The sequence below is a fragment of the Streptomyces sp. NPDC086766 genome (genome assembly GCF_044746005.1).
In the GTDB taxonomy this organism is placed as follows: Bacteria; Actinomycetota; Actinomycetes; order Streptomycetales; family Streptomycetaceae; genus Streptomyces.
The window spans coordinates 284,771-400,113 of the sequence record NZ_JBIVBI010000004.1 but is presented as its reverse complement, the minus strand read 5'-3'; the positions used below and the strand labels follow the sequence as shown (position 1 = coordinate 400,113).

Annotated in this window: 72 protein-coding genes and 2 pseudogenes (1 of these 74 cut by a window edge); 48 read left to right on the top strand and 26 right to left on the bottom strand. The window is 73.4% G+C overall.

The features are described from left to right. Window positions 1-207 precede the first annotated feature (207 nt). From ACIPM1_RS10150 to ACIPM1_RS10130, 5 genes are all read left to right on the top strand, one after another. Window positions 208-585: a hypothetical protein gene (locus ACIPM1_RS10150; RefSeq protein WP_402431552.1), complete on the top strand. Its 378-nt coding sequence runs from the start codon at window positions 208-210 to the stop codon at window positions 583-585. Between the two features lie 57 nt (window positions 586-642). Then, window positions 643-1,134, top strand: coding sequence for a hypothetical protein (locus ACIPM1_RS10145; protein ID WP_402431549.1), 492 nt, complete (start codon window positions 643-645; stop codon window positions 1,132-1,134). 41 nt (window positions 1,135-1,175) lie between these two features. Further along, a complete protein-coding gene (locus ACIPM1_RS10140; RefSeq protein ID WP_402431546.1) occupies window positions 1,176-1,928 on the top strand; it encodes a DsbA family protein in 753 nt (250 codons plus the stop codon). After that, window positions 1,925-2,785: a cytochrome c biogenesis CcdA family protein gene (locus tag ACIPM1_RS10135; RefSeq protein WP_402431543.1), complete on the top strand. Its 861-nt coding sequence runs from the start codon at window positions 1,925-1,927 to the stop codon at window positions 2,783-2,785. Before ACIPM1_RS10140 ends, ACIPM1_RS10135 begins: the two co-directional genes overlap by 4 nt. Before the next feature lie 129 nt (window positions 2,786-2,914). Then, on the top strand, window positions 2,915-3,265 hold the full coding sequence (locus ACIPM1_RS10130) for a DsrE family protein (protein WP_402431541.1): 351 nt from the start codon (window positions 2,915-2,917) through the stop codon (window positions 3,263-3,265). Between the two features lie 188 nt (window positions 3,266-3,453). Here the strand turns inward: ACIPM1_RS10130 and ACIPM1_RS10125 are convergent, their stop codons facing one another. From ACIPM1_RS10125 to ACIPM1_RS10105, 5 genes are all read right to left on the bottom strand, one after another. After that, window positions 3,454-4,029, bottom strand: coding sequence for a rhodanese-like domain-containing protein (locus ACIPM1_RS10125; protein ID WP_402431538.1), 576 nt, complete (start codon window positions 4,027-4,029; stop codon window positions 3,454-3,456). A 190-nt stretch (window positions 4,030-4,219) separates the two neighbouring features. Beyond that, window positions 4,220-4,507 (bottom strand): metal-sensitive transcriptional regulator, encoded by a 288-nt coding sequence (locus ACIPM1_RS10120; RefSeq protein WP_356182975.1) that lies wholly within the window; start codon window positions 4,505-4,507, stop codon window positions 4,220-4,222. Window positions 4,508-4,598: 91 nt separating this feature from the next. Next, entirely contained in the window at window positions 4,599-4,967 is a 369-nt protein-coding gene (gene trxA, locus ACIPM1_RS10115; RefSeq protein ID WP_402431535.1) for a thioredoxin, read from the bottom strand. 132 nt (window positions 4,968-5,099) lie between these two features. After that, window positions 5,100-6,485 (bottom strand): rhodanese-like domain-containing protein, encoded by a 1,386-nt coding sequence (locus tag ACIPM1_RS10110; RefSeq protein ID WP_402431532.1) that lies wholly within the window; start codon window positions 6,483-6,485, stop codon window positions 5,100-5,102. Between the two features lie 124 nt (window positions 6,486-6,609). Continuing rightward, window positions 6,610-7,839 carry an FAD-dependent oxidoreductase gene (locus ACIPM1_RS10105; protein ID WP_402431529.1) on the bottom strand — a complete coding sequence of 410 codons (1,230 nt, stop codon included), beginning with the start codon at window positions 7,837-7,839 and terminating at the stop codon, window positions 6,610-6,612. A 316-nt stretch (window positions 7,840-8,155) separates the two neighbouring features. On the opposite strand from ACIPM1_RS10105, the gene ACIPM1_RS10100 reads away from it, so the two are divergent. From ACIPM1_RS10100 to ACIPM1_RS10090, 3 genes are all read left to right on the top strand, one after another. After that, window positions 8,156-9,589 (top strand): DUF1254 domain-containing protein, encoded by a 1,434-nt coding sequence (locus tag ACIPM1_RS10100; protein WP_402431526.1) that lies wholly within the window; start codon window positions 8,156-8,158, stop codon window positions 9,587-9,589. A gap of 227 nt (window positions 9,590-9,816) precedes the next feature. Continuing rightward, the gene (locus ACIPM1_RS10095) at window positions 9,817-11,232 is read left to right on the top strand and encodes a DEAD/DEAH box helicase (protein ID WP_402431523.1); all 1,416 of its coding nucleotides are present in this window, start codon (window positions 9,817-9,819) and stop codon (window positions 11,230-11,232) included. Between the two features lie 216 nt (window positions 11,233-11,448). After that, window positions 11,449-11,691: a DUF5302 domain-containing protein gene (locus ACIPM1_RS10090; protein WP_402431520.1), complete on the top strand. Its 243-nt coding sequence runs from the start codon at window positions 11,449-11,451 to the stop codon at window positions 11,689-11,691. Between the two features lie 93 nt (window positions 11,692-11,784). Here the strand turns inward: ACIPM1_RS10090 and ACIPM1_RS10085 are convergent, their stop codons facing one another. After that, on the bottom strand, window positions 11,785-14,418 hold the full coding sequence (locus ACIPM1_RS10085; protein WP_402431517.1) for a SpoIIE family protein phosphatase: 2,634 nt from the start codon (window positions 14,416-14,418) through the stop codon (window positions 11,785-11,787). Window positions 14,419-15,401: 983 nt separating this feature from the next. After that, window positions 15,402-15,608 carry a hypothetical protein gene (locus ACIPM1_RS10080; protein WP_356182889.1) on the bottom strand — a complete coding sequence of 69 codons (207 nt, stop codon included), beginning with the start codon at window positions 15,606-15,608 and terminating at the stop codon, window positions 15,402-15,404. Between the two features lie 261 nt (window positions 15,609-15,869). Here ACIPM1_RS10080 and ACIPM1_RS10075 point away from each other — a divergent pair, with 261 nt between their 5' ends. Beyond that, window positions 15,870-15,998: a hypothetical protein gene (locus ACIPM1_RS10075; RefSeq protein WP_402431513.1), complete on the top strand. Its 129-nt coding sequence runs from the start codon at window positions 15,870-15,872 to the stop codon at window positions 15,996-15,998. A 182-nt stretch (window positions 15,999-16,180) separates the two neighbouring features. Then, window positions 16,181-16,410: pseudogene (locus tag ACIPM1_RS10070) on the top strand (transcriptional regulator); the annotation flags it as partial. 200 nt (window positions 16,411-16,610) lie between these two features. Here the strand turns inward: ACIPM1_RS10070 and ACIPM1_RS10065 are convergent. Further along, window positions 16,611-16,946: a hypothetical protein gene (locus tag ACIPM1_RS10065; protein WP_402431510.1), complete on the bottom strand. Its 336-nt coding sequence runs from the start codon at window positions 16,944-16,946 to the stop codon at window positions 16,611-16,613. Window positions 16,947-17,208: 262 nt separating this feature from the next. On the opposite strand from ACIPM1_RS10065, the gene ACIPM1_RS10060 reads away from it, so the two are divergent. The 7 genes from ACIPM1_RS10060 (at window position 17,209) to ACIPM1_RS10030 (ending at window position 61,088) form a co-directional block, all read left to right on the top strand. Continuing rightward, window positions 17,209-17,961, top strand: coding sequence for a thioesterase II family protein (locus ACIPM1_RS10060; RefSeq protein WP_402431506.1), 753 nt, complete (start codon window positions 17,209-17,211; stop codon window positions 17,959-17,961). Between the two features lie 989 nt (window positions 17,962-18,950). Continuing rightward, entirely contained in the window at window positions 18,951-20,075 is a 1,125-nt protein-coding gene (locus ACIPM1_RS10055; RefSeq protein ID WP_402431503.1) for a cytochrome P450, read from the top strand. A gap of 89 nt (window positions 20,076-20,164) precedes the next feature. Continuing rightward, complete coding sequence (locus ACIPM1_RS10050; RefSeq protein WP_402431500.1) at window positions 20,165-21,514, top strand: serine hydrolase domain-containing protein; 1,350 nt, start codon at window positions 20,165-20,167, stop codon at window positions 21,512-21,514. 125 nt (window positions 21,515-21,639) lie between these two features. Then, window positions 21,640-40,197 carry a non-ribosomal peptide synthase/polyketide synthase gene (locus tag ACIPM1_RS10045; protein WP_402431497.1) on the top strand — a complete coding sequence of 6,186 codons (18,558 nt, stop codon included), beginning with the start codon at window positions 21,640-21,642 and terminating at the stop codon, window positions 40,195-40,197. A gap of 13 nt (window positions 40,198-40,210) precedes the next feature. Next, window positions 40,211-60,175 (top strand): non-ribosomal peptide synthase/polyketide synthase, encoded by a 19,965-nt coding sequence (locus tag ACIPM1_RS10040; RefSeq protein WP_402431494.1) that lies wholly within the window; start codon window positions 40,211-40,213, stop codon window positions 60,173-60,175. A 100-nt stretch (window positions 60,176-60,275) separates the two neighbouring features. Further along, window positions 60,276-60,479: an MbtH family protein gene (locus tag ACIPM1_RS10035; RefSeq protein WP_402431491.1), complete on the top strand. Its 204-nt coding sequence runs from the start codon at window positions 60,276-60,278 to the stop codon at window positions 60,477-60,479. A 96-nt stretch (window positions 60,480-60,575) separates the two neighbouring features. Then, window positions 60,576-61,088, top strand: coding sequence for a GNAT family N-acetyltransferase (locus ACIPM1_RS10030; RefSeq protein ID WP_402431488.1), 513 nt, complete (start codon window positions 60,576-60,578; stop codon window positions 61,086-61,088). A 1,010-nt stretch (window positions 61,089-62,098) separates the two neighbouring features. On the opposite strand, the gene ACIPM1_RS10025 is transcribed toward ACIPM1_RS10030, so the two are convergent. Further along, window positions 62,099-62,419, bottom strand: a complete 321-nt coding sequence (locus tag ACIPM1_RS10025; protein WP_402431485.1) for a hypothetical protein — start codon at window positions 62,417-62,419, stop codon at window positions 62,099-62,101. Between the two features lie 295 nt (window positions 62,420-62,714). On the opposite strand from ACIPM1_RS10025, the gene ACIPM1_RS10020 reads away from it, so the two are divergent. From ACIPM1_RS10020 to ACIPM1_RS09995, 6 genes are all read left to right on the top strand, one after another. Further along, window positions 62,715-63,662, top strand: a complete 948-nt coding sequence (locus ACIPM1_RS10020) for an ABC transporter substrate-binding protein (protein WP_402431876.1) — start codon at window positions 62,715-62,717, stop codon at window positions 63,660-63,662. Between the two features lie 2 nt (window positions 63,663-63,664). Continuing rightward, a complete protein-coding gene (locus ACIPM1_RS10015) occupies window positions 63,665-64,627 on the top strand; it encodes an amino acid ABC transporter permease (RefSeq protein ID WP_402431482.1) in 963 nt (320 codons plus the stop codon). 8 nt (window positions 64,628-64,635) lie between these two features. Continuing rightward, window positions 64,636-65,388: an amino acid ABC transporter ATP-binding protein gene (locus ACIPM1_RS10010; RefSeq protein ID WP_402431873.1), complete on the top strand. Its 753-nt coding sequence runs from the start codon at window positions 64,636-64,638 to the stop codon at window positions 65,386-65,388. Further along, the gene (locus tag ACIPM1_RS10005) at window positions 65,385-66,605 is read left to right on the top strand and encodes a M20 family metallopeptidase (RefSeq protein WP_402431479.1); all 1,221 of its coding nucleotides are present in this window, start codon (window positions 65,385-65,387) and stop codon (window positions 66,603-66,605) included. The genes ACIPM1_RS10010 and ACIPM1_RS10005 overlap by 4 nt, the downstream gene beginning before the upstream one ends. A gap of 130 nt (window positions 66,606-66,735) precedes the next feature. Then, a complete protein-coding gene (locus tag ACIPM1_RS10000) occupies window positions 66,736-68,028 on the top strand; it encodes a cyanophycinase (RefSeq protein ID WP_402431476.1) in 1,293 nt (430 codons plus the stop codon). 115 nt (window positions 68,029-68,143) lie between these two features. Further along, complete coding sequence (locus ACIPM1_RS09995) at window positions 68,144-69,007, top strand: MurR/RpiR family transcriptional regulator (protein WP_402431473.1); 864 nt, start codon at window positions 68,144-68,146, stop codon at window positions 69,005-69,007. A 114-nt stretch (window positions 69,008-69,121) separates the two neighbouring features. On the opposite strand, the gene ACIPM1_RS09990 is transcribed toward ACIPM1_RS09995, so the two are convergent. The 3 genes from ACIPM1_RS09990 to ACIPM1_RS09980 form a co-directional block, all read right to left on the bottom strand. Beyond that, window positions 69,122-69,766 carry an FMN-dependent NADH-azoreductase gene (locus tag ACIPM1_RS09990; protein ID WP_402431470.1) on the bottom strand — a complete coding sequence of 215 codons (645 nt, stop codon included), beginning with the start codon at window positions 69,764-69,766 and terminating at the stop codon, window positions 69,122-69,124. A 101-nt stretch (window positions 69,767-69,867) separates the two neighbouring features. Continuing rightward, the gene (locus ACIPM1_RS09985; protein ID WP_402431870.1) at window positions 69,868-70,542 is read right to left on the bottom strand and encodes an NADPH-dependent F420 reductase; all 675 of its coding nucleotides are present in this window, start codon (window positions 70,540-70,542) and stop codon (window positions 69,868-69,870) included. 193 nt (window positions 70,543-70,735) lie between these two features. Continuing rightward, window positions 70,736-71,452 (bottom strand): SDR family oxidoreductase, encoded by a 717-nt coding sequence (locus ACIPM1_RS09980; protein ID WP_402431467.1) that lies wholly within the window; start codon window positions 71,450-71,452, stop codon window positions 70,736-70,738. Window positions 71,453-71,662: 210 nt separating this feature from the next. Between ACIPM1_RS09980 and ACIPM1_RS09975 the strand changes: the two genes are divergently transcribed. Then, window positions 71,663-72,235, top strand: a complete 573-nt coding sequence (locus ACIPM1_RS09975) for a TetR/AcrR family transcriptional regulator (protein WP_402431464.1) — start codon at window positions 71,663-71,665, stop codon at window positions 72,233-72,235. 184 nt (window positions 72,236-72,419) lie between these two features. Here the strand turns inward: ACIPM1_RS09975 and ACIPM1_RS09970 are convergent, their stop codons facing one another. Beyond that, entirely contained in the window at window positions 72,420-73,472 is a 1,053-nt protein-coding gene (locus ACIPM1_RS09970; protein WP_402431461.1) for a TerC family protein, read from the bottom strand. Window positions 73,473-73,656: 184 nt separating this feature from the next. Further along, window positions 73,657-74,232, bottom strand: a complete 576-nt coding sequence (locus ACIPM1_RS09965; RefSeq protein ID WP_402431459.1) for a universal stress protein — start codon at window positions 74,230-74,232, stop codon at window positions 73,657-73,659. A 153-nt stretch (window positions 74,233-74,385) separates the two neighbouring features. Here ACIPM1_RS09965 and ACIPM1_RS09960 point away from each other — a divergent pair, with 153 nt between their 5' ends. Further along, on the top strand, window positions 74,386-74,727 hold the full coding sequence (locus ACIPM1_RS09960) for a helix-turn-helix transcriptional regulator (protein WP_402431456.1): 342 nt from the start codon (window positions 74,386-74,388) through the stop codon (window positions 74,725-74,727). A 97-nt stretch (window positions 74,728-74,824) separates the two neighbouring features. Here the strand turns inward: ACIPM1_RS09960 and ACIPM1_RS09955 are convergent, their stop codons facing one another. Beyond that, window positions 74,825-75,697, bottom strand: coding sequence for a MurR/RpiR family transcriptional regulator (locus tag ACIPM1_RS09955; RefSeq protein ID WP_402431453.1), 873 nt, complete (start codon window positions 75,695-75,697; stop codon window positions 74,825-74,827). Window positions 75,698-75,918: 221 nt separating this feature from the next. Next, the gene (locus ACIPM1_RS09950; RefSeq protein ID WP_402431450.1) at window positions 75,919-77,100 is read right to left on the bottom strand and encodes an alkane 1-monooxygenase; all 1,182 of its coding nucleotides are present in this window, start codon (window positions 77,098-77,100) and stop codon (window positions 75,919-75,921) included. 230 nt (window positions 77,101-77,330) lie between these two features. Here ACIPM1_RS09950 and ACIPM1_RS09945 point away from each other — a divergent pair, with 230 nt between their 5' ends. The 3 genes from ACIPM1_RS09945 (at window position 77,331) to ACIPM1_RS09935 (ending at window position 80,523) form a co-directional block, all read left to right on the top strand. Further along, the gene (locus ACIPM1_RS09945) at window positions 77,331-77,909 is read left to right on the top strand and encodes a TetR family transcriptional regulator (RefSeq protein WP_402431447.1); all 579 of its coding nucleotides are present in this window, start codon (window positions 77,331-77,333) and stop codon (window positions 77,907-77,909) included. Window positions 77,910-78,304: 395 nt separating this feature from the next. Then, complete coding sequence (locus ACIPM1_RS09940; RefSeq protein WP_402431444.1) at window positions 78,305-78,808, top strand: hypothetical protein; 504 nt, start codon at window positions 78,305-78,307, stop codon at window positions 78,806-78,808. 413 nt (window positions 78,809-79,221) lie between these two features. After that, window positions 79,222-80,523, top strand: a complete 1,302-nt coding sequence (locus tag ACIPM1_RS09935; protein WP_402431441.1) for a cytochrome P450 — start codon at window positions 79,222-79,224, stop codon at window positions 80,521-80,523. A gap of 96 nt (window positions 80,524-80,619) precedes the next feature. On the opposite strand, the gene ACIPM1_RS09930 is transcribed toward ACIPM1_RS09935, so the two are convergent. Then, entirely contained in the window at window positions 80,620-81,177 is a 558-nt protein-coding gene (locus ACIPM1_RS09930; protein ID WP_402431438.1) for a GNAT family N-acetyltransferase, read from the bottom strand. A gap of 463 nt (window positions 81,178-81,640) precedes the next feature. Between ACIPM1_RS09930 and ACIPM1_RS09925 the strand changes: the two genes are divergently transcribed. From ACIPM1_RS09925 to ACIPM1_RS09900, 6 genes and pseudogenes are all read left to right on the top strand, one after another. After that, a complete protein-coding gene (locus ACIPM1_RS09925) occupies window positions 81,641-81,868 on the top strand; it encodes a ferredoxin (protein ID WP_402431435.1) in 228 nt (75 codons plus the stop codon). Next, window positions 81,865-83,241 (top strand): annotated as a pseudogene (locus tag ACIPM1_RS09920) (NAD(P)/FAD-dependent oxidoreductase); the annotation flags it as partial. The gene ACIPM1_RS09925 and the pseudogene ACIPM1_RS09920, both read left to right, overlap by 4 nt. Window positions 83,242-83,475: 234 nt before the next feature. Next, a complete protein-coding gene (locus ACIPM1_RS09915) occupies window positions 83,476-84,489 on the top strand; it encodes a cytochrome P450 (RefSeq protein WP_402431867.1) in 1,014 nt (337 codons plus the stop codon). A gap of 424 nt (window positions 84,490-84,913) precedes the next feature. Continuing rightward, complete coding sequence (locus tag ACIPM1_RS09910; protein ID WP_402431432.1) at window positions 84,914-85,402, top strand: GNAT family N-acetyltransferase; 489 nt, start codon at window positions 84,914-84,916, stop codon at window positions 85,400-85,402. Window positions 85,403-85,652: 250 nt separating this feature from the next. Continuing rightward, window positions 85,653-86,075, top strand: a complete 423-nt coding sequence (gene panD, locus ACIPM1_RS09905; protein ID WP_402431429.1) for an aspartate 1-decarboxylase — start codon at window positions 85,653-85,655, stop codon at window positions 86,073-86,075. 2 nt (window positions 86,076-86,077) lie between these two features. Beyond that, window positions 86,078-86,767, top strand: coding sequence for an aspartate/glutamate racemase family protein (locus ACIPM1_RS09900; RefSeq protein WP_402431426.1), 690 nt, complete (start codon window positions 86,078-86,080; stop codon window positions 86,765-86,767). Window positions 86,768-87,456: 689 nt separating this feature from the next. Here ACIPM1_RS09900 and gndA read toward each other — a convergent pair. Then, complete coding sequence (gndA, locus tag ACIPM1_RS09895) at window positions 87,457-88,896, bottom strand: NADP-dependent phosphogluconate dehydrogenase (protein WP_356182785.1); 1,440 nt, start codon at window positions 88,894-88,896, stop codon at window positions 87,457-87,459. A gap of 315 nt (window positions 88,897-89,211) precedes the next feature. Between gndA and ACIPM1_RS09890 the strand changes: the two genes are divergently transcribed. Beyond that, window positions 89,212-90,471, top strand: coding sequence for a transglycosylase family protein (locus ACIPM1_RS09890; RefSeq protein WP_402431421.1), 1,260 nt, complete (start codon window positions 89,212-89,214; stop codon window positions 90,469-90,471). Here ACIPM1_RS09890 and ACIPM1_RS09885 read toward each other — a convergent pair. Beyond that, a complete protein-coding gene (locus tag ACIPM1_RS09885) occupies window positions 90,441-91,625 on the bottom strand; it encodes a DMT family transporter (protein ID WP_402431418.1) in 1,185 nt (394 codons plus the stop codon). The genes ACIPM1_RS09890 and ACIPM1_RS09885 overlap by 31 nt on opposite strands. Window positions 91,626-91,866: 241 nt before the next feature. On the opposite strand from ACIPM1_RS09885, the gene ACIPM1_RS09880 reads away from it, so the two are divergent. From ACIPM1_RS09880 to ACIPM1_RS09850, 7 genes are all read left to right on the top strand, one after another. Further along, window positions 91,867-92,679: a (2Fe-2S)-binding protein gene (locus ACIPM1_RS09880; RefSeq protein WP_402431415.1), complete on the top strand. Its 813-nt coding sequence runs from the start codon at window positions 91,867-91,869 to the stop codon at window positions 92,677-92,679. A 39-nt stretch (window positions 92,680-92,718) separates the two neighbouring features. Beyond that, complete coding sequence (gene glgA / locus ACIPM1_RS09875) at window positions 92,719-93,876, top strand: glycogen synthase (protein ID WP_402431411.1); 1,158 nt, start codon at window positions 92,719-92,721, stop codon at window positions 93,874-93,876. A gap of 70 nt (window positions 93,877-93,946) precedes the next feature. Continuing rightward, entirely contained in the window at window positions 93,947-95,167 is a 1,221-nt protein-coding gene (gene glgC / locus ACIPM1_RS09870) for a glucose-1-phosphate adenylyltransferase (RefSeq protein ID WP_356182771.1), read from the top strand. Between the two features lie 565 nt (window positions 95,168-95,732). Next, a complete protein-coding gene (locus ACIPM1_RS09865; protein ID WP_356182769.1) occupies window positions 95,733-97,106 on the top strand; it encodes a wax ester/triacylglycerol synthase family O-acyltransferase in 1,374 nt (457 codons plus the stop codon). A gap of 105 nt (window positions 97,107-97,211) precedes the next feature. Beyond that, window positions 97,212-98,705, top strand: a complete 1,494-nt coding sequence (locus ACIPM1_RS09860; protein ID WP_402431407.1) for an SDR family NAD(P)-dependent oxidoreductase — start codon at window positions 97,212-97,214, stop codon at window positions 98,703-98,705. A gap of 440 nt (window positions 98,706-99,145) precedes the next feature. Next, window positions 99,146-99,319: a hypothetical protein gene (locus ACIPM1_RS09855; RefSeq protein ID WP_356182763.1), complete on the top strand. Its 174-nt coding sequence runs from the start codon at window positions 99,146-99,148 to the stop codon at window positions 99,317-99,319. A 53-nt stretch (window positions 99,320-99,372) separates the two neighbouring features. Next, on the top strand, window positions 99,373-99,855 hold the full coding sequence (locus tag ACIPM1_RS09850) for a GNAT family N-acetyltransferase (protein ID WP_402431404.1): 483 nt from the start codon (window positions 99,373-99,375) through the stop codon (window positions 99,853-99,855). Window positions 99,856-99,968: 113 nt separating this feature from the next. Here the strand turns inward: ACIPM1_RS09850 and ACIPM1_RS09845 are convergent, their stop codons facing one another. Beyond that, entirely contained in the window at window positions 99,969-101,312 is a 1,344-nt protein-coding gene (locus ACIPM1_RS09845; RefSeq protein WP_402431401.1) for an amidase, read from the bottom strand. Window positions 101,313-101,656: 344 nt separating this feature from the next. Between ACIPM1_RS09845 and ACIPM1_RS09840 the strand changes: the two genes are divergently transcribed. Continuing rightward, complete coding sequence (locus tag ACIPM1_RS09840) at window positions 101,657-104,680, top strand: alpha-mannosidase (protein WP_402431399.1); 3,024 nt, start codon at window positions 101,657-101,659, stop codon at window positions 104,678-104,680. Between the two features lie 57 nt (window positions 104,681-104,737). Here ACIPM1_RS09840 and ACIPM1_RS09835 read toward each other — a convergent pair whose 3' ends face one another. After that, the gene (locus tag ACIPM1_RS09835; RefSeq protein ID WP_402431396.1) at window positions 104,738-106,159 is read right to left on the bottom strand and encodes a lipase maturation factor family protein; all 1,422 of its coding nucleotides are present in this window, start codon (window positions 106,157-106,159) and stop codon (window positions 104,738-104,740) included. 147 nt (window positions 106,160-106,306) lie between these two features. Here ACIPM1_RS09835 and ACIPM1_RS09830 point away from each other — a divergent pair, with 147 nt between their 5' ends. From ACIPM1_RS09830 to ACIPM1_RS09820, 3 genes are all read left to right on the top strand, one after another. Then, complete coding sequence (locus tag ACIPM1_RS09830; protein ID WP_402431393.1) at window positions 106,307-107,470, top strand: DUF6777 domain-containing protein; 1,164 nt, start codon at window positions 106,307-106,309, stop codon at window positions 107,468-107,470. A 131-nt stretch (window positions 107,471-107,601) separates the two neighbouring features. Beyond that, complete coding sequence (locus ACIPM1_RS09825; RefSeq protein WP_402431390.1) at window positions 107,602-109,689, top strand: SpoIIE family protein phosphatase; 2,088 nt, start codon at window positions 107,602-107,604, stop codon at window positions 109,687-109,689. 102 nt (window positions 109,690-109,791) lie between these two features. Beyond that, entirely contained in the window at window positions 109,792-110,655 is an 864-nt protein-coding gene (locus tag ACIPM1_RS09820; protein WP_402431387.1) for an Fpg/Nei family DNA glycosylase, read from the top strand. Window positions 110,656-110,736: 81 nt separating this feature from the next. On the opposite strand, the gene ACIPM1_RS09815 is transcribed toward ACIPM1_RS09820, so the two are convergent. From ACIPM1_RS09815 to ACIPM1_RS09805, 3 genes are all read right to left on the bottom strand, one after another. Next, window positions 110,737-111,399, bottom strand: coding sequence for a zf-HC2 domain-containing protein (locus ACIPM1_RS09815; protein WP_402431384.1), 663 nt, complete (start codon window positions 111,397-111,399; stop codon window positions 110,737-110,739). Between the two features lie 144 nt (window positions 111,400-111,543). Then, window positions 111,544-112,059 carry a hypothetical protein gene (locus ACIPM1_RS09810; protein WP_402431381.1) on the bottom strand — a complete coding sequence of 172 codons (516 nt, stop codon included), beginning with the start codon at window positions 112,057-112,059 and terminating at the stop codon, window positions 111,544-111,546. A 144-nt stretch (window positions 112,060-112,203) separates the two neighbouring features. Further along, entirely contained in the window at window positions 112,204-112,758 is a 555-nt protein-coding gene (locus ACIPM1_RS09805) for a sigma-70 family RNA polymerase sigma factor (protein WP_356182738.1), read from the bottom strand. 227 nt (window positions 112,759-112,985) lie between these two features. Between ACIPM1_RS09805 and ACIPM1_RS09800 the strand changes: the two genes are divergently transcribed. Further along, window positions 112,986-113,177 carry a hypothetical protein gene (locus ACIPM1_RS09800; RefSeq protein WP_402431378.1) on the top strand — a complete coding sequence of 64 codons (192 nt, stop codon included), beginning with the start codon at window positions 112,986-112,988 and terminating at the stop codon, window positions 113,175-113,177. A gap of 44 nt (window positions 113,178-113,221) precedes the next feature. Here ACIPM1_RS09800 and ACIPM1_RS09795 read toward each other — a convergent pair whose 3' ends face one another. Beyond that, on the bottom strand, window positions 113,222-114,634 hold the full coding sequence (locus ACIPM1_RS09795) for an amino acid permease (protein WP_402431375.1): 1,413 nt from the start codon (window positions 114,632-114,634) through the stop codon (window positions 113,222-113,224). A 124-nt stretch (window positions 114,635-114,758) separates the two neighbouring features. Next, a complete protein-coding gene (locus ACIPM1_RS09790; RefSeq protein WP_356182730.1) occupies window positions 114,759-115,220 on the bottom strand; it encodes a universal stress protein in 462 nt (153 codons plus the stop codon). Window positions 115,221-115,331: 111 nt separating this feature from the next. On the opposite strand from ACIPM1_RS09790, the gene lysX reads away from it, so the two are divergent. Beyond that, a protein-coding gene (gene lysX / locus ACIPM1_RS09785) for a bifunctional lysylphosphatidylglycerol synthetase/lysine--tRNA ligase LysX (protein WP_402431372.1) crosses the window boundary here: on the top strand, window positions 115,332-115,343 show its 5' portion. Its footprint extends 3,270 nt past the window's final position; 12 of the gene's 3,282 nt are visible here — the first part of the coding sequence; it begins with the start codon at window positions 115,332-115,334; its stop codon lies beyond the right edge, outside the window.

Here is a 115,343-nt window from a genome sequence, read left to right as displayed (position 1 = left end):
CTGGTCGCGCTCGTGGCGAAGTCGGTGTCCTCACCGCCGTGAGTGCCCCCGCTACCCGCGGCTCGACGGCCGACATCGCGGCGCTGAGCGCTTCTTCGTGCCGGCTGCTCTCCGGTGCCCGTCCGGTGACGCGCCGGACCCCGGTTCGTATACGCCCTGGGGTATCTGTTCTATCGTGTGCGGGACGAACGAGCGAAAGGGACAGCGATGCGTGGGAAGCGCCACAGCGTCATCGGCGCCGCTGTCGCGCTGCTGACCCTGTTGGCCGCACTGCTGTGTGTCACCAGCGCTTCGCCGGGGGCCAAAGGTCCCGCGACGGCGGCCTCCGTCCGGGCAGCGGTGTGCCACGACGCGCTCGGGCACTCCGGCCAGGGCGCGCCCGGCGCCGTGGCGGACGCTCCATGCCTGAAGAAGACGCTGCCCGAGCAGCGGCAACCCAGCATCCACGCTTCCCTCACACGCAATCTGCTCGTGGGGAACGACGTCATGGAGTCAGGCCGGGCACTCGCGCACGGGTACGCCCCGCGCCGCACTCCGGCCGAGTCCCCACCCGACCTCGCCGAGCTCTCCGTACGACGCGTATAGGCCGACGCGGCATCTCCGCGCGCCCGTGACCGTTCCCGTACGACCTGAGAGTCCTCGTTGTTGCCTTCTTCCCGTTCTCCGCGGGCGGCATGGGCCGCCCTGCGCGGTTGGCCCCGTCGGCGCTGGATCGCCGTGGCGGCTGTCACGCCGTCGGCGATCGTCGTCCTGGGTGTACCCACGGCCCTCGTCCCGACCCCGCTGTTCTCCCGCTCGGTGCCGCCGGTGTGGTGGAACTACCCCGTGCTGCTCCTCACCGCCCTGCTGTCGGCCGTCGTGGTCGCCACCTACGTGCGCACCCAACCCGTCTCGTCGCCCGACGACACGACCGGGCGCTCGCTCGGGTCGGCCGGTGCGGTGCTGTCCTTCCTCGCCGTCGGCTGCCCCGTCTGCAACAAGGCGGCTCTGCTCCTGCTGGGCACCTCGGGGGCGCTGAGCTACTGGGCGCCTCTGCAACCCGCGGTCGCGCTGCTCTCTCTCGCCCTGCTGGCCGAGGCCGCGCTGCGGCGCCTGGCCACCGAGACGGCCTGCCCCGCGCCGGCCGCCGCCTGATTCCGCCGTTCCTCCTCCGCACCCAATCACCTGGAGGTGCCATGCCTTCCCCCCTTCGTACCCGCCGTCGCCGCCTGACCTGGATCGCCGCGAGCGGTGGTGTGGCGGCCGTCGTCGCCGCCGTCGTCGCCCTCGGCGGCGGCGGGGGCGGGGGCGACTCCGCGTCCCCCGACCGGCCCGCCGCCACCGCCTCGGCGCCTGCCGCCGAGACCACCCCCGACGAACAGCAGAAGTCGCTGCTCGCCCTCGCGCGCAGGAAGGACGGCGATCCGCTGGCCCTCGGCCGCGCCGACGCACCTGTCGTACTGATCGCCTACGAGGACTTCCAGTGCCCCTTCTGCGGCAAGTTCGCCCGGGAGACCAAGCCGGAACTCGTCCGCAAGTACGTCGACAAGGGGGTGCTGCGCATCGAGTGGCGCAACTTCCCCGTCTTCGGCGCCGAATCGGAGCAGGCGGCCCGCGCGGCCTGGGCCGCCGGACGGCAGGGCCGGTTCTGGCAGTTCCACGACGTCGCCTACGCCAAGGAACGCGCGCGCAACCAGGGCGAATTCTCTTCGTCCCGGCTGCGGGACATGGCCCGCAAGGCGGGGGTGGCCGACCTCGGCCGCTTCGAGGCCGACAGGAAGTCGAAGGCGGCCGACACCGCCGTGCGCAAGGACCAGGAGGAGGGATACGCGCTGGGGGTCTCCAGCACCCCGGCCTTCCTGGTCAACGCCACGCCGGTCCTGGGCGCGCAGCCGCTGGGCACGTTCGGCGCCGCCATCGAGAAGGCCGCGAAGGAAGCCCGGCGATGAGCGGCGTCACGGCCGCGACCGCCTTTCTGGGCGGCCTGCTCGCGCTGCTCAGCCCGTGCAGCGCGCTGCTGCTGCCGGCGTTCTTCGCGTACTCCTTCACCAGCCGCACCCGTCTGTCGCTGCGCACCGCCGTCTTCTACGCGGGCCTGTGCACGACGCTGGTGCCGCTGGGGGTGGCCGGCTCCCTGGCCAGCCGCCTGTTCTACGGACACCGCGATCTGCTGGTCACGGTCGGCGGCTGGACGATGATCGGCCTGGGGCTGGCGCAGATCCTGGGGATCGGATTCGGTTCCCGCCGCCTTCAGCGGGCGGCGGGCGGAAGCAGGACCGGGTCCGCCGTGTCGGTGTTCGCCCTGGGCGCCGTCTACGGTCTGGCGGGATTCTGCGCCGGCCCCATCCTGGGCGGCGTCCTCACCGTCGCGGCGCTGGACGGCAGTCCGGTGCACGGCGGTCTCCTGCTGGCCGTCTACGCGCTGGGCATGACGGTGCCGATGTTCGTCATGGCGCTGCTGTGGGACCGCTACGACCTCGGCCGCCGGCGGTTGCTGAGGGGCCGGGCCCTGCGGCTGGGGCCGCTGACCGTGCACAGCACCTCGTTGGTCGGAGGAGTCCTCTTCGTCGTGCTGGGGGTGGTGTTCCTGCTCTTCGACGGCACCTCGGCGCTCCCCGCGTTCCTCGACATCGACACGGAGGCGGCCTGGGAGGACGGTGCCGCCCGGCTCGGCGAGGCCGTGTCCGACCGGGTCGTCCTGCTGGCGCTGGCCCTGCTCGGGGCCGGAACGGCGGTGGCCGCCGTGCTCCGGCTCCGCCGGCTCCCGGAGGGGAAAGGGGCACAGGACGCCGACTCCTCGACCTGACCGGACACGGACCGGGCCCGGGCGGCGCCGCCCAGGCCCGGCCCCGACGGCGCAGGCGACGACAGCGGGCCCCCTTCCCGCGGGGGAGGCACCCGCGGCCGGTCGAGGTTCCCGTGCAAGGGTGGTGCCATGAACGCCGAACCTTCCTCGCCCCCGCCCGTGCGTGTCGTCGTGGCGGCGCCTCAGCCGGACCGGGTCGTACGCGCGGTGTCGAACCTCGTGGCGGCCGCGGATCGCCCCGTCGACGTCGAGGTCGTCGTCTACGGCGCCGGACTCGAGCTCGTGCTGAAGGGTGTACGCGACGAAGAAGCCGGCCGATTGCGGGAGACGGGCGCGCGCGTCGTCGCCTGCGCCAACACTCTCGCCGGACGCGGCGTGACGGCCGGCGCTCTCGTGCCCGGCGTCGATGTGGTGCCGGCCGCCGTGTGGCACTTGGCCCTGCGGCAGCACGAGGGATGGTCCCTGGTCCCGGTCTGGTGACGCGGCCGACCGGAGTGCACTCCTCGCCCCTGCGAAGACTTCGGGTCCGGCCGAGTGCTCCGGCGGAGGGGACGCGGATGCCCCGTACGCCGGATGGGCGCACGGGGCATCGCGCGGGAGCCGGTGAGCACACCTGAGGTGGCGGGGGGACCGGGAGTGTCAGGGGGCGGCGAACCCGTCGGCGTCCGTCAGGTGGCGCGCAGGCGAGCCAGCGTCGCGTCCAGGTCCGCCTTGCGGGGCCGGTTGTGGGGGAGCTTGGCGAGCATGGCGGCCATGCCGCAGGTGTTGGTCACGGCGGAGAACACCAGGCCGCCGGCGACGCCCGCGGACAGCAGGCGGAAGGCCGGGTGGACGAACTCACCCAGCGCCAGTCCGGCCAGGACGACGGAGCCGGCGACCAGGCGGACCTGGCGCTCCATGCCCCAGGCGGCCTTCGTGCTTCCCTCGGGGCGGTCCAGGTCGTGGCCCTGGGCGGCCCAGGCGCCGGTGCCGCCGGCGAGGGTGGCGGTGTGGATGCCGTTCTCGGCCAGCATCCGGCAGGCGTTCTCGGAGCGGGCGCCGGAGGCGCACACGACGAGGACCTCGCCGCGCCGGGCGGCGTCGCGGATCTCCGGCATCGCCCGGTCCAGCTGGTCGAGCGGGATGTTGAGGGCGCCGGGGATGTGGCCGCCGGCGTACTCGCCGGGCGTGCGGACGTCGATGACGGTCAGCTCGTCCAGGCGGGTGCGGGCCTGGCGGGGCTGCAGGGCGTCGGGGGTGGTCACGGCGGATGTCCTCCTCGTGTGGTGATGGGCCCGCGTGGGGAAGCGCTTTCACGGGCTTCGGTGACGCGTGGTGCTGGGGTTCGGTCCGGTGAGTACGGAGCCGGCGTCCGTACCGAACCCGGGGCGCCGGGACGGGATGGAGCACAGGGCGCCGGGGCTCAGGGCCGGCCGGTGGCGTGTCCCGCGGTGTTCACGCCAGGGACAGGAAGAGCCTCTCCAGCCGGGTGCGGATCTGCTCGGTGTCCTCCCCGGCCCTCGGGACGGCGTCGACACCGGTCACGCACTGCTGCAGGCCGGTGGCGATGATGGCGAAGCCGGCGCGGTCCAGGGCGCGGGACGCGGCGGCGAGTTGCGTGACGACGTCCTCGCAGTCGCGCCCCTCCTCGATCATCCTGATCACGCCGGAGATCTGACCCTGCGCGCGGCGCAGCCGGTTCAGCACGGACGTGAGGTCCGCACCCTCGAGATCCAGTTCCACGATCACTCCTTGCAGGAAAGCGGGAAGAAATACCCCCGGGTCGCTCGATGTTCCGGTCCGGAGCCGGTCGCGGCCGAGCCCCGGCGCGCGCTCAGTGGCTGTCTGCCGTGTCCGCGGTCGTACGCCGCACCGCGTCCATGTCGACGGCACGGATCTTGGCGATCAGTTCCTCCAGGCCCTGCGCGGGCAGGGCTCCCGGCCGGGCGTACAGGACCGTTCGGTCGCGGACGGCCATCAGGGTCGGGATGGAGGAGATCTGGAAGGTCGCGGCCAGTTCCGGCTGGGCCTCGGTGTCCACCTTGCCGAACACGATGTCGGGGTGGCGCTCGGCGGCCTTCTCGAATACGGGGGCGAACATGCGGCAGGGTCCGCACCACGCCGCCCAGAAGTCGATCAGAACGATGTCGGAGCCGGTGACGGTCTCCTCGAAGTTGTCCTTGGTCAGTTCGACGGTGCTCATGCCCTCTGCTTTCTCTCGTATACCCGCCGGGGTATACGGTCCAACCGGTTCGGCGGCGCTTTTGTTCCGCGGGCTCACCGGTTGTTCCGCGGGCTCACCGGCGCACGGCGCGCACGGCCGGGGCCGGCCCGATCAGCCGCAGGTGGCTGCGGGCCGGGCCGACCAGGCGGCGTAGCCGCCGAGCAGATCGGAGACGTCCGCCCGCCCCTTGTGCCGGAGCAGGCTCGCGGCGATGGAGGAGCGGTGGCCGCCGGCGCAGTGCACGACCAGGGGCCGGCCGGCGGGGATCTCGTCGATGCGGCGGGCGAGTTCGGCCAGCGGGATGTGCAGGGAGCCGTCGATGAATCCCGCTTCGCGTTCGCCGGTGTTGCGCACGTCCAGGACCAGCGGGGGCTCGTCGCTCTCCAGCAGTCGGCGCAGTTCGTCCACGGTCAGGCGGCTCGCCGGCAGCATGTCGTCGGCCAGGGTGAGGAACGCGCCCTCGGGCTCGCGCAGGTAACCCCCCACCTTGTCGAAGCCGATCCGGGCCAGCCGGGTGACGATCTCCTCCTCGCGGTCCTGCGGCGCGACGACCACGACCTCCGCATCGGGGCCGACGACCATGCCGGCCTGCTCGGCGAAGCGGCCGTCGGCGGGCACGTTGACCGAGCCGCGCAGGTGCCCGGCGGCGAACTCCTGCGGGTCGCGGGCGTCGACGACGACCGCGTCGGCGGCCCGCCGTTGCCCGAACTCCCCGGCCGACAGGGGCCGTACGGCGACGCCCGCGTCGAACAGGCCGTGCTCCTTGCGGTTGAGCACCGCGTCGTAGGCGAAGTAGGCGGGCGCGGAGGGCTGTCCGGCGGTCACCAGGGCGACGAACTGCTCCTCGCTCATCGGCCGGCAGGCGTAGTTGGTGGCGCGCTGCTCGCCGATGGTGGACTGCCGCTGGGTGGAGAGGTTCTTGCCGCAGGCCGATCCGGCGCCGTGCGCGGGGAAGACCCGTACCTCGTCGGGCAGGGCCATCAGCTTGTGCTGGACGCTGTCGTACAGCATCCGGCCGAGTTCGTCGGCGGTCGCGCCGAGCGAGGCCAGCAGGTCGGGGCGTCCCACGTCGCCGATGAACAGCGCGTCGCCCGTGAGCACGCCGTAGGGGACGGCGTCGTCCGCGTGCTCGTACACGAGGACGCTGATCGACTCGGGGGTGTGGCCGGGCGTCTCGAGGATCTGCAGGGTGACCCCGCCCAGGCTGATCCGCTCGCCGTCGCTCAGCTTCCGGATGGGGTACTCGGCCTCGGCTCGGCGCCCGTAGCCGATCCAGGCGCCGGTGCGGTCCGCCATCTCCAGGTGGCCGGCCAGGAAGTCGGCGTGGAAGTGGGTGTTGATGACGCCCTGGATGGTGAAACCGTGGGCGTCCGCGTCGGCGAGGTACTCGGAGATGTCGCGGCGGGGGTCGACGACGACGGCCCGTCCCGTGGTCTCGTCGGCGATCATGTAGGACGCCTGGGAGAGGCAGTCCAGGTAGTACTGGGCGAAGAACATGGGGTGGGCCTCCGGTCGGGCAGGAAGGGCTGGTGTGTCGCGTCGCGGGAGAGAGGTGCGGGCATCCCGTCCACGCGGGTGGGCGGAGGGCCGGCCCGGGTCGGGGGAAGCCCGGGCCGGCCGGTCAGAGGCGGCCGGTGAGCATGCCGTGCCAGTACACCGGCGGCAGCACGTACCGCTTGAACACCCACATGTCGCGTCGTGCCTTGAAGGTGTCGATCAGCGGGAAGGTGGGCGCGGGCTTGAGGTCGTAGTCGAACTCGGCGAGCAGCATCCGGTCCCGGGCGGTCACCAGCGGACAGGAGGTGTAGCCGTCGTACCGCCGCGTCGGGGTCCGGCCGTTCATCACGTCGAGCAGGTTGCCGGCCACGACCGGTGCCTGCTTGCGCACCGCCGCGCCGGTCTTGGAGGTCGGCAGGTTCGCCACGTCGCCCAGCGCGAAGACCTCGGGGTACCGCGGGTGCTGCAGCGTGTGCTTGTCCGCGGCGACGAATCCCAGGGGGCTGGCCGGATCGGCGAGGGGGCTCGCCTTCACCCAGTCGGGCGCGCTCTGCGGCGGCACCGCGTGCAGCAGGTCGTAAGGGACGGTCTCCCGCGTGCCGTTCGCGTGGTCGGTGAGAACGACCTCACGGCGCTCGCCGTCCACGGCGGTCATCTCGGAACGCAGCCGCACCTCGATGCCGTACCCGTCGGCCACCCGCTCCAGGGTGCGGTTCCACTCGGGCACCTTGAACAGGGCGGCGTCGGGGATGACGAGAATGATCCGGATCCGGTCGAGGACCTTGTGCCTGCGCCAGTAGTCGGCGGCCAGGTACGCGATCTTCTGCGGGGCGCCGCCGCACTTGAGAGGCGTGGCCGGGTGCGTGAAGATCGCGGTGCCCGAGCGCATGCCCTTGATCAGCTCCCAGGTGCGCGGGGCGTACTCGGGTGCGTAGTTGCTGCTCACCCGGTCGTGCCCCACCGCCTCGGCGAGGCCGGGCACCGCTCCCCAGTCCAGCTGCAGCCCGGGGGCCATCACGAGGTGCTCGTAGGCGAGCTCGTCGCCGCCGGAGAGCTGGACGGTACGGGCCTCGGGGTCGACGCCCAGGGCGTGCCGGCGTATCCAGCGCACCCCGTCGGGGATGACGGAGGCCTCGGCGCGGCGGGTGCTGCGCAGGGTGGCCTGACCGCCGCCGACCAGGGTCCACAGCGGCTGGTACCAGTGCGAGTCGGACGGTTCGACGAGGGTGATGTCGGTGACGCCGGCGCGGCGCAGGCGTGCCGAGACGCTGATCCCGGCGCTTCCGCCGCCGATCACGACGACGCGGTGGCGCCCGGCGATCGTCTCGTTACCGGGTGGGGGGCTGGCGACCATGCTGGAAGTCCTTTCCGTCTGGCCCTGTATCCGGGGAGGCCGGGTCCGCGACCGTTCGTTGCCTCCTCAAATACCCCGGGGGGTTTCTTGTGAAGAGAGTACGGCGGCTTCGTGAAGGGGGTCAAATACCCGGTGGGGTATTTGACTGGGAGGTAAAAAGTCCGACTTAGCCGGGCCGGTCGGCCTCGGAGCCGGGCGGCCGAAGCCCCTCCGACGGCCTAGGTGCGGTGGTGGTCTGCGACAGGCAGGGCCCATGGTCGAGAGGACGCCCACCGGAACGCCGTTCTCAACGAACGACCCCATGAGGAGGAACGCGGTGCCTCACGTGAGCGACGCGCCCAGCCCGGGCACATCGGCCGAGACCCTCGCGTCGATCAGCGTGCCGGGCCGGTTGGAGACGGTCTTCGGCGCGATGGACTTCTTCGACGGCCTGCCCCTGCCCGACACGGTCACCCGCAGCTATGACGCACTCGACCTGCTGCGTGGGATCGAGGTCTTCCTCAACTGCCTGCCCGGCGCCACGATGGTGGCGATGCGGCGCGGGCTGCGGAGCCTCGGTATCGACTCCCACACGATCGGCTACACGGCCCCGCGGTGCAGCTCGGCGCCCTTGACGCTCACGGCGAACACCGAAACCACGTACGGGTTGGCCTTCCTGGCGCTCGATCAGGACGGCCCGACCGTGATCGAGGTGCCGGAGGGCTCGCTGAGTGTCGTCGACGACCTCTGGCAGCGCTACGTCGCCGACATGGGGATCGCCGGACCCGACGAGGGCAAGGGAGGCAAGTACCTCTTCCTGCCCCCCGGCTACCACGGCGACGTCCCGGACGGCTACTTCGTCTCGCGGTCGCCGACCTTCTCCTGCTGGGCGGCGCTCCGCGTGCTGGGGGGTGTCGAGAGCCTGCTCAAGACACGGGTGTACCCGCTCTCGGCCACGGCCGATCCGCCGGAGCAGCGCTTCGTCAACTTCGCCGACGCGGACTTGAACATGATCCCCGCGAACGACTTCTCGTTCTTCGAGGAGGTCGACGAGATCGTTCAGGAGGAGCCGCCCGAGGCGCTCGACCCCGAGCGCGCGGGCCAGCTCGCCGCGATCGGCATCGTGCCCGGCAAGCCCTTCCGGCCGGACGGCCGTATGCGCTCGATCCTCGACACCGCCGCGCGGGTCGGGTCCGGCCTCGTCCGGACGCCGACCTACAAACCGCGCGATCCGGGCTTCTACTACTACCCGGGCAGCTCGTGGAAGAACATGTTCCCCTCGGGCAGCCACGAGTTCCTCACGCCGCAGGGTGCACGTCAGCTCGACGCGCGCGCCGTGTTCCACCACGGGGCGATCGTGATCACGCCGGCGATGGCGACGGCGGTCGTCGGGGCCGGTTCGCAGTACGCCTACACGGCAGAGGACTCCACCGGCGCCTGGCTCGACGGCGAAAAGAGCTACACGCTCACCCTTCCCGAGGACATCCCGGCGAAGAACTTCTGGGCCGTCGACGTCTACGACCCCCAGACCCGGTCGCTGCTGCGGACCGACAACCTCTACCCGGGCGTGAACAGCCTCTCGAACGCCGTGCAGGCCGAGGGCAACGGTGACACCGTCATCCACTTCGGCCCGACCGCGCCGCAGGGCAGGGAGGCGAACTGGATCCAGACGGTCCCCGGCAAGGGATGGTTCGTCGTCCTGCGGCTCTACGGTCCGCTCGAAAGCTGGTTCGACAAGAGCTGGCGGCCGGGCGAGATCGAACCGGCGTGACCTGGGGCTCCGGACCAGGTATGCCGGAAGGACTGTCGGGCCGCATTGGGTCATCGACGCGGGAGGGGCTGCGATCGGTGTCCCGGGCGCGATCCATGCCTCGTGTTACTGTCATGCGTTTGCGTGGTCGTCGCGGTGGGCGATTCTGCCTGTTCGGTTCCGCTTGTGCGTGGGCTGTTCGATCCTGCCGGGCCTTCCTCGGTACGTTCCCCTGCGGAAGGCTGTTCATGAACCATCCCGATGACTCCAACATCGCCCACGGCGGTCCCGCCCGGCCCGAGGCCACGGCCCCGGCGCTGTCCCCGGCCGTCTCCTTCGCCGGTCTGGGACTGCCGGTGGAGGTGCTGCGGACCCTGAGCGGGCTCGGGGTGCGCGAACCCTTTCCGATCCAGGCCGCCACCCTGCCCGATGCCCTGCAGGGGCGCGACGTCCTGGGACGCGGGCGCACCGGATCGGGCAAGACGCTCGCCTTCGGCCTTCCGCTGCTCACGCGTACGGCCGGGCGGCGCGCCGAACCGAAGCAGCCCCTCGCGCTCATCCTTGTGCCCACCCGGGAGCTGGCCCAGCAGGTCAGCCAGGCGCTGGCTCCCTACGCCGAAGCACTGCGGCTGCGGATGGCCACGGTCGTCGGCGGCATGTCGATCGGCCGGCAGGTCGCCGAGCTGCGCCAGGGAGCCGAGGTGGTCGTCGCCACCCCCGGACGCCTGCACGACCTGATCGAGCGCAAGGCCTGCCGCCTGGGACGGGTGAGGATCACCGTGCTCGACGAGGCCGACCAGATGTGCGACCTGGGGTTCCTGCCGCAGGTCGTCGACGCCCTCGACCAGGTGCACCCCGACGGCCAGCGGCTGCTGTTCTCGGCCACCCTGGATCGCGACGTCGATCAGCTGGTCCGCCGCTACCTGCACGACCCGGTGGTCCACTCGGTCGACCCGTCCGCGGGCACGGTCACGACGATGGAGCACCACGTACTGGTCGTCCACGGCCCTGACCGCTACGCCGTCACCACGGAGATCGCGGCCCGCGACGGCCGCGTACTGCTGTTCCTCGACACCAAGCACGCCGTCGACCAGCTCACCCGGCATCTGCGGGCCAGCGGGGTGCACGCCGGGGCCCTGCACAGCGGCAAGTCCCAGCCCCAGCGCACACGGACCCTGGCGCAGTTCAGGGAAGGCCGGATCACCGTTCTGGTGGCGACCGATGTCGCGGCCCGTGGCCTGCACGTCGACGACCTCGATCTCGTGGTCAACGTCGACCCACCCACCGACCCCAAGGACTATGTGCACCGGGCGGGCCGCACCGCCCGCGCCGGTGAGTCCGGCAGCGTGGTCACGCTCGTGATGCCGGGCCGGCGCCGTGAGACGAGCCTGATGATGGCCGGGGCCGGCATCGAGCCGACCGTCACCAAGGTGCGCTCGGGCGAGGCGGAGCTGAGCCGGATCACCGGCGCCAAGACTCCTTCCGGCATCCCGCTCGACGGCGGGCCCGCCGCCCCCCGGCCCAAGAACACCAACGCTCCCTTCCGCGGCCTCGGCACCAGCAAGGACACCTCCCGCGGCGCCGGCGGCAAGTCCCGGAAGGCCGGCGAGGCCCGCAAGCTCGCCGAGGCCCGCAAGGCCGCCCTCGTGCGTCGCAACGGCTGAGAGGCGTCGCCCGGCAGGGAACGTCCCGGCCACGGGATCGACGACCCTCGGCCCGGCCCGAAGCCGTCCTGCGCGCCGCACGTACGAAGCGAACGCCACGCCCTTGACCGCGAGAGGGACACCCGCCGAAACGGAGCAGGATGATGATGTAGGCGCCCCGCACCGCGACCGGCATGACAAGCTGTGCTTGCCCACCCCCGAACCCAGGAGGTCACCATGACCGCAGAGCCCGCATCCACGGAAGGTTCGGAGCCGGCCGCCCCCGAGACGTCCCCTGTGGCGCCGGACGGCGACGGCAACTACGACCTCAAGCGCAAGTTCCGCGAAGCCCTGGCGCGCAAGCGGGGTGCGCAGGCGGACGCCGCCGATGTTGCCGCCAACCCCGATGCGTCGAAAGTGCGTGCGGCGCACGGTCCGGCTGCGAGCCAGCGGTCGTTCCGGCGCAAGAGCGGCGGCTGAGTCGATCAGTCCCGCGATCCGGCCGCCGGCCAGGACGTTCGGCCGCCGGCGTCGCGCGGTGGCCAGGACGTGGTCGTCCGCGGGCGGCGCGGGTCAGCCGCCGAGCGTCCCCGGTGTCGCCTGCTCCGCCCAGATGACCTTGCCGTCCTTGGTGTAGCGCGTGCCCCAGCGCTCGGCGAGCTGGGCCACGAGGAAGAGGCCCCGTCCACCCTCGTCCGTACTGGCCGCATAGCGAAGGTGCGGCGATGTGCTGCTGTGGTCGTAGACCTCGCAGATGAGCGCACGATCGCGGATCAACCGCGCCTTGATGGGGCCTGTGGCATGGCGCATGGCGTTGGTGATCAGTTCGCTGCAGATCAGCTCCGTGGTGTCGACGAGGTCCTCCAGCTCCCACTCCATGAGCCGGGCGGAGACGGCGGCGCGTACGCGGCGAACGGCGGCAGGGTCGCACTCCACGTCCCACTCGGCGACCTGCCCGGGCCCCAGCACCCGCGTACGGGCGACGAGCAGAGCGATGTCGTCGCTCTGGAGCTCGGGGAGCAGGGCGTCGAGCACGGCGTCACAGGTCTCCTCGGGCGACTGGTCCGCGCGCGCCAGCGTCTCGCGGAGCAGCCGGAGCCCGGTGTCGACGTCCAGGTCGCGGCGCTCGACGAGGCCGTCGGTGAACAGGACGAGTCTGCTGCCCTCGGGCAGACGCAACTCGGCGCACTCGAAGGGCAGTCCGCCGATGCCGAGGGGAAGGCAGGACGGCACGTCCAGGAACTCCACCGTCCCGTCGGGGTGTACGAGCGCGGGCGCCAGGTGGCCGGCGCTGGCGACGGCACAGTCGCCGGACACGGAGTCGTAGACCGCGTACAGGCAGGTGGCGCCGGTGACGGTGGTCCTGTCGCCGGCCGCGATCGCGTCCTGGTCGATAAGCGCGACCAACTCGTCGAGGTGGCTGAGGAGTTCGTCGGGCGGAAGGTCCAAGGGGGTGGAGAAGTTGTGCACGGCGGTGCGCAGCTGCCCCATGGTGGCCGCGGCGTGCAGTCCGTGCCCGACGATGTCGCCCATGACCAGCGCCACCCTGGCGCCCGGCAACGGGATGACGTCGAACCAGTCGCCGCCGACCGCCTTCGCGGGAAGGTAGCGGGAGGCGACCTCGACGGCGTTCTGTTCGGGCAGCGCGCGGGGCAGCAGTCTGCGCTGCAGCGCCTCGGCCAGGCCGTGCTCGCGGGTGTAGCGGCGTGCGTTGTCGAGGGACACGGCGGCTCGGGTGGCGAGTTCGGCCGCGAGGGAGAGATCGTCCTGATCGAAGGGCTCGGGTCTCTCGGAGCGCCAGAAGTGGACCATGCCCAGCAGCACGCCGCGGGCGGACAGCGGCGCCGTGATGAGCGAATGGATCCCGTAGTCGATGATGCGGGAGCCCCGCGCGGGGTCTACCTCCTGCCATTCCGTGGAATCACGCAGATGAGGCACCAGGACCGCCAGGCCGCTCTCGACGGCGCGGGCCTGTGGCGATGACGGCGCGTAAGTCATCAGGTCGCCGACGGCGAACAAGGGAGCGTCGTCGCGGATGCCGCTGACGGCCGCGCGCTGCATCCGCTTGCTGCCGGTGCCCCTGCCGTTCATCCCCAGTTCCTCGTCGCGGAGCACCGACTCGGCCAGGTCGACGCTGACGTAGTCGGCGAAGCGCGGAACCGCGACCTGCGTCAGTTCTTCGGCCGTACGGGTCACATCGAGGGTGGTGCCGATGCCGCCGGTCGCGTCGTAGAGCAACTTCAGCCGCCACCGGACCAGCTCCACCCTCTTCGACGCCTCGCCGATCATCTCCATCACTTCGTCGGTGCCGACGTCCTCCTCTCCGGCCACCGCGGCGACCGCGAGCCGCGCGGAGGCGGCGCCCACCGATCCGGCGAGCTGGGCCTCCACGTGGTGGACCAGCTCCGGCGGCGCTTCGGCTGCCAGTGAGTCGGGTCTCCTCCCGGGGTAGGAGCGCAACGCCCGCTGGGCGCCCTCCCGCCCGAGGAAGCGCTCCAGCAGGGTCTGCAGCTGGTCGACCGTGGCACGGACCCGCCAGCGTCGCTCCCTGACAGGCTCTTCGAGGATCTCCACGAACTGCACCGCCTGCGCCCGCTCGGCGGCGTCCGGTCGGTCCGCGAGGGAGACCGCGACATACCCTCCGAAGTTCAGCAGGAGGCTCCAGAACATGGCATGGCTGATCGGATCCATTCCCGCCACGCCCAACAGATGCTGTGGCCGGAGCAGCCCGATGCCGAGCGGGCCCTCCCGCAGGAACGAGGCGGACAGCAGCCCGGCATCGGCGAAGGTCGGCAGCACCAGGGTGTACGCCCACACGGTGAACCCCGCCACCAGGCCGACCAGTACGCCCCGGCGGGTACCGCCCTTCCAGAACAGGCCGCCCAGGATGGCGGGCGCGAACTGTGCCACGGCCGCGAACGACACCAGACCGATCGACACCAGTGCCGTCTGCTCGCCCGCCAGCCGGAAGTACGCGTACCCGAGCAGCAGGATCAGCACGATGGTCGCCCGGCGGATGCCCAGCACCAGACCGGCGAGGTTGTCCCGGTGCGCCAGCCGGGACTTGCTGCGCAGCAGCAGCGGCATGACGAGGGAGTTCGACACCATGGTGCTGAGCGCGATCGTCTCGACGATGACCATGCTGGTGGCCGCGCTGAGGCCGCCGATGAAGACGAGCAGTGCGAGTGCCTGCTGGCCTCCGGCCATCGGCAGGGTGAGCACATGGTGTCGGCGTCGACGGCCTTCCCGAACCGCAGGAGCCCGCCGGCCGCGATCGGGAGCACGAAGACGCTGATCGCGAGCAGGTACAGCGGGAACAGCCACATCGCCCGTTTGAGGTGTCTCTCGTCGACGTTCTCGACCACGCTGATCTGCCACTGCCGGGGCAGCAGCACGATCGCCAGCATGGACAGCACCACGAGCCACACCCACGTGCCGTAGCCGGTGTGCTCCCGCAGCGTGAACAGCATGGTGAAGCCGGCGTCCGAGGCCCGGGAGAACAGGTCGTGCAGCCCCCCGAACATCGAGAAGACCACGAAGAACCCGGCCGAGAGGAACGCCACGAGCTTGACCACGGACTCGAACGCGATGGCGGCGACCAAGCCCTCGTGGCGTTCCGTCGCGTCCAGGTGACGGGTGCCGAAGACGATGGTGAACGCGGCGAGCACCAGGGCCGCGTACAAGCCGGTGTCCTGCAGCAGCGGGATGTGGCTCGGCTCCGGGGCGGGGGTGACCTCGGGGTGGCGCCGAATGATCGCGAAGGTGAGGGAGACCGCCTTGAGCTGCAGCGAGATGTAGGGAACGACCCCCACCACGGCGATGATCGTCACCAGACAGCCCAGCGCGGTGCTCTTTCCGTAGCGGGCGGAGACGAAGTCGGCCAGCGAGGTGACCCGGTGCCGGTGGCTTATCCGGATGATTCTGCGCAGCACCAGCCAGCCCAGCGCCAGCATGAGCGTCGGCCCCAGGTAGATCGGCAGGAAGCCGACTCCGGCCCTGGCGGCCCAGCCCACGCTGCCGTAGTACGTCCACGAGGTGGCGTACACGCCGAAGGACAGCGCGTAGATCGTGGCGTTGTTGATGATGCTCCGACCGGAATCCGCCCGCCGGTCCCCGTAGAAGGCCACGGCGAAGAGCAGGCCGAGGTACCCGGCCGAGACAGCGACGATGAACCAGGTACGGAGCACGGCCTACCTCGATCTGCCGCCGATCACGGCGACCAGACCGATCACGATCGCCCAGACGAGAAACAGGTAGGCCGCGAGAACGGGGACGCCGAAGACCTGCCCCATGCGATCGAACCGCACCAGGAACGGCGGAACGATCAGCACGAAGCCCGCCGCCGCCACGGCCGTCAGGCGCAGACCGAGCTGCTCGTCGTCCCGCGACTCCGCCATGAGCCGCCTCCGCATCCTCGATGTCGAGCCTTGTGGCGTACGCCAGAATTCGACCGAAGCCACGCCGCGGCGTCGACCGGCGCCGCGGTGCCGCACACTCTGCTCAGTTCAACACGACGCCGAGACGCCCGCTACCTCGCCGACCACCCCGCCCACTACCTGCTGGGGTCCCCACCCGCCACCGCCGGCGCCAGGCGCGGAGCCCGCTGCGCCGATCGTCACGGGGGGCCTCGAAGGCAGTTGCGTACCCTGACCCCGGTCATGGGCGAAGGGCCGGTCGGGGGAGTGATCACTGCCCCCGAGCGTCCTCCCCGACGTCCGATGCAGACCGGCACCGTCACGCCGGGCATCCGCGAGACCGACCTGGAGGAGGTCGTGGCGGATTCGTAGAGCGTGATGGGTGACGCGTTGCGGGCGTCGAGTTGGCGGATTTCCCGGACGGAGCCGGAGGGGTACGGAGACAAGGGCGGAAAGGGGTGCCGGGCCCCGGCGGGTCACGGAGGTGAGCCGGGCCGCGGCCGCTCCCCGTCAGCGGGGACCGACGGAGGAACGGGATAGGTCCAGCATCGTCCGGGATCACCGAACGCGCCGTGCAGTTGATCGTCGCCGACCTCGAAGCGGCCGGATACCTCACCCGCACGCGCGTCGGCCGCCGCAACCGCTACTCCATCGACACCACCGTCGCTCTACGCCATCCCGCGGAGGCCCCCCGGTCGGTGACCTGCTGGCCGCCTTCCTGCACCGCGAAGACACCCCGGAGACCGAGCAGGGGCACGCCGTCTCGCACACGGCGTCGCCGTAGGCCATGAAACCCGGCGGGCGATTCAGTGCGGAGGGCAGGGCGCGGCCAAGGGCGTCCAGGGCACTGGTGGGGCGGCGTGGATGAGCGGACCGCCGCGGATGGCGGCCGCCTCACCGTGCACGCATCCAGCCCGGCCGGGCCGGTGCGCGAGACCACCGGTGACGAGCAGCCATGGGTGACGGCGACGTCGAGCAGGCCCTTCACCGGCCCAGTCGTCCGTTGTGGTGGGCGGGGCGGTGACAGATGGCCGGCCTGTAGGCGATGCCGCTGCGGGCCACTCGTGGAAGCGCCCGCCCCAGTACGGCTCGGGCTGCCGTTCCGTCCGGGCGGGGTGCCGTGGCGCGCGGTGGCAGCGACGGCATGACGGCGATCAGCAGGAGCGGCCCGCCGCGTGCGGCGGCGAGCCGGGCAGCGGCGCCGACCACGGAGGCGTCGTCGAGACGGTCGGTCAGCACCGCGGCCACCGGGAAGCGGAAGCGGTCGGGGTCATGGGCAGCGGCTTCGGCGGGGACGGCCCGCGGGCGAGGGGACTGCATGATCGTCCCACCTCCCATGTGAGGAGAGGGGGGTATCGCCAGGGTCACCCTGCCCGGAAAATACGTCGATACTTACGTGAAAAATAATTCGCACGTTTTGCTGCGTCTGTCCTGCGGGACGGCGCTGCCGAACCGCTCGCATCCGGCTCGAGTCCCGTGAGGCACCCTCGACGGTCGCGCGCGGCCACCGTACGGTCGGCGATGGTCATACCGGGTCGGCCGGGCGCGCAACCCCGGCCACAGGGAAGGGCGGGGCACACCGATGGAGGGTGAAGACCCCTGGATCAGGGCTCTGCGCGGTGCCGTGCCACCCCGCGCGCGCGTGCTCTTCTTTCCGCACGCCGGTGGAGCCGCCTCGTTCTACGCGCCGTTCGCGCGGCGGTTTCCCGACGGGTACGCGGTCGCGGCCGTTCAGTACCCGGGGCGGCAGGAGCGCTTGGGCGAACCGCTCGTGGGGACTCTCGAAGGCCTCGCCGACGGGCTGATGCCGTCCCTGCGCCGCTGGGCGGCGGACCCCGTGCCGTTCGTGCTCGTCGGTCACAGCATGGGGGCGTCCGTCGCCTTCGAGTCGGTCCTCCGGCTCCAGCGCGACCGGTTGACGGCACATTGCTCTCTCGTCGTTTCCGGCCGGACGTCCCCGTCGGCACCACGCGAGATTCCGGCTCTCGACTCCGACCCGGAGATCCTCGACCACCTGGCCGGTCTCGGCGGCACCGCCTCCGAGATCGTCCGCAGCCCGGAACTCATGGACCTGCTCCTGCCGGTCATACGCAATGACTACCGGGCGGTCGCCCGGTACCGGCCGGTGCCCGACGCCGTGGTGGACACGCCCCTCCTCTGCCTGACGGGGGACCGGGACCCTCAGGTCGCGCCGGAGGAGGCCGCAGCCTGGAAGAGTCACACCACGGCCGGTTTCCGGCTGAAGGTGCTTCCCGGAGAACACTTCTTCCTGGCGGACCACCCGGACGCCGTGGTGCGGCTCCTTGCCGAGTGCGCCGACGCCGACGGGCGATGACGGCACGGCGCGCGTGGTTCACGGGGGGCTTGGAATACTGCGGCGGAACTTGTTGGCGTACGCCGGCGCGCGTGTGGTGGCCGTGAGCGCCGGCGTTTTCTCCCGTGCGCCGGGTCGTGTCACGTGCCTTGCGCCGGATCGTTCACCGTGCCGTGCGGCCGCCCACGGGACTCTCGCCGCTCGGCTTTTCGGCATGCCCCTGCCGAGTCCGGCCGGGAACCACGGGGGCGGGTGCCCATGCCTCCGAAGCGGAGGGCGCAGGTGGGAGGGGGCAGGACAACCCGCCGAGATCGAGGTCAAATTGGCTGTGGCGCAAAGGGTTTGAGTGGCGATCGGCGGGATACCCGCCGATCGCGGTGGGCTACTGACCGGCCATCTCCCCTTCGATTTCGGGGGGTTGCCAGATCATGACCCAGCGTGAAAACTGTGAGCGCAATCGCCCCGGAGGCATGGGATCGAAGCGCCGTCTCGGCACGCAGAGCGCTGAATCGACAGACAGGGGAGTCCTGCGCGGGTTGCTGCGCGGGGGAGTCGTTGGGGGTGTGGGGATGGCCGCTTGGTGTCCGAGACACGACGGCACCGGACTGTGGGCGTGCGTCTCCGCCGCCGCCCGGCGGACGTCCAGACCGTTCGGAAGCGCCGCCCTGCCGCACGGAACCCCTCCCGGCGTCTCATGAAAACCCCCGGGGGCCATCGCATGCGTGAAGGGAGAACGGGCGGGCATTTCCGAGTCGCAGTCGGCCCGGCCTGACCATCAGTCGCCTACCTGGCGCGGAGCGGGGGTGCCGCGCGGGCCCACACCCATTGACCATGCCCGCGACGGCTCCGGCCTCACACCCGCCAACCTGCAGCACCGTTGGCGCCCCACCTGCTGGGCCCCGTGCGTCCTCATTCAAGGAGAATCGGTGACAAGTACACGACTGTCCGGGACCGCATCACCCCTGGACGCGTTATCGGACCGGTGGCGGTCCTTGCGCGAGGCGGGCCCCGTGACCTACGACGAGGGGCAGGAGCAGTGGCGCGTCGTGGACCACCAGGGGGTCGCCACCGTACTCGCCGACCCGGCGACGTATTCCTCCGACCTCACGCCGATCGCCCCCACCCAGGAGGACTTCGAGACCTTCCGGCAGGGCAACTTCGTCGGCATGGATCCGCCGGAGCACCGCAAACTCCGCACCCTGGTGAGCCAGGCCTTCACCCCGAGGGTGGTCCACGGGCTCGAACCGCGCATCGAGGCCGTGTGCGCGGGCCTGCTCGACGGTGTCGCCGACCGTGACCGGTTCGACCTGGTCGACACCCTCGCCTACCCGCTGCCGATCATCGTGATCGCCGAACTCCTCGGTGTCCCTGCCGACGACCACAGACTCTTCCAGGAGTGGGCCAGCACCCTCTTCGGTGGCGACCAGCTCGGTGACAGCCTCGACATGGCCGACCTGGAACGCGCGCTGGAGGCCATCGCCCCGACCGTGCGCGAGATGAACGGCTACGTACTGGACCACATCCGGCACCGCCGTGCCCACCCCGGGGACGACCTCACGAGCAGACTCCTGTCCGCAGAGGTGGACGGAACGCGCCTGGCGGACGAAGAGATCGTCGGATTCGTCGCCCTGCTGCTGGTCGCTGGGCACATCACCACCACCGCACTGCTCGGCAGCGCCGTGGTCACCTTCGACCGGCATCCCGGAACCCTCGCCGCGCTGCGCGACGACCCCGGCCGGCTGCCCTCCGCCGTCGAAGAAGTACTGCGCTGGCTGCCGCCCTTCCCCGAGCTGGGACGGCGCACCACCCGACCGGTGGTGCTCGGCGGCCACGAGATCCCTGCCGACACCCTCCTGATGGTGCATCTGGGCGCCGCCAACCGCGATCCCTCCCGCTTCGCCGATCCGGACGTCTTCGACGTGGCCCGCAGCCCCAACCCCCATCTGACCTTCGGCCACGGCATCCACTTCTGCTTCGGCGCGCCACTGGCCCGGCTGGAAGCACGGATCGCGCTGCACATGCTGATGGAACGTTTTCCCACCCTCGCGATCCCCTCCTACGACGACATCACCTACCAGAACCCCGCCGTCATCGTCGGCGTACGCCACCTGCCGATCGCCGTCACCAGGCCCTGACACGTCGACGTGCGCAGGCCCCCCACCGCTCACCCGCCGGCCGGCCGCGTCACCTCCCCACAACCGCTCTCACCAGGAGTCCCCTGCTCATGCCCTTCCCCACCGCCGCTCCGGCCGCAGACCGGGCGCCGTCTCCGCTGTGCCAGGAGGTGCAGCGCCGTCTCGACTTCCTCGCACGTGCCCACCGTGTGCCCGGTGCCCAACTGGCCGTCCACACCGGCACGCACACCCTGAGCGTGCACACCGGCACGGCCGACGCCGCGACGGGAGCTCCCTTCACCGCCGGCACGGCCGTACCCCTGGGCTCCGTCACCAAGATCGGCACAGCCGCCGCCGTGCTGCTCCTCGCCGACGACGGAGACCTCGACCTCGACGAACCCGCTGCCGAACTCCTGCCGGAACTGGGGCCGTTACCCGAGGTGTCCGTACGGCACCTACTCAGCCACACCGCCGGCCTGCCCACCGGACCCGACTCCGACAGCGCCGCCGGCACCACCGCCGCGCGCTACCTCTCGGAGGTCTGCACCGCGCGGAACGCCCTGTTCCCGCCGGGAACCGGCTTCTCCTACTCCAACGCCGGCTACGTCGCCGCCGGCCGGCTCGTGTCCGAAGTGACGGGCATGACCTGGCAGGAAGCGCTGCGCGCTCTCCTGCTCGAACCTCTGGGCATCGTCCCCGCCTTCCTCGGAGACGCCGCGCCCGTGCGGCCGCTCGCCACCGGCCACGCCCTCAACACGGCCACCGGCCTGGTGCGGCCCGCCCACCAGAACCTCGCCCCGGTGGAGGCCCCGGCCGGAGCCCTGCTGGCGAGCGCCGAGGACCTGGCGGCCCTGGGAAGGGCGGTCATCGGACGGTCCACCGTCCTGCCCGCGGCCGTCGCCGCCCTGATGCGGCGCCCGGAACCGGCCGCCCATCCGGGCGCCCTGGCGGACTCGTGGGGTCTGGGCCTCGCACTCTTCGAGCAGGACGGCCGCCTGTGGTGCGGCCACGACGGCAACGCCCAGGGCACCTCCTGCCACCTGCGGGCCGAGCCGGACAGCGGCGTCGTCGTCGCCTTCACCGGCAACGCCGGCGGCGCCACCGCCCTGTGGCGGGACCTCGCCGCCGACCTCGTGCGGCTCACCGGCATACGTGTGCCGACCGCACCGGCCCGAGCCCGCCGCGGTCCCGCCGTACCGCTGCCGGCGTGCGCGGGCACTTACCGCAACGGGAGCACCGAGTACGCGGTCAAACTCGACGGAGACGGGACGCCGACGCTGTCCGTGGACGGCGACTGCCCCATCCCGCTGGTGTGCTATCCGGACCTGTCCTGCGATCTGGTCGACCCGGCCACGGGCCGGCACGAGCCGGGTGGCCGTTTCCACCGCGACCCCGCCACCGGGACCATCGACCGCCTGCAGATGTCCGGACGCACCGCGCGCCGCATCGGCACCGTCTGACCGAGCCCCGCGTCACGCACCGTCCCGAACGCAAGGACCCCGCACCGCTCCGGTGTGCCCGCGGGATGCCCGCGACCGCCGCGCCGGGTCCGCGCGCCGCCCCACGCCCGAAGGACTTCACCCCGATGACGGACCTGCACGCCCAGCAACCCGACGCGCCCGGCTGCCCACGGGCCGGCACCGCCCCGCCGGCCCGCGCGGAGCACGCCACCCGTCACGTCCCGCTCGGTGAGCTGTTCACCGGGTGGGTGACGCGCGACCCGCACGCCCCCGCGGTGACCGACGGCCGGCGCACCTGGACGTACGGGGAACTCGCCCGGCGGGCCGCCCGTCTCGCCGCCCACCTCGTGGCGAGAGGGGCCGGCCCGGAGCAGACGGTGGCGCTGGTCCTGCCGCGCTCGATGGAGCTGATCGCCGCCGAGCTGGCCGTGGCCCTGGCCGGCGCCGCCTTCCTGCCGGTGGACCCCGGCTATCCGGCCGAGCGGCGTGCGCTGATGCTCGCCGACGCCGCACCGGCCGTCGTGCTGGACGACCCGGACCGGGTCCGCGCGCTGATGGACGACGGGGACCAGGAGCCGTACGCGTCCCGGAGCCGGGTCCTCCCCGACCACGCGGCGTACGTCATCTACACCTCCGGCTCCACCGGTACCCCCAAGGGCGTCACCGTCACGCACCGCGGCATCGGCGGCTTCGCCGCGGCCGCCGCCGAGCGGTACGCCGCCGGCCCGGGCGACCGCGTGCTGCAGTTCTCCTCACCCAGCTTCGACGCCTCCGTGCTGGAGCTGTGCGTCTCCGTCCTGTCCGGCGCCCTGCTGGTCGTACCCCCGGACGGGCCCTGGCTGGGCGACGAGCTGGCCGCCGTCCTGGACGAGCACCGCATCACCCACGCCCTCATCCCGCCCGCCGCGCTCGCCACCCTGCCCGACCCCGCGGACAACGGCGGCGCGCCGCACCTGCGCACCCTGATCGTCGGGGCCGAGGCGTGCCCGGCCGCGCTCGTCGACCGGTGGGCGCCCGGCCGCCGCGTGATCAACTCGTACGGGCCGACCGAGGCCACCGTCGTCGCCACCTGGACCGGACCGCTGACCGCCGGCAGCGGGACACCGGCCATCGGCAGCCCGCTGCCCGGCACCGAGGCCCACGTCCTGGACGCGGCGATGCGCCCGGTGCCGCCCGGGACGGATGGCGAGCTGTACGTGGGCGGCGACGGGCTGGCCCGTGGCTACCTCGGCCGGCCCGGCCTGACCGCGACCCGGTTCGTCGCCCACCCGTTCGGGCCGCCCGGCGCCCGCCTCTACCGCACCGGCGACCGGGTGCGCCGGCGGGCGGACGGCGAGCTGGAGTTCCTCGGCCGCGCCGACCGGCAGGTGAAGGTGCGCGGCTTCCGCATCGAGCCCGGCGAGATCGAAGCAGCGCTGACCCGTGACCCCGGCGTCCGCGAGGCCGTCGTCGTGGTCCGCGACGAGGAGCCCGCCCGCGGCCGGCTCGTCGGTTACGTCACGCCCGCCGACCCGGCCCGCAGACCCGATCCCGCCCGGCTGCGCGCCGCCCTCGCCGCCGTCCTGCCGGCCCACATGGTGCCCTCCGCCATAGTCGTCCTGGACGCGATACCGCTCACCCCGCAGCACAAGACCGACCTGCGGGCCCTGCCCGCCCCCGGCGGCGCGCCGACCGAGGAGCACGTCGAGCCGCGCACCGACGCCGAGCGGACCCTGGCCGGGATCTGGGCCGACGTCCTCGGTGTCGGCACCGTCGGCGTCACCGACGACTTCTTCGACCTCGGCGGCGACTCGATCCTCGCCGCCCGCACCCTGACCAGGATCCGCGAGGGCCTCGGCGTCCGGCTCTCCCTGCGCGACGTGTTCACCGCCCGGACCGTCGCCGCGCTCGCCCCGCTGACCGCGGAGCAGTCCGCAGCCGCGCCGCCGGACCCGATCCCCGCCGCCCCGCGCGGAGAGCCCTTCCCGCTCTCCAGCGCCCAGCGGCGCCTGTGGTTCCTCGACGACCTCGCCGGCGGCGGAGCCGAGTACAACACCGGCGTGGCGCTGCGGCTGCGCGGCCCGCTCGACACGCCGGCCCTGCGCCGCGCCCTGGACCGGCTCGCCTCCCGCCACGACTCCCTGCGCACCACCTTCGCCACCGTCGACGGCCAGGGTGTCCAGATGGTCGCCGCCGAGGGGGAGTTGCCCCTACGCACCGCCGATGCCGGGGACCTGCCCGCCGACCGGCCGGACGACGCCGTGGAGCGGCTGCTGACCGAGGAACTGCGCCGCCCCCACGACCTGACGACCGGCCCCCTCACCCGGGCGCTGCTCGTCCGCCGCGCACCCGAGGACCACGTCCTGCTGCTGGCCCAGCACCACATCGTCACCGACGGTTGGTCCGTCGGCGTCCTGACCCGGGACCTCGCGGCGCTCTACCGAGCGGAGGCCTGCGGCGAACCGGACGGCCTTCCCCGGCCGGGCGTGCAGTACCCGGACTTCGCGCGGTGGGAGCGCGCGCGGCGCACCGGCGCCGCGGACGACGGCGACCTCGGCTACTGGAAGCGCCACCTGGCCGGCATGCCGCAACTGGAACTGCCCACCGACCGGCCCCGGCCGGCGGTGCGCACCACCGCGGGCGCGGCCCACCGCCACGACCTCCCCGAGCACCTGGTGGACCGGCTGCGCCGGCTGGCCCAGGGCCGCGGCACGACCGTCTTCACGCTGTTCGCCGGGGCCGCGGCCGTGCTGTTCTCCCGCTACTCGGGACAGCGGGACGTGGCGTTCGGGACCGTCACCACCGGGCGGGACCGCCGCGAACTGGAGGACGTGACGGGCTTCTTCGCCAACACCGTGGTGCTGCGCGGCCAGGTCGACGACGCCCTCACCGTCGACCGGTTCGTGGAGTCCGTGCGCGCGACCGTCCTCGACGCCTTCGCGCACGACGGCGTGCCCTTCGACCGGGTGGTCGAGGAACTGGCCCCGCCGCGCGACCCCAGCCGCACACCGCTGGTGCAGGTGCTGGTGGTGCAGCAGACGGCGCCCGACCGCCCGCCGGTGGCGGCCGGGGTGCGGATCGAGGAGCACCCGCTGCCGCGCCCGGCCGCCCGCTTCGACCTCGTGCTGGAGTTCGCGCCGCGCGCCGACGGCGGCTGCGAGCTGACCGTCGAGTACAACACCGACCTGTACGAGGCGGCGACCGCGGCCCGGATGAGCCGGCAGCTGCACCGCCTGCTGGAGGGCATGGCGGACGGTCCGCACCGGACGCTGGCCGAACTGCCGCTGCTGTCGGACGACGAGCGGCGCACGCTCCTCGACTCCTGGAACCCGCCCGCGCCGGCCGGTGACCACGCCGTCGGCACCACGCTCCCGGCGCTGTTCGAGGCCCAGGTGCGCCGAACCCCCGACCGGACCGCCGTGACCTGCGGCGAGGCCCGGCTGGACTACGCCGCGCTCAACCGGCGCGCCAACCGCCTCGCCCGGCTGCTGACGAGGCACGGCGCGGGTCCGGAGTCCCTGGTGGCGCTCTGCCTGCCGCGCTCGGCCGACCTGCTGCCGATGCTGTGGGCCGTCCTGAAGTCGGGCGCCGGGTACCTGCCCGTCGACCCCGGTTATCCCGCCGAGCGGATCCGCTACATGCTCGACGACGCGGCCCCCGCCCTCGTCGTCGCCACCCGCGACACCGTCCGCGCGGTCCCCGACGACTGCGACCCGCTCCTCCTGGAGGACGCCGAGCCGTCCGGCGAGGGTGAGACGGACCTGACCGACGCCGACCGGATCCGCCCGCTCGACCCGTGCCACCCCGCCTACGTCATCTACACCTCCGGCTCCACCGGCCGTCCCAAGGGCGTGGTCGTCACCCACCGCAGCGTGACCGCGCTGGCCTCCTGGGCCCAGGAGACGTTGGGCGCGCACGGGCTGGCGCACGTCGTCGCGTCCACCTCCCTCAACTTCGACGTGTCCGTCTTCGAGCTGCTGTGCCCGCTAACGGCCGGCGGCGGCGTCGAGGTGGTCGCCGACCTCCCGTCCCTCGCCGACGCCGACGGCCCGCGCAAGGTGGGACTCCTCAGCGGCGTCCCGTCCGTGCTCTCCCGCATGCTCGGCGCCGGCGGCACCGTCGAGGCCGGCACCGTCGTCCTGGCCGGCGAGGCCCTGCCCGCCCGGACCGTACGGGACGTCATGGACGCCATGCCCTCGGCCCAGGTGGCGAACCTGTACGGCCCGACAGAGGGCACCGTCTACGCCACCGCCTGGTTCGCCCACGGCGCCGTCCCCGACCAGGCCCCGCCCATCGGCCGCCCCGTGGCCCGTACCCGCGCCTACGTGCTGGACCGCCTCCTGCGCCCCCAACCCCCCGGGGTCACCGGCGAGCTGTACCTGGGTGGCGGCGGACTGGCCCGCGGCTACCTGGGCCGCCCGGGACTCACCGCGGCCCGGTTCGTCGCCGACCCGTTCGGCGCCCCCGGCGACCGCATGTACCGCACCGGCGACCTCGTGCGCTGGAGCGCCGACGGCCTGCTCGAGTACCTCGGCCGCATCGACCAGCAGGTCAAGGTGCGCGGCTTCCGCATCGAACTGGGCGAGGTGGAGGAGGCACTGCGCCACTGCGCGGGCGTCACCGAGGCCGCCGCGACCGTCCGCGACGCCGACGGCCACCGCCGCCTGGCCGGGTACGTCGTCCCCGCCCCCGGCGCCCGCGTGGACCCGGAGGCGGTACGCCGCGAACTCGGGCGCACCCTGCCCGACTACATGGTCCCGGCGGCCGTCGTCGTGCTGCCCGCCCTGCCGCTCAACGCCAACGGCAAGCTGGACCGCGGCCGCCTCCCCGAGCCCGCACCGGCGGGTACGGCCGCACGCCACGTCACCCCCCGCACCCCCACCGAACGGACCCTCGCCGCCATCTGGGCCGACGTCCTGCACGTGGAGCGGGTGGGAGCGGACGACAACTTCTTCGCGCTGGGCGGCGACTCCATCCTCAGCATCCAGGTCGTCGCCCAGGCCCGGCAGGCGGGCCTGACGATCACCTCGCGGGACGTGTACCGGCACCAGACGGTCGCCGCCCTGGCTCGCCGCGCCGACGAGGCGGGAATCCGGCGCCCCGCCGCCGTGGCCGCACCCGTCGACGCGACCGGCCCCGCCCCGCTGACCCCCATCCAGTATTGGCTCTTCGACCATGCCACGGAGGGGGCCGGGCACTTCGGCCAGACCCTCTCGGTGGAACTGCGCGCCGACGTCGACGCGCAAGCCCTCGAAGCCGCCCTCGACGACGTGATCACCCACCACGACGCCCTGCGCTCCCGCTTCCCCGCCGACGGGCCGGGCGTACGGTGGCTGATCGACGGCCCGGCCGCCCGCTTCCGCCTCGCCCGCCACACCGGCCCGGACACCGACACCCCGCACCTCGGCCCCCACGACCTGCCCCACGGACCGATGCTGCGTGCCGTCCTGCACGACCGGGGCCCCGGACGGCCGCCCGTCCTGCACCTGGCCGTCCACCACCTCGTCGTCGACGGAGTCTCCTGGCGCCTGCTGCTGGAGGACCTGGACCTGGCCTACCGCGCCCGCCGCGCCGGCGGGGACGGAGCGGCGGAGCTGCCCCGCAAGTCCTCCCCGCTGCGTCAGTGGGCCGAGCGCCTCGCCGCGCACGCCGCCGCCGGCGGCTTCGACGACGAGAAGGAGTACTGGACGCGGGCGACCGACGGCGCCCGGGCCGCCCTGCCGTCGGACCGGACGGGCACCAACACCTACGCCTCCCAGCGCTCGGTGACGGTACGCCTCGGCTCCGAGGACACCGATCTGCTCCTGCGCACCCTTCCCGAGACCTACCGCACCCAGGCCAACGACGTCCTGCTCGCCGCCCTCGGCCGGGTGCTGTGCGGCTGGACCGGGCACGACCGGGTGCTGGTGGACGTCGAAGGCCACGGGCGCGAGGACCTGTTCGCCGACGTCGACACCAGCCGCACCGTCGGCTGGTTCACCACCCGCCACCCCGTCGCCCTCGGCGTCCCGCCCGCGGCGGACTGGGACGCCGTGCTCAAGCAGGTCAAGGAGCAGCTGCGCGCGGTGCCCCGGCACGGCCTCGGCCACGGCCTGCTGACCCGGCCGGGCGGCGACACCGCACCGCTGCCGGCGACCCCCGCGCAGATCAGCTTCAACTACCTGGGCCGCTTCGGGCTGTCCGGCACCTCCGAGGGGCTGTACGCCGGCCTGTTCCGCCCGCTGGAGCTGGACGCGGACCCCTCGGCGCCCCGCCCCCACGCCCTGGAGGTCGTGGGCCGACTGGACGAGGAAGGCCTGGAGTTCACCTGGTTCTACTCGGACGCGCTGCACCGGCGGGACACCGTAGAGGACCTCGCGGAACGGTTCGCCGACGCGCTGGCCGGCCTCGCCCGCCACGCGTCCCGGCCCGGCGCCGCCGGACGCACCCCCTCGGACTTCCCGCTCGCCCGGCTCGACCAGACGCACGTCGACCGCATCGTGGGCGAGGACCCCGCGGACGTGGAGGACGTACACCCCCTCACGCCCACCCAGGCCGGCATGCTCTTCCACCGGCTCTCGCAGGACGACCGCGGCGTGTACTTCCAGCAACTGACCTTCGTCCTCGACGGCGTGGCGGACCCGGCCGTCCTCGCGGACGCCTGGCAGCGGATCACGGACCGTACCCCGGTGCTCCGCGCCCGCGTGGTGTGGCAGGACGTGCCCGAGCCGCTGCTGGTGGTGCAGTGCCGGGCAGCGGTGCCGGTGGAGCGGCTCGACTGGCGCGAGCTGTCCGACGCCGAGCGCGACGAACGGCTGCGCGCACTCCTCGACCAGGACCGCGCCCGCGGAGTCGACCTGACGCGCGCGCCGCTCCAGCGCCTGGTGCTGGCCAGGGTCTCCGACCGCGCGGTCCGTGTCGTGTGGTCCTTCGACCACCTGATCCTGGACGGCTGGAGCCTGTTCCAGGTCCTCTCCGACGTCTTCGCCTGCCACGCCGGCCTGACGGGTGCGGCGCACGCCCCGCTGCCCGACCGCCGCCCCTTCCGCGACTACGTCGCCTGGCTGCGGGACCGCGCCGACCGGGCCGAGGCCGAACGGCACTGGCAGAGCCGTCTGAACGGCCTCGACGGCACCACCGCGCTGCCCTTCGACCGCGAGCCCCGCGAGAGCCACCGCGCGGAGTCGACGCGGGCGGTGCGCGTCACGGTGCCCGAGTCCACCACCCGGGCCCTGCGCGGCCTGGCCAGGACGGCGGGCCTGACCATGAACACCCTCGTGCAGGGCGCCTGGGCGCTGCTGCTCGGCCGTCAGGCGGCGACCGACGAGGTGGTCTTCGGCACCACCGTCTCCGGACGGCCGCCCGAGCTGCCCGGGGCCGACGCCATGACCGGCCTGTTCATCGCGACCCTGCCCACCCGCGTGACCGTGCCGCGCGACCAGCCGCTGCTCACCTGGCTGGCCCGGCTCCAGCAGGACCAGAGCGAGGACCGCCGCCACGACCACGTGCCGCTGCACCGCATGAAGGCCTTCACCCGGCTGCCCGAGCGCGCCGCCCTGTTCGACAGCATCGTGGTGTTCGAGAACTACCCGGTCGACGACTCGCTCGCCGCCGCGCACGGGCTGCGGCTCACCGGCCTGGACGGCATCGAGACCACCAACTACCCGCTCAGCCTCGTCGCCTACCCTGGCACGGAACTCGCCCTGCGCCTCGGCTACGACCCGGACCTCTTCGACGCCGCCACCGTCGAGCGGACGGCCGAGTACCTCACCGTCCTGCTGGACGGCCTCGCCACCGCGCCGGGAAGCACGCCCGCCCGCCTGCCCCTGCTGACGGCCGCCCGGCGCGAGCAGGTGCTCCACACGTGGAACGACACCGCCACCGGCAACCCCGCGGCGACCACCGCGGACCTGTTCGCCGCACAGGTGCGGCGCACCCCCGACGCCGTCGCGCTGCTGGCCGGCGACGAGCGGCTCACCTACCGCGAACTCGACCACCGGGCCGCGGCACTGGCCGCCCGGCTGGCCGCGCGCGGGGTCCGCCCGGAGGCCGCCGTCGGCGTCCTGATGGACCGCTCGGCCCGCCTCGTCGTCACCCAGGTCGCCCTCGCCCGCCTCGGCGGCGTGTACGTCCCCCTCGACGGCAGGGCGCCCCGGGAGCGGCTGCGCACGATGCTCGCGGAAGCCGGCGCCGGCCTGCTGCTCACCGACGAGGCCTGGGAGGAGACGGCCACGGCCCTCCTCCCGAAGGAGCACGTGCTGCGGCCGGACGACGACAGCGCCCCGCCTCAGGAACCGGCGGTCGCGCCCCGCGTCCACCCGGACAACGTCCAGTACCTGATGTTCACCTCCGGCTCCACCGGCGCCCCCAAGGGCGTGGCGGTGCGGCAGCGGGACGTCGCCGCGCTCGCCCTCGACCGCGCCTTCGCCGCCCACGACCGGGTCCTCGTGCACTCCCCGCACGCCTTCGACGCCTCCACCTACGAGCTGTGGGTGCCGCTGCTGCGCGGCGGCACGGCCGTGCTCGCCCCGCCCGGGGACCTGGAGGCAGCCGCCGTACGCCACGCGCTCACCGAACAGGGCGTGAGCTGCCTGTTCCTGACCGTCGGCCTGTTCCGCCTGCTCGCCCAGGAGGACCCCGCCTGCCTGTCCGGCGCACGCGAGGTGTGGACCGGCGGCGAGGCCGTGCCCGGCTCCGCCGTACGGCGCGTGCTGGACGCCTGCCCGGACCTGACCGTCGTCGACGTGTACGGCCCCACCGAGACCACCGCCTTCGCCACCCGGCGCGTCTTCCGCGCCGGTGACGCGCTCCCCGCGACGCTGCCGATCGGCCGCCCCCTGGACGACACCCGGGTGTACGTCCTGGACGGCGCGCTGCAGCCCCAACCTCCCGGTATCCCGGGCGAGTTGTACCTCGCCGGCGCCGGACTCGCCCGCGGCTACACCGGGCGCCCCGGGGCGACGGCGGCCCGCTACCTGGCCGACCCGTTCGGCCCGCCCGGCGGCCGGATGTACCGCACCGGCGACATCGTGCGCTGGAGCGCCGACGGCGAACTGCACTTCGTGGGACGCGCCGACGACCAGATCAAGATCCGCGGCTTCCGGGTGGAACCCGCCGAGATCGAGGCCCGGCTCACCGCGCACCCGGCGATCGCCGAGGCCGTGGTGTCCGTGTCGCGCCACGCGGGCCGCAAACGCCTGGTCGCCCACCTGGTGCCCGCCCCCGGCGCGGCGGTGCCTTCGGCGGGGGAGCTGCGCGACCGCCTCTCCGGCGACCTGCCCGACTACATGATCCCGGCCGCGTTCGTCACCGTGGCCGAGCTGCCCCTGACCGCCAACGGCAAGGTCGACCGCCGGCGCCTGCCCGAACCCGACCTGTCGGCGGCGGCCGACACCGCCTACCGCGCGCCGCGCACGGAGGCCGAGCGGGTGCTCGCCGGGATCTGGGCCGAGCTCCTGGGCGTGGAACGGGTCGGCGCCGACGACAACTTCTTCGTGCTGGGCGGCGACTCGATCGTCAGCATCCAGGTCGTCTCCCGCGCCCGCACCGCCGGTCTGGCACTGACCCCGAGGGACCTGTTCCGGCACCCCACGCTCGCCGCCCTGGCCACCGCCGCGACCGGCGCGGCCGCGACCGTCGCGGGCACCGCTCCGGTGACCGGCGAGGCCGGGCTCACCCCGATCCAGCACTGGTTCCTCGACGCCGAGCCGCCGCGCCCGGAGTACTTCAACCAGTCCGTGCTCGTCGAGACGGCCGGGAACGTGGACACCGGCGCGCTGGCCGCGGCCCTGGCCGCGCTGTGGGCCCACCACGACGCCCTGCGCGCCCGCTTCACCCGCGCCGCGGACGGCACCTGGCGCCAGGAGATCACCGCCCCGGACACCGAGGCGCCCCGCCTGCTGGAGGCCCACGACCTGAGCGCGCTCGACGCCGAGGCCGCCGCACAGGCCGAGGACCGCCTCTCCCACGAGGCGCACACCGGCTTCCGGCTGGACACCGGCCCGCTGGTCGCCGCCCGGCTGTTCACCCGCGCGGACGGGCCCGCGCGCCTGCTGCTGGCCGCCCACCACCTGATCGTCGACGGCGTCTCCTGGCGCGTCCTGCTGGAGGACCTGGAGACCGCCTACCGCCAGGCCCGGGCCGGCGAGCCGATCCGGCTGCCGCAGCGCACGACGTCCGCGCGGGAATGGGTGCGGCGGCTCACCCGTCGCACCCGCGAGGGGCACTTCGCGGCCCAGCGCGCCCACTGGGAGGCCGTGTCGCGGCACTGCGCCGCACCGCTGCCGGTGGAGCTCGACGGCGGCAACACCGCCGCCGACCTGCGCGCCGTGACCGTGCGCCTGGACCGCCGGCGGACCGACGACCTGCTGCGCCGGGTCCCCGGCGTCTACCGCACCCGCATCGACGACGTCCTGCTGACCGCCCTCGGCCGCGTGCTGGCCGACTGGACCGGCCGCGCCACCGTCGCCGTGGGACTGGAGGGGCACGGCCGCGAGGACCAGCTCTTCGACGACCTGGACCTGTCCCGCACGGTCGGCTGGTTCACCAGCCTCTTCCCGGTCGCCCTCGAACTGCCCGAGGGGGACTGGGGGGCCGCGCTGAAGTCCGTCAAGGAGCAGCTGCGGGCCGTCCCCGACCGGGGCGTCGGCTACGGCGCTCTGCGTCACCTCGCGGGCGACGAGGCGCTCGCCGCCGCTCCGCTGCCCGGCATCAGCTTCAACTACCTGGGCCGGTTCGACTGGTCGGCCGACGGCGGCGCGCTGGTCGGGTCCGTTCCCGGCGGTCTGGGCGGCGCCGAGGACCCCGGGGCGCCGCGCCCGCACCTGCTGGACGTGGTGGCCCGCGTCGAGGGCGACGAGCTGGAGATCACCTGGCACTACAGCGGCGGACGCCACCGCGAGGAGACGGTCGCCGCCCTCGCCACGGGCATGCGGCGCGCACTGGAGGAGATCGTCGCGCACTGCGCCGCCCCGGACGCCGGCGGCCGCACGCCCTCGGACTTCCCGCTGGCCCGGCTCGACCAGGCCGCCGTCGACCGGATCGCGGGCGACGGACGCACCGTGGAGGACGTGTACCCGCTCACGCCGATGCAGGCGGGCATGCTGTTCCACAGCCTGCTGGACTCCAGGTCCCGGACCTACGTGAACCAGGTGCAGGTGGTGCTGCACGGCCTCACCGACCCGCACGCGCTCGCCGAGGCGTGGCAGCACACTGCGGACGCCAACCCGATCCTGCGCACCCGCCTGGTGTGGCAGGAGACCGCCGAACCCCTCCAGGTGGTGGAGCGGCGGGCCGTCGTGCCCGTCACCCACCACGACTGGACCGGGCGGTCCGCCGAGCAGTGCGCGCGGGACATGGAGCCGCTGCTCGAAGCGGACCGGCGGGCCGGGATCGACCTGGGCGCGGCCCCTCTCATGCGGCTCGCGCTGATCCGCCTGGCACCGGACCGGGTGCGCATGGTGTGGACGTTCCACCACGTCCTGCTCGACGGCTGGAGCGCGGCGCAGGTGTTCGACGAGGTGTGCGAGCGGTACGCGGCGCTGACCGCCGGACGCCGCCCGCAGGTGCCCGGCCGGGGGCCCTTCGCCGACTACCTGCGGTGGCTGGCCGCCCAGGACAGCAGCCGTGCGGAGCGCTACTGGCGCGAGACACTGGCCGGCTTCGCCGCGCCCACCGCGCTGCCGCGCGACCGGCGACCCGGCGGGGTCCACCGCACGTCGTCGTCGGGAACGGTCCGGGTGGCCCTCGGGCAGGAGGTCTCGGCGCGGCTGAAGGAGACCGCGCAGCGGGCCGGGCTGACCGTCAACACGATGCTCCAGGGCGCCTGGGGCCTGCTGCTGCACCACTACGGCGGCGGTGACGACGTCGTCTTCGGCACGACCGTATCCGGACGCCCGGGCGAACTGCCCGGCGTGACCTCCATGGTGGGCCTGTTCATCAACACCGTGCCCACCCGGCTGCGGATCGACGGCCGCCGCCCCCTGCTGGGCTGGCTGCGCGAGGTGCAGGCCGCCCAGTCCGAGGCCCGCGGCCACGACTTCGTCTCCCTCGCCCAGGTCCAGGCCTGGAGCGAGGTCCCCGGCGGCACCAACCTGTTCGACAGCATCGTCGTCTTCGAGAACTACCCCTTCGACGCGGGCGCCCTGGCCCGGCACGGGCTCGCCGTCGAGCAGGAACGCGACCTGGAGCCGACCAACTACCCGCTCAGCGTGGTCGTCGCCCCCGGCGACGACGTGACCGTGTCCCTCGACTACGACCCGGCGGCCTTCGACGCCGCCACCGTCGAGGGGCTCGGCGCGGCCCTGCGCACCCTGCTGACCTCGATGGCCGACGGCGCCGGCCGCCGCCTGGCCGACCTGCCGGTACTCGCACCGGACGACGGCCGCCGCCTGCTCGACCGGCTCGCCGGACCGGTGGCGGGACTCCCGCGCCGCACCATCACGGACGCCTTCGCGGCCCAGGCCGCCCGCACCCCCGACGCCCCGGCCGTGACCGCCGGCGCCGAGCACCTGACGTACCGGCAGCTCGACGAGCGCGCCGACCGGCTGGCCCGCCTCCTGATCGACGCCGGCGCCGGACCGGAGCGGTTCGTCGCGCTGGCCCTGCCCCGCACCGCCGACCTCATCGTGGCGCTCCTCGCGGTCCTCAAGAGCGGCGCCGCCTACCTCCCGGTCGACCCCGGCCACCCGGCGGACCGCATCGCGTTCCTCTTCGAGGACGTCCGGCCCGACGCGGTGATCACCCGCGCGGAGACCTCCGGGCGGCTGCCGGACGGCCCGTACACGCGGATCGTCCTGGACGACGCGGCCTGCGTCGAGCGCCTGGCCGCCGCGTCCGCCGCCCCCGTGAGCGACGGGGAGAGGCGGGGCACGCTGCTGCCGGAGCACCCCGCCTACGTCATCCACACCTCCGGCTCCACCGGCCGCCCCAAGGGCGTCGTCGTCTCCCACACCTCGGTGGTGGCGCTGACCGACTGGGCCGCCGCCGAGTTCACCGGCCGCGGACTCGCCCACGTCGTGGCCTCCACGTCGCTCAACTTCGACGTCTCCGTGTTCGAGATCCTCTCGCCGCTGCTGGCCGGCGGCCACGTCGAGTTGGTCCGCGACGTGCTGGCCCTCGCCGAACGGCCAGGCCCGTGGCGCGCCGGACTGCTCAGCGCCGTCCCCTCCGCCCTGGGCCGCCTGCTGGCCGAGGACACCGTGCGCGTCACGGCCGACACCGTCGTCCTGGCCGGTGAGGCGCTGCCCGCCCGCGCCGTCCGCCAGGTGCACGCGGCGATCCCCGGCTGCCGGGTCATGAACATCTACGGCCCCACCGAGGCCACCGTCTACGCCACCGCCTTCACCTGCGACCCGGCCGACCCCGACCGGGACCCGCCCATCGGCCGGCCCGTCGGCGGCGCCCGCGCCTACGTCCTCGACGCCCGCCTGCGCCCCGTGCCCGTCGGGGCGCCCGGCGAGCTGTACCTCGCCGGGACGGGCGTGGCCCGCGGCTACCTGAACCGGCCCGGCCTGACCGCGTCCCGCTTCCTCGCCGACCCCTTCGGCCCGCCCGGCGGCCGCATGTACCGCACCGGCGACCTGGTCCGCTGGACGGCCGACGGCGACCTGCTGTACCTCGGCCGCACCGACGACCAGGTCAAGGTGCGCGGCTTCCGCATCGAACTCGGCGAGGTGGAGGCCGCGCTGGCCGGGCATCCCGAGGTGGCCGCGGCCGCCGCCCGGGTCGTGGAACACGACGGCCACAAGCGCCTCGTGGCCTACGCCGTGCCCGGCGGCGGCGACACCCCCGCACCGGCCGACCTGCGCGCCTTCCTGGCCCGGACGCTGCCCGATCACCTGGTCCCGGCCGTCGTGGTGCCGCTGGAGCGGCTGCCGCTGGGCGCCACCGGCAAGCTGGACCGGCGGGCCCTGCCCGCACCGGTCTGGTCCGCCCCCTCCGCGGAGGGCACCCGGCCGCCGCGCACCGCCGGCGAGCGGACACTCGCCGCGATCTGGTCCGAGGTGCTGGGCGTGGCCGACGTGGGCGCGACGGACAACTACTTCGCGCTCGGCGGCGACTCCATCCTCGGCATCCAGATCGTGTCCGCCGCCCGCCGCGCGGGCCTCGCGCTGACGCCCCGGCACCTCTTCCAGCACCAGACGGTCGCCGAACTGGCCGCGGCGGTCGAGGAGGTCCCGGCCGCGGCGGCCGACGCGGAACAGGGCCCGGTCGTCGGGGACGTGCCCCTCACGCCCGTACAGCACTGGCTGTTCGACACCCTCACCGGCGACCCGGCCCGCCTCACCCAGGCGGTGTCCTTCGAGCTGGCACCCGGCACCGACCCGGCGCTGCTGCGCGCCGCCCTCGCGGCGGTGCTGGAGCACCACGACGCGCTGCGCATGCGCTACGAACAGGACGGTGACGGGCGATGGCGCCAGTACGGCACGCCGCCCGGCCCCGCGCCGCACCTGGAGTTGCACGACAGGCCGGAGGAGGCGGCCGCCGTGGCCGCGGACCTGTGCGCCGGGTTCGACCTGGCCGGCGGGCCGCTGGTCAAGGCCGCCCTGTGCCGCCCCGACGGCAACCGCCCGCCCGTCCTCGTGCTGGCCGCCCACCACCTCGTCGTCGACGCGGTGTCCTGGCGGCTGATCGCGGACGACCTCGAGGCCGCCCACCGGGCCCTGCGCGCCGGTGCCACGCCCGACCTGGGGGCGAAGACGACGTCCTTCCGCACCTGGGCCCGGCGCCTGGCCGCGTACACCGCGGACGGCGGCTTCGACGACGAGCTCGCGCACTGGAGCGGCCTGCGCCCCACCGCCTTGCCCACCGACCTCGACGGCGGCAACGCGGGCGCCGACGAGGAGACCGTGACGGTGAGCCTCGGCGAGGAGGACACCCGCCGGCTGCTGCAGGAGGTCCCGGACGCCTACCGCACCCGCGTCAACGACGTCCTGCTGTGCGCCGTCGGCCGGGTCCTGGCCCGCTGGACGGGCCAGGACCGGGTGGTCCTCGCGCTGGAGGGCCACGGCCGCGAGGACCTCTTCGACGACGTCGACCTCGCCCGCACGGTCGGCTGGTTCACCACCATGTTCCCCGTGAGCCTCGACGTGCCCCGCGACGCCGACCTCGCCACCGCGCTGAAGACGGTCAAGGAGAACCTCCGCGCCGTACCGCGCGGGGGAGTGGGCTACGGCGCGCTGCGGCACCTGCACCCCACGGCGGGACGCGACCTGCCCGGCCTGCCGCAGGTGGGCTTCAACTACCTCGGACAGCAGGACCGGACCGCCGCCGACGGCCTGCTGCGGGCCCCCCACGGCGGGCTGACCGGCGGCATGGACCGCGCGGCGGACCGGCCGCACCTCATCGACGTCCTCGGTCAAGTCATAGGCGGACGAATGGAGTTCACCTGGTCGTACTCCCGGCGGGTGCACCGGCGCGACACCGTCGCACGCCTCGCGCGGGAGACGGCGGCGGAACTGCGCGAGATCGTCCGGCACTGCGCCGAGCCGGGCGCGGGCGGCCGCACCCCGTCGGACTTCCCGCTGGCCGCACTGGACCAGCGGGCCGTCGACCGGCTGGCCGGCGACGGGCGTGACGTCACGGACGTCTACCCCCTCACCCCCACGCAGACCGGCATGGTCGTGCACGGCATGGACGAGCCCGGCGAGGGCCTGTACGTCGAGCAGATCACCTTCGTCGCGGACGGCGTGCGCGAGCCCCGGCTGCTCGCGACCGCCTGGCAGCACGTCGTGGACCACACGCCCGTGCTGCGCACCGCCGTGGCCCCTGGCGAGGTCCCGGTCCCGCTCCAGACCGTCCACCGCCACGTCACCCTGCCCGTCACCGAACTCGACTGGAGCCGTCTGGACTCGGCGCGGCGGGACACCGCACTCCGGCGCCTGCTCGACGAGGACCGCGCCCGGGGCATCGACCTGGACGGCCCCCCGCTGCTGCGCGTCACCCTGATCCGGCTCGGCCCCGACGAGGTGCGCGTGGTGTGGACCTTCCACCACGTCCTGCTGGACGGCTGGAGCGTCTTCCACGTCCTGTCGGACGTGATGGCCGCACACGCCGCGCTCGCCGCCGGCAGCGAGCCGGAACTGCCCCGGCGGAGGCCCTTCGCCGACTACGCCGCCTGGCTGGCCGGCCGGGACGCGGCCGCCGCCGAGGAGCACTGGAAGACCGCCCTCGCCGGGTACGCTGCGCCCACCGCGCTGCCCTACGACCGCAGGCCCGCCCCGGGCGCCGCCGCCCGGTCGGGGACCTGGCTGTCCCGGCGGCTCCGCGCCGACGGCACCGCCCGGCTCACGGACTTCGCCCGCCGCCACCGGCTCACCCTCAACACGCTGGTGCAGGGCGCCTGGGCGCTGCTGCTGGCCCGCGCGTGCGGCGAGCGGGAAGTCTGCTTCGGCACCACCGTCTCCGGCCGGCCCGCCGACCTGCCGGGCGCGGACATGATCACCGGCCTGTTCATCACCACCCTGCCCGCGCGGATCACCGTGGACGAGTCCGCGCCGTGCGCGGCGTGGCTGCGGGAGCTCCAGGCCGCCCGCGCGGAGGACCGGCGCTTCGACCACGTGCCGCTGACGGACCTCCACCAGTGGAGCGAACTGCCGCCCGGCACAGCCCTGTTCGACAGCCTGCTGGTCTTCGAGAACTATCCCGTGGGCGACACCACGGCGGGCGCGCACGGCGTGCGGATCCGGGACCTCGACGCCCGCGAGGCGACCAACTACCCGCTCACCGTGGTCATCTCACCCGGCGACGAGCTGAGCGTGGAACTCGGTTACGACCCCCGGTACTTCGACGAGACGACGGCCGAGGCCCTGGCCGCCCGGCTGACGCACACCCTGACCGCGCTCGCCGAATCCGGTGACCGGGCGCCGCTACGCGCCGTCGACGTGCTGCCGCCCGCGGAACGCCACCGCCTGCTGCACGGCCCCGCACGCCCGCAGCTGCCGCCGGTGCCCCCGGCGACGCTGCCCGCGCTGATCGAGGCCGCGGCCGACCGGTGGCCCGACCGCACCGCCCTCGACACGGGGGAGTCGACGCTGACCTTCGCCGAGGCGGAGGCCCACGCCAACCGGCTGGCGCACCACCTCGTCGCACGCGGGGCCGGGCCCGGTGACCTCGTCGCGCTGGTCCTGCCGCGCTCGGCGGACATGGTCCTCGCCCAGCTCGCCGTCGCCAAGGCCGGTGCCGCCTTCCTCCCGGTGGACCCCGGCTACCCGGCCGAGCGGGTCGCGCTGATGCTGCGCGACGCGGACCCCGCCGTCACCCTGACCGCCGAGGAGGTCGCCGGCCTGCTCGCCGCCCCGCCCGACGGCACGTCCGGCCACCGGCCCACCGACACCGACCGGATCCGCCCGCTCCACCTCGACGACCCGGCGTACGTCATCTACACCTCCGGTTCCACCGGCACTCCCAAGGGCGTCGTCGTCACCCACCGCGGGCTGGCCGGCTTCGCCGCCGCCGAGGCCGCGCACTACCAAGTGGGCGCGGGCGACCGAGTCCTGGCCTTCGCCACGCCCAGCTTCGACGCCTCCGTGCTGGAGCTGTGCATGGCCTGGCCGAGCGGCGCGGCCCTCGTCGTGCCGCCGCCCGGCCCGCTGCTCGGCGCCGACCTGGCCGGCTTCCTGCGCACCGCGCGCATCACGCACACCCTGCTGCCGCCCGCCGCGCTCGCCACCCTCCCGCCGGACACCCCCGGCACCCTGCCGGACCTGCGCACCCTGATCGTCGGCGCGGACGCATGCCGGGCCGAACTGGTCGCCCGGTGGGCACCGCACCACCGCATGGTCAACTCCTACGGGCCCACCGAGGCGACCGTCGTCGCCACCTGGTCCGACCCGCTGGAGCCGGACGGCGGCGCGCCCCCCATCGGCCGCGCGCTGCCCGCCACCGGCACCTACGTCCTCGACGCGCGCCTGCGCCCCGTCCCCGACGGGGTGCCCGGCGAACTGTGGCTCGCCGGCCCGGCCCTGGCCCGTGGCTACCTGGGCCGCCCCGGCCTGACGGCGACCCGCTTCACCGCCGACCCGTTCGGGCCGCCCGGCACCCGCATGTACCGCACCGGCGACCTGGTCCGGCGCGACGCCCGCGGCGAACTGCACTACCTCGGGCGCACCGACCACCAGCTCAAGCTGCGCGGCCACCGCATCGAGGCCGGCGAGGTCGAGGCGACCCTGGTGCGCCACCCGGCGGTGCTGGACGCCGTGGTGAGCGTGCGGGAGGACGAGCCGGGGCTGCCGCGTCTGGTGGCGCACCTGCTCGTGGCGCCCGGCGCCGAGCCACCCGCCGCGGCTGAGCTGCGGGCCTTCGCCGCCCGCACCCTGCCCGGCCCCATGGTGCCCTCGGCGTTCGTGACGCTGGACCGCTTCCCGCTCACGGAGAACGGCAAGACCGACCGGGCCGCGCTGCCCGCGCCCGGCCCGCAGGCGCAGGAGCAGGCTGCCGGGCACGTGCCGCCCCGCACGCCCACCGAGGAGGCGGTCGCCGCCCTGTGGGAGGCGTCCCTGGAGACCACCGTGGGCGCCGAGGACGACTTCTTCGACCTGGGCGGCGACTCCCTGCGCGCCCTGCGGATCGCCTCCCGCGCCAACGACCTCTTCGGCGTGACCCTCACGCCCCGCGACGTCCTGGTCAACCGCACCGTCGCCGCCCTGGCGGACCTGGTGGAGGAACAGGTGCTGAGCGAACTCGAAGACGCCGCACGCGGCGACAGCGACCACGAAGAACGGTGAGGACCGGACGACCATGACGTCTTCGAAGCGAAACCGCGCCGAGGCCCTGCCCCAGGACCTCCAGGAAGTGCTCCGCCGCCGGCTCGCCGGACGGGCCGCCCGCAGCCCGGGCGCCGCCGCCCCGCAGGCCGTCCCACGGGCGGACCGCACCCGGCCGCTGCCGCTGTCGTTCGCCCAGCAGCGCCTGTGGTTCCTCGACCGGCTCCGCCCCGGCGACGCGCGCTACAACAGCGCGGTCGCGCTGCGTCTCACCGGGGCCCTCGACCACACCGCCCTGTCCGGCGCGCTGGAGCACGTGGTCGGGCGGCACGAGGCGCTGCGCACCACGTTCCAGGAGGCCGACGGCAGACCCGTGCAGACCGTGCACCCCGCCGGGCCGGTCCCGCTGCCCCTGCGGGACCTGACGGCTTCCGGCGAGCAGCCGACGGATCTGCACGCCGTACTGACGGACGAGTACGAGCGCCCCTTCGACCTCGGGACCGGGCCGCTGCTGCGCGCCCTGCTGCTGCGGGAGGCACCCGACGCGCACGTCCTGCTGCTGACGGCTCATCACATCGTCACCGACGGCTGGTCGATGGGCGTCCTGCTGCAGGAGCTGTGCGCCGCCTACGATGCCCTCGCGCGGGGCGAGAGGCCCGCGCTGTCACCGGTGGCCACGCAGTACCCGGACTTCGCCGTCTGGCAGCGCGAGCACCTGTCCGGCAGTCGGCTGGAGCGTGAACTGGCGCACTGGAAGGAGCGGTTGACGGGGGCGGTGGCGCCTGAACTGCCGCTGGACCGGCCGCGCCGGGGCGAGGAGTCCGGCGCGGGCGCGGTGCACACCTTCGCCGTCCCCGCGACGACCACGGCCCGGCTCAAACACCTCGCGGCCGGGCAGCACACGACGCTGTTCACCGCCCTGGTCGCCGCCTGCCAGGCCCTGCTCGCCCGCTGGTCGGGGCAGGACGACATCACCGTCGGCTCGCTGACCCCCGGCCGCGGCCGCACCGACCTCGAACAGGCCGTCGGCTTCTTCGTCAACACCGTCGCGCTGCGCACCCGCGTGGAGACCGGCGGTTCCTTCCGTCAACTGCTCACCGCCGCCGCCGACACCGTCAACGACGCCTTCGCGCACGGCGACACGCCGTTCGAGCGGCTGGTGGAGGCCGTCGGCGCGACCCGGGAGCCGGGCCGCAACCCCCTGTTCGACGTGATGGTCCTGCTGCACCCCGCGCCGCCCGCCGCACCGGACCCGCACGGCCTGGCCACCGCGCCGGTCACCGTGCCCCGGCGGGCCGCCACCTTCGACCTGAGCGTGGAGTTCGTCCCGGACGGAGACGGGCTGACCGGCCTGCTGGAGTACCGCACCGACCTGTTCGACGCCGCCACCGCCGAGCGCATGGCGGACCAGCTGCTGCGCACGCTGGACGGCGCCGCCGCCGAACCCGACCGGCCGCTCGGCGCCCTGCCGCTGCTCTCGCCCCGGCAGACGCGGCAGGTGACGCACGACTGGAACGCCACCGCGCGGCCCGTCCCCGAGGAGACCCTGCCCGAGCTGTTCGCACGGCAGGCCGCCCGCACCCCGCACGCCACCGCCCTGGTCGCCGGGGACGCGACCCTGGACTACGCGACACTCGACGCGCGCGCCGACCGCCTGGCCCGCCACCTCGCGGCGCGCGGCGCGGGCCCCGAGCGGCTGGTCGCGCTCCGCCTGCCGCGCACCGCCGACATGATCGTGGCGATCCTCGCCGTCTGGAAGTCGGGCGCCGGCTACCTGCCCCTGGACCCCGCGCTGCCCGAGGACCGGGTGCGGTTCCTGCTGGACGACGCGCGGCCGGCGATCGTCCTGGACGAGGCCGCGCTGCGGGACCTGCCCGATCGCGCTCCCGACGGCCGCCTCGCCCCGCCGGATCCCGACACCACCGCCTACGTCATCCACACCTCCGGCTCCACCGGCCGCCCCAAGGGCGTGGCCGTGGCGCACCGGTCCCTGGCGAACCTCCTGGTGAGCCACCGCGAGGGCTTCGTCGCCGAGGCGGGCGGCGGGCCGCTGCGGGTGGCGCTGACGGCGTCGTTCTCCTTCGACACCTCGCTGGAGGGCGTGCTGCTGATGGCCGACGGCCACCCGCTGCACCTGGTCGACGAGGCGACCCGGCTGGACGCCGCCGCCCTGGTCGAGTACGTCGTCGAGCACCGCATCGACTTCCTCGACCTGACCCCCACCTACCTGCGCCAGCTGCTGCCCGCCGGGCTGCTCACCGACCCCCGCCACCACCCCCGGGTGCTGATGCTCGGCGGCGAGGCCGTCGGCCCCGGCCTGTGGCGGGAGCTGGCCGGGCGGCCGGACGTGTCCGCGTACAACTTCTACGGGCCCACCGAGTGCACGGTCGACGCGCTGGCCTGCCGCATCGAGGGCGACGGCCGCCCGACCGTGGGCCGGCCGCTCGCCAACGTGCGCGCCTACGTCCTCGACGACCGGCTGCGGCCCGTACCGCCCGGTGTGGGCGGCGAGCTGTACCTGGCCGGCGTGCAACTGGCGCGGGGCTACACGGGCCGGCCGGGGCTCACCGCCGCCCGGTTCCTGCCCGACCCCTTCGGCCCGCCCGGCGCCCGCATGTACCGCACCGGCGACCTGGCCCGCTGGACCGGCGAGGGCCGCCTGGACTACCTGGGACGCGCCGACGACCAGGTCAAGGTGCGCGGCCACCGGATCGAGCCCGGCGAGGTCGAGGCGGCCCTGACGGACCTGCCCGCGGTGGCGGCCGCCGCGGTCGTCGCGGTCACCGACCCCCAGGGCCACACCCGGCTGGCCGCCTACCTCGTCCCCGCGGACCGTGGCACGCGGCTCGACGCGGCCGAGGTGCGGTCGGCCTGCCGGCGCGTGCTGCCCGACCACATGGTGCCGTCCTCCTTCACCGTCCTCGACGCCCTGCCGACGACCGTCAGCGGCAAGGTCGACCGGCGGGCCCTGCCCGCACCCGACCTCGACGGCGGCGAGCGCGAGAAGGAGTTCGTCGCCCCGCGTACTCCCGAGGAGGAGACCCTCGCCGGGATCTGGGCGGAGGTGCTGGGCGCGCGCCGGGTCGGCGTGACCGACAACTTCTTCGAGCTGGGCGGCGACTCCATCCTCAGCATCCAGGCCGTCTCCCGCGCCCGCGCGGCGGGCCTGCACCTGACCTCGCGGGACGTCTTCCGCCACCAGACCGTCGCCGACCTCGCCGCGGCCGCGTCGGCGCGCACCGCCGCCGTGCCCGCGCCCCGGCGGCCGCGCGAGGAGGGCCCGGCACCCCTGACACCCGTCCAGGAGTGGTTCTTCGCCGCGCACGGCCCGCTGCGCCACTTCACCATGTCGATGCTCCTGGACCTGCCGCACGACCTGGACGAGCGGGCCCTGGAGCGCGCCCTGGAGGCGCTGGCCGCCCACCACCCGGCGCTGCGCACCCGCTTCGCGCGCTCGGGGGACACCTGGCGCCAGCACCCCGGCGAGGGCCCGGCCACCGGCCTGCTCACCCGCCACGATCTGTCCCGCTCCGCCGACCCGGCGGCCGCCCGCGAGGAGGCCGCCGAGGCGGCCCGCGCCGCCCTGGCCCCGGAGACCGGAGCCCTGCTGCGCGCGGCCCTGCTGACCTGCCCCGGCGCGCGCCCCCAGCTGTTCCTCACCGCTCACCACCTGGCCGTGGACAGCGTCTCCTGGCGCATCCTCCTCGCCGACCTCGCCCAGGCCTACCGGCAGGTGGCCGACGGCGACCCGGTCCGACTGGAGCCCGTCGCCACGCCGTTCGCCGACTGGGCCGCGCACCTGTCCCGCCGGGTGCGCGCCGGCGACCTCGACACCGACCTGGTGCACTGGACCGCCGAGGCCGCCGAGGCCCGCACGCCGCTGCCCGTGGACCGCCCCGGCACCCCGCTCGCCGGCTCGGTGCGCACCCTGCGCACCCGCGTGGACCGCGCCACCACCGGCGCCCTGCTGCGCCAGGTGCCCGCGGTCTACCGCACCCAGGTCAACGACGTGCTGCTGAGCGCGCTGAGCCGGGTCCTCGCCGACTGGACCGGCACCGGGCGGGTGACCGTCGCCATGGAGGGCCACGGCCGCGAGGACGACACGCTCGACCTGTCCCGCACGGTGGGCTGGTTCACCACCCAGTACCCCGTCACCCTCGCGCCCGCCGGGCCGTCCGGCGCGCCGGACTGGGGCGGCACCCTGAAGGCGGTGAAGGAGCGCCTGCGGGCCGTCCCCCGGCACGGCCTCGGCTACGAGGCCCTGGCCCGCCTCGGCTCGCCCGACCCCGCCGCCCGCGCCCTGCGCGAACTCCCGCTGCCCCAGGTCTGCTTCAACTACCACGGCCAGTGGGAGGCCGGCGACGGACGGGACTTCACCCCGGCGGGCGAGGTGCCCGGACGGGACGTCGCCGCCGGCGAACCGCTGGACCACCTGCTGGACGTCTCCGCCGTGGTCGCCGGCGGCGAACTGGAGATCACCTGGCACTACAGCGACCAGGTGCACGACGAGGACACCGTGCGCCGCCTGGCCGACGGCATGACCCGCGCGCTCACCGCGATCACCGAGCACTGCGCCCGCCCCGGCGCGGGCGGCCGCACCCCGTCCGACTTCCCGCTGGCCCGCCTCGACCAGGACCGCCTGGACCGGCTGGCCGGCGACGGACGGGACGTGGAGGACATCCTGCCGCTGACCCCGCTCCAGGAGGGCATGCTTTTCCACCGGCTGGTCGGCGGCGACGACGACGTCTACGTCGACCAGGCGGCGCTCCTGCTGGACGGCGTCACCGACCCGCACGCCTTCGCCACCGCCTGGCAGCGCGTCACCGAGCGCACACCCGCCCTGCGCACCTGCGTGGTCTGGGAGGACGTCCCCGTACCCCTCCAGGTCGTGCGACGGGACGTACGGGTGCCGGTCACCCACCTCGACTGGCGGGACCTGGACGAGCCGGAGCGGGCCGAGCGCCTGGCCCGGCTGCGGGCGGACGACCTGGCCCGCGGCATCGACCTGGCCGCCGCGCCGCTGATGCGCCTCACCCTGGTCCGGCTGCCCGACGCGCGGCTGCACCTGCTGTGGACCTCGCACCACCTGATCCTCGACGGCTGGAGCCTCGCCCAGGTGCTGACCGAGGTGTGCGAGGAGTACGCGGCGCTCACCGCCGGCGCCGAGTCCCGGCCGCCGCTGCGGCGCCCCTTCGGCGACTACGTGCACTGGCTCGCCGAGCAGGACCCCGCCGCCGCCCGCGCCCACTGGCAGGGCGTCCTCGCCGGCTTCACCACCCCCACCCCGCTGCCCGCCGACCGCCCCCTGCGCGACGCCCACCTGGCCCGCTCCGCCGGCGTGCACACGGCCGGCCTGGACGACGGGACGTCGGCCCGGCTGGCGCGCACCGCACGCGAGGCCGGCCTCACCCTCAACACGGTCGTGCAGGGCGCCTGGGCGCTGCTGCTCGCCCGTTACGGCGCCGAGGACGACGTGGTGTTCGGCACCACCGTCTCCGGCCGGCCCGACGATCTGCCCGGCGTCGAGTCGATGGTGGGCATGTTCATCAACACCGTGCCCACCCGGGTACGCGTCGACGCCGGACGCGGCGCCCGCGCCTGGCTGCGCGAACTGCAGGACGCCCAGGCCGAGTCGAGGCGGTTCGCGGCCGTGTCGCTGGCCGGGCTGACCCAGCTCAGCGAGGTGCCGTCCGGCAGCCCGCTGTTCCACAGCATGGTGGCCTTCGAGAACTACCCCTTCGACGAGGCCCGCACCGCCGGCTCCGGGGTGCGCCTGACCGAGGTGACCTCCCGCGACGCCACCAACTACCCCCTCGTGCTCCGCGCTTACCACGGCGAACGCCTCGGCTTCGATCTCGCCTACGACCCCGCCCTGTTCGACGCGGCGACCGTCCGCTCCCTCGCCGACCGGCTGTGCCTGCTGCTCACGGAGCTGGCCGACGACCCGGACCGGCAGCTGCGGGATCTGGCCTGGACGACGGCCGCGGAACGGCGGCGGATGCTCACCGACTGGAACGGCACCGCACACGGCCGCCCCGACCGGACCCTGGTGGACCTGTTCGAGGAGCAGGCCGCCCGCACGCCCGCCGCCGTCGCCGTCACCTGCGGGGGCGAGCACCTGGACTACGCCACGCTCGACGCGCGCGCTGGCCGGCTGGCCCACCGGCTCGCCGAACTCGGCGCCGCACCCGAGCGGTTCGTCGCCCTCGCCCTGCCCCGCTCCGGCGACCAGATCGTGGCGATCCTCGCCGTACTCAAGACCGGCGCGGCCTACCTGCCGATCGACCCGGCCTCACCCGCCGAACGCCTCGGCCACCTCCTCGCCGACGCCGCCCCGGTGGCGCTGGTGACCACGACCGGCACGGCCGCCCGGACCGACGACACCCGTGTGCCCCTGCTCCTCCTCGACGACCCGGACACCGAAGCCGACCTCGCCCGACGCCCGGCCACCGGTCCCACCCCGGCCCGCCGCCCGCTGCCGGAGAGCCCCGCCTACGCCATCTACACCTCCGGCTCCACCGGCCGCCCCAAGGGCGTGGTGATCCCGCACGCCAACGTGGTCCGGCTGTTCACCCGCACGAGCCACTGGTTCGGCTTCGGCCCGGACGACGTGTGGACGATGTTCCACTCCTACGCGTTCGACTTCTCCGTGTGGGAGCTGTGGGGCCCGCTGCTGCACGGCGGCCGGCTCGTCGTCGTGCCCGACGAGACCGCACGCTCCCCGGAGGACTTCCTGCGCCTGCTCGCGGACGAGCGGGTCACCGTCCTCAACCAGACGCCGTCCGCGTTCTACCCGCTGATCCGCGCGGACGCCGAGCACCCCGGGACCGGCGCCCGCCTCGCCCTGCGCACGGTGGTCTTCGGCGGCGAGGCCTTGGACACCGGCCGGCTCGCCGACTGGTGGACGCGCCACCCGGCCTCAGCCCCCCGGCTGGTCAACATGTACGGCATCACCGAGACGACCGTGCACGTCACGTACGCCCCGCTCGACCCCGCCACCGCCGCCGAGGACGCCGCCAGCCCCATCGGCGCCGCCATCGAAGACCTGCGGGTGTACGTGCTCGACGCGGACCTGGCAGCCGTGCCGCCCGGCGCCACCGGCGAGTTGTACGTCGCGGGGGAGGGCCTGGCCCGCGGCTACCTGGGGCGTCCCGGCCTCAGCGCCACCCGCTTCCTCGCCGACCCCTTCGGCCGGCCCGGCAGCCGCATGTACCGCACGGGCGACCGGGCGAAGTGGCGGGCCGACGGCACCCTGGAGTACCTGGGCCGCGCCGACGCCCAGGTGAAGATCCGCGGCTACCGCATAGAACCCGGCGAGATCGAGGCCGCCCTGCACACCCACCCCGGCGTCGCCGACGCCGCGGTCGGCGTGTTCGAGGACGCCTCCGGCACCCGCCGGCTCGCGGCGCACGTCGTAGGCACCGGCGGCGTCGCCCCCGCGGCGGCCGAACTGCGCGCCCACCTGGAGCGCCTGCTGCCCGCCCACATGGTCCCCGCCGCCTACGTCCCGATGGACGCGCTGCCGCTCACCGTCAACGGCAAGCTCGACCGGCGCGCGCTGCCCGCGCCGGGACCGGACGGCTACGCCGCCGGCACCGACCGCACCCCGCCGCGCACGCCCGCCGAACGGCTGGTCGCCGCCGCCTGGGCGGACGTGCTGGGAGTGGCCGAGGTCCACGCCGGCGACGACTTCTTCGCGCTCGGCGGCGACTCCATCCTCGCCGTCCGCGTCGCCGCCCGCCTGCGCGCCGCGTTCGGTCCCGGCGTCTCCCCGAGGCTGCTGTTCACCCGCCCCACGGTCGCCGCCCTGGCCGCCGAACTCGGTGAACCGGCCGGCGACACGGCCGCCGCCGCGGACGCCGACGCGATACCGGCGACCGACCCGCGGACCCCGGCGCCCCTGTCGTACGCCCAGCAACGCCTGTGGTTCCTCGACCGGTTCGAGCCCGGCAGCACCGAGTACACGACGCTGTCCGTGCTCCGCCTGCGCGGACCGCTCGACGAGGACGCCCTGCGCACCGCGCTGGACGGCCTCGTCACCCGGCACGAGGCGCTGCGCACCACCTTCACCGATCAGGACGGACAGGCGGTGCAGGTGGTCAACCCGCCGCACCGGGTCGACCTGCCCGTGGACGACCTCACCACGGCCCCGGACGGGCGGGCGGCGCTGGACGCGCTGCTGGAGCGCGAGGCCGCCACCCCCTTCGACCTGGCGACCGGGCCGCTGCTGCGCGCCCGGCTGGCCCGCCTGACCACCGGCGAGCACCGTGAACACGTCCTCGTCCTCGCCGTCCACCACATCGTCACCGACGGCTGGTCGCTCGGCGTCCTCGGCCGGGACCTGGGCGAGCTGTACGCGGCGGCGCACGAGGGCCGCCGCCCCGAACTGCCCGACCTGCCCGTCCGGTACGCCGACCACGCCGCCTGGCAGCGGTCCCGCGCCGACCGCGTGGAACGACAACTCGCCCACTGGCGGGAGCGGCTGGACGGGGTGCCCCCGCTGGAGCCGCCGACCGACCGGCCGCGTCCCGCCGTACGGACCCGGGACGGCGCACTGGTCACCTTCACCCTGCCCTCCGAACTGACCCACGGGCTTCGCGAGTTGGGCCGCGAGACCGACGCCACCCTGTACATGACGCTGCTGACCGCCTGCACGGCCCTGCTGTCCCGCTGGGCCGACCAGGACGACTTCGCCGTCGGCACCGTCACCGCCGGCCGCGAACGCCCCGAACTGCACGACGTGGCCGGCATGTTCGTGAACACGCTGGTGCTGCGCAACCGGGTGCGCCCCGGCAGCACGTTCCGCGCGCTGCTGGAGCAGGTGCGCTCCACCGTCCTGGACGCGTTCGCCCACCAGGACGTGCCCTTCGAACGGCTGGTGGACGCCCTCCAGCCCGAGCGGGACACCAGCCGCACCCCCCTGTTCCAGGTCATGGTCGCCCTGCACAACCTGGGCGCCGAGGCGCCCGCGCTCCCCGGCCTGGAGGTCGAGCCGGTCCTGCCACCGGTCCGGAACGCCACGTTCGACCTGGCCTTCGACTTCGTGGAGGACGACGGCGGCGTCACCGGCCACCTGGAGTACGACACCGCCCTGTTCGACGAGGACACCGTCCGCCGCCTGGCCGACCGCCTGCGGCTGCTGCTCCAGGCGGCGGCACAGGACCCCGACCGCGACGTACGGGCGCTGGAACTGATGACCGCGGCCGAGCGGCGCCAGGTGCTCCACGACTGGCAGGGCCCGCGCCTCGCGGTCCCGGAGACCACCTTCCCCGCCCTCTTCGAGGCACAGGCCGCCCGCACCCCGCACGCCACCGCCCTGGTGGCACGGGACGCCACCCTCGACTACGCCGCCCTCAACGCGCGCGCCAACCGGCTCGCCCACCACCTCCTCGCCCAGGGCGTCGCCCCCGAACGGGTGGTCGCCGTACGCCTGCCGCGCACCTCCGACCTGATGGTGGCGGTGCTCGCCGTCGCCAAGGCGGGCGGCACCCTGCTCTGCCTCGACCCCGGCCTGCCCGAGGAGCGCGCCGCCCACCTCCTCGCCGACGCGGCGCCGCACACCGTGCTGACCGCCGAGGCGCTGCGCGACACACCGTGGGAACGGCTCCCCGCCCACGACCCCACCGACCGCGACCGCCCGGCCCCGCTGCGCCCGGACCACGCCGCCTACATCGTCTACACCTCCGGCTCCACCGGCCGCCCCAAGGGCGTCGTCGTCGAACACCGCCACCTCGTCAACCTCTGCCACGACCACCGCGAAGGGCTCGTCGCCCCGCACACCGCGGACGGGCGCCGGCTGCGCGCCGCGCTGAGCGCGTCGTTCTCCTTCGACACCTCCTGGGAGGGACCGCTGCTGCTCGCCCTCGGGCAGGAGGTCCACCTCGTCGACGAGGACGTGCGCCTCGACCCGGACGCGTTCTGCGCCCTGGTCGCCGAGCGCCGCCTGGACCTGGTGAACGTCACCCCGTCCTTCCTGCGCGAACTCACCGCCGCCGGACTCCTCGCACCCGACCGCCACCACCCGCGGGTCCTGCTGGTCGGCGGCGAGGCGACCGGCCCCGACGCCTGGCGGGAGCTGTGCGCCGCCGCCGGCCTCGGCGTCACCGCGTACAACATGTACGGGCCCACCGAGTGCACCGTCGACGCCGCCTACGGGCGCTGCGCCGACCACCCGGACCGGCCGGTCGTCGGCCGCCCCGGCCGCAACCTGCGCGCCTACGTCCTGGACGGCGCCCTGCGCCCGGTGCCGCCCGGCGTGCCCGGCGAGCTGTACCTGGCCGGCGCGCAGGTGGCCCGCGGCTACCTGGGCCGCCCCGGCCTGACCGCGTCCCGCTTCCTCGCCGACCCGTTCGGCGCGCCGGGTGGGCCCCTCCTGCCCGATGGCGGGCAAGGAGGGAGGATGTACCGCACCGGCGACCGCGCCCGCTGGAACGAGCGGGGGCTGCTGGAGTTCCTGGGCCGGGCCGACGAGCAGATCAAGATCCGGGGGTTCCGCATCGAGCCCGGCGAGGTCGAGGCCGCGCTGCTCGCCCACCCGGACGTGTCCGAGGCCGTCGTGACGGCACGCGAACACGCGGGCCGGCTCATGCTCGTGGCCTACGTGGTGCCCGCCCGGGGAACCGTCCCGAGCGCCGACGCCCTGCGCCTCGCGCTCCGGCGCACCCTGCCGGACCACATGGTGCCGGCGGCGTTCGTCCCCCTCGCACGGATCCCGCGCACCGGCACCGGCAAGACCGACCGGCGCGCCCTGCCCGCCCCGCCCGCCCAGCCGGACCCCGCCACGGCGTACGTGGCACCGCGTCCCGGCACCGAGGAGACCCTGGCCGGCATCTGGGCGGACGTCCTGCGGGTCGACCGGGTGGGCGCGCGGGACAACTTCTTCGCGCTCGGCGGCGACTCCATCCTCAGCATCCAGATCGTCTCCCGGGCCCGCCGGGCCGGACTGGCGCTGACCACCAAGGACGTCTTCCACCACCAGACCGTGGCCGAACTCGCCCTCCACGTCACCGAGACGGCGCCCGCGGCGGTGGCCGCGGCCCCGCCCGCCGAGGCACCGCTCACGCCCATCCAGCGCTGGTACCTCGACGGCCGCCGGCTCGGTGACCCGCCGCGCTTCACCATGTCGCAGCGGCTCGAACTGGCCCCCGGAACCGACCTGTCCGCCCTCCGCACGGCCGTCGACGCCCTCGTCCGCCACCATCCGGCCCTGCGCACCCGCTTCCGCCCGACCGGCGACGGCCCGCGCCAGGCCGTCCTGCCGGACGCCCCGTACGGCATCCTCACCCACCACGACGTGACCGAACTGGACGGCCCCGCGCTGGAGGCCGAGGTGCGGCGCGCGGCGGACGCGGCCCGCGACTCCCTCGACCCTGCCGAAGGCCGGGTGGCACGCGTCCTGCTCTTCGACCGCGGCCCCGACCTGCCCCCGCAACTCCTCATCACCGTGCACCACTTGGTCGTCGACGGCGTCTCCTGGCGGATCCTGCTGGCCGATCTGGAGACCGCCCACCGCCAGGCCACCGACGGACGGCCCGTCGACCTGCCCCCGGTCGGCACCGCCTACGGGCACTGGGCGGCCCGGCTGGAGTCGCACACCCGGTCCGGCGCCCTGGACGGCGACCTCGCCCACTGGCGGCGCACCGCGGCGGCCCCCGCCGGCCTGCCCGCGGGGCGGCCCGGCCCCAACACCCACGGCACCGCCGCCACGGTCACCGTGGAGCTGGACGCGGAGACGACCGACGCCCTGCTGCGCCGGGTCCCGGAGGTCTACCGCACCCAGGTCAACGACGTCCTGCTCAGCGCCCTCGGCCACACCCTGGCCCGCTGGTGCGGCCGCGACACCGTGCTGGTCGGCGTGGAGGGGCACGGCCGCGAGGACCTCTTCGACGACATCGACCTCTCCCGGACGGTCGGCTGGTTCACCGCCGAGTACCCCCTCGCGCTGACGGTCGCGCCCGACGCCGGCTGGCACGACACCCTGCGCTCGGTGAAGGAGCAGCTGCGGGCGGTGCCCCTGCACGGCCTGAGCCACGGCGCGCTGCGCCACCTGCTGCCCGACGGCCCGCTGACCGGCGCCCCCGCACCCCAGGTCGGCTTCAACTACCACGGCCAGTGGGACACCGGCGGCGACGGCAGCGGTCTGTACCGCGCCGCCCTGCCCCCGGCCGGCTCCGACACCGACCCCGACGCGCCCCGCCCCTACCTGCTCGACCTCACCGGCGTCGTCCAGGACGGGAGGCTCGAACTCGGCTGGACCTATCCGCCGGCCGTCTACGACGAGTCCACCGTCCGCGCCCTCGCCGACGGGATGTGCGCGGCGCTGCGCGACATCGCGGACCACTGCGCCCGCCCGGACGCGGGCGGCCGCACCCCGTCGGACTACCCGCTCGCCGGCCTCGGACAGCGCGAGCTGGACCGCCTCGTCGGCGACGGACGGCACGTCGCGGACGTCCTGCCGCTGACGCCCCTGCAGGCCGGCATGCTCTTCCACGGCCTCGTGGACACGGCCGGCGCCTACTTCGACCGGACGGCCGTCCGGCTGTCCGGGGTGAGCGACCCGCGGGCCTTCGCCGCGGCCTGGCAGCAGGTCGCCGACCGCACCGAGGCGCTGCGCACCAGCGTGCACTGGCAGGGCCTGCCGCACCCGGTCCAGGTGGTCCACCACCGCGTGGAGCTGCCCGTCACCCACCTGGACTGGCGGCACCTGACACCTGGGCAGCGGGAGACGGAGACCGAGGAGCTGCTCGCCGCCGACCGCACGGCCGGCATGGACCTCACCACCGCGCCCCTCACCCGCGTCACCCTGGCCGCGCTGCCCGGCGACGAGATCCTGCTGTTGTGGTCCTCCCACCACCTGATCCTGGACGGCTGGAGCACCGGGCAGCTGCTCACCGAGGTGTGCGAGCGCTACGCCGCGCTCACCGGCGGCCGCGAGGCCCCCGTACCGGTCCGGCGCCCGTTCTCCGACTTCGTGCACTGGCTGCACGACCAGGACGAGCAGGCGGCCGAGGCGCACTGGGCCGGCGCCCTCGCCGGCTTCCCGGCCCGCACCCCGCTGCCGTACGACCGCACCCCGGCCGAGGCACACCGTGCCCGCGCCGCCGCCACCGTGCACCGGTACCTGGACGAGCGGGTCTCGGCGCGGCTGCGTCAGGCGGCGGCACGGGCCGGGCTGACGGTGAACACCGTGGTCGAGGGCGCCTGGGCGCTGCTGCTGGCCCGCCACAGCGGACGCGACGACGTCGTGTTCGGCACGACCGTCTCCGGCCGCCCGGCCGAACTGCCGGGCGTGGAGGCGATGATCGGCATGTTCATCAACACCGTGCCCACCCGGATCCGCGTGTCCGGCGGGGGAGTGGCGTCCTGGCTGCGGGACGTGCAGGAGCGGCAGAGCGACGCCCGCCGCTTCGACTTCCTCGCGCTGCCCCGCATCCAGGCGCTGAGTGAAGTCCCGGCGGGCGAGGCGCTGTTCGACAGCATGGTCGTCTTCGAGAACTACCCCGTCGACGAGTCCGCCACGGCCCGCACGGGCGTGCGCGTCGAGGAGGTGCGGGCCGACGACGCCCCGACCTTCCCGCTGTGCCTGCGCGCCCACCTCGGCGACCGGCTCGGCATCGACCTCGCCTACGACGCCGGCCTGTTCGACACGGACACCGCCGAACGCCTCGCGGCCCGGCTCGCGGCCGTGCTGACCGCACTCGCCGACGGCATCGAGTCCGACGCGCGGGTGACCGGCCTCGCGCTGCTGACCGGGGAGGACCGCGCCCTGCTCCAGCGGTGGAACGCCCCTGCCCGGCAGCCGGCGCCGCGCAGCCCCGTCGAGCTGTTCGCGGAGCAGGCCCGCCGCACCCCCGACGCGCCCGCCGTGCGCGCCGGCGACACCGAGCTGACATACCGCCGCCTCGACGACTGGTCCGACGCCGTGGCGTCCCGACTCCTCGCCGGCGGCCTGCGGGCCGAGGACCGGGTGGCGCTGCCGATGGACCGCTGCGCCGAACTCGTCGTCGCCCAGCTCGCCGTCCTCAAGGCGGGCGGAGCCTACGTACCGGTGGACGCCCGCGCCCCCGAGGACCGGCGCCGCGCGCTGAGGGAGCGGGCGGGCGCGACGGCCGAGCTGACCGCCGCGGACGTCGCCGCCGCGGCCGCCCCCGTGCCGGACGCGCCCGCCCCCGTACCCACGGATGCCGACCGGCTCGCGTACGTGATGTTCACCTCCGGGTCGACCGGCGAGCCCAAGGCCGTCGCGGTACGCCACCGCGACGTGGCCGCCCTCGCCACCGACAGCCGCTTCACCGGCGGGGTGTGCGCCCGGGTGCCGCTGCACTCCCCGGTGGCCTTCGACGCCGCCACCTTCGAGGTGTGGGCGCCCCTGCTCACCGGCGGCTGCGTGGTCGTGGCACCGCCCCGGCCCATGGACGCGGCCCTGCTGCGGCACCTGGTCCGCGACGGCGGCCTGACCGCGTTGTGGCTGACCGCCGGCCTCTTCCGGCTGCTGGCGCAGGACGCGCCGGACTGCTTCGCCGGCCTGCGCCAGGTGTGGACCGGCGGCGACGTGGTGCCCGCCGCGGCCGTGCGCCGCGTGCTGTCCGCCTGTCCCGGCCTGACCGTCGTCGACGGCTACGGCCCCACCGAGACGACGACGTTCGCGACGTCCTTCGCCCTCACCGACGCCACGGCCGTCCCCGACACCGTGCCCATCGGCCGGCCGCTCGACGACATGCGCGTCCACGTCCTCGACGGCCGGCTGCGGCCCGTCCCGCCGGGCTGCGCCGGCGAGCTGTACGTCGCCGGCGAGGGCGTGGCCCGCGGCTACCTGGGGCGCCCCGGTGACACCGCCGCCCGCTTCCTCGCCGACCCCGCCGGACCGCCCGGCACGCGCATGTACCGCACCGGCGACCTGGTCCGCCGCCGCCTCGACGGTACGGTCGAGTTCCTGGGCCGCGCCGACGACCAGGTGAAGATCCGCGGTTTCCGCGTCGAACCCGGCGAGGTGGAGGCCGTCCTCGCGGCACACCCCGACGTCGCGGACGTCGCGGTGGTGGCCCACGAGGACCGGCCCGGCAGCCGACGCCTGGTGGCCTACGTCGTCGGTCCGGAAGACCTGACTCCCGTACGGGAGTTCGCCGGCCGCTCGCTGCCCGACTACCTCGTCCCCTCCGCCTTCGTCACCCTGCCCGCGCTGCCGCTGAGCGGCAACGGCAAGGTCGACCGGGCCGCCCTCCCGGCGCCGGAGCCCGCGAGCGGCGACCGGCAGCACGAGCCGGTCGCACCGCGTACCGAGGCCGAACGGCGCGCAGCCCAGGTCTTCGCGGAGGTCCTCTCCACGCAACAGCCCGGCGTGGAGGACGACTTCTTCCAGCTGGGCGGCGACTCCATCCTCAGCATCCGGCTGGCCGCCCGCCTGTCCGAGGCGTTCGGCGCCGACGTGTCACCGCGCGCGGTGTTCACCCACCCCACCCCCGCCGCCCTCGCCGCGCTGCTCACCGCGGAGCCGTCCGGCGACGCCGCGCCGACCGCGATCGTCCCCGCCCCCCGCGACACGCCCGCCCCGATGTCGTACGCCCAGCAACGCCTTTGGTTCCTGGAGGAGTTCGCGCCCGGCAGCGGCGAGTACGTCACCGCCCTGGCCCTGCGCCTGCGCGGCCGGCTCGACGTGGCCGCCCTGACCGCGGCCCTGCGCTCCCTGGCCGAGCGGCACGAGGCCCTGCGCACCACCTTCGACACGGTGGACGGCCGCGGCGTCCAGATCGTCCACCCGGCGCAGGAGGTGCCGCTCGAGCTGCACGACCTGTCGGCGGCGGGGGAGACCGACCACGCGGAGCGGCTCCGGGAGCTGCTGGACGCCGAGCGCGCCCGCACGTTCGACCTGCGGCGCGGCCCGCTGCTGCACGCGGGGCTGATCAGGCTCTCGGACGAGGAGCACGTCCTGACGCTGACCCTGCACCACATCATCACCGACGGCTGGTCCACCGGCGTCCTCACCGGCGACCTCGCCCACTTCTACCGGACCGAACTGGGCGCGGAAGCCGAGCCGTTGCCGCCACTTCCGGTGAGCTACGCCGACTACGCCCACTGGCAGCGCGGCACCGCCACCGACGAGCACCTCGCCTACTGGAAGGAGCACCTGGCCGGCCTGGAGACGCTGGACCTGCCCACCGACCGGCCGCGCCCGGCGCTGCGCACCCACGGCGGCGCCACCGTGCGCCTCGTCCTGCCCCGCGGCACGACCCGCCGCCTGGTCCAGGTCGGCCGGGACCGGCAGGCCACCCTGTTCACCACGCTGGTCGCCGCGGCGCAGACCTACCTGGCCCGCCTGACCGGCGGCCGGGACATCACGGTCGGCACGGTCACCTCCGGCCGCGACCGCGCCGAGACACAAGCCCTCGTCGGGTTCTTCGTCAACACCCTCGTCCTGCGCTCCCGCGTGGAACCCGGCCGCCCTTTTCCCGAGTTCCTCACTGAGGTGCGCGGGACCGTACGGGACGCCCTCGCCCACCAGGAGGCGCCGTTCGAACGCGTGGTGGACGAGGTGCAGCCCGTCCGCGACACCAGCCGCACCCCCCTGTTCCAGGTCATGGTGGTGCTGCAGAACGCCCCGGCCGCCGACCTGGACCTGCCCGGCATCGAGGTCGGCGACGTCGACACGGACCTGCGGCACGCGGCGTTCGACCTCACCCTGGAGTTCGCCGAGACCGCCGCCGGGGAACTCCACGGCCTGCTCACCTACAACACCGACCTGTTCGACGCGGCCACCGCCGAACGCATGGCCGACCAGCTCGGCACCCTGCTGACCGCCGTCGCCGACAACCCCGACCGGCCCGTGGGCGCCCTGCCGCTCGCCACCGACGAGGCGCTCAAGGCCGTCCTCGACCAGGGCCGCGGCACCGCCCACCCGGTGCCCGCGGCGACGCTGCCGGAGCTGTTCGAACGGCAGGCCGCCCGCACCCCCGACGCCGTGGCCCTGGCCGACGCCGACGGCCGCGAGCTGACGTACGCGCAGGTCGAACGCGCCGCCAACCGGCTGGCGCACCGGCTCATCGCCCGGGGCGTGGGCCCCGAGCGGATCGTGGCACTGGCCCTGCCCCGCGGCGCGGACTCGGTGGTGGCCCAGCTCGCCGTGGCCAAGGCCGGCGGCGCCTTCCTGCCCGTCGACCCGGACTACCCCGAGCAGCGGCGGGAGTTCATGCTGCGCGACGCGGACGCCTGGCTCGTGCTGGACGACCCCGCCGCCGTACGGGACGTTGACGGGCCGGACACCGCGCCCACGGACGCCGACCGCACGGCCCCGCTGACGCCCGCCCACCCGGCGTACGTGATCTACACGTCCGGTTCCACCGGCACGCCCAAGGGCGTGACCGTGACCCACAGCGGCCTGGCCGCCTTCGCCGCGGCCGCCGCCGAACGCTACGACGCGGGCCCCGGCGACCGGGTCCTGCAGTTCGCCTCGCCCAGCTTCGACGCCTCCGTGCTGGAGCTGTGCGTGTCGCTGCTCGGCGGAGCCACCCTCGTCACCGGGGAGGAGGGCCCCCTCGTCGGCGAGCGGCTCGCCCAGGTCCTCGCCGAGCGGCAGGTGAGCCACACCCTGATCCCGCCCGCCGCGCTGGCCACGGTCGACCCCGGGACCGCCGGCGCCCTGCCGCACCTGCGCACCCTCATCGTCGGCGCCGAGGCGTGCCCGGCCCACCTCGTCGAACGGTGGGCACCCGGCAGGCGCATGATCAACTCCTACGGTCCGACCGAGGCCACCGTCGTCGCCACCTGGACCGGCCCCCTCACCCCGGGCGCGGGAGCCCCGTCGATCGGACGCCCCGCCGGCGCCACCCACGTCCACGTCCTCGACGCCGCCCTGCGCCCCGTTCCGCCCGGGGTCACCGGCGAACTGTACGTGGCCGGCCCCGGACTGGCCCGCGGCTACCTGAACCGGCCCGGCCTGACCGCCTCCTGCTTCGTCGCCGACCCGTTCGGCGCGCCGGGGGAGCGGATGTACCGCACCGGCGACCTGGCCCGCTGGGACTCCTCCGGCGACCTGCGCTTCGCCGGACGCGCCGACGACCAGGTGAAGCTGCGCGGCTTCCGCATCGAGCCCGGCGAGATAGAGAGCGCGCTGCGCGGCAGCCCGCGGGTGCGCGACGCGGTGGTCACCGTGCGCGGCGCCGGCGCCGACCCGGACGGCGGCTCCGGCGGACGGCTCGTCGCCTACGTCGTACCCGCCGAGGGCTGCGTCGAGGAGCTGCCGGTGGCGGAGCTGCGCGACCACCTCGCCGGACTGCTCCCGGCGCACATGGTCCCGTCGGCGTTCGTCCCGCTGGAACGCCTGCCGCTCACCCCGAACGGCAAGACCGACCGGTCCGCCCTGCCCGAACCCGGTAACACCCACACCGCCGCGGGGCCGCGCACGGCGCCGCGCACGGACACCGAACGTCGCATCGCCCGCATCTGGGCCGACGTCCTCGGCGTGGCGGACGTCGGAGCGCACGACAACTTCTTCCATCTCGGCGGCGACTCCATCCTCAGCATGCAGGTCGTGTCACGGCTGAGGCGGGACGGACTGCACCTCGCCACCCGTGACCTCTTCACCCACCAGACGGTCGCGGAGCTGGCCGGCGTCGTCACCGACGCGCCCCAGCACTCCGGGGACGGGCCGGTGAGCGGCGACGTGCCGCTCACCCCCATCCAGGAGTGGTTCCTGACCAGTCCGCGCGCCAGCCACGGCCACTTCAACCAGTCCCTGCTGCTGGAACTCGGCCCGGCCCCGGAAGCCGCCGCCCTGGAAACGGCCCTGAACGCCCTGCTCGACCACCATGACGCCCTGCGCATGCGCTTCACCGTGGACGAAGGAGGCTGGCGTCAGTTCAACCCGCCGCCGTCCGACACCGACCGCGACCAGCTCCTGAACCGCCACGACGTGAGCGGGCTGAGCAGCGCCGAGGCCGACGCGGCGATGGAGAAGGCAGCGGAGGACCTGCACACCGGGTTCGACCTGGCGCGCGGTCCGCTGTTGCGGGCGGCCCTCTTCACCGGGGGTGCCGACCGCCCCGCCTTCCTCCTCCTGGTCGCCCATCACCTGGTGGTGGACGCCGTGTCCTGGCGCATCCTGCGCGACGATCTGGAGGCCGCCTACCGGCAGGCCGCCCAGGGCGAACCCGTCGGTCTGGGCGAACGCACCACCTCCTTCCGCGACTGGGCTCGAAGTCTCGCCGCGCACGTCGCGGCCGGCGCACTCGACGACGAACTGCCTTACTGGGAAAGGGCGGTGAGCGCGGAGAGTTTGCCGGCCGAGGCGCCGGCCCGACCGGAGTCGGGGGCCGTGGACACGCTCACCGCCGAACTGGACGAGGCGGACACCGAGGCACTGCTGCGCGCCGCGCCCACCGCCTACCGCACCCGCGTCAACGACGTGCTGCTCGCGGCCCTCGCCCTGGCCCTGGCCCGCTGGACCGGTCGCGAGGAGGTCCGCCTGGACCTGGAGGGGCACGGTCGCGAGGACGTCCTCGACGACGTGGACCTCTCCCGCACGGTCGGCTGGTTCACCACCGTCCACCCCGTCGCGCTCCAGGTGCCCGACCACGCCGACCTCGGCCCGGACCGGGACTGGCGGACCCTGGTGAAGTCGGTGCGCCGTCAGCTGCGACGCGTGCCCGGCAACGGACTGGGCTTCGGTGCGCTGCGCACCTTCGGGCCGCCCGAGGTCCGCGAGCGCCTCGGACGTGCCGCGCACGGACAGGTCGTCTTCAACTACCTCGGCCAGTGGGACGCCCGCCCGGAAAGCCTCGGCGACGGGCTGGTGAGCGCCGAGCACGGGTCCTTCGGACCGCACCACGATCCGCGTGACAGCGGCTCCCACCCGCTGGAGGTCGTCGGTGCGGTGCAGGGCGGCCGGCTGTCCTTCACCTGGCACCACCGGCCCGCCCTCCACGCCACGGACACCGTGCAACGTATCGCCGACGACTTCGCCGAGGCCCTGCGCCACATCGCCCGCCACGCCCGTAACAGCCGGTGACGCCCCGCCCCGCGGTCCGCGCCCCGCCGCCTGCCACCACACCGGCAGCCCGTCACCCACTTGCCCCACCACCCGTCCGACCCGAGAGAGAGCGACAGACATGGACGAGAACACCCGCTACCAGGTGCTGCGCAACGACGAGGAGCAGTACTCGCTGTGGCCCGTCGACGTCGAGGTGCCCGCCGGCTGGCAGCCCGTCGACAAGGAGGGCACGGAGGCGGAGTGCTCCGCCTACGTGGACGAGGTCTGGACCGACATGCGCCCGCGCAGCCTGCGGGTGCGCATGGAGAACGCCGAAGCCTGACACGTCCCGCGCACCCATCAACAACAGGCCGGGGTGCGTTCGGCAACCGCACCCCGGCCCTGCGCCCTGCCCGTCCGTCCGTCCCGAGGAGCCGTCATGACACCGGTCCTGCACACCGAGCGACTCACGTTCCGGCCCTACCGCCCCGAGGACGAGGATGTCTTCGTGGCCTTGCTGCACGACGAGGAGGTCTGCCGCCGGATGGGTCAGGAACGCGTGCCGGAGGCCGACATCCGCACGCTGTTCCGCGCCATCCTCACCGACGTCTACCCGCAGCGCAGATTCGACGTGTGGGGACTGTGGCGCGAGGAGGTCTACGTCGGCCACGCCGAGGTGAAGAAGACCGGCAACGTCGACGGCCACGAACTGATCGCCGCCCTCGCCCCCGAGCACTGGGGCCGAGGCCTGGGCACGGAAATGGTCGGGGGCCTGCTCCGCCACGCCGCCGACAACCTGGGCCTGAAGGAGGCCTACGGCATGGTCGGCGCGGACAACACCGCCAGCCTGGCACTCTGCCGTCGAATGGGTTTCCGGCACGTGCGCGACGTGGTCGGCGACGACGGCACCGTGACCAAACTGATGGTGATCTCGACGACGGACCCGAACTGACTCCGGAGGCCCGTACGGACCGGCCCGGTGGGATTCCCACGCCCTCGCCGGGCACCGCTGGTCACCTGGCCGCCTGCGAGGAGGCGGCGGACGTGCTCGTCGGCGTGCGGAAGTGCCCACCCGAAGAGCTCGCCGGTCGGCACCGCGCCGTCCTCGCAGCCCTTCGGGCTGACGGCTACGCGATCTGACACGCTCACAGACCCCGGCTGCTCTTGGTGCCCGCCACTGCGCTGGCAGAAGCGTTCGGACACCTCGAGGACCGCCCGCGCGGTCTCGTCGTCGATCCGGTGACCGAGTCCCCGAGGTGTGCGCGCGGCTTCCGCGAGCAGATGGGCGGCGCAGGGGGTGACCCGGGCGATCACCGTCTCCATGACCGGGTCCTCGGAACGGCGCCGGATCAGGGTGATCACCCCGGCCACCGCCCCTCTAGCGTTTGGTTGTTTTCGCAGTTCAGGGCCTTGATCGCCTTGTCTGGGTCGGTAAATGGTCAGCATCAGGCCGGACGGTGTCCAGCATGCTGACGTGTGGCGCGGAGCAGTGTCCTGCCGCGCTGCGCTCGCTCGGAAGGCTTGGTCCGTGGCGTGACAGCTCGGCCGCAGGATGGCGTCCTTCGTCGAGGCATTCGGTTGCTCACTCGGACCTATTGCCCGCGCCCGTGCACGATTCCGTTCAGGTCCGCTCTCGGCAGGCAGCGTGCAGAGGTCAGGTACGGTGTCCAGCACGCGCGATCGCGCAGCCGCGCACCTGACACCGGGCAGCCTCGTCGAGGCACCCCGCACCTGGACGCGGCACTGGTCGCCATCGGAGAAGTAGACGGAAGCCGGCAACCATACACCTCGCCTGCGCGGCCAAGACCGAGTGGCGCTGCCCTGGCAGGCGTCGTAGACGATGAATCTGTTGATGTGGGTGCCGGCGCTGCCACCACCCGAACCGCTGCCCTTGGCGACCACGGATTCGACGGACGGAGCGGGCTGCCCTTCCATGCGGCGTACTGCAGGAGTTCACGCCGGTCAGGGACATGACGCTGTCGCACTCAGGGGTTCGGCTGCCGGACGTGGGGCCGAGCCGGCGAGCACGACCACGTCGAGGCTGCCGGGGTGGTCACGGATGGAGTCGACCGCGCGTCGCATGGAGGCCCGCACGTCGGCGCCGTCACCGTTCATGGTGCATGCCGGACCGTTCCAGTCGCTGCGGCTCACGTCGGAGGTGCTGCCCAGCCGCACCCGGTCGGCGGCGGCCTGCGCGGGGCGCTCGCCGGCGACTGTGCCGGCGAGCGAAACATGCGTGATCACGGAGGCTGCCGCGGTGCGGTAACGCAAGCGGACGGTCATGTGCCCTCCCTGTCTGCGGTGGGCGCCTGCGCATGCCCGTCATGGAAGTAGCAGAACTTACAAGGGCCGCTTCAAGTACGGAATATGTAAGGCGAAGGCATGGGCACTCCCGATCCGCCGAGGTGGAGAGTGGCTGGTCGAGTGCGTGTGGTGAGGCTCTGCGGCTTCCCCGGGCGACGGTGAAGAAAAAGTAACGTGCGATACATCTGGCCATCGAGCCACCGAGAATGTAACTTCCAGGGCGTGGCCGGATGCGATGTTCCGCCGGCACCGCTCACCGAAGGGTCCGATCGTGATGAACGCTCGTCTCACCGGCCGCATGGCGGCCTCCGCCGCCTCAGCCGCGGCGCTCGCGGCCCTGTCCGCGTGCGGGAACAGTGACGCCGCCGCCCCCGTGGCAGGGGGCAAGGTGTCCGTGGCCGGCGTGGAGATCAAGGAAGTCAAGGCTCTGCACGACGCGCTGCCCGACGGGATCAAGAAGTCCGGCACCGTCCGGGTCGCCACCGATGTGCCCTACCCGCCCTTCGAGATGTACGTGAAGGAGGGACAGACCGGGCTGACCGGCCTCGACTACGACCTGGGGCAGGCGATCGGTGCGAAGCTGGGTGTGAGGTTCGTCTTCACCGCGCAGAAGTTCGACGGCATCGTCCCCGGGATCCAGGCGGGGAAGTTCGACGCCGCCATGTCGGCCATGACGGACAACAAGGAGCGGCAGGGGGTCGTCGACTTCGTCGACTACTCGCAGTCCGGTTCCGGGATCCTCGTCGCCGACGGCAACCCGCAGAAGATCGCCGACCTGGGCGACCTGTGCGGGAAGAAGGTCGCGGTCCAGACGGCGACCAACCAGCTGACCCTCCTCAAGTCCCGGCAGGCGGCATGCGCGAAGGCCGGCACGGGGAAGATCGACATACAGACCTTCCCCAAGGACTCCGACGCCCAACTCGCCTTGCGCTCGGGCAAGGTGGCAGCGCAGGTGGTGACCAAGCCCGCAGCCGGATGGACGGCCAAGACGGCCGATGCGGGCAAGGCGTTCGACCTGGTCGAGGACCCCGCCGCGCCGGGCGGTTACAACGCCTCGCCCAACGGCATCGCCGTCAGCAAGCGGCTGCCCCAGCTCACCGACGCCGTGCAGAAGGCGCTGCAGGCCCTGATCGACGACGGCACCGTGCGCAAGATCTACGCCAAGTACGGTGTCGCCTCCATCGCGGTGAAGCAGGCCACCAGGAACGCGGCGGTCGACTGAGCATGATCGACGCCGCATCCCCCGCCCGCACCTCACTCGACGACGACGCCGCCGCGCGCAGCGTCGAGATCGTCCCCGTACGGCACTACGCCCGATGGGCCGCCGCCGTCGTCTCCGTCGCGGCCCTCGCCGGTCTCATCGGCTCGCTCGCCAAGAACGGCAACCTCCACTGGGACATCGTCGGCACGTACCTGTTCGCCGGACTGATCTTCGACGGACTGGCCACGACGCTGTGGCTGACCGCCGCCGCCATGGCCCTCGGTCTGTGTCTGGGCACGCTCATCGCGGTGATGCGCCTGTCCACGAACCCGGTCCTGTACGGCCTGGCCACCTTCTTCGTCTGGGTCTTCCGCGGCACCCCCCTGCTCGTCCAGATCATCTTCTGGGGATACGCGGCCGCGCTCTACAAGTACGTGATGATCGGTATCCCGTTCACCCACGTCACCTTCTTCAAGGCCGAGACGAACTCGTTGCTGACCCCCGCGATCGCGGCACTGCTCGCACTCGGCCTCAACGAAGCCGCCTACGCCTCCGAGATCGTCCGTGCCGGCATCCAGTCGGTCGACCCCGGGCAGGCCGAGGCCGCCCATTCGCTGGGCATGCGACCGGCCCTGACGATGCGGCGGATCGTGCTGCCCCAGGCGATGCGGGTCATCATCCCGCCGATGGGCAACGAGACGATCAACATGCTCAAGATGACCGCCCTGGTCTCGATCATCTCGGCCCACGACCTGATGTCCAACATCCAGGACGTGTACGCCCAGAACTACCAGATCATCCCGATGCTCGTCGTCGCCAGCATCTGGTACCTGGCCCTCGTGACCCTGCTGAGCATCCCGCAGGCGTGGCTGGAGCGCCGCTACGGACGCGGCACCGCCCGGGCCGGTAACGCCTCGCCGCTGCGGCGCATGCTCCAGGGCACCGCGCTCCTGGCGGGCCGGAAGAACAAGGAGGGGAACCGATGACAGCCCCCATGGTGCTGGCCGAGGGAGTGCGCAAGCGGTTCGGGAGGCTCGAGGTCCTCAAGGGCATCGACCTGACCGTCGAGCGGGGCCAGGTCTGCTGCCTGCTCGGACCCTCCGGCTCCGGGAAGTCGACCTTCCTGCGCTGCATCAACCACCTCGAGAAGGTCGACGGCGGCAAGCTGACCGTCGACGGTGAGCTCGTCGGCTACCGCCAGCAGGGCAGCAGACTGCACGAGTTGCGCGAGCGGGAAGTCGCCGAAAGGCGCCGTGACATCGGGATGGTCTTCCAGCGCTTCAACCTCTTCCCGCACATGACCGCGCTCGAGAACGTCGTCGAGGCCCCCACCAAGGTGGCCGGCGTTTCCAGGACCGAAGCACGGGAACAGGCGCACCACCTCCTGCAGCAGGTGGGACTCGGCGACCGCGCGGGTCATTACCCCGCCCAGCTCTCCGGCGGCCAGCAGCAGCGCGTCGCCATCGCGAGGGCGTTGGCCATGAAGCCGAAACTGATGCTCTTCGACGAACCGACCTCCGCTCTGGATCCCGAACTGGTCGGCGACGTGCTGGACGTGATGCGCCGCCTCGCCGCCGACGGCATGACGATGGTCGTGGTCACCCACGAGATCGGCTTCGCCCGCGAAGTGGGCGACACCGCGGTCTTCATGGACGAGGGGGTCGTCGTCGAGGCCGGCGACCCCCGCGAGGTCCTGGTCGAACCGGAGCAGGAGCGCACCCGCGCGTTCCTGTCCAAGGTCCTGTGAGCGCCCCCCCGAGGCAGCGGCCCCGCATCGACGAGCTGATGTCCCTGGCCCGCGCACACCTCGGCGGGTACCTGTCCGAACTCGCCGAACTCGTCGCGATCGACTCCGGCTCGCACAGCCCCGACGGCGTCGACCGGGTCGCCGACCGGGTGCAGGCCAGACTCGCCCGCCTGGGGTTCCGCGTCCGCCGCGTCCCCCTGCCCGACGTCCGTGGCCGCCGCACGGGTGACGCCCTCGTCGCCCGCAAGCAGGGGCGGCTCACCGAGGCGGAAGGCGGGCGGAGGATCCTGCTCGCCGCGCACATGGACACGGTCTTCGAGGACGGGACCGCCGCCGCACGGCCCTTCTCCCTGGAGGGCTCCACCGCCTACGGCCCGGGTGTGTGCGACGACAAGGGCGGCCTGGTCGCGGGGCTGACCGCCCTGGACATCCTCGCCCAGGCCGGCGTCGACGAGTACGCCGAACTCGTCTTTCTCGCCACCCCCGACGAAGAGATCGGGTCCCCGGCCAGCCGGGCGGTCACCGAGGACGCCGCCGACGGCGTGCATTACGGCCTGGGCCTCGAAGGCGCCCGCGAGAACGGGGACCTGGTCATCGCCCGCAAAGGCGTCGCCGACTTCCGGCTGACGGTCACCGGTCGCGCCGCCCACGCCGGGATCGAGCCCCACCGGGGCGCCAACGCCGCCCTCGCCGCCGCCCACCTCGTCGTCGCCCTCCAGGCGCTCAACGGCCGCTGGGACGAGGTCACCGTCAACGTCGGCGTCGTGCGCGCCGGCACTCGTCCCAACATCGTCTGCGCCGAGGCCGAACTCCACCTCGAAGTACGCGCGGCGACCCTCGCCGGACTCCGGCGCGCGGAGCGGGCCATCGAGGAGATCGCCCGTGATCCGGCCGTACCGGGTACCAGCGTGCACGTGGAACGGCTCGACCTGTGCCCGCCGATGGAGGACACTCCCGCCGCCCGCCGGATGTTCGAGGAAGCGAGCAGGTCGGCAGCGGCCCTCGGATTCCACATCGGCGTCACCGCTACGGGAGGCGTCGGCGACGCGAATCTCATCGCCGGGACGGGCGTGCCGGTCCTCGACGGACTCGGCCCCGTCGGCGGCGCCGACCACACCCCGCAGGAATGGCTGGACACCGGCAGCGTTCCCCAGCGGGTCGCTCTCCTGGCGGCGCTCGTCGCCGTCCTGGGCGCGGCCGGCCGCGAGGCTGAATGACGGCAGCGGGTCTCCCGGGCACGTACCGCTCCGGGGGACCCGTGCGCCGATCAGCCAGCCGCCGGGGCCCCGCCGCCCGTTTTCCCGCACGGCAACCGTCCTCACCCTCACTCTCTCCGGAGCAGCCGCCATGACCGTTTCCGCAAGGCCGTCCCGCCGCGCGCTCGCGTACGCGTGCGCCACTGCCGTGGCCCTCGCCGTCATCGCCGTGCCGTCCGCCCAGGCCGCACCCCGCGCCGCCGCGACCGGCGGGTCACTGGTCCTCGTCGGCGGCGGCCTCAAGGAGGACAACGCCGAGGTCTACGACGAGATCATCAAGCGGGCGGGGGGACCCGGAGCCCGCATCGGCGTCCTCACCGCGGCATCGGTACCCGAGAGCCAGGACCCCGACGCCGGCGACCCCGACAAGTGCAGCAACTCCGCCTGCAACGGCGCCTACTACGCCTCACTGTTCAGGAAGTACGGCGCCGCCGACGCGCAGTGGATACCGATCGACCTGGACCACATCGACAACGCGGACTCGGACTCCGTCGTCGCCCAGGTCGACTCGATGACCGGGTTCTTCTTCGGCGGGGGCGACCAGTACCGGTACGTCACCACCCTGCTCCACGGCAGCGCGCACACCGACAGCAAGGTCCTGGCCGCCATACGGGCCAAACTCGCCCGGGGTGCCGTCGTCGCCGGCTCCTCCGCCGGCGCCCAGATCGCCTCCGGCCCCGACATGGTCACCGGCGGCGACTCCTACCGGGCGCTGAGGGACGGCAGCACACCGGGCTACTTCGAGGACCCGGCCCGGCTCGGCTACCTGCCCGGGGGAGGCTTCGGCTTCCTGCGCTCCGGCCTCGTCGACACCCACACGGGGACCGAGGGACGCGAAGGCCGTGCGCTGCGCCTCGCCGCCGACACCGGCCACGACCGCGTCTACGCCCTCGACGAGAACACGGCCCTGGTCGTCGACCACCCGGGGACGAGACGCGAGGACGTGACCGTCCTCGGAACCAACGGTGTCGCGGTCCTCGACCTGCGGGGCGCCCGCGTTCGCGACGGTCGCGCGGGATGGAACCTGAGCGGGGCGCGCTACACCTATCTCACCGACGGCGACCGCTATGACGCCCTGCACCGCCGACCCCTGCCCGCGAGCGGCAAGCACCCGCTCCTTCCGGGCTCCACGGCTCCCGTACCCGCGAACGGGGACGTCTTCCGCTCGACGGCCGACCCCGCCGGCCTGCCGTACTCCTTCCGCACCACGGCCCGCGCGCTCGCCTCCACCGGCGCACAGGCCACCGCCACGGCCACCACCTACGAAAGCGGCCCGCGTTTCCGGGTCACCTTCGCGAAGAGACCCGGCTTCTCGGCCTGGACGAGCGACGGCAGTACCGCGCAGACGCTGATCGGCATGTGGATCGCCGTCGCACCCCAGTGACGCCGGCCCGGCGGAGGCACCGGGGGAGCGAGGGACGGGCCGCCACCCGGCAACCACGGCCCGTCCCCACCGGCAGCCGGACCCCGACGTGCCGCACCCCTGAAAGGACACCGCCATGGCCCCCGGCACCCTCGCCGACGACATCCGCCTCAGGCTCGGCGATCTGAGCCCTGCTGAACGCAAAGTCGCCCGGGCGCTGCTGGCCGCCTACCCGTCCAGCGGCTTCGAGACCGTCGCCACCCTCGCCGAACGAGCCGCCGTCAGCGCTCCCACCGTCCTCCGTTTCGTCAGCCGCCTCGGATACCAGGGCTTCCCCGACTTCCAGGCGGCCCTGCGCGCCGAACTCGAGGAACGCAACGCCTCCCCCCTCTCCCTGTACGAGGCCGTGGAGGAGAACGCGTCCGACGGTTCACCGGCCGGGCTCATGACGCGCAGCGGCAGGCTGTTCACCGGTGCCGTCGCGCAAACACTCGCCGAAACCCCGGCGGCGGACCTGGAGAGCGCCATAGCCCTTCTGGCCGACCCCAAGAAGAGAGTCACCCTGGTGGGCGGCCGCTTCACCCATCTCATCGCCCAGTACCTCGGCCTGCACCTCATGCAGTTGCGCGACGATGTCCGCTTCCTGCCCGAACGCGACGTCGAGCGCACCGCCGCGCTGGCCCAGCTCACGCGCCGCGACGTGGTGGTGGTCTTCGACTACCGGCGCTACGAGCACGACAAGCTCGCCATCGCCCAGCTCACGAAGGACAACGGCGGCAAGGTCGTCGTCTTCACGGACACCTGGCTCTCGCCCGCCGGCGCACACGCGCACGTCGTCCTGCCGAGCCGGGTCACCGCCCCGTCGCCGTACGACAGTCTGGTCCCCACACTCGCCGTGGTCGAGACGGTCGTCGCCGGTGTGATCACCGCGCTCGGCGACGACGGCCTCCGTCACATGCGGCACAGCGAGAGCACGGCCGCTCGTGTCGGACTCGTCTGACACGACCGGCCGAGGAGCCCGGCCCGCCGGCCCGGAAGGAGGCTGAGCTGCTGCGCGCGCAGCCCCGGTGCCGGCCGGGGCCCGGCACCGGGGCAGGCACACGGGGGCGTGGGATCAGGCGAAGCGGGCGGCGAGCGCCTTGGCCTTGGCGACCGAGTCCTCGAGCGCCTTGGTGCGGGAGGCCTCGGCGAGGTCGACCAGGTGGGCCATGGCGGGGTCGGCATGGGCCAGGGTGAGCTCCGGGACGATGAACTCCACCTCCAGGCCCATCCCGACGGTCAGCACCTTCTCCAGGTAGGGGACGACGAAGTCGAGGCCGTCCCGCGGGGTGCCCGGTGCGTAGGAGCCGCCCCGGCTGGCGACGACCACGGCCGGGGTGCCGGCGGCTGAGGGGTTGTCGCCGCCCGTGCGGCCCATGATGAGCGCCTGTTCCAGCCACGCCTTGAGGGTGGAGGAAATCGTCAGGTTGTACATGGGGGCGCCGATGAGGAGGGCGTCGGCCTGTTCCAGCTCTGTGGCCAGCTGGTCGCGCAGCGCGTAGGCGGCGGCCTGCTCGGGAGTGTGGACGGCGGGGTCGGAGAAGCCGGCGATCGCGCCCCGCAGGTCCAGGTGGGGCAGCGGTTCGGCGGCGAGGTCCCGGTAGATCACCGTGCCGTCGGGGTGCTGGCTCTCCCACTCCCGGCGGAAGGCGGCGGTGACGTCGCGGGAGGCGGAGCCCTCCGGGTACAGCGCGGAGTCGAGGTGGAGCAGTGTGGCCATGGTGTGGGGTCCTTCTCGTGATCGGTCGGACAGCACCGGGTGAGCCGCGCCGATGACGGCACGAGGCAACCCGGTGAGGGGCTCGCGGCTTGAGGACAGGGTCAGCGGGTGAGGATCTTGAAGCCGAGGTCGCGGCCCATGCCGCGCTCGAAGGCGAGGGTGAACCAGAGGGCGACGAAGTCGTCCACGATCTTGATCTTGTCGTTGTCGCCGACGCGGAGGGGACGCAGGCCCGTGGCCTCGATGAGGGTCTCGACGGTCTGCTGGGAGTCACCGGTGGGGCCGCTGTACAGCATGTCGCCGGTGGTGTCCCCGAAGCGGGGATCGGCGAAGTTCTCCCAGCCGAGGCTGTTGAAGGCGCGGTACAGGCGTGCGCTCGGCGCGTACCGGTGGACCAGGTCGAGGCTGTTGAGGGACACGGCGCCGATGTTGTTGGTGGCGTCGACGACGGTCTTGCCGTCCAGACGGCTGCCGTGCGCGGGGATCGCGTCGGCCATGGCGGCGCCGTTGATCGCCCACACGATCACGTCGGAGGAGTCGATGGCGTCGTCGATCCCGGTGACCCGGGCGCCGATCCGCCCCGCGAGGTCGACCAGTTCCTGCTTGCGCGGGTCGCGGGCGCCGAAGGTGACGGTGTGTCCGGCCTGGGTGAATCGGGTGGCGAGGGTGCGGCCGATGTCGCCGGAGCCGATGACGGCGGTCTTGATGGAGGACATGGAGTGTTTCCTTCTCTTGGCGGGTTCTTGTGACGGGTGGTCGGTGACGGTGGTGGTCAGGCGGCCGTGGGGCGGCGCAGTCTCAGGCTGAGCGCGCAGGCGGCGAGCATCAGGAGGACGTCGACTGCGAGAACGGGTTGCAGGGCGTGCACGGCTGGTCCCGGCGCTAGGCGGTGCCGCTCATGACGTGCGAGTTCCTTACTCGATGCGGCCCGGAGGCGGGGCACGGTCGTCGCGCCTCCGGGGTGCGGGGTCAGCTGACCTGCACGCCGCCGTCGATGTCGATCACGGTTCCGGTGACGTAGGTGTTGGTCATCAGGAACAGCGCCGCGGAGGCGACGTCCTCCGGGAGCCCGGCCCGGCCCGCCGGGACGGAGGCGGCGTAACCGGCGAGCATGCCCTGGCGCATCTCGTCGGGCAGGGCGGCGTAGGCGGGGGTGTCGACCAGGCCGGGGGCGATGACGTTGACCCGGACCGGGGCCAGATCGATGGCGTTGGCCTTGCCGAACGCCTCGATCGCGGCGTTGATCGCCGCCATCATCGGACGCCCCGGTGCGTGCTTGCGGCTGGCACCGCCGCCGAGCAGGGTGATCGAGCCGTCCTCGGCGATCCGGTCCGCCGCGGCGCGCACGGCGTCGTAGTAGCCCCAGAACTTGATGTCCATGAACGTCCGCGCGTCGGTGGACGCCAGCTCCCGCACGCTGCCCATGGCGCCGGGCCCGGCGGACAGCACCAGGTGGTCGAAGGTGCCGACTCGGTCGAACAGGGCCTCGACCGAGTCGGTCGACGTCAGGTCCACCTGCTCGGCCGTGACCCCGGCGGGCAGCGCGGGCGCGCGGCCGGGCGTGCGGGCGGCCACGGTGACGCGGGCACCCGCCGCGGCGGCGTGCTCGGCCACGGCCAGGCCGATCCCGGACGTACCGCCGACGACGACCACGTGCCGGCCGGAAAGGTTGTGGACAGTGCTCATGGGTGTTCATTCCGTTCGGGCGAGAGGGAGCTGCGACAGAAGGAACCGCTCCGCAAGATGTGACGGATCGTTCCGTCACTGAGTTTGTGACGGAACGATCCGTCTGTCAAACTGGGTCTCGAAAGGGTCGGGAAGCGGAGAAGGGGCCGAGCGGACGCGCGGCGCGGCGATCCGCACCGGCTGCCCGAGGGAACCGCAGGGAGGCGGAACATGGCACGCAGGACGGCGGAGGAGAACCGGCGTCACGTCCTGGACGTGGCGACCGGCCTGTACTACCGCCACGGCATCCGTGCGGTGGGTATGGACTGCGTGGTGAAGGCGAGCGGAGTCGGCAACGCCACCGTCTACCGGCAGTTCCCCACCAAGGACGCCCTCGCCACCGCGTACGTCCAGGACCGCGCCGATGCCTGGTTCGAGCGGATGCGGGAGGCCGCCGACCGGTTGGACGACCCACGGGAGAAGTTGCTCGCGATCTTCGCGGTCGTCACCGAGAACACTCAGCTGCCCACTTTCCGCGGCTGCCCCATGCTCAACACCCACACCGAGTTCCCCGACCCGGAGCACACCGCCAACCAGGTCGCGGTCACCCACAAGCAGCAGGTCCGCGACTGGATGCGCGAGCTCGCGGTGGACGCCGGGGCCTCGGACCCCGAGCAGCTCGCCGACGAACTCCTGCTCGTCCTCAACGGCGCCTACGCCACTGCCGCGGTCCTCGGCCCGGGAGGCCCGGCCCGTCGCACCGAGGACCTCGCTCGCCGGCTCGTCGAGGCGGCCTGTGACTGATCCCGCCGGATTCCTTCGTCCCCTCCACCGGCGCCTCCGCGTCGAGTCGCCTGCCACGCCGCGGCCGTGACCGAGGCCGCGCCGGGCGCCGCCCGAGGGCGTCCTTCCTGAGCGCCACGGGTCCGCGGCCCGCCGTCCGCCCGCGGGGCCGATGGAGCCGGTTCGCGTCGGGCGTTCCGGGGTGTCACGAGCTGCCGTCGTGGGGCGCTCGCCTCTCACCGATGCCGGATCCGGTGCCGGGCCGATGGGATGGAGCGGAGGCAGGAGCGGTGCCGCTCATGTCACCGGGTCCCGCACCGCGCTTGTCCTCGCCGCGTGTGGCGAGGAGGGACCAGGCGATGGACAGGGCGATCGTGACGGTGATGACGCCCAGGGTCAGCGGTATGGGCAGCTTGCCGACCGGCGTCTCGGACAGGATGAGCTTGACGCCGGCGAAGACCAGCAGCACGGCGAGCCCGTAGTGCAGGTAGGAGAAGCGTCGCAGTAGCCCGGCCAGGCAGAAGTACAGACTGCGCAGGCCGAGCACGGCGAAGGCGTTGGCTGTCCAGACCAGGAAGGTGTTGGTGGTGATGGCGAGGACCGCGGCGACGGAGTCGACGGCGAACACGAGGTCGGTGGCCTCGATCGCGACCAGCGCCACGAACAGCAGGGTCGCGGTCCGGCGTCCGTCGATCCGGGCGAAGAACCGGCCGCCGTGGAACTCCGGGTCGGTGGGGATGACCTTCTTGACCAGGCGGACCAGGACGTTGCGGTCGGGGTGGACCTCCTCGTCCTTGGAGACTGCCATCTTGTAGCCGGTCCAGATCAGGAAGGCGCCGAAGAGGTAGGCGGTCCAGAAGAACAGCCGGAGCAGCTCGGCGCCGACGAAGATGAACACCAGCCGTGCGGCGAGTGCCCCGACGATCCCCCAGAAGAGGACCTTGTGCTGGTAGGCGTCGGGAACGCGGAAGAAGGAGAAGACCAGCGCGAAGACGAAGACGTTGTCGATGGACAGCGCCTTCTCGATCAGGTACCCGGCGTAGTAGGTGGAGGAGACCTCGCTGCCCTGCCACATCAGCAGGACGAGGCCGAAGGCCAGACCGACGGCGATCCAGAGGGCGCTCCAGACCGCCGCTTCCCTGAAGCCGATGACATGGTTGTCGCGGTGTGCGATCAGGTCGGCGGCGAGCATCGCGGCGATCACCAGGGTGACCGCGCCCCACACCCACAACGGGACGGCGAACGACAGGTCGTTCATGATTCATCGGCCTTCTCGGTCAGGCGGCGAGGACACGCGCCCTGCCCAGTCCCGGGTGCGCCGTGCATCCAGGGGAGTCGGCCCGCGCAACGGAACGCAGGCGAGGGGCGGAGGGCGAAGGCGACGCACAGCCCGCCGACGACACGGTGAGCCGCCGTCGGCAGCCACCACGGGGTGAGCGTCGTCAGCCCGTCCATGACGACGTACTGCCCGCGCTCGGAGTGGGTGCCCCTTCGCGGGTGAGGGTCGGCCGGAGTCGCACAGGCGGCAACGGGCCGACCTCGGCACGAGTGACGGAGTGCACGAACGGTCCGCAGCGCAGGGCCGATGCCTCGGTCAGGGTGTGGGCGTCCAGCCCGGCGGGGCCCCGGGTCGCGGCCGCGACCACAGAGGACTGGTGGCGGGCGGCCACGTCCAGCACGGCCCCGGCCGCCCGCAGGCGGGTCCCCCGCAGCGTGTTCCGGTGGGCGACGGAGATGTGTTCGAGCCCCGCGTCGCGTACTCGTGGCAACACCCGTCCCAGCACCACGCGGGCGGCAATCGCGTCCGCCTTCGCGCTGGTGGGCGACTGGGCGTGATCGGGAAGCGCGGCGATCAGCAGCAGTGGCGCCCGACGGGGGGCTGCGAGCCGCACCGCGGTGTCGACGACGGCGATGTCCTGGACGGAGCCGGTCAACAGGGCGGTCACCGGGCGTGGCAGGGACAGTGGCCTGACGGGGCTGGTGACGGCGGCGGTTCGGGGGAGGGGCTGAGGGGCCACGATGAACACCCTTTCCGCTGTTCTGGGTGCTTTTGTCCCTTATAGGGTTACTTGGCCCGTGGAGACCCGTCAACTATTACGCGAAAATATTTTCGTCAATACTTCTTCGCCTGAGTCTGGACATGCGAATTCTGCTTCGTACGATGTGAGTACATGAGCACGTCTCCCGCCGCCCGCGCCACCCAGTGGACGTTCTTGACGAACCACGCCCGCGTGCTCCTGCACGTCGCCCGTGACCCCGATGTCCGCCTGCGCGACATCGCCAACGCCATCGGCATCACCGAACGCGCCGTGCAGTTGATCGTCGCCGATCTCGAAGCCGCCGGATACCTCACCCGCGCCCGCGTCGGCCGCCGCAACCGCTACACCGTCGATCCCACGGTCGCCCTGCGTCACCCCGCCGAGGCCGACCACCCCGTCGGCGACCTCCTCGACGCCTTCCTCCACCGCGAATCCGCTCCCGCGGCGGCCGGACGGCAGCCCCTCCGCTCCTGACGAGAGGCCGGCGCTCGGGACGGCCACCGCGGCTCCCGGCAGAGCCTCGGTGCGGCCTCGCACCGGAGGTGGACTCGGAGTGCCGGGCAGGCGTCGCTCAGATCAGTCCGATGCGCTGGGCGACGTCCTCGGCCCGGCGCAGGTGGTCGTGGGCCTCCTCGCCCAGGGACTCGACGACTCCGGCCACGACCGTCTCGATGACGGCGAGGGTCGGCACGAGACTGTCGTAGGGGGAGGGCGCGGTCACCCGGCACGGCAGCGCGACGTCCGCCCGCCCGGCCACCGGGGAGAGCCAGGTGTCGGTGAACAGCAGAGTCTTCCCGCCCCGCTCCCGGGCGAGTTCGGCCATCGCGACCTTGTCGTCCTCGTAGCGCCGGTAGTCGAAGAGCACCAGAAGGTCGCGGCGGCCGAGCGCGGCCAGGGCCGCGGTGCGTTCCACGGCACGGTCGGGCAGGAACCTCACGCCCTCGCGCAATTGCATCAGGTGCAGGCCGAGGTACCGCGCGAGCAGGTGCGTGAAGCGGCCGCCGACCAGGGTGACGCGCAGCTTGGGGTCGGCGAGCAGGCGAACCGCCTGGTCGAGGTCGTGCGGAGGGAGTTCCGCCAGGGTGCTGGCTACCTCGCTCGGGAAGATACGGCCCACCCTGCTGAGCAAGCTCCCTTGATCGGCTCCCTCGTCGACCGGGCGGCCGTAGCCGGGAGTGTCGTACAGCGACAACGGTGAGGCGTTGCGCTCCTCCAGCTCGGCGCGCAGGGCCGCCTGGAACTCGGGGAACCCGCGGAAGCCGAAGCGGGACACGAACCGCAGCACGGTCGGCGCGCTGACGTGCGCGCGCTGGGCGATGGTGGCCACGGTCTCGAAACCGGCGGACGGGTAGGCGGCCAGCAGGACGCGTCCGACCTTGCGTTCGGCGGGGCTGAGGTCGCCCAGCTTGTGACGGATCCTGTCCGCCATTGCGCCAGTGGCCATACTGTCCGTTTCTTCCTTCCCGCGGGCGACCGTATCGGGGTGATCACAGTCGACGTCGCCGAGCCTAACGCCGTGGCCACCGCGCCGACGGGCGGGTCGGAGCACCGCGCCGACGGGCGGGTCGGAGCAGCGCGGCGCTGACGGACGGATCGCGGCCGGGCGGCGTCGGCGCCGCCCCCGGGTCCTGTGCGGGCCCAGGCAAAAGCCGGTTGTCGCTTCTCCTAAATGGACTCGGCTTGTGCGGCGTCCGCGTTCTTCCGCGCGATGAGGCGGTGACGCAGGCGCGGATGGAGGTTGGCCCGGGAAAGGTCACCGTCATAGTGCCCCTTCAGCCGCGGGTCCATCACCCGCCGCCACAGGGGCGGGAGCAGGGCGAGCACGATCATCGATGCGTAGCCGGAGGGCAGTTGCGGCGCCTCGTCGAAGTGGCGCAGTGTCTGGTAGCGGCGCAGCGGGTTGGCGTGGTGGTCCGAGTGGCGCTGGAGCTGGAAGAGGAACAGATTGCTGACGGTGTTGTTGCTGTTCCAGCTGTGCCGGGGGGCCACTCGCTCGTAGCGGCCGTCCGGTCGGCGCTGCCGCAGGAGACCGTAGTGCTCCAGGTAGTTGACCGCCTCCAGCAGGCAGAAGCCGAGCACGGCCTGCAGCAGCAGGTAGGGCAGGACCCGCAGGCCGAACGCCGCTGTGAGCGTGGTGAAAAGTACCGCCGAAAGAGACCAGGCGGTCAGGACCTCGTTGTGTGCGCTGAGGACCGGCCGCTTCCGCCGGCTGAGCCGGCGCTGTTCCAGGTGCCAGGCGGAGCGGAGACTGCCCCACACGGACCGGAGCAGGAACCGGTAGTAGTCCTCGCCCATGCGGCTGCTGGCGGGGTCCTCGGGAGTGGCCACCCGGATGTGGTGGCCGTGGTTGTGCTCGACGTAGAAGTGCCCGTAGCAGCTCTGGGCGAGTGCCAGACGGCTCAGCCGCCGTGCCAGCTCCTCGCGCTTGTGGCCGAGTTCGTGCGCGGTGTTGATCGCCACCCCGGCCACCACGCCCGTGGTCACCGCCAGTCCCAGGCTGTCGGCGACGGACAGGTGCCCGGCGCTCCACTCGCCGCACGCCCATGTCAGAGCGCCGTACTGCAGGGGCGGATAGAGGTAGGTGCACCAGCGGTAGTAACGGTCGGCCTCGAGGGCCGCCATCACCTCCTCCGGAGGATTGGCGTTGCTGTCGAGGCCGGTCACCAGGTCGAACAGGGGGACCAACACGAACGCGAAGAAAGGTCCCCACCACCAGAACGCGCCGACGCCGGTGACGGAGGCCAGTGCTCCGGCCTGGAAGGGAAGGGTCGGTACCGCGAGTGCGAGCAGCCACAGTGGGCGTTTGCGGTCCTGCCAGGGGTGGGCGTCGTTCGGCACTGACTGCATCAGGACTCCCTCAGGGCGCTGCTCGGGCGCGCTCTCGCCGGTCACGCAGAAAGCCGGTGAAAGCGCGTATGGAGGGCCACTGACGGTGCCAGGTCCTGCCGCCGCTGACAAAGGAGGCGCCGAGTAAATATTCTGACTGACCGTCATTTCACTGCTGGCAGACTTGCCTCATGTCTGTGTCTCTTGATCGTCGCTCCCCGGGTCCGCAAGGACCGCCCGATCCACCGCGAGTGGCCTGGCGCAAACAGATGCGTGAACGGGTGCTGTCGGAGGCCAGGGCGCTCGCGGCGGAGGGCGGCTGGGACAAGGTCCGGGTGGCGGACCTGGCACTGCGCGCAGAGGTGTCCAGACCCTCCATCTACAAGGAATTCGGCGACCGGGCGGGCATCGGCCGGGCGCTGGTGCAGCGCGAGACGGAGGCGTTCCTGCTCGGGCTCGCCGTGGTGCTCGAGGAACACCAGGACGACCCGCGCTCCGCACTGGAGGCGGCGGTGGCCCACGTGCTGGCGGAGGCGGGTGACAACCCTTTCATTCACGCGGTACTGGCTGCGACACGCGGCGGTACGGATGCCTTGCTGCCGTTCCTCACCAGCAGGCCCGAGCCGGTCTACTCCAGTGCGTGGCGGCTGCTCGCCGGATGGCTGAGCGAGGTGGTGCCCGACGTCGAGGAGGACCGGCGGGCCGAAGCGGCCGACCTGGCGGTGCGGCTGACCCTCAGCCATGTCCTCCTGCCCGCGCCGGCGCCCGGGGCGACCCCGGAGCGGGTGTCGCGCGCGGTGTGGGCGGTACTCGGTGCCCCGGCCGAATGACGCGACCGTTTCCGCATCAGGCCGCCCGGTCACTCGCCGTGGTCCGGGCTGCGGCCCTTTCACTGCCGAGGGTGGCCGCGGCGGCCCGATCGGGTGATGGCCCGCCCACGGAGAGTGTCGGCGTTGGCGCGGCCCGGAACGTGGGCCAGTCTTGTCGCGGAAGAGAGGCCGGCCAAACACGGCCGTGCACTGCTTCGGATCTCCGCGCCCCGCCCGCGACGGAGTGAAGTGCCGCCAGGCGCGGCTCACCGTCACCCTCCAGGCCGGCACCTACGAACTGGGGTGCTTCATCGACACCGGGAACTCAGCATGGACACCCACCTCCAGGTCGGCGGGCACGGCCCGGCGTCACCGCTCCCCGGCAGCGCCGCCGCGACCGCGACCGGGCAGTAGCGATGGCTCCCGGGCCCGGCGGCCGCCCGCACCGCACCGCCATCAGCAGGCGCACGGTCGTGCGCGTGCTGCTCCAAGTGGTGACCGCGGCCGCACTGGCCGTGAACGCCTATGTGCACGCCAGCCTCGCCGCTCCGTACGACCGGGTCGGGCAGCAGATCAGCCAGGGCACGTTGTTCCGCCTCGAAGCCGCCGTGGCGTCCCTGGCCGCGCTGCTGGTCCTGCTCCTCGGTCGCCGGCGGCCGGTGTGGGCGTTCGCCTTCCTGGTGTCCGTTTCCGCCCTGGGTGCCGTGCTGCTCTATCAGTTCGTGAACGTGGGCACGCTCGGTCCGCTGCCAAACATGTACGAGCCGTTCTGGGGGCCGAGCAAGACCGCCAGCGCGATCGCCGAGGCCGTCGGCGCCGTGGCCGCGCTCGTCGGCTACCTGATCACCGGCCCGCCACGCTCTGCGTCCACTCGGGCCGGCGCTCCTCGGGGCGACAAGGCCGAGCGCGGGGACGGCTGATCACGTGCCACGCCTCAGGCGCCGCCACACCTCGCGGCCGGGGGCGGCACTGACGGCCGGCACCGGGGCGACGTCGGCCGGCTGGGGGCCGGCCCGCAAGCACGCGCCTTGCATCCATGTGTACGGCAGATGTCCTAAAATGCAATATATGCGCCAAGTGTGAAAAGGTGAACGTACGGCACATGGTGCTGAAGGCAAGCGAGAGGAGTGCCTCATGATCGCCAAGCTGCTCGCCAAGTTGTCCTTCACCCGCAACTACGGTGCGTACGGGGCCCACGACTGGGGCACGCACACCGGCGACGCCAGGGTGTGACCAGACGTACGGCGGGTGCCCCCGGGCTCCCGCCGGCTCCTGGCCGCGCTGCCGACGACATCGGCCGGCCTGACTGGTACGAGAAGTCAGGGGCGATCCCATGGGCCGAGTGAACGAGCCGCCGCGGTTGCCCGGAGGCAGCTTCGCGGCCTGGAGCCGCGACCGGCTGGCACTGGCGCGCCGTGGCGCTGACGAGTGCGGGGACGTCTGGCAGCTGGAGCCGGGTGTCTACGTAACCGCTACGGCCGGGGTGTGTGAAGCGGTCCTGCGCCGCGCGCAGGACTTCCCCAAGCCGTCCTCGCCCCTCTTCCCGCCGTTGAAGCGGGCCGGCGCAGTGCCGATGCCCGAGGAGCGGGCGCACGCTCGCGCTGCCCGCATGCGCGGATTTCGCCCGCAGGCGGTTGCGGCCCGGATCGGTGAGATCGCGCCCGGGACCGCTCGATTCGCCGATCAGTGGCCCACGGGCCGGGACGTCGAGATTCTGCCCCTGGTCCGGCCCGTCCTGGCGGAGATCGGCGTGCGCTACCTCTTCTCCGAAGACGCTCCCGCCCTGCTGCCCTTCGCCTGGCAACTCTTCGTGGCCCGGGAGGTGCTCGTACGACCCTCGCACTGGGTGTGGCCGCGCTGGGTCCCCACACCGGCACGGCGGTTCCGCACACGGCGGCAGGTCGCCTTCACCAACGCTCTGCGGCCCATCGTGCGCCGACGCCGTTCATCGGGCGAGCTCGGTGACGACGTGCTGGGACAGATGCTCCGGCCCTCCTCCCGCTACGGCCCACTGTCGGAAGAAGTCATCCTCGACACCCTCCCCGGAATCACCGTCGCCACCTTCGAGACACCCTCCCGGGCAGCCGGATGGATCCTGCTCCACCTGGCCCGATACCCCCAGGCCGCGGACCGCGTCGCGGCCGAAGCCGCCCTGCTGCCCGCCGACCCGGCCACGACGACCAGCACCCACCTCGACGACCTGCGATACACCCAGGCGCTGGTACGCGAAGTGCTCCGACTGCATCCCCCGAGCTGGCTGCTCAGCCGGCGCGCCCCGCGACGGACTCAGCTCGCCGACTACACCATCGACGCCGGATCCACCGTTCTCGTCTGCCCCTACACCGCCCACCGCGACGCACGGGAACACCCCGAACCGGACCGGTTCCGGCCCGAACGCTGGCTCGACGATTCGGGCTCGTCGGCGAAACCCGGGGTCTTCCTCGGCTTCGGTACCGGGCCCCACGCCTGCGAGGGAGCCGCTCTGGCCATGGCCATGCTCACACTCATGACCGCGCAGACAGCCCGCCGCTACCACTTGAACGAGCCCCCCGGCGGGGAACCCGGCTACCGGGTCACCACCTTCGAAGGTCTCGCAACCGCCGGCCTGCACCTGCGTGCCACCTCGCGCGGCTGAGGGCAGTCCTGCTTTCGGTGGCAGGCCGCCCCCACCCGCGAACGACGAACGTCGATCAAGCCCGAGTGCGACTCCACACGCGCTCGGATCACCGGCTCATGGTTCGCTCATCGTGTGTCGCCGGTCGAACTCGTTGACGAGCATGCCCATCATGACGAGGTCGTGGTGCCGACCGGCGAAGAAGACGTGTTCCCGCAAGCGCCCCTCCTCGGTGAAGCCGAGCCCACGAAAAAGTGCCAGCGATGCCTCGTTGGGGGCCAAGACCGCCGCCAGGCATTTGTGATAGCGCCGCTCGGCGAACATGAAGCGCAGCAGCAGCACCACGGCTTCGGTCGCGTAGCCCTTGCGCCGGTGGTCGGCGCTGATGGTGATGTCGAACTCGAACCAGCCTGAGCGAGGGCCGGTGCGATGTGAGCCGACGGTACCGACCAGCTCTCCCGTGGCCGTCGCTTCGACCGCCAACCGGAAGCGGTCGTCATCGCACTCGGCAACGGCCTGCTCCCGCGCCCAGGCACGGTAGCTCTCGGCAGACCTCGGCAGATCCAGCCGGCCCCCTCGCGGCCCGTCATCGTCGGCGAAACGCGCGAACGCCGTCCAGTCGTCGGGCTCGACAGCGCGCAGGCGTACCCGATTACCAGTCCAGGACGATGCCATGCCCTATTTGATCACGTTACTGTGCACGCGAGGTCGACAGGCTCGCCGAGGCAGGCGTTGCCCGCCGTGCTCCGTTGCACCACGGCACGCCGCTGTCCAGCGTCGTTGATGTCGATGTTGGATGTCAGGCGTTCGTGTCCCGGGCCATCGGACTCGCCGGTATCGATGCCGCTGTTACGCTGATTTCGTGACGTTCTTCCGGCGTACCGAGCCACACGGTTTCCGCCGAAACGGCAATCCAAGAGAGCGGTGCTGGCGTCACCGGAGCGCAGCCACACCAGGGATACGTCCCTAGTCAGGCGCCGATCGCCTGAGCCGCGGTCATCAATTTTCTCCATGCCTACCCGACGCGCACGGTGCACCTCCCGCCCTTCGCAGGGGTGGGCAGCGGCCGGATCCTTCCTGCGCGCCGGAGCGGTGCCGGCTTGAGGGTCCGCAGTTCCCACTCCCTGTGGAGGTCGGGATGAAAGTCGTCGTTGATCTTTCCCGATGTGCGGGGTATGCGCAGTGCGCGTTCCTGGCTCCGGAGGCGTTCCGGATGCACGGTGAGGAAGCGCTCCTGTACGACCCGAACCCCGACGACGCCCAGCGCGACCAGGTGCTACGCGCCGCTGCGGCCTGCCCGGTCCAGGCGATCCTGGTCGACCAGTCGGAGGCGCGGCACGCACCGGCGGAGGCGTCGCCGTCATGACCGGTGCCGACAACCTGCGTGCGTTCAAGCGCGACGGCCGCATCGTGGTCGTCGGGGCTTCGCTGGCGGGGCTGCGGGCCGCGGAGACCCTGCGCGACGAGGGTTTCACCGGATCGTTGACCATGATCGGTGACGAGTCGGGTGAGGCCTACGACCGGCCTCCCCTGTCCAAGCAAGTACTGACCGGGTGGGTGCCGGCCGGGGGCACCCCTTTGCCCCGCCGTCGTGGCATCGACGCGGAGTGGCTGCTGGGCGTGCCCGCCGGCGGGCTGGACCTCGCGACGAACCACGTGCGTCTCGCCGACGGACGCGAGATTCCCTTCGACCGGGTGCTGATCTCCACCGGGGCACGGGCCCGCCCGTGGTTCGTCGAGTCCGAGGCGGCCCTGGACGGAGTGTTCGTCGTACGTACACGCGAGCATGCCGAGAGCCTGCAGCGGGCCCTCGCCGCCGGGCCCTCCCGGGTGCTGGTCATCGGTGCGGGATTCACCGGCTCCGAGATCGCCTCCGTCTGCCGCGAGCGGGACATCCCGGTGACCGTCGCCGAACTCGCGCCGGCCCCGCTGGCGGGGGCGCTCGGCGCCGTGATCGGTGAGGTTGCGGCCGACATGCAGCGCGCTCACGGTGTCGACCTCCGGTGCGGTGTCAAGGTCGCCCGGCTGGAGGGCGACGCGCAGGGACGGTTTCGCCGTGCTCACTTCGAGGACGGCAGTACGGTCGACGCCGATGTGGCGGTGGTGGCACTCGGGAGCATCCGCAACACCGAGTGGCTGCGGGAGTCGGGACTGGCGGCGGGCGTATGGGGAGTCACCTGCGACACGCACTGCCGCGCCCTCGACATCAACGGCCGCGTCACCGACGACGTCTTCGCCGCGGGAGACGTGGCACGTTGCCCGAACCCCATCTACGAAAACCGGTTCATCTCACTGGAGCACTGGGCCAACGCCGTCGAGCAGGCAGAGGTCGCGGCGCACAACATGGTCAGCGCCCAGGCGGACCGCCGGCCCCACCTGTCCATCCCGCTGTTCTGGTCGATCCAGTTCGGCGTCAACATCAAGTCCGTCGGCGTGCCGACCTTCGCCGACGAGGTGGTCGTCGCCCAGGGATCGCTGGACGACCACCGTTTCGTCACCGCATACGGCTATCGGGGCCGCGTCACGGCTGCGGTGAGCTTCGACAACGGCAAGTGGCTGGACCACTACCGAAGGCTGATCGAGACGGCCGCACCTTTCCCGCCTCCCTGCCCCACGCCGGACCAGCCGGCCGACATGAGACCCGTGCCCGTCGACTTCCCCGGCCCCGCCCTGCTCGCGCAGAGTGCCACGGTGGTCGTCACAGGGCATGACCCGGGTGAGCGCCGCGCCACGGCCGTGCACCAGCATCGGCGGGAGGAAGGCCAGAGGACCACGACCGGGACGCCTGGCACGCTGGAACGGATCTTCGACTATTCCGCCCGGGCCGACCCCTACCCGCTGTATGCCGAGTTGCGCAAGACGCCGGTGGCTCGGCAGGAGGACGGCAGCTACGTCATCAGCACCCATCGTGAGATCACGGACCTGCTGAATGACCCGCATCTGAGTTCCGACCTGCGCAATCTGTCGCGTCCGATGCCCCCAGCCGAGGAAGCGGCCACGTCGTCGTTCATCCACATGGACCCGCCCGAGCACGATCGCCTGCGGCGTATGGCGATGCGTCACTTCGGCCCCCCGCACACCCCTGGGCTGGTGACCGGACTCGAAGGCTTCCTGACCGCCACCGTCGGCAGCCTGATCGACGATTTGGTGGGCAAGGAGCAGATCGACATCGTCGATGATTTCGCCTTCCCGTTCCCCGTGACCGTGAGCTGTCGCTTGCTCGGCGTGCCACGCGAGGACGAACCGAATGTCCACCGCTGGGTGAGCGATCTGATGAACTCGGTCGACTACAACCCCGAGACCGACCCGAAGGAGAAACTGGACAGGGGCCTACAGGCCCGCAAGGACTTGCGCCAGTGCCTCGGCGAGCTGGTGGAACAGAGCCACGGCCGGCCGGGAGACGGCCTGCTGTCACGGCTGGCCAACGACGACGGGCCCGACGGTCGGATGGCCGACGCCGAAATCGTCGCCACCGCCAGACTGCTCCTCATCGCCGGCCATGAGACCATCGTCAACCTCATCAGCAACGGCATGCTGACGCTGCTCCGCCACCCGCAAGTGCTGCGGCGACTGCGCGACGAACCGGACCTCGTCGTGCCGCTGGTCGAGGAACTGCTGCGCTACGAGCCCCCCGTGCACATCATTCCCTGGCGGGTGGCGTACAGCGACGTCACCGTCGCCGACACCGTCATCCCTCAGGGCTCGCAGATCATGCTCATGCTGGCCTCAGGCAGCCGCGATCCGAAGCGCTTCCACGATCCGGACCACTTCGACCCGGATCGGCATGACAACCAGCACCTGGGGTTCGGCAGCGGCATCCACCTGTGTTTCGGCGGCCCGCTGGCCCGGCGGGAAACCCAGATCGCTCTGACCGAGCTGGTACGCCGGCTCGACCGCCCCAGGCTGGTCGCCGACCCGCCGCCGTACCGGCCCAGCGCCGTTCTTCGAGGTCCGATCCATCTGGACATCGAGCAGGGTGACGGTTGACGCGGCACCCGGGTAGCCGAAACGGACCCGCCACGTACAACGGCGGCCACAGGGCCTCCTGCGCGTGCTCGTCGGTTCGACAACCCCTCTCGAATCAGCCGGCCGGGCTGACTCGTACGGTGAGTTCCAGCCTGCATTCCCCGACGGCCGTGCCGTGCCGGTGAGCCGCTCACCTGCTGGTTTCTCCGTTCCATGAAATCGGGGCGGAAACTGTTTCCGCAGGTCGGGGCGCTGGTCGCCGCCTCCAGATCAGCAAATGGTCAGCATTCGGCCCGTCGGTGTCCGCTTGCCTTGCCTTGCCTTGCCTGGACCTACGGCCACGAGCGCCTGCGTGGGCAGTCCTCGCGCTGTACGCCGAGGACGGCACCGGTCTGCGACACGACCCGCCGCACGAAGGCATCCCCTGGTGCGACATACTCCCTCGATGAGTCCACGCCCTTCCCCGATCAGCCAGCCGGTCACGATACGGAGGGCCGTCGCGCGGGATGCCAAGCGGCTTACGCGGCTCGTGCGTGGCTCAGGCGCCTACGAGGGCAAGTACGCGGCCGCCGTCGCGGGCTACCGGGTCGGTCCCGATTACATCGAGGCCCATCGTGCTTTCGTAGCCGTCGGCGCCGACGAGCCCGGAGGCCGGGTCCTGGGGTTCTACTCCCTCGTCCTCTCCCCGCCGGAGCTCGACCTGCTGTTCGTCGCCGACGACGCGCAGGGACGGGGCATTGGACGTCTGCTCGTCGCGCACATGCGGTCCGAGGCCCGTGCCGCCGGGCTCGACCGTGTCAAGGTCGTGTCCCATCTTCCCGCGAAGGGCTTCTACCACCGCGTCGGTGCAGTGCGGAGCGGGACCGCGCTCGCCAACCCGCCCGCCGTGATGTGGGACCGTCCCGAATTCGAGTTCCGCATTCCTTCGGAATGACTCGGAATGACGCGGTGTGCCGGTCCGCAGGGCATCCCACCAGCATCGGTCCAGTGCAGTCTTCCGTACGTGCTCCCGGTTGACGGCTTCGCGGCAGCCTCCTTCGCGCAGATCGCGCGCGTGGGAAGCCTGCGCCCCACGGCGCACGATGTTCCGGAAAAGTCTTCGAGTCGAAGACCTGCCGTTGTACAGTGAAGGGCGCCCCTGACCTGCAGAAAGCCGGCGGGGAGCCGTCTTCCAGGAGTCCAAATTGCTGCGTACCATGTTCAAGTCCAAGATCCACCGCGCCACCGTCACCCAGGCCGACCTGCACTATGTGGGATCGGTGACGATCGACGCCGATCTGCTCGACGCGGCCGATCTGCTGCCCGGTGAGCTGGTCCACATCGTCGACATCACCAACGGCGCCCGCCTGGAGACGTACGTCATCGAGGGCGAGCGCGGGTCCGGGGTCATCGGCATCAACGGCGCGGCCGCGCACCTCGTCCACCCCGGTGACCTGGTGATCCTCATCAGCTACGCCCAGGTGACGGACGCCGAGGCGCGGACGCTGAAGCCCCGGGTGGTCCACGTGGACGGCGACAACCGGATCGTGGAGCTGGGTGCCGACCCGTCGGCGCCGGTGCCGGGCACCGACCAGGAGCGCAGCCCCCAGGCCGTGCCGGCGGGCTGACGGTGCTCGCCCTGCTGCACACCTCCCCGGTGCACGTGCCCGTCTTCGACGCCCTGCGCGACCAGGCCCATCCGGCTCTGGAACTGCGGCACTTCGTCGACGAGGACCTGCTCGCGAGGGCCCGCCGGGACGGACCCGACGCGGTGGCGGGCGCGGTCCGCGAGCTGATCGGCCGCGCCGTCGCCGACGGGGCGCGGGCGGTGCTGTGCACCTGCTCGACCCTCGGCGGCGTCGCGGAGGCGGTCGGCGCCGGGGCGGGTGTCCCGGTGCTCCGCGTCGACCGTCCGATGGCGGCCGCGGCGGTGGCGGCGGGCCCGCGGGTCGTGGTCGTCGCCACGGTGGCGAGCACCCTCGCTCCGACCGTCGCGCTGATCGAGGAGGAGGCCCGCCGCGCCGGGCGTCCCGTCACGGTGCGGACCCGTCTCGCCGACGGCGCCTGGGTCCGCTTCGAGGCGGGCGACGGCGACGGGTACGTCCGTGAGGTCGCCGCGGCGGTGGACGCCGTCACGGCAGCGGACGCGGATGTGATCGTCCTCGCCCAGGTCTCCATGGCCGCGGCACGGCAGGCGGCGACGACTCCGGTCCCGGTCCTCGCCGCAACCGGCCCGGGACTCGCGGCGGCGGCGCGGGCGGCGTGGGGCGGGGTGGCCGGTTGCGGCCACCCGGGTCCCGGCGGTCGCGCCGCCGGGTGACTGGGGGCGCGGGTGTCGGGTAGGGGGGGAGTAGTCCAGAGCCGACGTCGACCGACTGCCGGAGGACGCCATGACGAACCCGTACCCCGACCCCGTACCGCCCGGGCCCACTCCGGGACCCGGACCGGGGCCCGCGCCCGGCCCGGAGCCGGAACCCCCGCACCCGGTCCCGCCGCCGGAGCCGTCTCCGGTGCCGGAGCCGCCCGCACCTCCCGGTCCGCCCCCGGGCCCCGTACCGACGCCGCCTCCGGGCCCCCACCCCGGCCCGCCGCCGGAACCCTCCCCGTCCCCGATCCCGCCGGGGCCGGAACCCGTGCCGAGTCCGGAGCCGGGCCCGCCCCTCACCTGAGGCGGGCGTGAGGCCCACCGGCGTGGGTCCCGCGGGTGGGAGGCCCACGGGCGGGCAGGGGCACATCCCCGGGAGACGCGAACAATCAGACGTGCGAACGATCGCGCGAACCCCCGGCCGCCCTGGTACGCGAACCCACTCGGCAGCCGGACCCCCGGGTCGCCTGGACCCCCGGATCCTCCGGCCGCTCGGACCTCCGGCCGCCCGGCCCCCGGACAAGCAGACGGTGGGCGCCCACCTGACGGGCGGGCGCCCACCGTCTCCTCTCCCACCGCGGGGATTCACCGCGCGCACGACAGGCCCGGCGCGGCGTCCCCCCGTCCGCGGACCTGCTCGCCGGCTAGGCCGTCACCTCCGCGCGGTCCCCGCCCCACAGCGTGTGGAAGGAGCCGTCGCGGTCGACGCGGCGGTAGGTGTGGGCGCCGAAGAAGTCCCGCTGGCCCTGGGTGAGGGCGGCGGGCAGGCGCTCGGCGCGCAGGGCGTCGTAGTAGGCGAGGGCGGCCGCGAAACCGGGGGTGGGCACACCCTGGCGGGTCGCGGCGATCAGCACCTCGCGCCAGTCGTCCTGGGCGTCGGCGATCTCCCGCGCGAACGTCTCGTCGGACAGCAGGCTCGGCAGGTCCGGCCGGGCGTCGTAGGCGGCCCGGATCCGGTCCAGGAAGGCCGCGCGGATGATGCAGCCGCCGCGCCAGATCGCGGAGACCGCACCGAGGTCGATGTCCCAGTCGTACTCCTCGCTGCCCGCGGCGATCTCGTGGAAGCCCTGCGTGTACGACACGATCTTCGAGGCGTACAGCGCCTGCTCCACCCGGTCGGCGAAGGCCCCGGCCTCCGCCTCGCTCAGCGGGGACGCCTTCGGTCCGGCCAGCCCGCGCGACGCCTCCCGCAGCGCCGCGTGGCCGGAGAGCGAGCGGGCGAAGACCGCCTCCGCGATGCCGGACACCGGGACGCCCAGGTCCAGCGCGATCTGCACGGTCCAGCGGCCGGTGCCCTTCTGCTCGGCCTGGTCCACCACCACGTCCACGAACGGCTTGCCCGTCGCCGCGTCCACGTGCGACAGCACCTCGGCCGTGATCTCGATCAGGTAGGAGTCGAGGCGGCCCCGGTTCCAGGTGCGGAAGATCTCGGCGATCTGCGCGGGCTCGTACCCGGCGACATCGCGCAGCAACTGGTAGGCCTCGCCGATCAGCTGCATGTCGGCGTACTCGATGCCGTTGTGCACCATCTTCACGAAGTGGCCGGCGCCGTCGGGGCCGACGTGCGTGACGCACGGCGCGCCGTCCGCCGCCTTCGCGGAGATCTTCTCCAGCATCGGGCCCAGCGAGTCGTACGACTCCTTCGGGCCGCCCGGCATGATGCTCGGCCCGTGCAGTGCGCCCTCCTCGCCGCCGGAGACGCCCATGCCGACGAAGTGGATGCCCTGTTCGCGCAGCGCCTTCTCCCGGCGGCGGGTGTCCGCGAAGTGCGCGTTGCCACCGTCGATGATCATGTCGCCGGGCTCCAGCAGCGGCGCGAACTCCTCGATCACCGCGTCCGTCGGGCCGCCCGCCTTGACCATGATGACCAGGCGGCGCGGCCGCTCCAGCGCCGCCACGAAGTCCTTGGCGGTCTCGGCCGCGACGAACTCGCCCTCGTGCCCGAACTCCTCCACCAGGGCGTGCGTCCGCGACGACGTCCGGTTGTGCACCGCGACCGTGTAGCCGTTGCGGGCGAAGTTGCGGGCGAGATTGCGGCCCATGACCGCGAGGCCCGTGACGCCGATCTGGGCTGTAGTGCTCATACCGCCTGCTCCTCAAAGATGCTGTGGATCGCGTGGGTACTGCCGTCGGGGGTGCCGGCCGTGCCCGTCAGTATCGCCGTTCCCGGCCCTGCGACCATCCTGACGTGCCGGTACGGCGACCGCACATCCGGCCCCCGCGGGCTTGAATACGCACGGCGGGTGCCCCGCGGCTCAGTGCGGAGGCGGACGATCCGGCCAACGGTGGCCCCATTACCGGCCACTTGGGGTGACGAAGCGGCTGATAGCCGTCTTGTCACGGCCTGTTGGCGGCGTTTACTTTTGCCCCTCCTGACGCATGTCGAGGGGGCTTGAGACATGGCCGCACGCGGCCGGCATCGCCGGTACCAGCCGAACAGGATCAACCGCGCCTCACTCACCGTCACGGCGGGCGGCGTCGGCATGGCGATCCCGCTGATCGGCGCCGGGGCGGCCCACGCGGCCGAGGGGTCCGTGTGGAACAAGGTCGCCGCCTGCGAGTCGAGCGGCGACTGGAGCATCAACACCGGCAACGGCTACTACGGCGGGCTCCAGTTCACCCGGTCCACGTGGGATGCGTACGGGGGTACCCGCTACGCGCCGCGCGCGGACCTGGCGAGCCGGGACCAGCAGATCGCCGTGGCGGAGCGGGTGCTCGACGGGCAGGGGCCCGGTGCCTGGCCGGTGTGTTCCGTACGGGCCGGCCTGACCCGGGGCGGTACCCCCGACGTCCACCCGGACGGCAGGGCGACCCGCACCACGAGAGCCGCCAGAGCCGCCGAGTCCGCCGGGGCCGCCAGGGCCGCCAAGGTCTCCGTGCCCGACGTGCGGCCGCACACCACGCCCCAGGCCCGGGCCGGCACCGCCGAGATGTACACCGTGGTCCGCGGCGACTCCCTCTCCGGCATCGCGGACGAGCGTCAGGTCGCGGGCGGCTGGCGGCAGTTGTACGCGGCCAACCGTACGGTCGTCGGCGACGACCCCGACCTGATCCTGCCGGGCCAGCGGCTCACGCTCCGCCCGGCGTCCGCGCCCCGCCACCCCGACGCCGGCCCCTCGACGCACAGGACGCCCAAGACCCACCACGCCCACACGACGCCCAAGACGCACCAGAAGCCCGAGACGCACGAGTCGGGCAGATCCTCCCAGTCCGGCTCGCACTCGACCTCGCACTCCACCTCCCGTTCCGCCTCGCACACCGTCGTCGCCCCGGTGACCGGTGCCGTCGGCACGCCGTACCACGCGGCCGGCAGCCACTGGTCGAAGGGCTACCACACCGGGGTCGACTTCGTGGTGCCCACCGGCACGTCGGTGCAGGCGGTGGAGGCGGGGCAGGTGGTGAGCGCCGGCTGGGGCGGGTCGTACGGCTACCAGGTGGTGATCCGGCACGGCGACGGGCGCTACAGCCAGTACGGGCACCTGTCGGCGATCTCCGTGCGGGCCGGGCAGGGCGTCGGCGCCGGACAGCGCATAGGCCGCTCGGGCGCCACCGGCAACGTCACGGGCCCGCATCTGCACTTCGAGATGCGGACGGGGCCGGGCTTCGGTTCGGACATCGACCCGGTGGCCTATCTCCGGGCCCGCGGCGTCAGGATCTGACCCGCGCGATGCCGGTCGGGGTCCGGTAGCGGGATGTACACACCCCCGTAGCACGGGCCGAGCAGGATCAGCGACCCCGCCTGTGCCGGTACGGCCGGGTCCGGCGGCGCCGGTGGAGCCTCGACGAGGAGGTCCGCCGCCGCTGCTTCCGGCCGACGGCCGGAGACCTCGACCGCGACTGCCGCCGACGTCTTCGCGGGCGTGAGTGCGGCCGTGGGCGTGAGCGCGGGAGGGGGCGCAGACGCGGGCTCGGCGGGCCCGGGTGCGGCGACCTGGAACTCGTACGGCCCGGGAGCCGGGACCCGGCCCGCGGCAGGCGCCGTGTGCTCCAGGCGCTCGGTCGTCAGCAGGATCAGGCCGCCCGCGGCCACCACACCGCAGCCGAGCGCGAGCGCCGTGCCCGTCGGCCCGTAGCGGAAGGTCTCGCCGAACATGGTGATGCCGACCGCCGCCGCCACCACCGGGTTCGCCACCGTCAGCGTCGCCAGCGGCGCCGCGAGGCCGCCGCCCCGGTAGGCCGCCTGCGACAGCAGCATGCCGGCGGTCGCCAGCACGCCTATGACGGCGAGGGACGGCAGGTCCGCCGCCGAGACCCCGTCGGTCCAGTCGACCGCGACCGTCTTGGTGAACACCGAGGAGATGCCGAAGGCGAGGCCGGAGCCGGTGGCGAGCAGCACGCTGCGCACCGCCGGATGCCGGTGGGCCGCGCGGCCCGCGGCCATCAGGGCCACCACCGCGCCACCGGTGACCACGGCCACGGCCGCGCGCTGCCCGGTGTCCAGCGACTGCGCCCGCGAGGAGCCCACCAGGGACAGCAGGCCCGCGAGGCCCACGGTCGCCATGATCGCGCCTCGCCAGGCGGCGGCACCGGCGCGGCGTCCGACGAAGAGCGCCGCCATCGGCAGCGCGACCACGATGGTCAGGGCGCCGAGCGGCTGGACGAGGCTGAGCGGGCCGTAGGCCAGGGCCACCACGTGCAGCAGTCCGCCGAGACCGTTCAGCGCCACCGCCGCCCACCAGGCCCGCCGGCGCAGCGGCGCGTAGTGCTCGCCGGGGGAGGAGGACACCGCGACCCGCTCCTGCACGATCGCTCCGCCCGCGTAGGCGAAGGCGGAGACGAGCGACAGCAGCACGGACAACGCGAGGGCGCTCATGAGCTGCTCCTCCGCGTGAGGCGGGGGCGGTGACCCCGGTGCGACGAACGGTCTGCGTTCATGGGGAACACCCTGCCGCGCCGGTCTCTTCCCGTCGTCGTCCCTGAGCACGCAATGGGTCCTACTGCCGATGGAGTACGCCCGGGGCCCCCTCCTCCCCCAGGTGGGCGACGGACGGCGGAGCAGCCCCGACGACACCCCTAGGGGGCGCCGGGAAGCACTGCTGCTACTACTGCTCTTCGTGGACCTCGACCCCGAACTCGCCGCGCTGCGCCCGCTCGGCGGATTCTTCCTCCTGCGCACGGGCGGCGGCGCGCCCCGCGCGGACCTGCCCACGCTGGCGCACGCCTACGAACGCCCGGCGGCGGAGGGCGCCGGGGACGATCCGCTGGCGCTGCGGGTGCGCAGGGTGGCCGACGGCATCCGCGCCCCCGAGGCGCGCGTCGCGGCCTCCGTGGCGCAGCAGGGGCTCGCCGCCCGGCTGTGGTCGGTGGCGCTCGGCTCCGCCGCCGTGTACGGGCGGATCCCCGACCTCGGCCCGCGCCTGCTGCGCTGGGACCCGCGGGCGAGCGCCCCCGACGACCTGTGGCTCACCGAGGTGCGCCCGCGGCCGGCGGACGCCGCGACCCTCGCCGACGCCGTCCTGCACGGCCATCTGGCGCCCCTCGCGGCGGCCCTGCGCGCCCGCCACCGGATCGCTCCGGGACTGCTGTGGGGCAACGCGGCGTCCGCGCTGGCCGGCACGGCCCGCCAGCTGGACCGGTGGGCGCGCGCCCACGGCCGTCCGGAAACGGCCCGACGATCCTGGGACCTGACCGTGCGCCTCCTCGCGCACCCCCTGCTCGCCGGCACCGGCACGCTCGCCCCCCTCACCGACGCCGACGCGGGCACCGGCACGGGTCCCCGCCCCGGCGAAGGCCCCCGCACCGCCGCCCCCGCCGTCTTCCGGCGGCGCAGCTGCTGCCTCTACTACCGTGTGCCGGGCGGCGGTGTGTGCGGTGACTGTTGTTTCCCACGAGCCCCGCGCTCTTCCCCGCGCGCCGCATCTGGGTGACCATGAAGGCGACCGGCCGCTGAGATCAGGGAGTTGCGGGTGCGAGTGGGACTGCTGACCCGGGAGTACCCGCCGGATGTGTACGGCGGTGCGGGCGTCCATGTCGAGTTCCTGGCGCGGGAGCTGCGGCGGCTCGTCGACCTGGAGGTGCACTGCTGGGGCGAGGGCCGCGCGGACGGCGTGGTGCGGCACCGCTCCTGGCGCACCCTGGACGGCGCCAACGACGCCCTGCGCACCTTCTCCGTCGACCTCGCCATGGCCGCCGCCGTGGAAGGCCGCGAACTGGTCCACTCCCACACCTGGTACGCCAACCTCGCCGGCCACTTCGCCAAGCTCCTGTACGGCGTCCCGCACGTGCTGACCGCCCACTCGCTGGAGCCGCTGCGCCCCTGGAAGGCCGAACAGCTCGGCGGCGGGTACGCCCTGTCCAGCTGGGCCGAGCGCACCGCGATCGAGTCCGCCGACGCGGTGATCGCGGTGTCCGGCGCGATGCGCGAGGACGTCCTCGGCTGCTACCCGGCGCTGGACCCGGCCCGGGTGCACGTCGTCCACAACGGCATCGACACCACGCTGTACCGCCCCGACCCCGGCACCGAGGCGCTGTCCCGCGTCGGCCTCGACCCGGACCGCCCGTATGTGCTGTTCGTCGGCCGCATCACCCGGCAGAAGGGCGTGCCGCACCTGCTGCGCGCGGTCCGGGACATCGACCCGGCGGCCCAGGTCGTGCTGTGCGCGGGCGCGCCCGACACCCCGGAGATCGAACGCGAGTTCAGGGAGCTCTACCAGGAGCTGAGCCGGACCCGCGAGGGCGTCTTCTGGATCCCGCAGATGCTGCCCCGCCCGGACGTGATCCAGCTCCTCACCCACGCGGCCGTCTTCGTCTGCCCCTCGGTCTACGAGCCGCTCGGCATCGTGAACCTGGAGGCGATGGCCTGCGGCACCCCCGTGGTGGCCTCGCGGGTCGGCGGCATTCCGGAGGTGGTCGAGGACGGGCGCACCGGGGTACTCGTCGCCGTGGACGGCGAGCAGGAGTTCGAGGCGGGCCTGGCCCGCGCCCTGGACCGGGTGCTGGGCGACCCGGAGAGTGCGCGGCGGATGGGCGAGGCCGGCCGGGAACGCGCGGTGGAGGAGTTCGGCTGGGACGCGGTCGCCCGGCGCACGGCGCGGCTGTACGAGGAGATCCTCAAACAGGCTTAGAGATCCTCAAACAGGCTTAGTGCTCCCTGCTCAGGGGCAGGAGTGGTGCAACCGGGTGAGGGGAGCGGCCATGCGTCGTGGTGGACCTTCGGTCCTCGGAATCGTCCTGGCGGGCGGGGAGGGCAAGCGCCTGATGCCCCTGACCGCCGACCGCGCCAAACCGGCGGTGACCTTCGGCGGCACCTACCGGCTCGTGGACTTCGTGCTCTCCAACCTCGTCAACGGCGACATCCTGCGCATCTGCGTGCTGACGCAGTACAAGTCGCACTCCCTGGACCGGCACATCACCACCACCTGGCGGATGTCCAGCCTGCTCGGCAACTACGTCACCCCGGTGCCGGCACAGCAGCGGCTCGGCCCCCGCTGGTACCTGGGCAGCGCCGACGCGATCCTCCAGTCGCTCAACCTGGTCCACGACGAGCAACCCGACTACGTGGCGGTCTTCGGCGCCGACCACGTCTACCGCATGGACCCGCGGCAGATGCTCCGCCAGCACATCGAGGGCGGCGCGGGCGTCACCGTGGCCGGGATCCGGGTGCCGCGCGCGGAGTCCTCCTCGTTCGGGGTGATCACCCCGGGCTCCGACGGCCAGACCGTGGAGCGCTTCCTGGAGAAGCCCGCCGATCCGCCGGGCCTGGCCGACGATCCCGAGTGCGTCTTCGCCTCCATGGGCAACTACATCTTCACCACCAAGGCGCTGATCGAGGCGCTGTACCGGGACGCCGAGGACGCGAACTCGGTGCACGACATGGGCGGTTCGATACTGCCCCAGCTCACCGAGCGGGGCGAGGCGCAGCTGTACGACTTCAGCGCCAACCACGTGCCGGGGGAGACCAGCCGCGACCAGGGCTACTGGCGCGACGTGGGCACGCTCGACGCGTACTACGACGCGCACATGGACCTGATCGCGGAGCGCCCGGCCTTCAACCTCTACAACCGGAGCTGGCCCGTCTACACGCACTCGTACCAGCTCTCACCGGCCCGCTTCAACGCCGGGGGCATCGCCAGCGAGTCGATCATCAGCGCCGGCTGCCTGATCCGCGGGCAGGTCACCCGGTCCGTGCTCTCCCCGGGCGTCGTGGTGGACCCGGGGGCGGTCGTCCAGGGCTCGGTGCTGCACGACAACGTCCACATCGGCCGCGGCGCCATCGTGCGCGGCGCCGTCCTGGACAAGAACGTCGAGGTGCCGCCGGGCGCGACCATCGGCGTCAACCCGGAGCGCGACGCGGAGCTCTACACCGTCTCCAAGGGCGGTGTGATCGCGCTGGGGAAGGGGCAGCGGGTGCCGTAGCCCCGCGTCCCGGCCCACCCGCACCGTCCGCACCGCCCCGCGCCCACTGCCGTGCGCCCCCAGTCACGCGTTCGATCGCCGTGCGTCAGATCGGCGTGCGTTCGCCGCGGGGGCCCGTCCGCGCCGCGTCGGGGCGCCGATCCGCGACGCGTCGCACGCGAAACCCGCGGGATGCCCGGCTGACCGGCCGTCAGCCGTGATCATGCAGGAATCGATGTCTCCCCGCGGAGGTCTCCTGCATGAGATGGACCCGGCGCCCGCGCCTGTGCGTGGCCGGCGCGGTGGCAGCGTCCGCGCTGCCCGCCGTGAGGCCTGTCCACCCCCGTCCGCGAGCGCGTCGACCTCGGGCCGGACCGCCGTCACCACCCGCGCGGCGCACCGGCCAGGTGACCCGTCACCGGGGCGGGTGACGCCTCGTACGCCTCTTCCACCCCGTTCGTCCCCCTTCTTTCTCCCCGGAGGGGACGTAATCTGCTGTTAACTGAGCGTAGCTTGATCGTACTTGACCGTAATCGGTTGAGGGCGGTTGACTGCAGACTCACCCACCGCCGATGCGAGGAAAGCCTTGACATCTGACCTGCTCGCGCCCCTCGACCTGGCGTTCTGGAACATCGAGTCCGCCGACCATCCCATGCACCTCGGCGCGCTCGGGGTGTTCTCGGCCCACTCGCCGACCGCCGGGGCGCACGCCGCCGACCTGCTCGCCGCCCGCGCGGCCGCCGTGCCCGGACTGCGCATGCGCATCCGGGACGTGTGGCGCCCGCTCGGCCCGGGACGGCCACTGGCGGCCGGCCTCGGGCGGCCCCTGGCCTTCGGCGGCGCCGCCCGCGAGCCCGACCCGGGCTTCGACCCGCTGCACCACGTCCGGCTGCACGCCCCGACCGCGGACTTCCAGGCGGTGGCCGGCCGGCTCATGCAGCGGCCGCTCCAGCGCAACCGGCCGCCGTGGGAGGCCCATGTGCTGCCGGGGGAGGACGGCGTCTCCTTCGCCGTGCTGTTCAAGTTCCACCACGCGCTGGCGGACGGGCTGCGCGCCCTCACCCTCGCCGCGGCGATCCTGGACCCGATGGACATGCCCGCGCCCCGGCCCCGCCCCGCCGAGCCCCCGCGCGGCCTGCTGCCCGACGTGCGCAAGCTGCCCGGACTGCTGCCCGGACTGCTGCGCGGCGCGCTGTCCGACGTGGGCCGGGCCCTCGACATCGGCGCCTCGGTCGCCCGCTCCACCCTCGCCACCCGCTCCACACCCGCCCTCACCGCCGAGCCCACCGGCACCCGGCGCACCGCCGGGGTGGTCGTCGACATCGACGACGTGCACCTGGTCCGCAAGGCCGTCGGCGGCACCGTCAACGACGTCCTCATCGCCGTCGTCGCGGGCGCCCTGCGCCGCTGGCTGGACGAGCGCGGCGACGGCAGCGAGGGCGTCGCCCCCCGCGCGCTGATCCCGGTCTCCCGGCGCCGGCCCCGCACCGCGCACCCGCAGGGCAACCGGCTCTCCGGTTACTTGATAGAGCTTCCCGTCGGCGACCCGGACCCGCTGCGCCGGCTCGGCGCCGTCCGCAGCGCCATGGACCGCAACAAGGACGCCGGCCCCAACCGGGGCGCGGGCGCGGTCGCGCTGCTCGCCGACCACGTGCCCGCGCTCGGCCACCGGCTCGGCGGTCCGCTGGTCGGCCAGGCGGCCCGGCTCTGGTTCGACATCCTGGTCACCAGCGTGCCGCTGCCGAGCCTCGGCCTGAAGCTCGGCGGCCACCCGCTCACCGCCGTCTTCCCGTTCGCGCCGCTGGCCCGCGGGCAGTCCCTGGCGATCGCGATCTCCACCTACCGCGGCAGCGTCCACTACGGGCTCGTCGCCGACGCCAAGGCCGTGCCGGACCTGGGCCGGCTCGCCGCCGCCGTGTCCGAGGAGGTGGAGGCCCTGATCGCGGTCTGCGGACGGTGATCATCACGCGTTTGGTGGTGCGGCCCGGCGCTGAAGTAAAATTCCGCGTTCGAAAGCGGGCGCGAGTCGGAGCGCCGCGCGGGTGACCCAGGGAACGGCAACGCGATGACGGTGACAGAGGACGGCCCGAAGGCCACCGAGGAGATGGTCTACGGACCCGGCATCGACCCCGAGCGCCTCGCCGTCTGCCTCAGTGTGCTGGAGGAACTCGACCGGCTGGAGGTCGACCACCCCGACGCCATCGCGGTGCGCCGGGCGACGGCCGGCGTCTACCGCACGGTCAAGCAGCGCCGCCGCCAGGAGCGCCGGGCCGCCAAGACCGCCCACGACAAGGCGGTCACCGAGGCCACCGCGACGGGCTCCGCGCAGCGCATCGACGACGAGACCGAGGGCATCCTGCCGTCGTCGGCGACGGAGGCGGGGCGGGTCGCGGGGATACTCCAGCGCCCCCGCTCCTGCTACACCTGCAAGTCCCGCTACGTCGAGGTCGACTACTTCTACCACCAGCTCTGTCCGGACTGCGCCCGGACGAACCGGTCCAAGCGCGACGCCCGCGCCGACCTGGCCGGCAAGCGCGCCCTGCTCACCGGCGGCCGCGCCAAGATCGGCATGTACATCGCACTGCGGCTGCTGCGCGACGGTGCGCACACGACCGTCACCACGCGCTTCCCCAAGGACGCCATCCGCCGTTTCAAGGCGATGGACGACTCGGCGGACTGGATGCACCGGCTCGCGGTCGTCGGCATCGACCTGCGCGACCCGGCACAGGCCGTGGCCCTGGCCGAGCGTGTCGCCGAGGCGGGCCCGCTCGACATCCTGATCAACAACGCGACGCAGACCGTGCGCCGGCTGCCCTCCGCGTACGCGGCGCTGGTCGACGGCGAGAGCGCCCCGCTGCCCGCCGGTGAACTCCCCGCCCACCACGTCATCGGCGCCTTCAACTCCGGCGCGGTCGACGGCATCGCCGCGCTGCCCGTGGGCACCAGCGGCCTGGACGCGCAGAAGGTCGCCGACCTCGCGCTCGTCGCGGGCAACGCCAGCGTCGCCAGGCACCTGGACGGCACCGCCATCGACGCGGGAGGCCTCGTCCCCGACGTCGTGGAGAGCAACACCTGGGTGCAGACCATCGAGCAGATCTCCCCGGTGGAGCTGCTCGAGACGCAGCTGTGCAACTACACGGCGCCGTTCATCCTCATCAGCATGCTCCGCCCGGCCATGGCCGACGCCGCCCGGAAGGCGGACCGCGGACGCTCGTACGTCGTCAACGTCTCGGCGATGGAGGGCGTCTTCGGCCGCGGCTACAAGGGCGCCGGCCACCCGAACACCAACGCCGCGAAGGCGGCCATGAACATGGTGACGCGGACCAGCGCCCAGGAGATGTTCGAGACCGACGGCATCCTCATGACCTCCGTCGACACCGGCTGGATCACCGACGAGCGTCCGCACTACGACAAACTGCGCCTGGCCGAGGCCGGTTTCCACGCCCCCCTCGACCTGGTGGACGGCGCCGCCCGCGTCTACGACCCGATCGTGCGCGGCGAGGCGGGCGAGGACCTGTACGGCGTCTTCCTGAAGGACTACGCGCCGGGCAAGTGGTGAGGGTGCGGGGCCGGTTCGCCCGTAGGCGCCCGCGCCCCGCCTCAACCGCGCGCTCTTCGCGGCCCGTCCGCCCGCGTTCCCGCACCCGTCGCTCGCTTAGCCCGGACGGGTGAATTACGGATCGCACATGATGTGACAAACCGGCTCGTACATGGCCCAATGAACACAGCGGACTTCAGATAGTTACGCGTTGTTTGCAGCCCCATCGAGCAGGGGGCCGCTCATTTGGTTAACCTGAGGTGGACGGACAGCACCAAGGGGTCCCATCCACACCCACGGTCCGTCCCGGGGCAAGCCGTTGCACCACGGCCGGCTCGGACCTTCACTGCCGGCGCCACCGCGTCCGACCAGCCTACGACCGAAATCCGAGCGGGCGTCAGGTGCCGGACCGCACACTGGCCACGACGCCCCGAGGGTGACCGACACATAAGGAGTGCGCGGTGACACCGGAGAAGACGAATCGCGAGCAGGGCCCCACGGAACGCACGGAGCGCGCGGGCCGGCGGCCCGGAGACCTCGGCAGCCTGGACGTGTGGGCCAGGTCCGCCCCGATCCGCCTCGCGGGGTACGAGGACGACCTCGCCGAGCCGCACATCCTGCCCAGCGTGGACTGACCCGCGGGACCCGTCGCGATCGCCGGCCGCATGGGCGTGCCAGACTCACGCCCATGCTGATCAGACAAGCCGTGGCCGAGGACTGGCCGCGGATCTGGCCCTTCTGGCACCGGATCGTCGCCGCCGCCGAGACCTACGCCTGGGACCCGGACACCTCCGAGGAGGACGCCCGGGCGCTGTGGATGAACCCCGCCAAGAGCGTCTACGTCGCCGAGGACGAGACCGGCGCCGTCGTCGGCTCCGCCTATGTCACCCCCAACTACGGGGGCCCCGCCGCCCGCATCGCCAACGCGGGCTTCATGGTCGACCCCCACCACGCCGGCCGGGGCATCGGCCGCGCCCTCGCCGAGCACGTCCTGGAGGCCGCCCGGGCCGACGGCTACCGCGGGATGGTCTTCAACGCCGTCGTCGAGACCAACCCGGCCGTCGCGCTGTGGACCTCCCTCGGCTTCCGGATCCTCGGCACCGTGCCGGAGGCGTACGAACACCCCCGGCACGGACGGGTGGGACTGCACATCATGTACCGGGCCCTGTGACCTCCCGGACCACGGCGGGCCGCGCCAGGGCCTCTCTTCCGGATCTTGCCCGGGTCGCGGGGCACCTCAGAAGGCATCGTCCCCCGGAGCCGGCCTGATCCGAAAGAAAGGTCCTAGTCCAGCCCGGCCGTCCGCTGCCACGGGCGCAGCCGCTCCAGTTGCTCCGCCAGGTCGAGCAGCGCCGCCTCCGAGCCCGGGCGGCCCACCAGTTGCACCGCGCAGGGCGCGCCGGAGGGCAGCGTGCCGAACGGCACCGCCATCGCGGGCCAGCCGGTCAGGTTCCACGGGGGCGTCATCGGCGAATAGGTGGTGTTGGCCAGCACATTGCGCAGCCAGCCCCGTTCGTGCCAGGGCCCGGCCTGGGGGGACCGGCGGGCCAGCGCCGGAGTGAGCAGCACGTCGTGCTCGGTGAAGAACGGCTCCATCCGCCGGCGCAGTCGCTCGCGCGCCTCGCCCGTGCGCACCCCGTTCACGAAGCGCCGGCCGACGGCGGCGTGGACCCGGGTGCGCCGCGCCAGCAGGCGCGGGTCCAGGCCCGCCGCGTCCACGGCCGTCCCCGCCGTCCAGTGCCGCAGGGCGGTGACCCCGAGCGACAGCGGATACGGCGGATCGGCGCGCCGGACCCGGTGCCCCGCCCCGGCCAGCAGCTCTGCCGCCTCCCGCGTGGCCGTGACGTACGGCTTGCCGACAGCGGTCCCGGCGAGCGGGCTGCGCACCGAGACGGCTATGGTCCGCGCGGGGGGCTCCTCCTCGCGCGCGACCTCGGTGTCCGCGAGCACCGACAGCATCAGGCGGACGTCCTCGACCGTCGTGGCCAGCGGCCCGTTCTCCGACATGCCGAACCAGTCGCCGTCGCTGATGCCCGCCGGCACCACCCCGTGGCCCGGCTTGACGGTGACCAGCCCGCAGTTGGCCGCCGGGATGCGCAGCGAGCCCATGCCGTCGTTGCCGAGCGCGATCGGCACCATCCCGGCGGCGACCGCGGCCGCGCTGCCGCCCGACGAGCCGCCCGCCGTGCGCGAGGTGTCCCACGGATTGCGGGCGGTGCCGTACACGCCCTCCGTGGTGCCGAAGACGCACAGTTCGGGCACGTTCGTCAGGCCGACGACCACCGCGCCCGCCGCCCGCAGCCGGGCCACGGTCACGTGGTCGTCGGCGGCGGGGGTGTCCGGGGTCGCCGCGGTGCCGACCCGGGTGGACTCGCCGCGCACCGCCAGGTTGTCCTTGACGGCCACCGGCACGCCCGCGAGGGGCAGTTCGGCCAGGTCCGGCCGGGCGGCCACCTCGTCGGCCTCGGCGAGCGCGGCCTCGGCGCGGACGGTCCGGAACGCGCCGACACGGCCGTCGAGCCGCTCGATCCGGGCGAGGTGCTCGGCCACGACCTCGCGGGGCGTGGTCCGCTTCTCGCGTACGGCGGCGGCGATCTCGGCGGCACTCCGGCCGGCCCAGCTGGTCACGGGCGCTCCTCGGAAAGAAATAACGGGGGACGGGCATGGTCGTACTCGCGAGTACGTAGGGAGAACTGTGCCCGCACTCCGGCCTCACGTCGAGAGGTCCGCCGTGCCGCCGTTTCGAAGGAGTCCGCATGTCCGCCGCCCCGCGGCCGTGCGCTGGGGCGTGGCTGAGGGGCCCGTCTCGCCGCCCGCGGCGTCTTGGAAGTCGTCCCGTCCGGCCGGGGCGCACCGGACGGGCGGCGCGGTTGGAACCGCGTGCGGTGGGGGAGCTGTATACCTCGTCCGCCGCCGTGACCGTCGTCCACCCTGGTAGTGGCCCGCCGACGTACGACCTACGGAGCATCCCCATGCATGACGACCGCAGCCTGGTCGAGGCCCGTCTCCGGCGCGTCCTCGACGAGCGCATCCGCCCCGCCGTGTACCCCGAGTCCGTCCCCCTGGACGTGGCGGTGTGGCACGCACCCGGCGAGCCCGTGCCGGTCGCTGAGGGGCTGGCCGCCGAGCCGCGGCCGATCGAGGTGGGCGCCCGGTGGGGTGCTCCGTGGGGAACGAGCTGGTTCCGGGTCACCGGCACCGTGCCCGAGGCGTGGGCCGGGAGGACCGTCGAGGCCCTCCTCGACCTCGGGTTCGACGAGAACATGCCCGGATTCCAGTGCGAGGGCCTGGTCTACCGGCCCGACGGCACCCCGGTGAAAGGCCTCAACCCGCGCAACCAGTGGGTGCGCGTCGGCGCCCCCGTGGCGGGCGGCGAGGAGGTGCGGCTGCACGTCGAGGCCGCCTCCAACCCGGTCGTCTTCGGCCACCACCCCTTCCGGCCCACCCCGCTCGGTGACAAGGAGACCGCCGGCAGCGAGCCGCAGTACACGCTCGCCCGCATGGACCTCGCCGTCCTCGACGAGACGGTGTGGGAGCTGGTGCTCGACCTGGAGGTGCTCGGCGAGCTGATGGCCGAGCTGCCGGTGGAGTCGCCGCGGCGCTGGGAGATCCTGCGCGCGGTGGACAAGGCGCTCGACGCGGTCGACCTCCAGGACGTGAACTCCACGGCGGCGCGGGCCCGTTCCCTGCTCACCGGAGTGCTCGGCGCGCCCGCCGCCCCCTCGGCGCACCGCATCAGCGCCGTCGGGCACGCGCACATCGACTCGGCGTGGCTGTGGCCGCTGCGCGAGACCGTGCGCAAGGTGGCCCGGACGACGGCCAGTATGACCGCGCTGCTGGAGGCCGAGCCCGACTTCGTCTTCGCCATGTCCCAGGCGCAGCAGTGGGCGTGGGTGAAGGAGCACCGGCCCGAGGTGTGGGCGCGGGTGAAGAGGGCGGTGGCGGACGGGCGGTTCGTGCCGGCCGGCGGCATGTGGGTGGAGTCCGACACCAACATGCCCGGCTCGGAGGCCATGGCCCGGCAGTTCGTGCACGGCAAGCGCTTCTTCCTGGACGAGTTCGGCATCGAGAACGACGAGGCCTGGCTGCCCGACACCTTCGGCTTCGGAGCGGGCCTGCCCCAGATCATCCGGGCGGCGGGCTCGACGCGGCTGCTCACCCAGAAGATCAGCTGGTCGCGGACGAACAGGTTCCCGCACCACACCTTCCTCTGGGAGGGCATCGACGGCTCCCGCGTCTTCACCCACTTCCCGCCGGTCGACACCTACAACTGCGCCATGCACGGCAGCGAGATCGCGCACGCCGTCCGCAACTTCAGGGACAAGGGCGTGGCCCGGCACTCCCTGGCCCCCACCGGCTGGGGCGACGGAGGCGGCGGCACCACCCGCGAGATGGTCGCCAAGGCGGCTCGGCTGCGCGACCTCGAAGGCTCGGCGAGGGTGGCGTGGGAGACCCCGCGGGCCTTCTTCGACCGGGCCGAGGCCGAGTACCCCGAGCCGCCCGTCTGGGTGGGCGAGCTCTACCTCGAACTGCACCGGGCCACCCTCACCAGCCAGGCGAAGACCAAGCAGGGCAACCGGCGCGGCGAGCACCTGCTGCGCGAGGCGGAGCTGTGGGCGGCGACGGCCGCCGTACGCACCGGATTCGCCTACCCCTACGAGGAGTTGGACCGCATCTGGAAGACGGTGCTGCTGCACCAGTTCCACGACATCCTGCCGGGGTCGTCCATCGCCTGGGTGCACCGCGAGGCGCGCGCGACCTACGAGCGGATCGCGGCGGAGCTGGACGGGATCGTCGAGGCCGCCCAGCGTGCCCTGGCCGGCGAGGGCACGACCCCGCTCGCCTTCAACGCGGCGCCGCACCCGCGCTCCGGGGTCCCCGCGGGCGGCGCCGCCACCCCGGCGGACGCGGGCCGCGGCACCGCACCCACGCCCCGCGCGGGCGGCGGACACGTGCTGGACAACGGCCTGCTGCGGGTCGAGATCGACGGGCGGGGCCTCGTGGTGTCCGCGTACGACGTCGGGGCCGGCCGCGAGACCGTCGCGCCGGGCCGCGCGGCCAACCTCCTCCAGCTCCACGCCGACCTGCCGAACAGGTGGGACGCGTGGGACGTGGACGAGTTCTACCGCAACACGGTCACCGACCTCACGGACGCCGAGTCGGTCACGGCTGGGGAGGACGGCGCGTCGGTGTGCGTGGTCCGGGCCTTCGGCGCGTCCCGGGTCACCCAGGTGCTCACGCTGCCTGCGGGGGAGCGGCGGCTGGTGGTGGACACGGAGGTCGACTGGCACGAGACGGAGAAGTTCCTCAAGCTCGCCTTCCCGCTCGACGTGCACGCCGAACGGTACGCCTCGGAGACCCAGTTCGGGCACGTCCACCGGCCCACGCACACCAACACCTCCTGGGAGGCGGCCAAGTTCGAGGCCTGCAACCACCGCTTCGTGCACGTGGCCGAGCCCGGCTGGGGCGTCGCCCTCGTCAACGACTCGACGTACGGCCACGACGTGACCCGGACCGTCCGCACCGGCGGCGACCGCGGTACGACGACCACGGTCCGCGTCTCCCTGCTGCGCGCCCCGCGCTTCCCCGACCCCGAGACCGACCAGGGCGTCCACCGCTTCCGGCACGCCCTGGTGCCGGGCGCGGACATCGGGGACGCGGTGCGGGAGGGCTGGCGGATCAACCTGCCGGAGCGGCACCTCACCGGCGCCGGTGAGGTCGCCCCGCTGGTGACGGTGGACGAGGACGCGGTCGTCGTCACCGCGGTGAAGCTGGCCGACGACGGCAGCGGTGACGTGGTGGTCCGCTTCCACGAGGCCCATGGCGGCCGCGCCCGCGCGACCCTGACGCCGGGATTCGCGGTCGCCGGCGTCACGGTCACGGACCTGCTGGAACGGCCGCTGTCCGACACTCCGGCCCCGGAGCGGGACGGCGAGCGGATCACCGTACGGCTGCGGCCGTTCGAGCTGGCGACCCTGCGGCTGCGCCGGGTCTGACGCGGCCGGCGGTGCGTGCCCGGCGGGCGGCCTCGCGCGGTCGGCCGCCGACCGCGTTCACGAGCGTCGGACCGGCTCCGTCAGCCGGGTCGGGGGCAGGAATTCGCGCACGTACGTGCGGTGCCAGCAGGCGCCGGTGGCGCGCAGTTCCCGCCAGGTCGAGTAGCGGTAGCGGAACAGCCGGGCGCGGACGAATCGCGGCGGTTCGCCGGGCGGGAAGGGGGAGCGGCGCAGCAGTCGCAGCGTGTCGCGGTCGTTCTCCAGCAGCCGCTCCACCAGCGCGCCGAACCAGGCGCCGGTGTACGCCGGGGACAGCGCGGCGAACCACATCAGCCAGTCCAGGCGCAGATGGTAGGGCGCGAACTGGCGCGGCCAGCGCCGCGGATCACCGGGCTTGCCCCGGAACTCGTACTCCCGCCAGTCGGCGTCCTCGCGCGGGACGTCGTCGAGCGTGCCCTCGACGACCACCTCGTGGCGGACACGGCTGACGGTTCCGAACGCCCCGTAGGTGTTGACCAGGTGCAGCGGGTCGAAGGAGCGGTTCATGACCTGGCGGCGGGAGACCAGGTTCACCACCGGGTGGTAGCTCAGGCAGACGATCAGCGCGGCGACTGCGAGGACGACGATCTCGTACCACAGCGGGGCGCCGGGCACGGACGGCGGGTGGGACGGGAACCGCACCACGGACAGCGCCAGCACGATCGTGATCCAGTTCAGCCAGGCGAAGTTGCCCGACATCACCAGCCACAGCTGGGTGAGGATCATCAGCGCGGCGGCGGCCGTGGCGATCGGCTGCGGGGCGAACAGCAGGAACGGCACCACGAGTTGGGTGAAGTGGTTGGCGGCGACCTCCGCGCGGTGCAGCGGGCCGGGCAGATGGTGGAAGAACCAGCTCAGCGGCCCCGGCATCGGCTGGGTCTCGTGGTGGTGGTGCAGACAGGTCAGCTTCCGCCAGCACTCGTCGCCGCGCAGCTTGATCAACCCCGCGCCGAACTCCACCCGGAAGAGGATCCAGCGCAGCAGGAACAGCACGACGACGGGCGGCGCGACCTCGTCGTTGCCGAGGAAGACGGCGAGGAAGCCGGTCTCCAGCAGCAGCGACTCCCAGCCGAAGGCGTACCAGGTCTGGCCGACGTTGACGACGGACAGGTACAGCGCCCAGGGCACCAGCCACAGCAGCATGGCCCCCCACAGCGGCAGTGCCGCGTCCAGCCCGGCGACCAGCGCGGCGGACACGGCGCACCCCGCCCACGCGCAGGCCGCGAAGAAGCGGTCCGAGTAGTGCAGGTGGAAGAGGCTCGGCGCCCCCCGGAACGGCACCCGGGCCACGAAGCGGGGGATCGGCAGCATGCCGCGCTCACCGAGCAGCGCCCGGAACTGCAGCGCCGCCGTCAGGAACGCGACCAGGTAGAGCGTGGCCAGGGCCCGCTGGAAGACCAGCCGGCTCAGCCAGTAGTCGGGTGCGGTGAACCAGCCCACGGCCGTGCGCTCCTCTCTCCCCGCCGGCCCCACCCGTGGTCACTGTGGGTGCCCGAACGCTCCGCTTGCGTGATCCGTGCCCGTGGCGCAGAGAATGGTGCAGCGGACCACAGGGACGAAACGTCCCGGACGAAGCAGGAGAACGGGGTGCGGACACCCAGCGGAACCTTCGCCACGGCTTGCGCCCTCTCGGTCGTGCTCCTCGTCGCCGGATGCGTCGGCGGCGAGCGGACCACCAGGCTGAACGTGGAGCTCTTCCTGGAACCGGCCGCGGAGCGGGGGCCCGACCCCTTCACGGACTCCACGGCCATCTCCCTGGCTACCCCGCCCCCGGCCACCCGAACACCGCGGCCGGCCCGGCCGGCGCCGTCCGTGCCGTCGGTCCCGAAGGTGCCGTCGGTGAAACCCCCGTCCGCCCCGCGGGGAGTGCGCTCCCTGGTCGGCAGCATGCCGGGACTGTACGGCGGCACGCCTCGCGTCGCCGCCTGCGACGTACGGCGGCAGATCTCCCACCTGACCGCCGACGGCGCCAGGGCGCGCGTCTTCGCCGAGGTCCTGGGCGTGGCCGCGAAGTCCCTGCCCGGCTATCTCGGCGGCCTGACCCCGGTCGTGCTGCGCGCCGACACCCGCGTCACCGACCACGGCTTCCGCGACGGCCGCGCGACCACCCGGCAGTCCGTGCTCCAGTCCGGCACGGCCGTCCTCGTCGACGACCACGGGCTGCCGCGCCTGCGCTGCGTCTGCGGCAACCCCCTCGAACCCCCGGTGGCCATGGCGGGCGCCCCGCTCGCCCGGGGCCGCCCGTGGTCCGCGTACCGCTCCTCCGAGGTGGTCGTGGTCTCCCCGGCGCCGCACGCGGTCACCAGGCTCACGATCGTCGACGCCGCCCACGGCACCTGGATCGAGCGGTCGGTCGGCCAGGACGTCCGGCGCGACCGCGTCGTACCGCCGCCGCGCGGGGCGGACGAGCCCACGTGGGGGCAGACACACGGTCACGGCTCGCACGACGGCGGCGACTCGGACCGTCCGGACCAGGACGCGACCGGGACGGAGACCGGGCCCCGGGTGCCCCCGGGCGACGGGATCTCCCTGCCGCGCTCCTCACCGGACCCGGACCTCGCGGGGCAGGCTCCCCCGGGTGCCGGGCCGCCCCCGGCCCGCTCCGGACTCTCCGCCGCCTACGGCACCTCCGACCCCGCCGGGCCCGTCGCCGGGGCGGGCGCCGCCGACGGCCCCGGCCCGCCGGCCGTGCCCGACCACCCCGGCCCCTCCGACGACGGCGGCGCGTCGATCTCCGAAGAGAGCACGTGAGCGGCGTCCTCCTCGGCGCCCGCTCCGGCGGCGGCACCGCGTGAAAGCCGCCTCGCGCGGTCCCCGCCCGGGACCGCGCGAGGCGCCCACCCCGGCTCGAAGAATCAGACGATCCCTGGCAAGGTGGCCCCATGGCTGAACGGGGAGCGAACGCCCTGTCACTCCCGGACGACTGGCCCGCGCACTCGGATCCGATCCTGGCGCTGAACCGCATGGGCAGCTTCGACTGGGACTTGGACGCGGGTCTGTTCGTCATGGACCCCCTGGCCGAGGAGATCTTCGACGTCCGGCCCGGCGAGTACGACGGCCGGCCCGAGAGCCTGGCCGACCGGATGCCGCGGGCCGAGAGCCACCGCCTCGACGCACTGGTGGCCAAGGCGCTCAAGGACGGCAGCGAGAACTACGGCACCTACTTCCGCATCCGCCGCCGCGACGGCAGCCTGCGCTGGACCCACACCCAGGGCTACATCCGGCGCGACGAGACGGGCCGCCCGCGCCGGATCATCGGCATCGTCCGGGATGCGACCGAGGAGCTCGGCGACAGCGCGGCCCGGCAGGAGCGCGCCGCGCAGGCGGCGGCCCGGCGCGACCAGACCAACGTGGTGGAGGCCGCCACCGCCGCGCTCGCCCACGCCCGCACGGTCCAGGACGTCATCGACGTGGTCAAGGACACCCGTGGCCTCGCCCTGCTCGGCTCCACCAGCCTCGTCCTCGGCCTGGTCGAGGCGGGCCGGATCCGGCTGGTCGCCGAGGGCCCGGCGGGCAGCTTCGTGCCCGGCACCCTGGTCACCCGGATCGACGAGCCCTACCCGATGAGCGAGACGGTACGGACCCTGAGCCCGTGCTTCATCGAGTCCCCGGAGGACTTCTCCGAGCGCTTCCCCGTCCTGTGGCCGCACATCACCGGGCTGAACATCACCTCGGCGGCCTATCTGCCGCTGATCGCCCAGGCCCGCCCGATCGGCTCCATGGGTCTGCTCTACAACGACCGGCGCGGCTTCTCCCAGGAGGAGCGCAACGTGCTGGTCGCCCTCGGCAGCAGCATCGCGCAGAGCCTGCAGCGGGCCATGCTCTACGAGCAGGAGAAGGACCTGGCGCAGGGCCTGCAGCAGGCGATGCTGCCGCGCACCATCCCCAGCGTGCCCGGCGCCGACGTCGCGGTGCGCTACCGCTCCGGGTACGCCGGCGGCTCCCTGGGCCGCGACATCGGCGGCGACTGGTACGACCTGATCCCGCTCCCGGGCGGACGGGTCGGCGCCGTCATCGGTGACGTCCAGGGCCACGACACGCACGCCGCCGCCGTCATGGGCCAGCTGCGCATCGTGCTGCGCGCCTACGCCGCCGAGGGCCACACGCCGGCCACGGTGATGGCCCGCGCCTCCGTCTTCCTGCACGAACTGGACACCGACCGCTTCGCCACCTGCCTCTACGCGGAGGCCGACCTGTCCACCGGCATCGTGCAGGTGGTGCGGGCCGGGCACATCGACCCGCTGGTGCGGGGCGACGACGGCACCTGCCGCCGTATCGCGGTCGACGGCGGTCTGCCGCTCGGGCTGTCCGCCGAGTTCGGCAGCCTGGAGTACCCCGTCGCCGCCCTGGAGCTCGACCCCGGCCAGACCCTGGTGCTGTGCACCGACGGCCTGGTGGAGCAGCCCGGGACCGACCTGGACGACGGCATGAGCGATCTCAGCGCGCTGATCGCCGGGGGCCCGGAGGACGTACGGGACCTCGCCGACCTGCTCATCGACGCGGCCGAGGAGCGCGGCGGAGACGACGACGTGGCCCTGCTGGTGCTGCGCCGCCGCGGACTGACCGAGCGGCAGCCCGTCAGCCGGCTCCAGCGGCACGTGGTCCCCGGCGACCCGGACGGGCTGAGCGACACCCGGCACATGATCCGCTCCACGGTCCGCGCCTGGGGCGCCCGGGAACGCTCCGACGAGATCGAACTCGTGGCCGACGAGCTGATCACCAACGCCCTGATGCACACCGAGGGCGCCGCGATCGTCACCCTGCGGGTGCTCACCGGCACCGACCGGCGGCTGCGGGTCGAGGTCGAGGACTCCTCCAGCGCCCTGCCGCGCCGGCGGGAACCGGGGGAGGCGGGCGTCTCCGGCCGCGGGCTGCTGCTGGTGGACCGCCTCACCGACGTGTGGGGCGTCGAGGCCCGGGGCGGCGGCAAGTGCATGTGGTGCGAGTTCGTCGTGCCGGACCGCGCCTGACCGGCGCGGCCGGGGGCGTGGCCGGAGGGCGCGGAGCCGGGCCCGGAGGCTCACCGGGTGCGCCCGCGCGGCGTTGCCGGTGCCGGGTGGCACTCTGGACCTATGCCGGAACTGCCCGAGGTCGAAGCGCTCAGGGACTTCCTCACCGACCACCTCGTCGGCCACGAGATGGTCCGGGTGCTGCCCGTCGCCGTCAGCGTCCTCAAGACCTACGACCCGCCCGTCACCGCCCTGCAGGGCCGGCCGGTCACGGCGGTGGGCCGGTACGGCAAGTTCCTCGCCGTCGCGACGGAGGGCGGCCCGCACCTGGTGACCCACCTCGCCCGCGCGGGCTGGCTGCAGTGGAAGGACCCGCTGCCGCAGGCCCCGCCACGCCCCGGCAAGGGTCCGCTCGCGCTGCGCGTCGCCCTGGAGACCGGCGCGGGCTTCGACCTCACCGAGGCCGGCACCCAGAAGCGGCTCGCGGTGTACGTCGTGGGGGATCCGCGGGACGTGCCGGGGGTGGCCCGGCTCGGTCCGGACCCGCTGGCCGACGACTTCGACGAGGCGCGCCTCGCGGGCCTGCTCGCGGGGGAGCGCCGCCAGATCAAGGGCGCGCTGCGCGACCAGAGCCTGATCGCGGGAGTGGGCAACGCCTACAGCGACGAGATCCTGCACGCGGCGAGGATGTCCCCGTTCAAGCTCGCCGCCTCCCTCACCCCGGAGGAGACCGCGCGACTGCACGCGGCGCTGCGCGCCACCCTGACGGAGGCCGTCGAGCGCTCCCGGGGCATCGCCGCCGGACGGCTCAAGGCCGAGAAGAAGAGCGGCCTGCGGGTGCACGGCCGCACCGGCGAGCCCTGCCCGGTCTGCGGAGACACCATCCGTGAGGTCTCGTTCAGCGACTCGTCCCTGCAGTACTGCCCGACCTGCCAGACGGGCGGCAAGCCGCTGGCGGACCGCAGACTGTCCCGGCTGCTGAAGTAGCCGCCGCCCGGAGCGCGGGGCACCACCGAAGTCCGGGGGCGGCCCGGACCCCGGCGCCCCTCCTGCGGGCCGCGGCGCCGATCAGTGCGAGGCCAGGGTCACCAGGGGCCGCCCGTCCTCCGTGCGCACCTCGAAGCGGGCGATCTCGTCCGGATGCATCGCGCTCCCGCCCGCCATGGTCTTCGGCCGGGCGTCGTGCGAGGGGACCGCCCAGCTGGTCACCGTCTGCTCCGAGCCGTCGCGGCCGACGGCGACGAGCCGGCAGGAGCGGGGGCCGGTCCCGTCCTTGATCCGCAGCTCGACCTGGCTGCCCCAGTCCGCGTTCTCCGCGCTGACCTGCGCCCACACACCCGTCCGCGCGTCGGTCGCGGAGACCCGCATCGGCTCCTTCCCGGCCCCCGCCCCGGCCTCGGCCACGAAGGCGATCCCGGGTCCGGCCACGGCGAACACCACCGAGGCGGCCACGGCGTACAGCAGGCGCCGGCGTCCGCTCCGGCGGCGCCGGGACACCTCGCCGACCAGCCGGTCCAGCAACCGGGGGCCGGGCTGCGTCATGGGGTGCACGAAGCGCGGCGTGGCGCGCCGGTACAGCATCAGCTGCCGCGCGGTGGGACCGAACTCGGTGACGTGCGCCGCGCAGCGCGGGCACTCCATGAGGTGGTCCTCGAAGCGGAAGGCGTCCGCCTCGTCCAGCACGCCGAGCGCGTACGCGCCGACGTCGCGATGCCGTTCCAGGGACCTCATGCCGAATCCTCGTGCCGATGAGTGCGGGTGGGGTTACTCCTTGCTCCCACCCGTACGCACCGGACAGCCGAATCACTCAAGCCACGGATCACAGAATGGCAACCAAGACGTTCGGAGCGGTCCGGCCCGCGGATTGGTGCGAATCTAAAAAAGATGGATCGCGAGGTGCCCGAGGGGCAGTCCGAGCCGCCAGGCCGGGGTCCACACCTTCGGCCCCTCGTCCTCGCCGATCAGTCCCGCGCCGCCCGGGACCGCGTCCAGGTCGGGGGCGAGCAGTTCGGTCTCCTCCAGCCAGCGCCAGGCGGCCTCGGCCAGCGCCAGGTCCGGCGAGGGCACACCCGCGGCGTGCGCGTCGGCCGCCAGCTCGGCCATCCGCTCGCCCACCCAGTGCTGCCACGGCTGGTCGTACGCCGTCAGCGACATCCAGGTCTCCAGCTGCGAGACCACCTGGATGCCGGAGAGCTCGCCAGTCGTGTCGGAGAGGAAGACGGTCAGCGCCAGCGCGTCCCGCCCGGCGCGGAACTCGAAGGACGTGGGCGGCATCAGGTCGCCGGTGCGCAGCAGCTCGTCGGCGATGTACTCGGCGTACAACCACGCCATGGGGACGGCCAGTTCACCGCCACCGCTGCCGTCCGTGCTCTCGTGACCTCTGTGCAGCATCCCTTCCCTGCCTTCCTCCGGTGCGTGCGCGTCGCCCGGGACCGAGCCCTGGGACCCCTGTCCGGAACACGGATGAGGACAGCCGATTACTCAACGAGGGTCCGCAGCAAGGCACTTTACGAAGGTTTGACTTACGGTCCGGTTTCACCGCAGGTCGGCCGCATATCCCGGAAGTACCCGGCGCAGGGCGCGCAGCGCGTAGTACGCGCGGGACTTCACGGTACCGGGCGGAATCCCCAGTGTTTGCGCAGCTTCCGCCACACTCGCCCCCTGGAAGTACACCAGCACCAGGACTTCACGGTGCTCCGGAGTGAGTGTCTTCACAGCCTCGCGCACGTCGAGCGTCGCGGCGGAGCGCTCGGCGTGGTCGGCGATCACCCGCGCGTTCTCCAGCACGGCGTCCCCGACCTCCGGCGGCCGCGCCTGCCGGGCCCGGCGCGCGTCGATGGCGAGTCGGCGCGCCACGGTCAGCAGCCAGGGCCGTACGGAGTCGAAGGCGTCGGCGCGCAGCGCCTCGGGATGCTGCCAGGCGCGGACGAGGGTCTCCTGCAGGAGGTCCTCGGCGCGCTGCCGGTCGCCGTCGCAGAGCCTGAGCAGCAGTGCGAAGAGCGGCCTGCCGTGCTCGCGCTGCAGTGCGGCGAGCTCGTGCTCGGCGGTCGTCGTCCCGTGCGGGAGCGGGAGGGTCATTCCGGCCGTCATGGCGGTATGGCACCGCGAAGGTCCCGGCGGGGACAGGGCGCGCGCACGGCTCTGCGGCGGACGGTCGATCGTGTCGACGAACGGTTCGACGAACGGTCACCGGATCACGGAAGCACGCCGGACGGGTTAACGGAGGGGGCGATGCCGTTTGCGGCGGCGGCCATTTTCGTACCCATTCATCTGACCGTACGACTTTGTCCGACGCATGATCGCAGTGGGGTGAACCGATGATCGCACGCAGACGGCAGGTGGCCCTGGCCGTGACGGCCCTCCTCGCCGCGGCGGCCGCCTGCCAGGCCCACCAACGGGAGCAGCACGCCGCGCCGGGGCATCCGGCACCGCGCGCGGCGTCCGCCGCCGCCCTCCCGCCCGCCGCCGGCGGCGAAGTCCGGGCTCCCGGCGACTCGTTGAGACGTTGAGACGGCGCGGCGTGGAGCTGTGGAGCCCGAACCTGGCCGGGCGGTCAGCGCCGCGCCAGGGCCGACCGCTTGTAGGAGTAGGCGAAGTAGATCACGCACCCGATCAGGAACCACACGGCGAACCGCACCCAGGTCTGCCACTGCAGGAACGTGATCAGCCAGATCGAGAAGACCACGCCGAGGGCCGGCACGAACGGCATCCACGGCGTGCGGAAGGCGCGCGGAAGATCCGGCCGGCGGTGGCGCAGCACGATCACCGCCGTGCACACCACCACGAACGCCAGCAGAATGCCGATGTTGGTCAGCTCGGCCGCCTCGGCGATCGGCAGGAACCCGGCGATGACCGCCGAGGCCGCCCCGACGATCCACGTCACCCGCGTCGGCACGTGCCGCGTGGGATGCGTCTTCGCGAACCACTTGGGCAGCAGCCCGTCCCTGGACATGGCGAACCACACCCGGGTCACGCCCAGCATGAAGGTGAACATCACGGTGAGAATGCCGATGATCGCGCCCACCGCGATCACGTCCGCCAGCCCGCTCAGGCCCACCGACTTGAACGCCGTGGAGAAGCCGCTCTCCTTGTCGATCTCCTTGTAGTTCTGCATGCCGGTCAGCACCAGGCAGGCCGCCACGTACAGCACCATCGAGATCGCCAGCGAGTAGACGATCGCCTTGGGCATGTGCCGCTGCGCGTCCCGCGACTCCTCCGCCGCCGTCGACATGGCGTCGTAGCCGAACACCGCGAAGAACACCGTGGCCGCACCGGTGAACGTCCCGCCGATGCCGTAGGGGAAGAACGGCCGGTAGTTGGCGGTGGTGATGTGGAAGACGCCCACCCCGATCACCAGCAGCACCACCAGGACCTTCAGCGCCACCACGAACGTCTCGAAGCGGGCCGCGCTGCGCATGCCGAGGTTCAGCAGCCACGCGATGACCAGACACAGCACGGCCGCGAACAGGTCGACCCGGTGCCCGGCACCCGTGCCCGGCGCGCCCAGCATCCAGGACGGCAGCTGCGCGCCCATGTCCTCGACGAGGAAGCCGAAGTAGCCGGAGATGCCGATCGCGACCACCGCCACGATCGCCGTGTACTCGAGCAGCAGGTCCCAGCCGATGAACCAGCCCGCGAACTCGCCGAGCACCGCGTAACCGTAGGTGTAGGCCGAGCCCGCCTTCGGGATCAGACCCGCGAACTCGGCGTACGACAGCGCCGCCGCCGCGCTGGCGAGGCCGGCGATGAGGAAGGACACGACCACCGCCGGGCCCGCCGTGCCGTTGGCCACCGTACCGGCGAGGGTGAAGATGCCCGCGCCGATGATGCCGCCCACACCGATCGCGGTCAGCTGCCACAGGCCCAGCGAGCGCTCCAGCCGTGGGCCCTCGGCGACCTCCGTCTCTTCGATGTGCTCGATGGGTTTGCGGCGGAGAATGCCTTCGCCCATTCGGAGTCCGGCCATGCGCCTCACCTCTTCGCAGACGGCAAACGGCTGACGGCGGATCATGATGGCCCAGCACCGCCGGTCAGGGAAGACGCCACGCATGATCGGGACGGCGGCGGCCGCCCCGGCCCGCCGCGGCGGGTCACGGCACCACCGTCACCGGCCACCGCCCCGCCTTCACCAGCCGCACCGCGACCGAGCCGACGATCCGGTGGCCGGCCTGCTCGGAGGCGCCCACCACCACGGCGTCCGCCTTGAGCTCGTCGGCGGCCGTGACGAGGCCGTTGTAGGGGTCGCCGCGGAAGGTGTGGAACTCCCAGCGGACCTCGAATATCCCCTTGACCCGCTCGGCCGCCTCGCGGATCTGCTGGACCAGGTCCTCGGCGATCTCGTCGGTCGTCTCCGCCACCGGCGCCCCGAGCGCGGCGCCCGCCGTCATCACCGGCTGCACGTACACGACGGCGAGCAGGGCGTGCTGCCTGCGGGCCAGACCGCCCGCGTAGGCCGCGGCCCGCATCGACGAATCGGAGCCGTCCACTCCGACGAGGATCACCTTCGGCCCGTCCGTGCCCCGCTCGAACCGCTGTGCGTGCTGTTCCGTCACGTCGTGAGGCTATCGGAGGCCGCGGGCGGCACCGGAGCGCGGGCCGCTTCGACGGGCGCGGCGCACGGGGTGTTCCTACAGTCGGAACATGAGCGCCACCCCGAAGCGACCATGACCGCCACC

Coding starts and splice junctions, on each gene's coding strand:
- ACIPM1_RS09950 (WP_402431450.1), bottom strand. CDS start 77,100: ATGCAGTCAGTGCCGAACGACGCCCACCCCTGGCAGGACCGCAAACGC.
- ACIPM1_RS09815 (WP_402431384.1), bottom strand. CDS start 111,399: ATGAGGTCCCTGGAACGGCATCGCGACGTCGGCGCGTACGCGCTCGGC.
- ACIPM1_RS09995 (WP_402431473.1), top strand. CDS start 68,144: ATGGCCCCCGGCACCCTCGCCGACGACATCCGCCTCAGGCTCGGCGAT.
- ACIPM1_RS09925 (WP_402431435.1), top strand. CDS start 81,641: ATGAAAGTCGTCGTTGATCTTTCCCGATGTGCGGGGTATGCGCAGTGC.
- ACIPM1_RS09825 (WP_402431390.1), top strand. CDS start 107,602: ATGGCTGAACGGGGAGCGAACGCCCTGTCACTCCCGGACGACTGGCCC.
- ACIPM1_RS09850 (WP_402431404.1), top strand. CDS start 99,373: ATGCTGATCAGACAAGCCGTGGCCGAGGACTGGCCGCGGATCTGGCCC.
- ACIPM1_RS09860 (WP_402431407.1), top strand. CDS start 97,212: ATGACGGTGACAGAGGACGGCCCGAAGGCCACCGAGGAGATGGTCTAC.
- ACIPM1_RS09885 (WP_402431418.1), bottom strand. CDS start 91,625: ATGAGCGCCCTCGCGTTGTCCGTGCTGCTGTCGCTCGTCTCCGCCTTC.
- ACIPM1_RS10060 (WP_402431506.1), top strand. CDS start 17,209: ATGGAGGGTGAAGACCCCTGGATCAGGGCTCTGCGCGGTGCCGTGCCA.
- ACIPM1_RS10015 (WP_402431482.1), top strand. CDS start 63,665: ATGATCGACGCCGCATCCCCCGCCCGCACCTCACTCGACGACGACGCC.
- ACIPM1_RS09955 (WP_402431453.1), bottom strand. CDS start 75,697: ATGGCCACTGGCGCAATGGCGGACAGGATCCGTCACAAGCTGGGCGAC.
- ACIPM1_RS10085 (WP_402431517.1), bottom strand. CDS start 14,418: ATGGCCGGAGGCCAGCAGGCACTCGCACTGCTCGTCTTCATCGGCGGC.
- ACIPM1_RS10095 (WP_402431523.1), top strand. CDS start 9,817: ATGAACCATCCCGATGACTCCAACATCGCCCACGGCGGTCCCGCCCGG.
- ACIPM1_RS09890 (WP_402431421.1), top strand. CDS start 89,212: ATGGCCGCACGCGGCCGGCATCGCCGGTACCAGCCGAACAGGATCAAC.
- ACIPM1_RS09915 (WP_402431867.1), top strand. CDS start 83,476: ATGCCCCCAGCCGAGGAAGCGGCCACGTCGTCGTTCATCCACATGGAC.
- ACIPM1_RS10020 (WP_402431876.1), top strand. CDS start 62,715: ATGAACGCTCGTCTCACCGGCCGCATGGCGGCCTCCGCCGCCTCAGCC.
- ACIPM1_RS10065 (WP_402431510.1), bottom strand. CDS start 16,946: ATGCAGTCCCCTCGCCCGCGGGCCGTCCCCGCCGAAGCCGCTGCCCAT.
- gndA (WP_356182785.1), bottom strand. CDS start 88,896: ATGAGCACTACAGCCCAGATCGGCGTCACGGGCCTCGCGGTCATGGGC.
- ACIPM1_RS09820 (WP_402431387.1), top strand. CDS start 109,792: ATGCCGGAACTGCCCGAGGTCGAAGCGCTCAGGGACTTCCTCACCGAC.
- ACIPM1_RS09975 (WP_402431464.1), top strand. CDS start 71,663: ATGGCACGCAGGACGGCGGAGGAGAACCGGCGTCACGTCCTGGACGTG.
- ACIPM1_RS10135 (WP_402431543.1), top strand. CDS start 1,925: ATGAGCGGCGTCACGGCCGCGACCGCCTTTCTGGGCGGCCTGCTCGCG.
- ACIPM1_RS09935 (WP_402431441.1), top strand. CDS start 79,222: ATGGGCCGAGTGAACGAGCCGCCGCGGTTGCCCGGAGGCAGCTTCGCG.
- ACIPM1_RS10050 (WP_402431500.1), top strand. CDS start 20,165: ATGCCCTTCCCCACCGCCGCTCCGGCCGCAGACCGGGCGCCGTCTCCG.
- ACIPM1_RS09840 (WP_402431399.1), top strand. CDS start 101,657: ATGCATGACGACCGCAGCCTGGTCGAGGCCCGTCTCCGGCGCGTCCTC.
- ACIPM1_RS10075 (WP_402431513.1), top strand. CDS start 15,870: ATGGGCGAAGGGCCGGTCGGGGGAGTGATCACTGCCCCCGAGCGTCCT.
- ACIPM1_RS10080 (WP_356182889.1), bottom strand. CDS start 15,608: ATGGCGGAGTCGCGGGACGACGAGCAGCTCGGTCTGCGCCTGACGGCC.
- ACIPM1_RS09980 (WP_402431467.1), bottom strand. CDS start 71,452: ATGAGCACTGTCCACAACCTTTCCGGCCGGCACGTGGTCGTCGTCGGC.
- ACIPM1_RS10030 (WP_402431488.1), top strand. CDS start 60,576: ATGACACCGGTCCTGCACACCGAGCGACTCACGTTCCGGCCCTACCGC.
- glgC (WP_356182771.1), top strand. CDS start 93,947: ATGCGTCGTGGTGGACCTTCGGTCCTCGGAATCGTCCTGGCGGGCGGG.
- ACIPM1_RS09930 (WP_402431438.1), bottom strand. CDS start 81,177: ATGGCATCGTCCTGGACTGGTAATCGGGTACGCCTGCGCGCTGTCGAG.
- ACIPM1_RS09805 (WP_356182738.1), bottom strand. CDS start 112,758: ATGACGGCCGGAATGACCCTCCCGCTCCCGCACGGGACGACGACCGCC.
- ACIPM1_RS10130 (WP_402431541.1), top strand. CDS start 2,915: ATGAACGCCGAACCTTCCTCGCCCCCGCCCGTGCGTGTCGTCGTGGCG.
- ACIPM1_RS09800 (WP_402431378.1), top strand. CDS start 112,986: ATGATCGCACGCAGACGGCAGGTGGCCCTGGCCGTGACGGCCCTCCTC.
- ACIPM1_RS09940 (WP_402431444.1), top strand. CDS start 78,305: ATGGCTCCCGGGCCCGGCGGCCGCCCGCACCGCACCGCCATCAGCAGG.
- ACIPM1_RS09810 (WP_402431381.1), bottom strand. CDS start 112,059: ATGCTGCACAGAGGTCACGAGAGCACGGACGGCAGCGGTGGCGGTGAA.
- ACIPM1_RS09795 (WP_402431375.1), bottom strand. CDS start 114,634: ATGGCCGGACTCCGAATGGGCGAAGGCATTCTCCGCCGCAAACCCATC.
- ACIPM1_RS09960 (WP_402431456.1), top strand. CDS start 74,386: ATGAGCACGTCTCCCGCCGCCCGCGCCACCCAGTGGACGTTCTTGACG.
- ACIPM1_RS09910 (WP_402431432.1), top strand. CDS start 84,914: ATGAGTCCACGCCCTTCCCCGATCAGCCAGCCGGTCACGATACGGAGG.
- ACIPM1_RS10035 (WP_402431491.1), top strand. CDS start 60,276: ATGGACGAGAACACCCGCTACCAGGTGCTGCGCAACGACGAGGAGCAG.
- ACIPM1_RS10090 (WP_402431520.1), top strand. CDS start 11,449: ATGACCGCAGAGCCCGCATCCACGGAAGGTTCGGAGCCGGCCGCCCCC.
- trxA (WP_402431535.1), bottom strand. CDS start 4,967: ATGAGCACCGTCGAACTGACCAAGGACAACTTCGAGGAGACCGTCACC.
- ACIPM1_RS10040 (WP_402431494.1), top strand. CDS start 40,211: ATGACGTCTTCGAAGCGAAACCGCGCCGAGGCCCTGCCCCAGGACCTC.
- ACIPM1_RS10140 (WP_402431546.1), top strand. CDS start 1,176: ATGCCTTCCCCCCTTCGTACCCGCCGTCGCCGCCTGACCTGGATCGCC.
- ACIPM1_RS10010 (WP_402431873.1), top strand. CDS start 64,636: ATGGTGCTGGCCGAGGGAGTGCGCAAGCGGTTCGGGAGGCTCGAGGTC.
- ACIPM1_RS10025 (WP_402431485.1), bottom strand. CDS start 62,419: ATGACCGTCCGCTTGCGTTACCGCACCGCGGCAGCCTCCGTGATCACG.
- ACIPM1_RS10150 (WP_402431552.1), top strand. CDS start 208: ATGCGTGGGAAGCGCCACAGCGTCATCGGCGCCGCTGTCGCGCTGCTG.
- ACIPM1_RS10105 (WP_402431529.1), bottom strand. CDS start 7,839: ATGGTCGCCAGCCCCCCACCCGGTAACGAGACGATCGCCGGGCGCCAC.
- ACIPM1_RS10110 (WP_402431532.1), bottom strand. CDS start 6,485: ATGTTCTTCGCCCAGTACTACCTGGACTGCCTCTCCCAGGCGTCCTAC.
- ACIPM1_RS09990 (WP_402431470.1), bottom strand. CDS start 69,766: ATGGCCACACTGCTCCACCTCGACTCCGCGCTGTACCCGGAGGGCTCC.
- ACIPM1_RS10000 (WP_402431476.1), top strand. CDS start 66,736: ATGACCGTTTCCGCAAGGCCGTCCCGCCGCGCGCTCGCGTACGCGTGC.
- ACIPM1_RS09970 (WP_402431461.1), bottom strand. CDS start 73,472: ATGAACGACCTGTCGTTCGCCGTCCCGTTGTGGGTGTGGGGCGCGGTC.
- ACIPM1_RS10045 (WP_402431497.1), top strand. CDS start 21,640: ATGACGGACCTGCACGCCCAGCAACCCGACGCGCCCGGCTGCCCACGG.